A 115,343-nucleotide genomic window follows, 5' to 3' on the forward strand; every position below is an offset into this window, starting at 1 on the left:
TATACCCATCAAATATCTACACCACCCAGCAATTGCAATAGGAATATATTTAAGATCTTTAGCATCTAAATCTTCTCTCTTAGCGTAAGACTTAATTGTTTCTCCAAATCTTATTCCAACTTTTTGAGATGTGTCTGATGCTATTCTTTGAGGTGTATCAGGTATATATATATTAGGAAGTCTAACTTCAATTACCTCTTTAATAAATTCTTTTGGATCTAATATACCAGGACTTACTACAACTGGCATTCCTTCTTCATACCCAATCTTTTCTACTAATTTCTTTAAACATGGATCTTTCATTTCATCTGCAATTAATTCATATCCAAGTAGACATCCCAAAACTGCTAAAGCAGTGTGTAATGGGTTTAAGCAAGTAGTTACCTTCATTGTTTCAACTTTTCCTACTGTCTTTCTATCAGTTAGATATACCCCTGCATCTTCTAAAGCCATACGACCATTTGCAAAATCGTCTTCAATTACAAGATATTGTGGTCCTTCTGCATTAACGAATGGAGCTGCATACGTATTATTTTGTGTACGTACGATACCCATGTTTTCAATTCCATCTTTCTTTAGTGTTTCTTCAACACTTTGAGAAGGTCTTGGTGTGATTTTGTCAATCATACTCCAAGGGAATGATACTTTTTTAGTATTGTTAATGTATTTAAGAAAACCTTCTTCTACAAGCCCATTTTCAATCCATTTTTTTACGATTGTTTCTATGGCATCATGAAGTTTTTCTCCATTACGTGCACAATTATCCATGCTTACAAAAGCAATAGGTAACTCACCATTTTTATATCTTGTATATGCTAATGATGCAATCTTAGCCATAGTGTTGTTTGGATGTTCTAAGCCATCTACAAGGTCCTCTTCTGAAATGTCTTTCACACTATAACCTTTTTCTGTTATTGTAAAACTTGCCATTTGTAATGATGGATTTGCAAATATATCTTGTAGTCTCTTCCAATCGTTTTCTTTTGAGTACTCACCAACTAGACTTTCAGTTATACTTCCTACAACTTTCTTCTCTAAACTACCATCAGGCTTCATAATTACAAGTAAACTCAAATTGTCATAAGGCTTATATATTTTATTAATAAGTTCATCACCGTGTAAGTTAACGGCTACAATTCCAGTATCCACTTTTCCAGCATTTAAAAGTTCTTGTTGCAACACTGCTATAAATCCTCTAAATATGTTTCCAGCTCCAAAGTGAACCCATGTAGGCTTTTTCATTGTTAATTCTGACATTTTATCATAGTCAAAATTAGGAAGTTCTACGTTAGCTTTTTTCCATAAATCTTTATCTTTTATAGTTTCCTTATTTAGTATTATCTTTGTATTATTCATGTTCTTCTCCCTTCTTTTTAATAATTATTTATTATTAAAAATAGGCCATATTTTAATACTTATAGTAAGTAAAGACTACTTCAATATAAAATTTTGGCCTATTAATAAATCTATTTATTTATTTCTTTCAAGACTATCCCATATTCCCCACATATACATAATTCCAAGTGCTCTATCATAAAGTCCATAACCTGGTCTACATTTTTCATTCCAAATATGTCTTCCATGATCTGGTCTTGCATAACCAGTGAATCCAATTTCATGATAAGCCTTAACTATATCGCATATATCTAATGAACCATCACAAGTTCTATGAGAAGTCTCAATAAAATCACCATTTTCGTAAATCTTTACGTTTCTTATATGAGCAAAAGCTATTCTGCTGCCAAATTCTCTTATAATCGCTGGTATATTATTATTTGGGTCAGAACCCATAGCACCACTACAAAGAGTAAGACAATTATATGGATTATCAACAAGTTTTAATAATCTTGCTACATGGTCTCTATTTGAAACAATTCTTGGTAATCCAAATATTGGCCAAGGTGGATCATCCGGATGAATAGCCATCTTGATATCATTAATTTCTGCAACAGGTATAATTTGTTCTAAGAAATATTTTAAGTTATCCCATAAATCTTCCTCTGTAACGTTCTTGTAGGCTTCAAAAAGTTGAGATAAATTCTTTAATCTTTCTGGTTCCCAACCTGGCATTGTAAGATTTGGATTTGATGCTATTTTATTAACCAATTCCATTGGATCTATATCTTTAATTTTTTCTTTTTCATAGAAAAGTGCTGTAGATCCATCTTCTGTCTTTTTAAACAAATCTGTTCTAAGCCAATCAAATACAGGCATGAAATTGTAGCAAATTACTTTTACTCCAACCTTAGCTAACTTTTCTATTGTTCTCTTATAATTTTCTATGTATTTATCTCTAGTAGGTAATCCTAATTTAATATCTTCGTGCACATTAACACTTTCGACAACATCAATATTAAATCCATTCTCATCAGCTACTTTTTTAACTTCAAGAATTTTTTCCATTGGCCATTCATCGCCTGCTGGCATATCATGAAGACCCCAAACAATTCCTTCAACTCCAGGAATTTGTTTTATTTGTTCAAGCGTTACGGTGTCATTGCCTTCACCATACCATCTAAACCCCATTTTCATAGTAACATTCCTCCAGATCTTTTGTTTAATTTTGTTTTATAGTGTCATTCTTCTCAAATAACTTTCATATTAAAAAGCTGGCAAATTTAATCTCTACTGTTTTTAATAGCATCACCGCCTTAAATTGAAACTCAAATTAGTAAAAGTACATTTATATGTAATAAAACTAAAGTTAAGAAAAAGTCATTTTATTCTTTAAAATAGTTTGGATAGCCTTCTTTTAATTGATTTTTATCAAAGAGAACCATATTTAAATGTTCTTCCATAACTTTTTCAGCTATTTCAGAATTTTTGTTTTTTATAGCCTCAACAATACCTTTATGCTGTAAATAAATATTATCCCATGTAAAATCAGCTAATAATCTAAGTAACCTAATCCGTTGAAAATCACTACTCATTTCTTGAATAGTTGCCCATATCCTTTTTTTGTTGCAACCTTCAAAAATTATTCTATGGAATTCCTCATCAGCTTCAAATAATTTTTTGAAATCATGATCTTGCATGTACATCTTCTGAAATTTTAGATTCATTTCTAAAGCAAATATCTTTTCCTGTGGAAATTCTTCACAAGCTTGTTTTATAACCGCTCTTTCTAAATGTTCACGTAAAAATCTTCCTTCTTCAACAGCATCTAAATCAATTAAGGAAACGACTGTACCCTTTTGGGGGTAAATACTTAGCAGTCCTTCCTGTGATAAACGAACAAATGATTCTCTAACAGGAGTTCTACTCACATTATATTTTTCTGAAATTTCTTTTTCAGAAATATTAACGCCAGGCACAAGCTGTAAATTAATAATTTCTTCTCTGAGTTCATAATATATAGTTTTACTTGTAGAATTTTTACTTACTTTAAAAGCCACTTTTGTATTATCCTCCTGTATTTTTTCTACTGCCATACTTGTATGGTAGTTATGATATAATATTATCATAATCGATTACAATGTCAAGTGTAATATTAAATAATTTTCATGAAAACCATTTTTTTTATTAAATTCACTTTTATAATGTATATTTCATCATAATTTATTAAAAATAAAGCAGTTGAATTAAAATAATTTAGTTTAATTTTAAATAATAAGGAAATTCAAGAAAAACATGTCTTTTATACGCATATTTTGATGAGACACTCCAATTTCAATTTTGACTATTTAGATTTTACATATATTATGGTATATGACAATATTATTGGTTATGAAAGGAGAAAATTATGCTGAGAAATATTAAGGTTATTAACAGTATTATCGTAATGGTTATTTTATCTACAATTGTTTCCCTATCTATTGCTATAGTTGGCTATAGTAATATGAGAACTATTAACAAGAATTCCACATTAATGTATGAGGGTGCTTTAAGACGAATTGTAAAAACTGAGGAAATTCGACAACATTTCTCAAAGATCAGATTAAATGTTGACAGAATATCTATTGCAGATTTTAATGCTGATGATTTAAAACTTGTTAATAATGATTACGATACCATGAATAAGATGGTTGACGAATATGAAAGTTTATCTTTAAGTTCTTTAGAAAAAAATAATCTAACTGAATTTAAAAATGATTCTAAGAAGTATCTTTCACAAATTAAAAATTTTGAGAATGGTACTAAACTTTATGGAATCGACCTAGAAAATTTCAATCAACTTGGGAATGAAATGCAACTTTTTCTTGATAATTTAGTCACTTACAGTTCAAAAATGGCTAACACGCTTAATAATGACAATATTAATTTATATGTCAAAAGTATTCAAATGTTCTTTATTACTTTCTTTATTGGTTTTATTCTAATGATGGCTGTTTCTTCTACTATAATCTTGGTTATAAGAAAATCCATGAAAGAAATAATATCAGATTTAGATAATATTTCTCAAGGAGATTTTAGTATCAAGATAGATACTACTTTAGAAAATGAGTTTGGTAAAATGAAAAAGTCACTTAGTAAAACAGTTTCAAATATTTCAGTAATGATTGAAGAAATAAAAAATTCAACAAATGTTGTAAATATGCAGGCAATTAATTTATTAGGAGCTTCTGAAGAAATGACAGCCTCTGGACAAGAAATGAATGCAGCTGTTCAAGAAGTGGCTATAGCTGCAAATGATCAGTCTAGCGACTTGATAAATGTAAAAAATTCATTAGACAAGTTTTCAGATTCATTAGATCAGATAACTTCGGCAATTAATGATGTAAACTCAAATATAAATGACATTAGTACAATGGCAGAAGATAGTAATTCCAAATTGAAGTTTTTATTTGATTCTGTAGAAAATGTCAATGATTCTTTTGATACTGTAAGAAATAAAGTCATTAAATTGGACAAAGATGTTGAACAAGTAAATGACATAACAAATATAATAAATTCAATTGCTGAACAAACTAATTTATTAGCATTAAATGCTGCAATTGAATCTGCTCGTGCTGGAGAAGTTGGTCGAGGATTTTCTGTAGTTGCAGATGAAATTAGAAAACTAGCAGAGCAGTCTAAATTATCTGCTAATAATATAAGTGAATTGATTTCTAATATTAATAAAGAAGCTCAAGTAGCAGTAAAAACTACAGATTTAGGCAGAGATAGCTTAAATAATCAATCATTACTTATTGAAGATTCTATAAAATCCTTTGCTGTAATATTTAAGGCCATAAGTACTATACTGCCTAGAGTTGATAATATGAACAAATCTATTGAAAATATACATATTGAAAAAGACCTTATACTATCAAAAACATTAAACATTTCTGGAATATCAGAAGAAAATGCCGCTTCGGCAGAAGAAATAGCCGCTTCAATACAGCAAATAAATTCATCTTTTACTGAAGTAGCAACTTCGGCTCAAACTCTATCAAGTTTGACAAATTCTATGATGACTGAAGTGGACAAATTCAAGTTATAAGTATTATTAATAATTTATATATGTTGCAAAAAATAATCTACATCAATTAGGTAGCAGTATCTTAATCTGCCGAAGATTTAAAACTGCAACTTATATAGTATAATTAAATATCTTAATCGAATTAAAGTCAAAAAATGTTATATAAATTAAAATGGAGGATGATTATGAAAAAGTTGAAATCTTTAAATATTGCACTTGCAATAATTTTTATGGCCACTATATTAACCGGTTGTGGTTCAAAAAATGTTTCTAAAACAACGGAACCTATTACCTTAAATATAATTGACGTTTCAGGAAGTATGCAATTAGTCGGAGATGCTATAGATCAATTCAAAGCTGCAAACCCTGGTTTAATTGGAGATGTTGTAATTAAAACCTCCAACTCAGTAGAAGTTCCTTCTTTATTGAAAGCTCAAATTTTAGCTGAAGATGTACAAACAAACTTAATTTTCACAGGAATTGATGGACTTTCTACATGTCTTAACAGAGATGTTATAGAAAAGATTATGCCAACCTACAGCAGCAGTTTTCCTGATTTAGAAAGTAACTATAGCACTGCTGCTAAAGATACTTATGATTTGACAAATGGTTATGCTTTAACGTATGTATTTTCTCCTAGTGGACCTATGTTTACTTATAATCCAGATACTGTACAGAATGTTCCTAAGACGCCTGATGAACTTTTAGCTTTTGCTAAAGCTAATCCAGGTAAATTTACATATGCAAGACCAGCTGCTTCAGGGCCAGGAAGAACGTTCCTTCAAGGGTTACCATATATCCTTGGAGACAAGAATCCTAAAGATCCAGCAACTTGGGACAAGACCTGGGCTTATATTAGAGAACTTGATCAATATATAGATTATTATCCAGCTAAAACTGGTACTACATTCACAGAATTAAATCAAGGTAAAAGATCTATCGTAGCTAGTCAATTAGGATGGGATATGAATCAAAGAATTACAGGTGGTATACCTCAAAATTACGCTGGATTTATGCTAGATAACACCACTTTAGTTTCAGATGCTCAGTATATGGCTCTTCCAAAAGGACTTACTGATGACAAAATCGAAGTGGTTTTAAAACTAATGCAATGGCTAATGACGCCAAATATGCAGGCAATAACATATGATAGTGGTTATTTTTATCCAGGTCCTTCCATCAAGGGTGTTTCCCTTGATGCAGCTCCTAAAGCAAGTCAAGATAAAATAAAACCAGCTATAAGACAATCTTATGAAGATGCCATTAAAACATTTCCAAGTTCAACTCAACTAGATACTACCAATTTCATGGAAGCTTTAAATATGTGGGATCAATCATTTGGTACTAAAGTAAAAAGATAGTAACCTTGTCACTTATCTAATAATAAAAATATGACTTTTTCATTCTATTACAACATATTTAAATATTAAGAGCTTGGCAATAATAAAATATTTGCCAAGCTCATTAATTTTTTTAATATATTGATGTCTTACGCTATAGGAGCCATAAGTATTTTTCCTGTTCCACGGTATACATTAACCAATCCTTCACCAGAAACAGCAGATCCAAGTAAACTTTTGCTAGACTTTTCAACTCTAAAATCTAATGAATTAGACCAAGCAATTGCAAAATTTCCATCAATTCTAACTTCATCATTCTCTAGTACAAATTCTATAAGTTCATCTCTTGGAACAGGACTTTCTAATACAGCAAATCCTTCTCCTTTGAGGCATAAATTAAATAATCCTTCGTTTCCAAGCATTGCCGAAGAAAGATTTGATCTAGCTACTACCTTTTGTTGAACCTTTGATTCACAAGCAAGGAAAAGTCCATCATCTAATACCATTCCATCCCATTCTGCAACATCTTCAATTAAAATATGTTTATAAGTAGGTTCTAACATTAATAAGCCATTACCTTGATATCTAGGTTTAATTGCAGATTCCTTTGTTACCTTAGAAGCTAAAGCTTTTCCTAACAAATCTCCAAATCCTTTAACATCAGCAGTCATGTTAACTCCTCCTGCAGTCCATTGCATTGCTCCCGCACTAATTGTATATCCATTCCCTTTCAACTCAATTAATACTTGTCTTTTTCTAACGTTCATTTCTGAAGCATAATATGAAGCCATTGCATTTGCAGTATTTACACTTAAATCCTTTTTGTACTCAAGGACTTTAATATCTCCTTTAGCTTCTACTATTTCAATATTCTTATTTTCATAAAGATTTTTATATGTTATCATTTTAATTTCACTCCTCTCATATATCATTGCAATTAATTATTATTGTAGTTTTCTATATTTTATATCAAACAATTGTATTAGTATATAATTATATGAATAATCCTGTTTTATATAATAAAAACATCCTTTAAGGTTCAAAATATTATAGTCTCTTTGTATATTAACTGTATAATTATATACTTAACTTACCTGTTTAAAATATACATTAATATTATATTCCTCGTTAATTGAAAATACTCAAATTTTTATAATAAAAAATACTTCACGCTGTAAGAAATTTCTTACATCATGAAGTATTTTTATTGATTATGTTTTAAATCATGAACATTATAATAAATAAAATTGAAACAATGTACATTGACTTAGGAACTTCTTTTGCTTTACCTGTAAATATTTTTATTAATACAAAAGATATGAATCCAAATGCTAAACCAGTTGTGATTGAGTAAGTTAAAAGTGTTAATATTAATGTTAAGAATACTGGTAATCCTTCAGTGAAATCTGAAAAATCTACATTTGTTATTGGTTCCATCATTAATAATCCTAAAACAATTAAAACTGGTGCTGTTGCAAATCCTGGTATAACTGTTAAAATTGGCGAAAAGAATAATGATAAGAAGAATAAGGCAGCAATTGTTACTCCAGCTAAGCCTGTTCTTCCGCCTTCCGCAATACCAGCTGCTGACTCAACGAAAGCAATAGGTGTAGAAGTTCCTAAACATGCTCCGACTGCTGATCCAATGGCATCAGCCGTTAAAACTTTATCTGCATTAAGAACATTACCTTTTTCATCTAAGTATCCAGCTTTTGAAGCTAAACCAATTAAAGTACCAATACTATCAAATATATCTATAAATAACATAGTCATAATAGCTGGAATTATTCCTATTACCATTGCACTCTTGAAATCGAATTGCATAAATACTGGAGCAACTGATGGTGGCATTGATACTATTCCTTTAGGTAATTCAGCAACTCCAAATACTACACCAAGCGCGTATACAGCGAACATCCCAATAATAAACGAACCTTTTACATTTTTATGATATAGTATTGCTATTAATACTACTCCAGCAAAAGCTAATAAAACTGGTGCACTTTTTATGTTTCCAAGACCAACTAATGTAGCTGGATTAGCAACTACTATTCCTGAACCTTGTAATCCTATAAAAGCTATAAAAAATCCAATACCTATACTAATTGCATGTTTTAAAGTTTGAGGAACACTATCAATAATTACTTGCCTAATTTTAAATAAATTAAGTGCTAAAAATATAAATCCTTCAATCAATGAAGCTGCTAAAGCTGTTTGCCATGAAAACTTCATTGTTAAACAAATTGTAAATGTGAAAAGAGCATTTAATCCCATACCTGGTGCCATACCAAATGGATAATTTGCAATAAATGACATGATTAAAGTACCAATACAAGAAGCCAACGCTGTTGCTGTAAATACGGCTGATTTATCCATGCCTGATTGACTTAAAATATCAGGATTTACTACTAATATATATGCCATAGTAAAAAAAGTAGTGATACCTGCTAATATTTCTGTCTTAACAGTTGTTTTGTTTTTTGATAAATGAAATATTTTTTCTAACATACCATTCTCCGTTTCGTTTACTGATTTTTTTGATAAATTGTCCAATTTAAATTCCCCCCATTTTATGAGCTCCACAAATAGAAACTGAAACTCAAAAATAATATTTTTCGTTAGTTAATTGCACTAACCTTGATAAAAATATAAAAGAATATAACAAGAATTCGTAGATACCCAATAAAAATATAAAACCCCTTCGTTATTACAAAGGGGCTTATAAATAATCGAAAATATCTATAAACACCCATAGTCAGACAATTTACGGTAGTCTGGTAGAAACACTTAGACCCTATTTCTAAGCATATACAGGTAAACTTTTTATTATTTATATATCACATACCAATCATTACATTTTACTTTTTCATATCACTTTTTAATATTTAGCGATCTGTTTAATCTAATGTAATACATTAAGTGCGCTATATATATATCTTTTTTACATACTTAATGCTACAATAGTTTTCTTTATAAATCAATACTAATTTGCTTATTTTATGAATTTTTTTGTTTTTTATCAATCTATCGTTCGTGTTTTTGCCTAAATTCAATGAGAAAAGCATCAAAATATCATAAGTAATTACTCATTTGTAAGTTTTTTCATAGATATTCTATATTTTAAAAGATCCATGTTATTACAAACTCACTATATTATACTGATTATTTTGCAAAAAAAATTACCTCTTATAAAAAATAAGAGGTAATCTTTAAATATTCTGATAGATTTCTTGTTAACTATTCTCGTATGTGATTGGGACACTTCAGCAAAACTCCACAACATAAAGATCAAGAACTCTATCTCTAAAATTTAACTTTTATACTTTCCTAAGTATACCATGTTAAGGAATTGAATTCAACAATTTATATCATATTATTCATCAACTTATTTTATAATACATTCTTTGTAACATTAACCCACTTTTTTCTGATAGAAAAGTTGCATCTTTGCACATAAATCCAGCTTTTTCATAAAAATTAATAGTATCCACTCTAGCATTCAAGTATAAAATATTCATATTATATTCTTCAACCTTAATAATATGTCTTTTCATCATCTCAAATCCAATTCCTCTTTGTGCATATTCTGGACTAACAACTACATTGGTAATCTTACCCTTACCATTATTATTAGTCATTCGTGAATATCCTACAACCTTTTCTTTATCTAATGCTATTAAGTGGAAACTTGTATAGTCTAATTCATCATAATCATACTTTTCAACCTTATTATACGGTTTAAAAAGTATATTAAATCTTAAATCTATTACTTGCTCAAACTCTTTACTCTTATAATCTATGTATTTATATGTAATATAATCCATAATCCTTTCCGCCCCTTTTTTATTTCGTAATTATATTATACAACATATTCATAAATTATGCATAATTATTCATATCTTTTTAATTAATATTGCACATCATTATATATACTTTAACTTTAGTAATAGTATTATTCATATAATAATGTAGTCCATACTAAATCTCTATAAACATGAAGAATCCTAGATAGCACTTCATTATAGCGCTGTCTAGAATTCCTTTAATAAAAGCTTATTTAATTTTTATCATCTAACCAGATTTAATCTCTATGCTTTTTTCATCAATATTTATACAAAGAGAAGTGATGTAGGATTATGCATTGTCCTACAGTCTGCAGAATATCTCAAATTATCTAAAGCTTTAATATTTATAAACATAGATTTTAAGATAAATCTTTTAACTTTCTTCTTGCTTTCATTACATTCTCTTCACTGAGATGAGTTTCTCCTACAATTTCTGCCATTCCACAACCTCTATCAAGCATTTCTTTTGCTTTCTCCATAGCTTTTTCATGTTCACCTTTTTTTAAAATTTCCATTAAATCTTTCCTCCTTTTGTTTAAGCGCATAAAAAAAATAACAAGTCCGTATGTAGTCTATTTTGTATCTGTATCTTATTATTTCTTTCACGTTCCTTATACTAATTCTAAGAATTAGTATAACCTCAGAGATAATTTTTATTCAAGCTATCTTATATCGTTATATCTTTCCAGCTTACCTTAAAGCAATTTTTCCAAAGAATCACATTGATTATTAAAAGCACTAATGTATAAACTCCAACAAATATCATATTATTTCTAATAACTATATGGACTATAACCAATACTCCAAGCAACAACATTGTTATTATACCTGGCCATATAAGTTTACCACTATCTGCTGTAGCAAACTTTACACTAAATGGCATTGCCTTATTTGATATTTTAAAATACACTAATGATAATATTAAAAGAACTAAAAACATTGCAATTAAATCTATAATTATTGCTGGGCCTTTTAAAATTAAGAATATCACAGCCTCTAATATATAAACTGGCATTATTAGCTTAAATATAGTTCCTTTTACTGCACCTTTTAATATTACTCCTGGATTTTCTATTGGTAATACCTTGTATATGAATGCCCCCTTATAACTATCACTATTATTTATGAATGCTGTACAAAAACACATTATAAATATACTTATATACATTAATAAATGAATTTTCCCACCAAAGCCGGTCTGAATTTTATCCATGAAGGATTCATCTCTATCCATAAACATAAATATAATTGGCATAAATAAAGCCATCGCAAGGGATGGATAGACCTTAAGCTTCAAGTTTCTTTCTGTAGATATCATATTTTGAGTTAATTTAAACATACTTTTTTCAATGTTGTCCTTACAAATTAATGTTGCAATAAATTCTTTTCTTTTTTTACTTCTACGCTTTACGTTTCCCCCATTATCATTCAATTTTTGAAGGTTTTTTTCAAAATAAGGTACTACTCTTTTAATATAAAGTGTTATTAATATAATTGGTCCTATTATTGCGAGTACAAATAAAAATATTAAAAAAGACTCTTTATTACCATCTATTAATATTCCGAATGGAGCTGCAAACCACATAGATGGAAGTAATGCATGCCAAATTTCAGGCACATAATCACTTCTCATATTTGTAATATTAAAAACTCTACCAACTAACTGATACCCAAAGGCAAATATAAATGCTAATAATATTTGAAAATAATTTATTATATCCTTTAGTTTTTCTCCATCAAAAAACTTTAAAACTAAAGTATATAATAAAGCAGTTATTGCTATAACTATTAATACTGAAAGCATATTCTCAATTATAAATATGATAAAAAATAAAACTCCATATTTTATTGTACCAATAATTAACGGAATCACATTTAATGATAATGATAAACCCGTTAAATATATACATATATGAGTAGTTTTTGCTGCATTAAAAGTCTTACTATCTATGGGCCTCGATAATAATATATTTTTCTCCTTTATATCTAATAAAACTGCTGAAAAATCAGATATCATAATTGATATCATCATAAATAGATTTATGCCCATTACAATATTTGTAGCCTGCAAAGATGACATACCCATCATCATTATTAATCCAATAAAAATGCTCATAAATGCATTAGTCATCAATAAGTACAAATAATTATTTTTGTCACTATCCTCATCTGTTTTTTTATTATTTTTCATAACAGAACTTACTCTACGTCCATCCATAGTTAATTTTGTCTGTAAAATCAGTCTCATAATTTTATAATTAATGCCAAATTTTATATATAATCCTTTAAATTTGTCTAATATCTTTAATACAGTGAAATCCTTCATTAATTACACCTCTTCAACCAAAGAAACAAATTCTTTAGCAATATCTGCATGTTCATTAAATCCTGTTAGCCCATTAAATATTTCTTCTAATGAACCCTCTTTTTGATTATTCTTAAGCTCTTCAAAACTTCCATCTGCAACTATTTCTCCGTCATTTAGGAGTAATATTCTATCGCTTACCTTCTCAACAACATCCATTATGTGTGAAGAATAAAATATAGTTTTACCATTCTTTGCAAGAGCATTCATAACCTCTTTAAACACCATTACACTATTAGCATCTAGCCCACTTAAAGGTTCGTCAAAAAATAATATATCAGGATTATGAATTAAGCTACATATTATAAGTAGCTTTTGCTTCATCCCCTTTGAATATGAGGATATTCTAGAATTCATAGATCCATTAGTTCCAAATAATTTCATAAGCTTCGTTGCTCTCTCAGTAAGTTTTTCCTGGTCTAATTCATAGATTTCACCTAAAAAACTTATATACTCATAAGCCGTTAAGTTTTCATATATGTCTGCAAGCTCTGGAACATAGCCTATTTTCTTTTTATACTCTACACTTCCATTGCTTATATCCTGTCCTAATATTTCTACTTTTCCCTCATAGCCTTCTAATATTCCAAGCATTATCTTTATAGTTGTACTTTTACCAGCACCATTTGTCCCTATATATCCTATTATCTGCCCTCTTGGAATCTCTAAATTTATTCCATTAAGTATTGTTTTACTTCCATAGCTCATTCGTAAATCCTTAATTGATATTATACTTTCTAAATTTTCCATCATATCTCTCCTATTAGTACTCTTAATTCTTCTCTATTTTTTAGATATACAATGTCCCAAAAAACATACAGACATCTATCCTGGAATTTGTATTAATAATTAATTTCATAGATAACTTTATTTGTAACAATTCTAAGTTTATTGTAAATAATTATAGCATAAACCTTCTATCTCTACCATCATATGTAATATTGGGTTTTTTATATAACGGAAGTAAAGTTATTGATTATAAGGTAAAAGCCTTAGATACGGGACTTACACCTTTAGGCTATCATAAAAAATATGTATCTTTCTAAATAAAATAAAGCCAGGATTTAATTTCTATTAAATCCTGACTTCATTTTATTTTAGAAAGATACGTGTACTTATGGGGACTTTAAAATCATTTTCGGAGTAATCCCCAAATATTATTGTTAAAATCATTTCCCATGAGAATCACCTCTTTCGGTATTATTGTGTGCAGTATTGAATTAAATATACATGTTTTTTATATATAATTTAATATTTAATTTTGCTTATTTTTTATTGTTGGATTAATCTCTGTTTATATTTTATATTAATATACGACTTAATGTTTCATCCTCATCAATAATTTTTTTAGCAAGAATCCTATTTTCTTCAATATGAATATAAGTATATCTATTAGGTTTTATTGAAGGCGCAATGTCTACCGCTTTCTTAAAGTCTTCTTTTCTCATCTTTAAAGTTTTAACATATTCAAAAAAACCTGTTTCCTTTAATATCTTTGAAATTCTTTCAAATCTGTGATTTTGAACCTTAGACATAATATAGGTTGCCATTCCAACCTGTATACCATGAAGCTGTGGCGTTTCAAGGAATTTGTCTAAAGCATGAGAAATTAAATGTTCAGAGCCTGAAGCTGGTGAACTATCTCCTGCTATTTCCATTGATATACCATTTAAAGTTAATGAATCTACTAATTCTTTTAAAAATAAATCATCCTTAATAGTTTCAAAGTCAGTTCTTACAAAACTATTTACTGCCTTTTTAGAAATCATAGTTGCAAAGTCATCAATAATTACCTTACCATTTTCCTCTTCAAATTTCCAATCATGTAAAGCAGTGATATTTGATACTAAATCTCCTATTCCAGAAAATATAAATTTCTCAGGAGCTCCTTTAATTACATCAATATCTATAATTATGCCATAAGGAGTTTTAGCAGGAAGAGACATACGTCTGCCATTTACTAAAAGTGATGCTCCAGGGCTCGAAAAACCGTCATTAGAAGTTGAAGTTGGAATGCTAATGAAAGGTAATTTTTTTAAAAGGCTCATATACTTTACTGCATCTATAGCTTTTCCACCACCAACTCCAATTAGAGCCTCTACATCATTTGATATTTCAAAGGCCTTTATACTAATTTCCTCAAAATTTACATCTGATATAGTTTCTTTCTTTGAAATCTGAATATTGGCTTCTTTTAATGAGCTATCTATAGAAGCTCCAAATAAATCCTCTATACCTTCTCCGAAAAATATAGAAACCTTTTGAAACATAGCTTTTTTAATTAAATTCCCTACGTTATTAATATTTCCTTTTCCTACTTCAAGAATTGAAGGAATGGCTATTCTATGAGTTGAAGCCTTCATGTTTTTCACCCCTTATAATATGTATTAAAGAAATAACAATTCACTATGTTACATATATTTTTTCTAACTCAAAACATATGTCGCATCTTTCACTGGTTATTCTCTTCATATGTCTAAATATTTTTCTAACTTATCCCAAATCTCTGAAAAGTTTTTAAATTCTATGAATTCTTTCTTTTCTTTTTTCAGAAGCTCAACTAACTCTCCCGTAGCAAAAATCACATCTGCTATTAATGCAGGCTTAAGATCCGGTTCACTGTCTCCAGCATAAAATATCTTTTTATAATTCTTTTTTAGCTTTTTAACTACAATTAATTTGTCAATACCATAACGATCTGAATAAAATTCACTATTTTCGTCTAAATCAAAATAAATTCCATTATCCTTAAAAACACCCTTATTAGAGTAGACATCTACTCCTTCTATATTATGCTTCTCAAATATCTTATTTATGTAATAACTTGTTCCAGCACTTACAACAATAAAATCTCCACCAGCATCCTTTACTTGTTTAATGAATTCTTTAGCAGAAGGATCAAATGGAATGCTTAAAATGTCCTCATCTATCTCTGCTTCACTTCTTTTCACATTATTAAAAACATAGCTTAAATACTCTCTATCTTTTATTTCTCCATTTTTCCAAGATTTAAATAATGGTAAATATTCTTCTTTTAAGTAGGCTTCAGACATTATTTTATAAAAATCCTTTTTAGTAAGGGTTCCATCAAAATCAGATATAAATGCAAATTCTTTCATTATATTATCCTCCTCGTTGGTTAGGCATATAACAAACTAACAATTCAACATGCTAGTCTATTTTTTCATATACCCCATTCTAAATTTAGCTTGCACAACTTTTTTAAAAGTATTACAAGAATAATACATATATGTAATCTTAATTTTCAATAAAAAACATATGTTATTTTAAATCATTAACAACTTTGTTTATTTTATCAACGTTATTTATAGTTTCTTTCCACAATTCTTTTGAGGGAATTAAACTCTCTATTTCAGTATAAGTTTCTTTTATTAATGGTATGTTAACAAGGTTTGTACTTTGAAGGGACATTAACACAAAATAACACACACCTACTATAGCAATTATTTTTATCATACCACCTATTGCTTTTATTAAAATATAAAAAGCTACAATCCCAACTACTATTAAAAGTATAGTGTTCGTTGTTAGATGAATTGGGCTTTTGTTTATTAAGTCATTTATTTTTTCCATTTGTTCCTCCTTTTATCTGATAGCTAGCAGCCGTAATACTCCCACTTCTTAGAGTTGGAGATAACGGCTGCACGCTCCTAGGTAAGTTCAACTAAGATTCAGATGAGGATAAAACCCCACCTGAATCAAGTTTTACTTTATGGTACTACTAACTTTAATTACGTCCCCATTCCTAAGTATATTCTCTCTTTAATATACAATTAAAAATAAGCTTAAACTAATTAAGCTTATTTTGAGCTAGGGCTAATTGTTACATTGGTTCATTAGGAATAACTAATGCACAAATTATATATAACAGTATTCCTGTGCCTCCACAAAGAATCAAGGCTATATATCCAATTCTTACCAATGTAGAATCAATTCCAAAATATTTAGCAAATCCGCCACATACGCCAGCTAGCTTTTTATCTTTTGAAGATAAGTATAATTTCTTTTCCATAATAAAACCCCTTTTAATTATTAGTAAATATTACTTAATCACATAACGGTTCTTGATTAAGATTATATCATTTAAAGTTTTTAATTAAAAGTCTTCATAACTCTTTCTACCTATATCTCATTTTTTTGACTAGTTATACCTCTACACATAAAAATTCTATAATTTACAAAATATATAAATATAAGCTATCCTATTTTTATCAAGTACCACTTTTATAATTAATATCAAATAAAACTTAATTTAGAGAGGGATGTGGTACGCATTGAGTGTTATAAAAATATTTTTGACCATAAAAATAGGAATAATTTATGGATGTTCCATAAACTATTCCTATACCTTTGCATACTAAAATTTTAATTATATATTTTTTACTAAAAGTTCTCTTCTATCAGTTTAAATATTCCCTATCTGCAACCTAATATCAATCTGTATCTGCTTTTCATATAACATTTTCTCTCTTCTTATATAAATCACTCATAATAACAAACAATCGGAGTACTTGACTCAATATTATTAAATATTGTATATGCTAAATCATAAGGTGCATTTACGCAACCATGAGATCCATTTGTTATATATATCTCTTTGCCAAACTCTGTTCTCCAACTTGCATCATGAATTCCTATATTGCCATTGAAAGGCATCCAATAGTTAACTGGTGAGGTGTAGTCTTCACCTTTTAAAGTTGCATTTTTTTCTTTGTAATTTAAAATATAAGTCCCTGCTGGTGTTAAAGTATTAGTGCTTAAATTCCCAGTAACAACATCTCCTTCTACAACAAGAGATCCATTTTTATAAAACCATAAATGTTGTTTAGTCATATTAATTTCCACATATGTGTTCCCAATATCATTACTATCACTAGATTTTGCAGTTTGTGAATATTCTGGTTCCTTTGTTACATCTTGTCCATTCTTCACGATTTCGATTAATTTTTTAGCTTCTTTAGACTTATCAACAATCCAGCCATAATTACCACCGCTGACTTGTATTGTTTTTTTAGAAGTTGCAAGAAAATCTCTTGTATTACCAAATGTATTAAAAACACTAGATATTTTATATACATCCTTATTAACTTTTTCTTCATCAAAGGTAATTCTCATATCTTCGCTAACGACAAGCCAATTATGTATTGTAGATCCATCTATAACTTTTGTCTTATCACCAGACTTATATGTAATTTTTAAAGCTATATATTTATCAAGAAGATTTTTGCCATCAATAACTTCTTGTGACTCAGAAGTATATTTAGGATTTTCATAACAATTGTTTGATTCTAAATTTAATTTTGGCTCCGAATTAAGAATTGCATTTACGATGCTATCATATAGAGCATCTTTAATTATCTTATTGCCATCAATTTCATTTATAATTTCATAGCCATTCTCTGTGTATTTTAAACTAGCATTTTTAGGGTTAATTATTTCACTACTATTTAAGCAAGAAAGGTTATCAAAACATTGATTTAATAATTCTTCATCATATGTCAATACTTGAGACATTTCAGAATTATTTTTATTAAAAAGTGCTGAAATCCATGTAAAAGAATTTTGGCTCTCCTTCAATTCTTTAATTTTGTCCCCATCATATTTCAATCCAATATCGCTTGCCTTAATTTGTTCTGTTGTATCTCCTCGTTCCTCTAATTCCAATGTATATGAATCTATTTCAGATGATAGTTCTTTTTCTACTTCTCCTACAGTCTTACCAGTAACATTAATACCATTAATTACAGACCCAAAGTAAAAATTATTTTTAAAATACATTGTCACACTTAAATATATAATAATTAAAGCACAAAGAGAAATCATAATCCCTGGTAAAATTTTACTACGTTTATCGCTTCTTTTTTTTCTCATTATAATTACTCCCTTCTTATATTATTATACTAAAAAATCACACTTAATAATATATCCTTTCTCAAAAAACACATTCAAGATTAAAATAAAATTTTTATCTTGAATGTGTTTTTTCATATACTCTTACAATACTGTGCTATATCATTGGCAGCTTTCATTGCACTATTCACTGCTCCTTCTATCCACCCATGCGTTAATGAAATGTGCTCTCCCGCAAAATATACTCTATTATCATACTCTGGTTTTGCCATTACATATGAAAATAAATTCTGTTGCTGTGGCATAAAATAGCAAAATGCTCCGTAAAATCCTTTTTCACGATTCCAATCAACAGTTATATAATCCTCCACTACTGAATCAAGATATCCCTTTTGAAGACCATGAACCGCCTCAACCTGTCTCTTTATCTCTTTGAAACGCATTTTATCATCTAAATTTCCTAAACGTATTGCATCCTGACCTAAATTATAGGATGCTAAAATAACTCCAGGTTCATCATATAAATTATGATTTCCTTTAACAGAAACCTTTTTACTTTTTATTTGACTATTATTAATACTACTACGATCATCAGGATACCATATGGTTTGAATTGGTAAATCTGTACTGGAACCGCCTCCTATTATTCTTTCATTTTCATCTCCCTTTTCCCAAAAACGCTCATTACACATAAAAGCAGTTTTTTGGGATGATGTATAATTAACTTCCTTTATAGCTTGCATTTTTTCAGGGCTAAACATAGGATATACAGTTATATTTCTAAGACTAGAAAAAGGAACTGCACAAATAATAAAATCAAAGTTTTTTCTTGAAATTTTTAAAGACTTTTCGTTTTTATATTCAAGTGTAATTCTATTAGTTGAATCTTCTCTATATATACCAGTTACTGTTTTTCCATTTTTCCAAGATACTTTTCCTAACTCCTGTTCTTTAATATTAGAATATTCTTTAGGTTTTTTCGACATTAAAGAATAATAAAAGGAAAGTGGTAAATTAACTGTGCCTCCATCTATTTCATACCTATAAGCATAATCTACAGTATATTCTTCCTGTAAGTTTTCATAATAACTATTATAATAAAAAGCTCCCAGGAAAGGTGCAACACTTGATAGTAACTCTATAGCACCCTCACTTAACCCCATTTTTCCAAGCACCTTTCTTACATCAAGACTACCTAAGTATTGAATTATCGTAGAGTATTCTTCTTTAATCTGTAAAATTTCTTTTCTTATAGATGGTTCTATCTTTAGTAGATTGCTTCCTAATGCATCATAAATTAGTTTTTGCCATGGAGTGTTTCTTTCATTTTGAGTTAAATTAAATTCCGGATAAATTTTTTCCATTACACTTTTACCTTGAGAATCATTTCTTGCACGTTTATTTCTTACATAAATAAATGCATTTTCATTATTTTGAATAAAAGGATTTGTTTTTAAACCAAAGGTGTTAATGTAGTGCCATGTAGTTTCATGATCTGCAGGTATACGCATAGCCCCAAGCTCGCCATAAAGTCTTTTATCCTTATCAAAATAATGAGTATAAACCCTACCACCAATACGGTTTTCCTGCATTTCAAAGATAGTAATATCAAATCCAAGTTTTCTGAGTTCAAAAGCAGACGATAATCCTGCAAGGCCTCCTCCTATTATCCCAACCTTAATTCCTTTACAGCTTCCCGGGCGTCTAATTGTTGTAATATCCTTCGGCGGACTAAGCAGTTCTAATAAATTTTCATAATCTTCAATACGGTTTGCTTCTTCTAAAGTCATTTTTAACATTTTATGTCTTTCTTCATCAGTTGGATTACTTGGCTGTATATATTTAACATCCGTAGCCAAATGGATTCAACTCCTCTTGAATTATATACTTATAAAACATACTTTTGTTCTGGTATTTTCTCCCATGTACTCTATATAACAAAATTTTAATTTTACAATTAAGTATATTATTCAGCTTATAACAAAAGACCAGCAAAATGTTGGTCTTTGAATACTATAATTATTTCTACAAAAAGCATGCTTACAGTAAAATATATTGCTACTATACTATTGTTTTTTATTAAATCTACTCTTTCACCCAATAACTACTACAATCATTTGATCTTTCAATAAATCCATATTCTATTAAAGCTCTTCTTATAGTTGCATAATCCTCATATATTCTCTTCAGAATCTTATTAATATCTTTTTCAGAATAGATTTTATCTTTAGAAAAATTCTTAGCTATTTCTTCTAATACAATAATCTTTTTCTTTTCTTTAGCCGGATAATTCTTCAACCCTTTGTTCTCATCCATATAATTTTTAATCACATCATTTTTTTCTTTATCAGTTATATTATATCTGTCATCTAAAGTAGTTGCTGTTTTATGAGCATCACATATAATTTCCTTTTCCAACTTATTAATCTTCTTATTTGTATCTTTTGAAAGCAAATCCATCATGGCTAGAAATAGTTTTGCTTGTTTTTCTTTTTCTCTTAACTTATAACGGTGATTTCTAATAGTTGATGCAGCAACTCCAAGCTTTACTGCAACTTCTTTATCAGATAATCCTTGAGATATTAATGTTATTAACTCTCTTTGAACATCTGATACTCCTGTAAAAGCTGAATTCATACCGAGTAGATATTCAAGCATCGAACTATGCTTTTCCTCAATATGAATTTCCGTTGCTCTTCTTGCATCATACAATTCTGATTTTATTTCATATATACGTCCCTTTTGAAATGTTTCTTCACAAACTATACATTTATACTCCTCATCAGTTTCTATATAACCCTTTTTGACTTCATCTATTGTTGCACTCCAAAATAATTCAATTGATTTTATATCCATAAGACTCAAATCCTTTCAATATCAATATAATTCCTAACCTAATTATACTTATTTTATATAATTTGTCTATATATTTATAAACTTTTTTATATTTTGTTTATCAAAACTACATACATGTATAATTGTGCACAATATAAAGACCAGCAAATAATCTGCTGGTCTTGTTTCTTAATAAAAGAAATTAGATATTATATTACTCCATTAAAGCAATATAATATCTAATTTCCATTTCTTTATTTTTCACATTCTAATAATACCCCAAATTATTCACCTGAAAGATGACCATCTTTCACTGAAACAAAATAATTTTCATCTAGCCCATATTTTTTAAGAATTTTTAGAATTGTTTTATCAATTTTCATGTCATCAATTTGTTCATTCACTGCGTTTGCTAAAGTAGTATCACTTTTTCTAACAGCTGCAGCTATCATTCCAGGAGCTTCTGGTTCATATGGCTCTAATATCTTTAGATAAAAGCTCTTATTCTTTGATATAAGATATTCTGCAAGTATAGAATCAGTTATAGCTGCATCTATTTTGCCAGTATTTACGGATGACAATAATTCAGATTGACTTTCAAATATTATTACGTCTTTTACTAAACCATCTTTTTGCCATTTTTGAGCTAGCTCTAAGAAAGCGGTTCCCTTTAATGCTCCTATTACTGCATTTTTTAAATCTTCTTTGAAAGCAATTCTTGAAACTTTAGGAACAATAATAGCTTCTGATTCTTTATACCATATATTTGTAAATAGTGCCTCTTTTTTACGGTCATCTGTAACGTACATTCCACTTGTTATCATATCTATATCTTTATTATTATTTAATTCCACTAATAAATTATCAAATGGAACTTGTTTCATTTCAACTTTATTTATCCCAAGTCGCTTTGCAACTTCAACTATAATTTCTGCATCTATACCTGCAAACTTATTTGTTTTAGGATCTATATATGCAAATGGTACATCATTTGATGAAGCAACAGTTAATACCCCTTTTTCTTTTATTGATTCTAATCTATCGGTTTTATTAACATTGTTTGATATCTCAGCATTACTAACTCCTGTACCAAGACTAATTATTATTACAATATAATTTATAACAATAATAATTAAAACCAATAATTTTTTGCATATTTTATGCATCCAAATTTCCTCTTTTCATAACTATTGTTTCTATAGATTATATTATAAAATAGAAACTTATTATTATTATCTTAATTTCAAATCTGAATTATTCACCAAAATATATTTCTTTGAATGTTACTCTAAATCCTGCTAGATGAAATATTCTAAGCTCTTTTACTACATCTAAAACAATTGTAAAATTTTCAAATTCAAACATATATTTTCACCATTAAAAAGAGAATAAAATCTTGTTTTTATGAATTAATTTGATATAATTTAATCATAATAAGCTAATATGCAAGAGGAGGATTTTATGGCACAAAACCATATATGTGAATTATGCAATAGAAATGTTTCTATCATAACTAAACATCACTTAATTCCCTTACAAAGAGGCGGAAAGAAATTTGAAACACTTTCTTTATGTAAAACTTGTCATACACAAATTCACGCTCTTTTTACCAATCGAGAACTTGCAACACACTATCATACTCTTGAATCATTGAAGAGAGATCAAAAAATTATTAAGTTCCTTAGATTTATAGCGAATGTTCCTGCAGATTCTCATGTAGAAATAAAAAAATCAAGACATGTTAGGGTAAGTAGTTAAATATATGTTTAAGCATTTTATATATGAAAAGAAAAAGCACTAATCATCACAAGATTAGTGCTTCAAGTTTCACTTGATATTTAATATAGAATACTGAAAAAATAACAAATCAGTAATCTAATCTATTTTAAACTATATACCTAACTTAAATTTTCAACAATTTCTGATGCATTAAATGACTTCTTAAGTAATCCTTTTTTCACAAGCCAATCTATATTATCTTGCCATACTTTTGTATCTTGAGATAAGAATTGTGCATCTTTTGTTTCCATAACAGGAATCAAAGTATTAAAACTCTTCTTTTCAACACTTTCAGTAAGTGGGAAGTTTTCTGCATTTTGGTTTTCCATTAGTATTTTAAGTGATTCATCTGGATTAGATTTCATATCGTCAAAGCCTTTTTTAGATGCTCTTAAAAATCTTTCTATTTTATCAGAATTCTTATTAAGATTATCTTCACCTGCAACAAATACAAGTTCATAGTAATTAGGAACTCCATATTCAGTTGGTGAGAAGTAATTTAAATCAAAGCCTTGTTCTTCCATTGCCGGAACTTCATGATTTACAAGACATCCTATAGTTGCATCTACATTTCCTGTTGTCATTGAACTCATAAGATCAAAGCCTACATCAACTGTTTGTGCAGATTCCTTTTTCTCTCCTACATTTTCAAGCATTGTAGAAATAATAGATTCCGAAAGTGCTGTTCCACCATATCCTATTTTCTTGCCTACAAGGTCTTTTGCACTTTTGATATTTTTATCCTTTAATGAAAGTACTACGCTTAAAGGTGATTGAACAATTGTTCCAACAGCCTTTATAGGAATATTTTCATTTCCTCTTGCCATTACTGTATCTTGTAGATAATAAATTCCAAGGTCAGCTTTTCCAGCTGCAGTAAGTGCTATTGCATCATTTGAATTTGCAGGAAACTGAATATTCACCTTTAATCCTTCTTGTTCATAGTATCCCTTTTGTATAGCTGTGTAAATAAAGCCGTGAACTGCATTAGGATACCAATCTAAGACAACACTTACCTCCTCAAGTTCTTTTTTTTCATTTGTTTCTGACTTGCTAGCCGTTTTATTACAGCCTACCATTGCAAACGTCATTAAACATGACATTGCTAAGGCTAAAATTCTTTTTTTCATTAATTAAATCTCCTTCCTCCAAGTAATTACTTTTTTCTCGATTATATTTACAATTGCAACTACAATCATAGCTGCAACTGAAAGTAACACAATTGGTGCAAACACACCTGCTCCATCTAATTGACTCATCATTCTTTTACTAAAATATCCTAGTCCACTTTGTGCTCCAAGCCATTCAGCTATTGCTGCACCAATTATACTAAGTGGTATTGCCATCTTTATTGCTGAAAAGAAATATGGTAATGCAGTTGGAATCTTAAGTTTTATGAAAATATCTTTTTTACTTGCACCATAAGTTATTAAAAGCTCTTCCATTTCTCTTTTTGTAGATTTAAATCCATCATAAACTGTTATAGTTATAGGAAAAAATGTTATTAATATTGTTACCAAAACCTTACTCCATATACTATATCCAAACCAAAGCACAAAAAGAGGTGCAATCGCTGTTGTTGGTATAGTTTGAGATGCTATTATAATTGGATATAATGCATTTTCTATTTTCTCGTTCATATCCATTAAAACAGCAAGGGCTAATCCAAAAATAATAGAAATAATTAGTCCAAGCCCAGTTACACCCATTGTTGCTGGCAAATGTATCATAAATAAAGGTTCGCGAAGCATCCATAATTTCGCTAAAATTTGTGTTGGCGATGGTAGTATGTAATGAGCATTTATTATCATTGCAATGATTTGCCAAAGTCCTAGTAACACTATCATTAATATGATTGATGGTAAGTTCTTTTTCATATATCCACCTTCTGTCTAAGTCTACTTATGAGGCTTTCTTTTAATTCTACAATTTCAGGTTTTTGTAAATCACTTCTACTTCTTGGATAGTCAAGAGGAATTTCGATTCTTTCCATATGAGTTATAGGTCTATCCTGAATTATAAGTATTGATTTTGAAAGAAAAATGGCCTCTTCAACATCATGAGTTATAAATAATATTGTTTTATTAAAATGCTTCCATTCTTCTAAAAGCCATTCTTGCATTGAAATTCTTGTAAGAGAATCTAAAGCACTAAAAGGTTCATCTAAAAGTAATAGTTCAGATCCTGTTAAAAGTGTTCTTGCAAAAGATACTCTTTGCTTCATACCCCCAGACAAATCCTTAGGAAATTTATCCTTATAATCAGAAAGTCCAACTTCTTTAAGAATCTCAAGTACTCTATTTTCTCTATCATTTTTTTTAATCTTCTGTACCTCCATTGGAAGAGATAGATTTTCACCTATTGTCCTCCACGGAAAAAGTAAATCCTTTTGAGGCATATAAGCACTGTAATTTTTAATATTTTTTATAGAATCATCATTAACAAGAATTTCACCACTCTGCATTTTTTCCAATCCATTTATTAATCTAAAAATAGTACTTTTACCGCAGCCACTAGCACCTATAATTGAAATAAATTCACCCTTTTTCACAGAAAATGATAAGTTTTTAATCATTGTATAATCATCTTCTGGGTACTTAAAAGTAACATCCTTAAATTCAAGCATTGTTATCATCTCCCCTTAAATCAATTAACACAAAAAAGCCTTCCATCACAAAGATAGAAAGCTTGAACTATTTCTTATATAAATTCACCATTTTTCAATGCAAAATTAGTATAATAGACAAACTCACTTCCCTGCGTTGGTTCTAACCACATCAGGTTCAAAGGGTTAAGCTAGTAGCTCTCTCAGCTTTTTAAGGCACCCCTAGGAATAATTTCACTTAAAATTATATAATACTATGGAACCAATGTAAATGTATTTTTATTACAATTACCATTTACTCGTAAAAATAATAGCTAATTCACATTTTATGAAATAGTAGTAATACCACTTACTACAAAAAATAAATCAATAGCAATTATTATTACTGTTGTGATAGAAGTGAAAAATCTTAACATTATTCCTTTTTCCATTCTATTATTTTGTAGCCATTTCATAATATTTTTTTTATTACGAGTAAAAGCAATTATTAATATAATTATCAAAATAGCAGTAATACTAATATTTAAAATGTCACCTGCATTTTTACTTAAATGAGAAGTTATTTGTGATGTTACTTCAACAAAAGTATTGTTAATCATATGTAATATAATAGTTAATTTAATTGAATATTCTGTAGCTAAATATCCTAATATAATACCAGCTCCTATTGCCATGAATATTTGATAAAAGTTACCATGCATCATTCCAAATAGTATTGATGAAACTAATATAGCAAACCATCTTCCATACTTCTCAAGGCTTCTAAGAACAGCTCCTCTATAAATAAATTCCTCAAATATTGGTGCTATTATACAAGTATATATAATCATTGATATTGTTGATTCATTTAATACATCTAAATCCTTTAATGCCGGAATAGCAGTTAATCCTATTGTATTAAGTACAAACTCTAATCCCTCTACGAACAATCCCAACATATTGTTTACTGATAATAAAATAATACAACCTAAAATTACAGTTTTTAAAGTGAATTTTTTGTTTTCTACCTTTAGATCATACTGAAAGAATTTCTTTCTTCTATAAATTAAGATTGGGATAAATGCAATTAAAACTGCAATAATACTAATTGTACCTAAAAAACTAGGTTCTTGAACTATTTTCTTTAATTGTTCCTCGCTCATATTGGGATTTATAACCACTTGCATTATCATAATACCTATCATAATTCCAAAAATAACACCATTAGCAATTAATTCTTGCATGATCAGAGTAATTCCAAGCTTATTAAAATCTTTCTTCATTAATTTTTTAATTACTTTCGATTCATTATTATCAGTCATTTATTTCACCCCTATTTTCTTTGTTTGACTCATTTTCTTGTATATCGCTTTTTATGAAAATGTAGACACTTTATATCTTATTGTTATAACTTGATTGTAACTCGTCCCTTTTCTTAATTCATAATTCTTCTCCGCATGAAAAACTCTTAATAACAGTTTCTATATATTCTATTATTTTATCTCGAAATAATGCTTCATCATCACATACTACTATACGTATAATTTATAACTCACTTTCAATAATTTACATCAGTTATTCTTATTCACTATATTACTACATAATGAATTTTAAATAAAAAGTAACTATTCATCTATTAAAATATCTGAATAGTTACTTTTTTGTTCTTAGATATCTATCGAACTTTTAAGCTATACTTATACTGTGAATATCTATATAATTCTATTTTTACACAGATATAAGTAAACATTTATGTAATAAAAATTCTATTTCTTTTTTATATTTAACTAACTCATCTGAACTTATATTTTCTAATGCCTTTTCATTTGTACTAAATTCTTCACTTAGTTCATCAAATAAGGATATTATCTCCTCTTTATTTGTTTCTTTCAATTCATCCAAGTATTTTCTTATGGCATACTCAACATCATTGGCCCAATTATCTATAGCTTCCATTGATATTTCATTTATTTTTGTTTGCCAAGTTAATGAGTCATATAAGAAAAATATTGAATCTGTAAAAACATTTAAAGATTCTGTGATTCCTTTTACAGATGTGGCTTTTATGGTTTTTACTAAATGATTTAAATTATTAGTTCTTACTCCAATAGATGTTCTTTCTAAAACATTTGTAAGCTTCTTTAAATTTTTGCTATATGAATTAATCTTTTTAACTTTTCCATTATTTCTTTTAGAAGCTTTTCTAAACATTTCTCCCATAACTTGTTTTATAGTGTCCCCAATATGTTTTTCTATAATGCCTTCCATAACTTTAGTATATGAAGGAGTATTTATCCTTACCTTATTTTCTAATTTAGTAATTTCTATATTTAACATATTATCAATAACTCTATCTAAAGAAATAATTTCATCTTCAATGTAAGTTAATAAATTTTCAGTTTGTTCATTTGTAAGCTTTGGTACATAATAATGTTGCATTAGAGCAAAAGTTTCTTCTTTCATAGACCATTTGCTTTCATCATTTATGTATTCTGTAATTAATTCTTTAATCTTAAGATCAGACTTATCTATAAGCTTTATAGATTTTATTTTTATTCTTGCAAAAGATTTATCTATTGTTTCTAATATATTTTCTTTTTTATCTAAAAATTCTTTAATTATATTTATTCTTTCTTCTACATTTTCTTTCTCACCTTCAATATTGGCAATTTTAGAATTAATCTTTATATCACATTCACCCAATATGTAATCTTGATAATTTTTCAATATTTTTGAAAGTTCTTCCTTCTTATTAGGATCATTGACCCTTTCATAAATATAATCCCAAAGTTTTTTTGTCTCTGGATTCTTTTCACTACTACTTTCTATGAAAAATGATTTTACATCTTTGTGTATACATTCATTAACACTTTTTTTGATTTCACATATTCTCTTATTATCCTCTTGAACATCTTTTGGACACATGTTTATAGCTAAAACAACTTCCACATTATCATTTATTATTTCTCCAACATACTTTAAGAATTGGAAATCATCATCTCCAAGCCCAACTCTATAAGAAACAACATAAACAATAAAATCACTTTCTGGTATAAAATCTTTTAAAATTTCTTCATGCTCACTTATAAGAGAACCATATCCAGGAGTATCAAAAAGTCTCATTCCATTGTAGTTAGTTTCCTTACAGTTTCCAACATATTTTAATCTATTTAAATTTTCATTTGGTTTTACTGTAAAGACATCAAACTTATCCTTATCTAAAACTTCAATACTTGAATCCTTATTTATTGCTATAAAAGACTCTTCTGAGTCGCTATCTATAACAACTTCAGTAACAACTCCTGTAGTTGGTTTAACACTTTCAACTAATACCCTTTTATCAAATATACTATTTATTAAAGCACTTTTCCCTGAGCTCGTTTCCCCTAACATAACAACATAATGAGCTGGATTAATTATTCTCTCGTTTACTAATAAATTTTTAGAAGTAATATCTTCATTTTCAATTATATTAACAACTTTATCAATTCTTTTTTGTCTATCTACACAACTTTTAAAAAAATCCATTTTATTTCTCCTTTTGGCCCTCTAGTCCATTAATTAATCCATTTAAAATTTTCGAATCCTCTTCAAACTCTAAAATATGGCCTTCATTATAAGTAACTTCATATTGCTTTTCTATAACTTCCATATCTTCTTTAAAAGTTTTTTCTAATTTATTTTTTAATTCTTTTATAGAAGCATCTACGTCATTACCTTTTGCTCTTAAGTCATCAATGATTTCTGACTTTAAATAATTTTCTAAATCTTCTATCATTGGCTCTAAATCTCTTATTGTATAACTAGCTCTATTTTCAACTATCTTTGTCCTTATATGTTCTCCTATGAGAGAAAATGCTAGACTTATTCCCATCCCAACAAGAATCCCTGCTGGTCCTCCAAGTATCCCTATTGCTCCAATTGTCCCAACGACTCCAGTTGATACCCCTAGTACTGTAGGAAGTGACTTCTCATATTTAATTGAACTCTTTTTATTAAAAAATGATATATTCTCATAAGTTCCATCGAAACCTTTTATTGTTATATCTTCAAGTTCACCATTCAAATTTTTAACAAGTTCACTGATACTAACTAAAACTTCATCCATAATATTATTAATTGCTTTATCAGAAGTTTCTTTATATATTAAACTAAGCCTATGTCCGTCTACTATTCCCTTATTAATAATTCTCCTTAGTTCTAGTCTTAAATTCTCAATATTTTCTTTTATTATTTTCGAAGAATTTTCAATAATATTTTCCATCTCATCATCAGCATAAGCTCTACAATTTCTTATTTTTTTCTTATTTTCTGAAAGTATCATTTTAATTTCTTTAATTTTCTCTTCTTTTTCCGAATCATTTTGCTTACTTTCATTTAAAGTTAAGCTTTTATACGTATCTATTCTATCATTAATATTTTTTAGAGCTTCATTAACCCTTTGGTTTAAAGCATTTATTAAGTCCTTATTATATTCTTTTGAAATATTCTTTATCTCATCTATAACATTAACTATTCCAGAGTTTTCATATAACTCAACATCTTTAGTAAATTTAGCTTTAACTGCTTCATAAACATTTACTATATTAACATTTATTTGTTTTTCTTCATTATGAGCATAACTTATGCTACTTAATACCCCTTCATTATGTTCTTTTGCTTCATTTGCATCGTCGTAACTTTCATCATTCCACTTGTTTTGAACAAATATTGTATTAGATAACTTTGGCCATAATGCATTTATGAAATTTTTTTCTGTTCTTGTAATTGGAGGGTTAGTCCTAATCATAAAAATCCCAGCTACTAATTTATTTACATATTCTAATGTAGTTCTTTGATTTTCTGGTGTTAAACTTCCAACACCAGGTAAATCTACAAGGACAATGTTATCCTTTAAAACATCACTTTTGTTGTATAATACTATTTTAGATACTTGAAGATTATTTGCTCTATTATAATCATTATGTACATATTTCTCTAAGTTTTCTATATTTATATTTTTCTTAGTTCCATTTAGATAATGTATTATAGCTTCATTAATATTTTCTCCATATCTCACTTCAACAGGTACACAAGTTGTCTCATCAACATCAGTAGGCAAAATATTATCTTCCATTAAAATAGAATTCAAAAAACTGCTTTTACCTGCACCTTGAATACCGAGTACTGGAACAATTATTTCTTTTTTATTTAGATTTTCAATAAAGTGCTTAAAGTACTCCTTATAATCTATACCTTGGTTCTCAGACTTAAGATACTTTTCTAATAACCTATTAAATCTCTCATCTTGTATTAAATCCATATACGTCATGGTTTTTATCTCCTCTTCCCAAAAATCCTAGCAAAAAATGACTTATTTCCCCATTCTACTTCTTGTTGCATACTTTCCATTTTAGTATTAATGTCACCTTCTAGCTTATTTATAAGTTCTATTAATATATCTTTATCTTCTATTTTATCATTAATATGATTAATTTTCTCTAGAATTACCTTCTTATTATTATCCAAATTATCTTCCATAGATTTTTCTAACAACTCTACTTTTTCCTCAATAGAATTCTCCATTAATTCTACCTTTTCTTCAATCTTATCCATATTAATATCATCTATTTTATTTAAAATAGATTCTTTATTATTTGCTGCATCTTTTACTACTTTTAAGCCTAAAATAGCCAATCTTTCTTCTATGGATTCAAAAAGTACCTTATTTTGATCCTTTACCATATTGCTAATAGCTGCCTCTATGGTGCTCTCTATAGACTTTGTTATTTTCAATATATTATTATTTAAATCTTCAATCTTTTCTTCAAAATCTTCTTCTTGAAATTCTTGAAAATTTCCTTTTAAATCATTAATTTTCTTTTCAAGAGGTTTTAACTTTTCTATTACATCTTCTGACATATTCCTAGACACCTTAGAAAGTGAATTTATCATATCCTCTTGAATTTCGGTCATTATATTTTTTGTCACTTCATCACTTTGAATTAAAATTGATTTATTTTCCATAGTTATTCTCCTTATTTAAAAAATAGCTTAAAATTTCCTCTAAGGTTTCTTTTTCCTCTTCGCCTCTACATAATGGATTTGCAAATAATATTTCTTTTATATCTCTATAATCACTTATTATAAAATTATAATTTTCTTGCCCTTCTATTAAAGCCATATTGTATATTGGATTTTTAGAATTGATTAATACATATCCGTCTTTAGCATTATTAAATCTATTTTCAATATTATTTTTCAGACTACTAACATCTACTAAAAGTTCCTTTATGTTATTAGCATTTACAAATACCTTCCAAGAGTCTATGACTAAATTTATCATCAAATTTTTATTGTCTTTTATAAAATAATTTAAACTCATACTCTCTAATATTTGCTTTTTAGAATTTCCTATTTGAATTCCATTAAATATAATAAACATATTGTAAGGTTTGTCTTTTATTTTCTTTAAATCTGTATATAAATTAAGTTTATCTGCACAGAATTCATAAACAATTATTACATTATTAAAGCTATATATTCCTTCTTTTTTTATGACTTCACATTCTTGTTCATTTAGATGAATTCCTAGAATTCTCGAAACAAATTCTACACATGAATCTATATCCCATATCCAAAAAATTTCAGTAGTTTCTTCCTTTATTTTTTCTCTACTTCTTTCTTTTATATAATTCCCTAATAGCAAATAATTTCGCTCGAATATTTCATTACTTAGCTTATAAATATTATATTGTGTCTTTGAAATAGAGTACGAAACTCTTTCCTGTGTTTCATATTTATCATCATTTATTGTTATCGCTAATTCATTTTCTTCATAAGTTTTTAACTTGATAAGTTTATCTATAAAACTTCTTAAACTCTTATTTACATCTTCTATATCATAAAGCTCAATATTTTGTTTTTTCTTTTCTTCATATTCCTCTGCTCTTTTACTTACTTCATCATAAAAAATATTTATGGACTTATTATATTGGGTACTCCATTGTTTTAATATATTCAGATATTGTATATTATTTTGATTACATACATTTTGCGCTATATCTATAGTAGCCTCTTTATCCACTACTTTCTCATCATATTCAACTTCCTTATAGCCCCATTCTCTGTCGAATATATTAGAAAACAATCTCTTACCTTTATTAAATATGCCTTCTTTTTTAAATAATAATTTTTTTTCTTCATACTTATGCTTAACATCTATGTTCTTACTTTCAATACCCGGAAGAGAATATTCAAATCCAGTATCTAAATTAAGCTTTTCATATATTTCATTCTTTCTATTTTCGCATTCTTTAACTATATTTAAAATATCACTCTCAATATATAGATTTCTATTATTTATTCTTTCTACTATATCTAAATAACTTTGCAATTCTTCTGAATATGAATTCCTAATCTCATTTATTGTATTTGAGATTACTTCTTCAATTTCTTTAATCTTTAATAATATTATTTCCTGTGCATTTTGAAAATTTTCTGCAAATGCATTAATATCTCTGACTTTTACATTTTTTAATGCTTCTATTGTTTTTACATCATTTCCACTTATAATCTCTCTATCAGTAGTAATTATGCGATTAATTCTTTCTTCAATGCTAATTGCTCTCTTTGCATTAATTTGAGGAGTAATATTATCAACACAAGCTTCTATTGCTCTAACAAAGCCTTCAACATTTGAACTTTTATATAGTTCTTTATCTTTATTTATAATTCCCTTTAACCCATTAAGTGCTGAAATCTGAATAACTTCAACGGATTCACTATTATTAATCCCTTGCCTCAAAAGATTCTCAGCTCTTTTTTTATGCTTCTTTAAAATAATAGATTTGTCTTCTTGTACTATTCCATTTTTTCCAACCTTTTCTTCTATTGAATCTATCATATTTTGTGCCAAAATTATTTGCTTTTCTTTTTCATCTACAATTTTAATCTTTTCTACATTGGTTTCATCACTATTTGCCTTAACTGTAGTCAAAAATATGCAAATATCTATTGTTGGAAGCAATATTTCTAAAGTTAATTTTTCATGATTTTCTAAATTCCAAGCATCTAACCCCGGACTGTCTATTATATGTATATTTTCATCTAATAAAAAATGCGGTGTTTTAATATCGATTTGAGTAACATTCAACCTATTATTAGGATTCTTACTCTCATCTGCATATTCTTCTATAACTTTTTCATTTAAATTACTTCCTTCTAATATTTGTGGCTTTTTATCTTTAAAATAAATAGTAGCTTGTCTATTTTCTCCCTTACATGCAGTAATTATAATACTAGAACTTGGTCTTATGGCCATTGGTAAAATCTTTTCACCTAAAAGTGCATTTACTAAAGTTGATTTTCCACTACTTGTTATACCCATAATGGCAACCCTTATTATATTGCCCTTAAATATATTTTTTCTCTCTTTAAACCATTCCACATCTTTATTGTATCGTTTTCTTCTATAATCATTTTTTTCTAAAACTTTTTTTATTTCATTAATTGTATTTAATATATAATTATCTTTTTTCATAGTCTTCTCCATATTAGGCATATGAAAGAAAATAACGAGTCCAAAATGCCATGATTATTTTTCATCAGGCAAGGAAGTAAATTGGCCTCATGGCAAGCCTATTAGGGCACTTTGCTGACGCAGCATGGTGGAAAATAGGCTTGGCAGATGGACTTGTTATTTTTTTGATTATGCCTTAACTCTAAATTATTACTATACTTCCTTGAAGCTTAACTTATACCTATTCCTTACTATTTATATATTAACATAACTACACATATTTATCTAAAGGGATATGAAATAAAATATCAAAATATACCCAACTAGAAATGAAGGTCATGCGGTTAATGCATGACCTTCATTTCGGTGGGTTATATTTTTAATTGTGTGTCTATAATTGAGTTAATTTCTTTACCTTAAATTTATCTTTTACACTTATAACTTTAATTTGTAAATTATTAAGTAACTTGGATAAACTCTTTATTTGATTTATATATTTTATATCATTTTTTTTAACTAATTTTATTATCATTTTAATTATATCTGATTTTTCTTCACTATTTAATCTAATACCATTCCCTATATACTCTCTATTAATATAAATTAAAGTAGTCCAAATTTGTTCATCTGCTATTTTATTAATGTCCATTAGTACCCAAGTGAAATCTTTTCTTCTTGTATTTGCCGGATATGCCTCTTTAAAAAACTTTAAAAAAGTATTTTCTATTTTGGGTTCCTTTATAATTACATACTTTCCAAGCTGAGCCTTTAGCTCATTTTGTAAAAACATAATAGTATTAGGTTTAATTTGATCTGCCATTTTATCAATACTATCATAAATTAAATTATAAGTTTTTTGAATTATCTCAGGATCAATATTTTCTTTTTTAAGAATTTTGGTAATATCTATGTATTCTAATATGTTTTTCTTACAATTTAATTCTTTGTTATATAATTTTTCCCACAGTTCCTCTGCACTTAAATTTTCTAAGCTTATGTTTTCTTCCATATTTTCGCCATCCTTTTTTTAATATATATCTATTATAACCTAATTCTACACTAAGGCATATTGCAACAAATAAAAATGACTGCGTAACCTTAATATTTTATTTTTTTCTAATGTCCTTATACTATAATATTTTATGCCTTCTAGAATCTAATTCCCTATTTTTGAGTAACTTCTGCTATTTTCATATACTCAATATATTTTTCTCCCCAAACTGAAATACTATCTAATACAATTTGAAATTCTTTACCGATGTCTGTTAGCGAATATTCTACTTTAGGAGGCACTTGTGGAAAAACATAACGTTTTACTAGACCATGTCCTTCTAAACTACGAAGTTGCTTTGTTAGTGTTGATTGAGTTAAATCTGGTAACAATCTTTGCAGTTCTCCAAAACGAAGAGTTCCCAAACTTAAATTATGTAAAATCATCACTGCCCATTTTCCTGAAATAACTTTTTGTGCCGTTGCAAACGGACATTTTCCAAATAAATCATATTTATCTTCCATAACATCACCTAAAGGAGAATGGATTCGTTTAAGTGGAACTGCCGTTATGGATTCTCGTCATGAGACTAAAGAGGCTATGCTTAATGCGATTCCAAATCTAAAGAATATGTATACTTCTGATGATGATGTCTTTGAGGTATTTTATCTTACTGATGCTATTGCCGTATTTAATTCTTTTGGCAGTGCTGAGCCTAAAACAATTCAACTATAATATTACTTTCTAACGTGAATAAAGAAAACTACACTTAAGTTTGTTAAAGTGTAGTTTTTCTTTATTTTAATTTACCTTACAAAATATAGCCCATATTTAATTTACTGCTTTTAATAATATTTCTATTCTTCCTTATGAGCATAATGAACATGTAATAATTCTTTTTCTCGATCTTTCAATAATCCATTATATAAAGACATAATCATAGGATTTTCTTGACTTCGTTTAAGTTGTGTAATCTTATCAGCTTTATATAAACCTTTTGCTCTTTCTTTATTCGCTTCTCTTAAACCAAACGGTTGTCCTGCTCCAGATACACAGCCACCAGGACAAGCCATAACCTCTACAAAATCAAAATGTTCCTCACCACTTTTAATTTTCTCAATCAATATTTCTGCATGACCAAGTCCACTGACAACTCCGATGCGAAGGGTTATATCCCCCACTGGTAATTCAAATGCTTTTACACCTTCCATACCACGAACACCAATGAACTCTATCTCCTTTAAAGCCTTTGCCGTTTTATTTTCAACAACCCCACGAATGACAGCCTCTGTTACGCCACCTGTAACGCCAAATATTACACCTGCACCTGAATGTAGAGAGAATGGCATATCTGAAGATTCTGCTTCCAATTCATCAAACTTAATACCAATTTCCTTAATCATGGCGCACAATTCTGTTGTAGTAATTACATAATCAATATCACTTATACCATCTCTAACAAATTCCTCTCTAGCTGCTTCTGCTTTCTTAGCCGTACATGGCATAACAGCAACAGATATTAGTTCTCTATCATCTGAAACATCCTTATCCTTGAAATGTTCCTTAATGACAGCTCCAAACATTTGCATTGGAGATTTACAAGTTGAAATGTTTGGCATCAATTCTGGATGTTTTGTTTCTGCATATCGAATCCACCCTGGACAACATGAAGTAAACAAAGGAAGATTGTTATCTCCTGCTTCTAATTTTTCTAAAAATTCCTTAGTTTCTTCAATAATTGTTAAATCAGCAGTTAAAGAAGTATCATAAATATCATCGAATCCTAACCTTCTCATAGCTGCAGCAATTTTGCCCATTACATTTTCACCTGGTTTCATACCAAATTCTTCACCCAAGGCTACACGTACTGCTGGTGCAACTTGTGCTACAACTCTTTGTTTTGGATTATACAAAGCTTTCCAAATATTCTTGAGATCACTTTTTATAATTATTGCACCTGTAGGACATACAGTCGCACATTGTCCGCAGTTTACACAGTCTGTTTCTCCCAAAGATTTCCCAAATGCAGGACTTACAATCATATTAGCCCCTCTGTATGCAAAATCGATTGCACCTACATTTTGTACTTCATTACACATTCTTACGCAATCACCACATAGAATGCATTTACTAGGATCACGAACAATTGACTTAGATGACGTATCTATGCTTACTTTGCTACTTGTGTTTTTAAATCGTATATCTTTCAATCCGAATCTCAATGCTAACTTTTGAAGTGTACATTTACCATTCTTCTCACATATTGTACAATCTCTGCAATGTGCTGCCAACAACAATTCTAAAATCATCTTACGATGTTGATGAAGTTTTGGTGTATTTGTCTTAATTGACATCTTATCTCTAGGTGGTGTAGAGCAAGAAGCTATAATACCTCCTCTTTCATCCTCTACAACACACATTCTACAAGCGCCATAAATGGATAAATCTGAATAATAACAAAAGGTAGGTAAGTCTATACCTGCTTTTCTTACTAAATCCAAAATATTTTTTTCATTATCAAATTCTACCCTGTTGTCATCAATTATCATATATTTTGACATGGTTTTATATCACCCTTTCAGTATTTCATAATATTTTTTCTTAATTAGGTACATGAGAGAAAATAGCAAGTCCAAAATGCCATGCATATTTTTCATCAGGCAAGGAGGTGGATTGTGCTCATAGCGAACCTATTAGTACAATCTGCCGACGAAGGATGATGGAAAATAGGCTAGCAGATGGACTTGTTATTTTTTTGATTGTGCCTTAAATAAGTTCAATTGCCTTAAATGCGCAGCCATCCATACAAGCACCACATTTAATACATTTTGCTTTATCAATTGTATAAGGTTTCTTTATTTCTCCTGAAATAGCTTGTACCGGGCACATTCTCGCGCATTTTGAACAACCTTTACACTTATCCTTGTCGATTTCATAAGACATTAAAGCTTTACATGTGCCTGCTGGACACTTTTTATCTACAACATGGGCGATATATTCATTTCTAAAATATTTTAAAGTACTTATAACTGGAAACGCAGCAGTTTTTCCAAGTCCACAAAGAGCAGTAGCAGAAATTGTTTCAGACAACTCTTCTAACATATCTATATGTTCTAATGTACCTCTGCCTTCTACTATGTCATTGAGTAATTCTAGCATTCTCTTTGTACCTTCTCTACATGGTATGCATTTACCACAAGATTCATTTTGAGTAAAATTCATAAAGAAACGTGCCATTTCCACCATGCAGTTTTTGTCATTCATAACAACTAAACCACCACTACCAATCATAGCACCAACCTTCTTTAAAGAATCAAAATCCATAGTCAAATCTAGATGACCTTCATGAAGACAAAGACATCCTCCAGACGGTCCACCGATTTGAACGGCTTTGAAGTTTCCATCTTTAATTCCGCCACCAATATCAAAAATTACTTTTCTTAATGTTGTTCCCATAGGTACTTCTATAAGTCCTGTATTATTTACATTACCAGTAAGTGCAAATGCTTTGGTTCCATAGTTTTTTTCTGTTCCCATAGTCTTATACCACTGTGCACCTTTATTGATAATTGGTGGAACATTACAAAATGTTTCAACATTATTTAATACTGTTGGTTTACCGAACAAACCTTTTTCTACAGTTCTTGGTGGCTTAACCCTAGGCATACCGCGATTTCCCTCTATAGATGCTGTTAATGCACTACCTTCACCACATACAAAAGCTCCCGCTCCTTGACTTATATGAAGATCAAAATCAAAACCTGAATTTAATATATTTTTTCCCAAAAGTCCCTTCTCCATAGCTTGTTCTATAGCTATTTTTAACCTTTCAACTGCTAGGGGATATTCAGCACGAACATAGATATATCCATGGTGTGCCTTAGTCGCAATACCTGCAATAATCATACCTTCAATTACTCTATGTGGATCTCCTTCCATCATACTTCTATCCATAAATGCACCCGGATCACCCTCATCACCGTTACATATTATATATTTTTCGGTTTCTGCTTGTTTTAATACTTGTGCCCATTTTGTTCCAGTGTGGAATCCTCCGCCACCTCTTCCTCTTAAATATGCTTCTGATATTTCATTTACAATATCTTCTGATGTCATATCAAAAAGTGCCTTAGCAACAGCATTATAACCATTTTCCGCCAAGTATTCTTCAATAGATTCTGCATTAATTTGCCCACAATGTTGTAACGCTACACGTGTCTGTTTTTCGTAAAATGGAATTTCTTCCTGTTTACTATAGCTTTGATTTTCATCTTTATAAATCAAACGCTCTACCACTTCATCTCCAATAATACTTTTTTCAACAATTTCTTCACAATCTGTAACCTTAACTTTTATATATAACCAACCAATAGGATCAATTCTTAGTAAAGGACCCATCTCGCAAAAACCATGACATCCGCTCTTCTTCAAACCAATCGTTTGATCATGAGGTTCTTCTTGTAGTACCACTGTAAGTTTAAGTCCTCTTTCTTTAATTATTTCTTGGAGTCTTTTATAAATATCTAAAGAGCCACCTGCTACACAGCCAGTTCCTGCACATACTAATATTTGCTTATATTGGCTACTTAGAGATGCTTTGTTTAGTGCTTTCACTGCATTAAGTTCGTCTCTTGTGTTAATTCTCATTAGCTATCTCCTCCTTTAACTGATTAATTAAATCGTTTGCTTTTGCTGGTGTCATTGCTGGATGTACTTTATCATTTACGGTACAAACTGGAGCTAGCCCACATGCACCTAAACAAGATACTGTTTCTACTGTAAAAATCATATCATCAGTTGTAACTTTAGTTTCAGAAAGCCCTAGTTTATTTCTAAATTCATTCAAAATGGGGATAGACTTTCTTACATGACAAGCAGTTCCATCACAAATCTTTATTACATATTTTCCTTTTGGTTCTAAAGAAAAGTTTTCATAAAAAGTAGCTATACCATATACTTTAGCTTCACTAATACCAAGTTTATCAGCAATATAAGCTAGTACATTTTGTGGCAAATACCTATATTCTTTTTGAACCTCCTGCATAATAGTAATAATTAATGTCTTGTTGTAATCATATGAAACTAAAATATTATCTAATTTTTTTATTTCATCTTGACTTAGCATGATTATTCACCTTCCTATATTACATAATTGTTTTTCTTGCCCACAATATATCAAGGCTCTCCAGAGCCAAGATTTCTAAATTATCCTAATTTTAATTTATCTTTTAACCATATAATGATAATAGAAACTACATTATATCAATCGCTCTATCTATTTTTCAGTTTTTTTAGAAAATTCCAACAATTATTCTATATTATTTATTCTATAAAAAATCAATTCTTCCTTTAATTTTTAAAAATTAATATCTATTACATGTTTCTCACTTTTAGAATAAATTTTTTTAAATAGCATTTATAAAAATATCACATATGATGTCAATTATATTTACTTATATTTCTTAAAATTTATGAACTGTAACATTACTAATCTGTATTATTAATTCATCATTTATTGTCAAAGGGGTGCCTAAATGGCATTAACTGTGCATTGTTAATTAGAATATAGAACCACAATATATATAAATTCAAACATTAGTGGCTCTTTATACATTTTAATAACTTTATTACAATGTATAATATATTGTAATAACTTTTTACTATATAAGGCACAATCAAAAAAATATTAATGGCAACTTTTGACTTGTTATTTATTTTCATGTTCCTAAAATTGTTTTAATAATAAAGAATTGTGCATAATACTTATATTAGTGTAGAATTATTGAGATAACACTCAAATCTTAATTGAAATAATAATTGTGAGGCGTAAAAAATGGAGAAATTACTTAGACCTGTATATGCAGAAATAGATTTAGATGCAATAGCTTATAATATGAAAAATATAAAAAGTTTAGTTAAAGATAAAGATGTAATTGCAGTGGTTAAAGCTGATTGCTATGGCCACGGATCATTAGATGTAGTTCCAACATTGCTTGAAAATGGCGCTTCAAGACTTGCTGTAGCAGTCTTAACTGAAGGAATTGAACTTAGAAATAATTCTATTGAAGCTCCATTAATGATACTTGGCTATACGCCATTATATTTAGGTGAAGAATTAATAAAATATGATTTAGAACAAACTGTTTATGACTTAGAATATGCAAAAGAATTATCACATATAGCTTTAAGTATTAATAGAAAAGCTAAAATTCATATTGCAATAGATACTGGGATGGGGAGAATAGGCTTTCTTCCAAATGAAAAATCTATTCAACATGTTTCTGAAATATGTTCTTTAGAAGGATTAGATGTACTGGGTATTTTCACTCATTTCTCAACGTCAGATGAAGAGGATAAGAAATATACTACTGAGCAATTAAAAAAGTTTACAGATTTCACTGCAAAGCTCTCATCTCTAGGAATAGAAATACCTTTAAAACATGTATCAAACAGTGGTGCAATTATGGACATGCCGGAAACTTATTTAGATGCTGTGCGAGCTGGAATTATACTTTATGGTTATTATCCATCAGATGAAGTTAATAAAAATAATCTATCTCTAAAACCAGCACTAACATTAAAAGCAAGTATAACTCGTGTTCAAGAAATGGATGAAGATATGTATATAAGTTATGGCAGAACTTTCAAGACTGAAAGAAAAAGCTTAATTGCAACCCTTCCTATAGGTTATGCAGACGGTTATTCTAGATTATTAGCTAAAGATGCTAAAGTAATTATAAATGGAAAGTTTGCTCCTGTTGTTGGAAGAATCTGCATGGATCAATGCATGATAGATGTAACAGACATTGGTGATGTAAAAGTTGGAGATGAAGTTATCCTTCTTGGAGAACAAGGAAATTTAAAATTCAATGCAGATGATATTGCGCAAATTGTAGGAACAATTAATTATGAAATACTTTGCATGCTTAAATATAGAATTCCTAGAGTGTATATTAAAAATGGTGAAGTTTTTAATGTACGAAATTATCTTTAGAAATATAGATATTATAGTGAGAACTAAAAAAAATGATGAGCTAATATTGAATTTAATATTAGCTCATCATTTTTATGATATTTAGTTATTTTTGTTTTTTTCCTTATTGTTATTCTTATTTTGTTGGCCTGAATCACTATTATTTTGTGAATTTGAATTGTTACCATTGTTTTGTTTTTCTGATTTAGCTATATTGCTTTTTTCTTTATCATTTATAGCAGTATTATCTTCTACTTTACTGTTTGAGTTGCTCTTTTCTTCTTTCACAGCATTTCCATTAGTAGTAGAAGCATTGTTAGCTTTTTCTTCAGTAATTTCATCTTCATTATTAGTTTCTGTATTTACATCACTTTCTGTATCTACATCACTTTCTGTATCTACATCACTTTCTGCATTTACATCAGTAGTTGTATTGCTGTCAGTAGTAGTTGTTGTTTCTTCACTCTTGTCCACTTTTCTTAATTCTTTAGCTTTCTTTTGAATTTCTTTTACAGAACTATCTTTATAATCTTCTACAGCTATTGTTGGATCTAAAGCCTGAAGCTTTTGAATAAGATTTAGCTTTCCAGGAGTTATTCCAAGCTCTCTTGCTTCATCTCTTCTTGCAAGAGCAACATTTTCTGTTTCTACTGTTGCTTCTATATCATTATCATTTAATGCTTCATCTGCAACTTCATTTAAAGATTCATCTAATTCTGCTGCCACATCTTCTTTATCTGTAGTTGTAGTAATTTCAATTGTAGATGTTCCATCTTCACTTATGTATCCTTCAGAAACTGCATTTGAAATTAACGTGTTAACCGCATCACCAATATCAGTATTTATTAAATCAGTGCCATCTAATACTTTTTCTCCATCTTCATTGTAGGCTTCAATAGAAACTACTTCATCAAAAGCATTCACACCTAATTCAACGCTTGGATTAATATCTACACTAACATATGCAACTGGAGTAGTTTCAGCATGTGCATACACACCTCCCCCTACACTTAAAACTGCACCTGCTAATAATACTGACGCTATTTTTCTTTTCATAATAATTCCTCCTATAATGTCATTTATTTTATCTGATTGTTCTTAAACTATGGCTTTAAAAAAAGTTTCAACCTTTTGCAAAAGTGAATTTTGTTTTTATATAATATAGTTCGTGACTTTGTTTTTAAATCTGACAATAAAAAATAAATTTTATATTTTTTTGAATTTAATTAAAGGCTTCAATATAGTTTTTATCATGAAATTTAAAGATAAACAAATAGCACCCAATCTTATATTGATTGAATGCTATTAAAATTTTTTATAATCTTTAAACTTTATGTTTTCTATTAAGACATTCTTACAAAAACAACTTTTAAATAATCTCCTTCTGGGAATTTATCAGTAACTGCAAAATCTTCAGGAAGAGTATGTTCTTCTAAAATTTCATAGTTCTTATCACATTCTTTAAATGCTTCATCTATAAACTTTTTAAATTTAATCATATTAAAAGTAGCACAATTTGTAGAAGCCACAATTATTCCTTGATCTTCAGTTATATATATTGCTGACTTAACCAAATCCTTATAATCTTTTGCTGCACTAAATCTATTATCTTTAGATGTTGCAAAACTTGGCGGATCAAGAATAACCACATCAAATTTTAATTCTTCTTTCTTCGCACGTTTGAAATAAAGGAAGATATCTTCGACGATTATGTCATGCTTTGTTGCATTAATATTATTTATAGTAAAGTTTTCAGTTGTTTTTTCTAAACTTCTGCTTGCTAAGTCAACACTTGTAGTAATGGCACCACCTTTTGCAGCTGCCATAGAAAATGCTCCTGTATAAGAGAAAGTATTTAGCACTCTCTTATTATTAGAATACTTATCTTTAATAGATTTTCTTACTTCTTTTTGATCTAAAAATACTCCAACCATTGCACCATCATTTAAATAAATTGCAAAATTAACGTTGTTTTCTTTAACTATAAGAGGGGCTGGTGCTTTCTTCCCACATACATAACTGTCTTCATCTAAAACCATACCATTTTCATCAAATCTCTTTTTTTCATATATACCATAAAAAGATACCAATGATTTTATAGCTTTAAGTATGCTATCTTTGAATTCATACATACCTTTGCTATACCAAGTTATAAGATAATATTCATCAAAATAGTCTATAGTAAGACCACCTATTCCATCACCTTCACCATTAAATACTCTAAATGCATTAGTATCTCTTGATTTATAAAATTTCATTCTTTTAGAAAATGCATTTCTAAGCTTATCATAAAAAAACTTATCATCTGGATTACTATTTTTACTGTTACTTAAAATCCAACCGCAACCTTTATTTTGCTTTCCATAATATCCTTTTCCTAAAAAAGCCTTTTTCTCATCTATAAGGGTTATAATTTGCCCTTCTTCTTTTAAAGCTTTTGTATTCTCCAAAGCTTCTTCTAGAATTAATGGATATCCTTTTTTATATTTATTAACAAATTCTTTTTTTACTGTAATTATTGTTTCTTTCATATATGTACCTTTCTAATTTAAAATTCTTATATTATTTTATATTTAAAGTAATTATATCATACATATATTCTTCTTATTCAAGCTTAAATTATATTTTTTATAAATATTACTGAAATAGCTAATATAATTTGATAAAAATACTTGCATACTAAACATATATAGCTTATTGTATTTTTATTTTCTGGCTTTAAACATACAGGTCTTTGTAGTTATTGATATATTCCCATTTTTTTTGATATAGCCTTCTAAATACTTTGTAAACTCTTTTTTCTTTTCTCCAACAAGTATTGAACTACCTTGGATTGTTGAAGCTTTATAAGAAACTACTGGCTTTGCATCGTTTACTATGATTTTTCCTTCTAATATTTCTACATCAACTTTATTAAAATATTTTTTAAGAATTACATCTCCATTTTCTAATTCAAACCTACATGAATAACCATTATTGTCAATTCCAAGACTAGAATCAAATTTTTCCGCAAGTTTATTTAATTCTGTCATAGTTTCACATGAATTAGCACTTACATAAAGTATTCCACCAGGAATTAAAACTCTCTTTATTTCACATAAAGCTTTTTCTATATCTGGCGCAAAATAAATCATATGCTCTGCAATTACAATATCAAAACTTTCATCTTCATATGGAATATTCTCAATATTTATCTCTTCATATTTAAAGTCATAATCTATGTCTTTTAATTTGTCCTTCGCAATCTTAAGCATGCTTTTTGAAAAATCTGATAAAGTAATATCTAAATTTTTATCTATACGTTCTTTATTCTTAAACCAAAGTTTTCCTGTTCCACATCCAAGTTCTAATATTTTTGCGTTCTTAGGAAAATTCATTTGATCAAAACACCAGTTATCAAAATCTACCTTATTTATATTATAACTATGGAGATTACTCCTAATGTTAAGATTCTTATCACTTTTATATTGTTCCCTAACTATACTTTCCATATTAGTTATCTTTATAATATCAATTAAATTATTAGCATCTAAAAAACCGTTTTTCTTTGCTGTATTTTTAGCTTTATTAAAAACATCTATAACAGCATCAATATGCTTTTTCTTTTCTTCTAAAGCCTTCTTTTGAATATTTATCATACTTTCCAAGTTTTCTCCACTCTCATGTAGAATATGGCTTATTTCATTTAATGATAAACCAATAAATTTTAAAGTCGTAATCTGTTGAAGTTTCAAGAAGTCATCTTCACAATAAATTCTATATCCAGATTCTGTTTTTTCACAAGGTTTAAGTAATCCGATTTTATCATAATGAAGTAATGTTTTTATCGTTACTCCTGATATTTTAGCAAATTCACCTATCTTCAAAATTATCCCTCCCATTAAACCAATTTTAATCCCTTCCCCTAGGGCAGGGTCAACACTTATTTTCAAAAATTCTATTTAAATAATAAAATAAACTTTATGTAATTAAATATTTTTATTACATAAAGTTTATTTTCTCACCTTGTATATGTTACTATCTTTATTCTTAAATGAATCTTATTTAGTTAATTCTTATTTTTTATTATAGCTTGTTCATAAATTATTACACATATCTTTATAGCTTTATCTAACTCAACTTTTTCTAATTTCTCTATTAGTAAATCAGCAATTAAATTTTCATACCTTTCTACTTTAGGAAGTTTTTCAAAATTTATTACATCTTCACAAAGTTTTATAATAGATTTAGTTCTATATGTAGTATCATTTAAATTAAATCTTTTTATATGCTTTTTTATAAATTCTTTTTCATTATCGTCATATTTATAATCATTGCTAGGTATAAATTCTTGATTAAGTACATCATACTGAATTCTTAATTCAATATTAGTATTAGAGTTTTTAACGCCAAAAGGCTGCAATATTATTTCAGAACCAACTCTACTTATATATTGTTTTCTTAATGTATTGTATTCATCACAAATACTTATACATGATTTTTCACAGCTTACCATTTTATTAAATTTACTAATTGTTCTTTTACTCAATTTTCTATCTTTTTCACCAACTCGTTTAAAAGATAGATTACACTTAGAACACGTTATTGAAATATTACTAATACATTCTTTCAATAAATCAGAATTAGCCTTTTCAATTGAATGTTCTAAATGACCAGAATTTTTTTCATCAATTAAAATTCTACTATAACAATACATACAATAACCTTTTGAAGTCTCTATAAGTAATTTTTTCAAATTTATACTTCCACGTTTATCCTCATATGCATAATGAACTTTACTATCATACTTTGGATTAAAATTAGGAATATCTAATAAAAGTATATTTTCACTCATAAAATCACCAGCTTTTTATTTGCGTTAATAATAACTTTTGTGCATTAGATAATCTATTTTCATTAATTAACTTCAACTTATGTTCTTCTATATCTGTCCATGCATTGCTAATTTTAAGATTAAGTAAGTTTCTTAATGTAAATTCAATATCATCAGCTTTATCATCAACTTTTATATCATATATTTCTGCAAATATTTCACGTACATCCGTTACACTTCTATAGTCATTACCATCTAAGCATTGATAATTATTATTCTTCAATGCTATTATATTAAACTCCTCTGAACTTGCTATTATGTCTGGAGAGTGTGTTGTAACTATAAAATTCATCTGTTTAAAATTTTTCTTTAAAAATGGTAACATCTTTTCCTCATTCTTTGATGATAAAAATTCATTAACTTCATCAATTACTACAATAGGATTTTTCATATCTTTTTCTAAAGAATCTTCAAAATAACATATTTCTAAAAGAATTCTTATTATTGCTTGAAATCCGCTTGATAATTTTTCAAACTCATTTCCAATTTTTAAAGAAGGTTTTTTACCTATAATAAGATTATTCTTCATTTCAATATCAAAATCTATATTAAGTAATTCCTTAAACAACGATTTTACTCTTTTATCATAATTAAAATAAATTTGTTCTATAGCTCCATTACCATCCCCGAATACATCAAAACTATCCTCTAAATTGAAATTTTTTTCATCATCTACTCTTCGTTCAACAACTTTTTTATAACTTCCTAATTCTAATCCTTTTAAAGAACTTACTTTAGTAAAATCAAAACTTCTATTTACAGAATCTATAAAATAATATCCTTCTTTTTTGTACTCAAATAAAGATTTTAATACTTCTGATTTACCACTACTATTGTCTCCTATTATTATTGTATTTTTATATTTGAGTTTATTATTAAGAATCTTATTACTTATTTCCTTCAACATATTTTGATAATTCTCTATAGACATAGTTAAACCTCTCTTTTACATTTACTTTACTTGCTGAATAACTTAAAGCTCCATCTTTAAACTCGTCACTCTTTAGTATTAAATTACAAATATCATCCTGTATTTTATATTCGCCATCTATATAAGTACTTGCTAGATATAAACTCTCTATTAATAAGTTAGGTATTCTTCCACTAAATTCAATTCTATTTATAAATTTTTCTATATTATTTTTGTACTTTAAAATAGTTGCCTCATTAAATTTGATGGCTTTATCTGAAAAATCATTAAGCAATTTAGGATACGATCCAAAATAATTATTTATTTTTATTTTTTTATCTTCTAATTTAAAGAAATATTCTACTGCTGAAAATCTTAGTAAAAGTTCAACATCTCTACTATGCTTATGCTTAGGACCATAAATATTCCTCCACTTCATATTAGTATTATTTATAGTGTGTAACATCTCATAAAATTCACATTGGTATATACCATCTCTTAATTCTTGATTAGTAAGTTTAGTTCCACCACTATTTAAATTTTCAAATACTTTATATAATATTCTATTTTTATGTTCTTCATCATCTACTTTTATTTCCACTACTGAAATTGTAGTAAAATCTACTGTCCTTTTTATTTCAATAGGAAGCGTTTTATAACTTATATCAATTGCTTTCTCTTTTTCAGAATTATCTTCAATATATTTATATTCATAAGTAACATTTTTTAACTTCCATAGTTTTTCAATCAAACTCAAGAAATCTGTTCCATCTTCTGTTAGACTTTCATCACATGTTATCTCCTGTAATTCAATTGATGTATTTGAGCTATTCTTTATATACTTGCCCTTATAATATAAAAATAAACTTATCATTCTTTGTTGCCCATCAAGTATCTCCATTTGTTTTTTTTCATTTCTTGATACATATATAGGAGGAATTGGTAACCCTCTTATTAAAGATACTGCTAAATTTTCAACTTGCTCTTGTAACCAAATAAATTTTCTTTGATACTTTGGTATTACATACAGCCCTTGATCTAATCCTTCCATTAATGTTATAAATGCCAAATCACTTTTATATTGAGTTATACTATTATTAGTTATTGAACTGTAGTCAAGCTTTTCTGCTTCCTTCTTATCTTCTTCTTCTATTTTGTTAAAAATAACTTCTGCATCTATAGTACTTATTTCTTGCATCGCCGTTCACCACCTATATAAATTATAATATATATAACTTATATTTTATAGACTTTAATTATATTTATTAACATTAAAATCTGAATTCATACATTATAAAGTTATATAATAAAAGCAGCAGGTAAAAATTTTAACCTACTGCTTTTATTATAAATTGAACAAGCTACTATTATAATAATTCTTTAATTACTTTAACTGTTTCTTTAGCTATATATTCTGCATCTTCTAAAGACAATGTAGTATATACAGGTAATGTGATTTCATTTTCATATTGGGCATAAGCATTTGGATAATCTTTAATATCATATCCAAGATTCTTATAAAGTGTTAGCATTGGAAGAGGTTTATAATGAACATTTGTTGCTATTCCCATTTCAGCTAACTTTTGAATAGCTGCATTTCTCTTTTCTTCATTAAATCCTTTAATTCTATAAAGATATAAATGATATGATGTTTCAGTTCCATTATCATCTTTAGTAACTGGAATTATTGAGAAGTCTTCTTTAGATAATATATCTGTGTATGTCTTGAATATTTGTCTTCTCTTTTCAAGCATTCCTTCATATCTCTTAAGCTGAACTAATCCAATTGCAGCACTAATATCTGTCATATTGCACTTAAGTCCATCGTTTATAATATCATATTCCCAAGCTCCTGCTTTAAGTTTACTTAACGCATCCTTTGATTGACCATGCATAGCAGTAAATCTCATATATTGAAGTAAATTTTCATGTCCTCTAAAATTATTATCATTAAAAGTGACTGCTCCACCTTCTCCTGTAGTTAAATTCTTAACTGCATGGAATGAAAATGAATGGAAGTCACATTGAGAACCAACAGGCTCTCCTTTGTATTTAGCTCCAAAAGCATGGGCTGAATCACAAAGAATTATAATATCTTCCCTATTTTTATCCTTTAAAACTTTCTTTAATGCATCATAATCAAATGGTACACCTGCAATATCTACTGGCATAATTACTTTAGTCTTATCTGTAATCTTTTCTGCAACCTTATCTATATCCATTTCAAAAGTATCTTTCTTAACATCTACATATATAGGTTTAATTCCCCTATGTACTGCAACACTTGAAGTTGCTGTATAAGTGTATGGAGTAGATATAATCTCATCGCCCTCTTTTATATCAAATACCTTAAGTACTAACTCCATTGCAGCTGTAGCACTATTTAATGCTAATGCTTTATTAACTTTTAAGTACTCTTCTATTTCTTCTTCAAACTTTGTAAGTTGTGGTCCTGAAGTGATCCATCCTGACCTTAACACATTAGCTACTGCCTCTATTTCTTCTTCTGTTATATCAGGTGGTGAAAATGGTATCTTTTTCATATAATTCAATCCTCTCTTCATTAACGCATATTTAAAAACAACAATTTTTTTATGCCTAAATATATAATTTTTTACTTTAACTTAGCATCATCCAAATAATTAAATAAAACTATATTACATTTTAACTTCCTTTTAACTCATTATAAACTCATCCCTTAGGTCAGAGTCAAGATAAATTTTAGTATAACTAAAAATAATAATAATTTAAATAAACAAAACCACCTTTTCTAGTTTTAGTGTTGCATAAAGCAACAATTTTCAATGAATAATTATTGAGTATCAAGGACAACCTTCAATTATAAGAATGGAGGTTGTTTTTGATTATGGATAAACTTGCAAATAGAAGTGTGTTTAGAAAATTAATTAAACTTATTGATGGGAATATTGGAAGAAAATTAAGAAAAGCGAATAATGAATATAAATACTCAAAGTGTTATACAGGTCGGGATCATATTCTAACAATGTTGTTTTTACAAATCTCCGGCTGTGATGGCTTAAGAGATATTAATGCTAAATATAAAAATTCATCGAAGATAAGTAAGGATTTCAACATGCCAAGTTATTCCCAAATATCTAGATTAAATAAGAGTAAGTCATCAGATTTATTTAGAAATGTTTTCGAAGAATTATTGGTAAAAGCTGATAAAGAAATGAATTCTTCAGTTAAAATAAAAAACTTTAAAGATATTAAAATAATAGATTCATCAGTAGTTAGTATAGGTAAGGGCTTAGCCCCTGAACTCTATTATGAAGATGAAAAATCTGCTATTAGAATTAGTACTCTTTTATCATTTGGAACTAAGTTACCTGATAAAATTAGCATCCGCCCTGCTAAAGTAGGAGAACGTAGTTGTATTGACGGCTATGTTAATTCGGATAAAAATATATATTTATTTGATAAGGGATATTTTAAGTACTCTTGGTATGATGAGATGAGTCATGATAATTATAAATTTATCACAAGACAACAAAGCAACTCTGTTACGGAGGAGTATTTATCCATTTATACTGGAGTAGATAATCTATATGATTATATTGTTACAATGGGGTCTGATTATAGTAAAAATAAAACTAAATATAAATATAGAGAGATTCTATATTTTACTAAGGACTCCGACGAAGAATTCCGTTTAGTTACTAACATATTCGATATGCCAGCTGAAGACATAGTATCTCTCTATAAAAAGCGTTGGGATATTGAGTTATTCTTTAAATGGATAAAACAACATCTGACCATTAAAAAATGGGTCGGAAGAACCCTTAACGCAATAACCATACAAATATATAGTGCCCTTATTATCTATATTTTATTACTTTTAATAAAATATAGATTTAAAAGTAATTTAAGCACTTTTGATGTACTCCGAAAGTTTCAGACTAATATATTAGAAAGATATGCTCTAAGGAATATTTTGTTACTGTGACTAATTATTAAAGTTAAAATTTTCTTGAAAAACCAAGGGGTATCTTTACAATATTTTATATACATAATATCACTTAAAAACATCTATATTACAATTTATAAAACTCCAACCAAATAAAATGTTATTGATTGGAGTTTCAAATATTATACTATAAATATTTTGTCTTTATGCAACATCAAAACCTTTTCTAGTGAATTTTTCGCAAAACAAACTTCTACTAGAAATAGGTGGCTTATTATTTTTAGAATTACTTATTATACTTCAACAATTACTGGTAAAATCATAGGTTTTCTCTTCATTTTTGTATAAACAAAATTATCTACTTCTCTTCTTATACTATTTTTTATTTCTGCCCATTGAGTTATATTATTTTCTAAACACTTTTCTACAATATTAATAACTACACTTCTAACTTCATCAATTAATTCTTCAGAATTTCTAACATATACAAAACCTCTTGAAACTATATCTGGTCCTGATGTTATAATTTTATTTCTTCTATCTATAGCTATAACTACTGTTATAATTCCATTTTCAGCCAAGTTTTTTCTATCTCTGAGTACCATACTACCAACATCACCAACACCCATGCCATCTATAAGCACTCTTCCAAAAGGCACTTTTCCTGTTACTGTACCTTTGTTTCTAGATAATTCAAAAACATCTCCAGTTCTTAAAATAAATGTATTAGATTTATCTACTCCCATACTTTGTGCAATTTTAACATGGTTACTTAAATGCTTATACTCACCATGAATAGGTATAAAAAACTTAGGCTTTAATAAAGCTTGAATCAATCTAAGCTCTTGTTCGCAAGCATGCCCTGAAACATGTATATCTTCTATTGCTTTATAAATTACATTAGCACCCTTCTCTATTAAATCATTTATTACATTTGATACTGCTTTTTCATTACCTGGTATCGGAGTTGCTGAGATAATGACCGTATCTCCGTCTTCTATTTGTATCTGTCTGTGAGTTGATGCAGCTATCCTTGTAAGTGCTGCCATTGATTCGCCTTGACTTCCAGTAGTAACAATAGTTATCTTATCATGCGGATAATTTTTAATTTCATCTAAGCTTATTATCATATCTTCTGGAATAAATAAATATCCAAGATTTATAGCAACTTCTGATATTTTCTCCATACTTCGACCACTAAAAGCAATCTTTCTATTATTTTTAATGGAAGAATTGCTAATTTGCTGTAACCTATGAACATTTGATGCAAATGTAGATACTATAACCCTACCGGTTGCTTTACTAAAAAGATTGTCTAATGTTTCACCTACTGTTTTTTCTGACATTGTAAAACCTTTATGAAGGCAATTAGTGCTTTCTGCCATTAAAAGCAATACACCTCTCTTACCCAACTCCGCATATCTTTGTAAATCCATAACTTTTTCATCAACTGGTGTAAAATCAACTTTAAAGTCCCCAGTGTGAACAATAACTCCTACAGGTGTATGTAATGCAATTGAACAGCTATCTGGTATACTATGATTATTTCTAATAAATTCAATATTAATTTCATTTAATTTTATTAACTCACCTGGTTCAATAATATTCAATGAACAATCATTAAGAATATTATGTTCTTTTAATTTAATTTCAATTAACCCAAGTGTAAGTTTTGTGCCATATATAGGAGCATTAATTTGTTTTAATACATATGGTAATGCACCTATATGATCTTCATGTCCATGGGTAATAAAAAAGCCCTTTACCTTATCTTTATTTTTTATTAAATATGTTACATCTGGAATTACAAGATCAATTCCATAAAGATCTTCATCTGGAAATGCCAAACCACAATCTATAACTACTATTTCATCCTTATATTCAAAGGCAGTAATATTCTTTCCTATTTCCTCAAGCCCACCTAATGGAATTATTTTTATTGGAATTGCTGGTGGTTTGATTTTTCTCTTTGGTTTAATTTTTTCAATTTGAATTTCATTATTATCCAATTTATCACCCCTTAATATTTGTACCCTAAATGAATACCTAGTCTGATGTTTATATATAATTTAATTATTTGCAAATAACCTTAAATATATAAGTGTTAATTAAAAATTTATTTAAATATATAAGTATTAATTGAAAATTCATTTAAATATATAACTTCAGTTATAATAAATAGGAGTAGTACAAAGATTGATATCATATACTAAAATGGCTTTTATCATCAATCTTAAGAAAAAGAAAAAAGGCATTGCTGCCTTTTGCGATTGATAAACAATATATGGTAGTACCAGGGCATCCATCCCTTTTACTTCTTAATAGGAATCCAAATCTCACATTTATAATCGTTTGAATATAAATCACCTTAAGGATAAACCTCAAGTTCTGGTGCACAATCATATACTATTGAAAATACATCGATTTTAATTTATCAACTATTTCTCTTTCACAACTTGATATTTGCTTTATTCCATACCCAAGAAACAATGGTGAGCTATGAAATCTTGGCATAGATTTACATATAATCTTTCCATTTAAATGATAAAAGAATATATTAAAGCTATCACATTTTACGAAATAATTGTTTAAGAGATAATGAACTATCTTTCTAAGGTTATTGGAAAGTTCATCAAGTGCATATAAATCATCATTAATAATTATATTAAACTCAGTAAATCCACTAAAAGGTCTATGAGATAAATTCACTAAACAATTATCGCTTTTATGAACTTCTATTCCTTCAAAATACTCATCTTTTATTTTTAATTTATAATCAATATCATCAAGTCCTACAATTTGCATGTGAGAATGCTTTAAACTCCCCCCAGAATTAGGTCCATGATTTTTATAAAATAGAACTGACTTATACTCTCCACTTTCTTCTATCTTTAACCAATGTTTAACACCAAACCTTATTAAGTCTTCCATATAGTCTGAAGAATATTGTCCCATATCATTATCGCAACTATATGTTTCTATAAGAACCAATTGATAGGTATCTTTTATTGTTGGATACTTATTTTTAAGTAATACAAAGGGTCCCTCTTCATCAATAATATCTGTAAGCTTCTCTCTATTACAAAAGGGACATTCTTTCATATTTATTTTTTTAAATTCATTTGGTTTATCTTTATTAATATCATTTAAAAATACTAAATATTTTTCTTTTTCCATTTATATCACCAAAAACCTTCCATTAAAATCATTTTTTAATTAAAACATATGCACACTTTGAAGGAACAGTTATATTATTACCTGCTATAGCATAAATTTCATCTACTCCAGCTCTTTCCTTATTAACAAGAACACTCCAGCCACATTGTCTTAAGTCTATGAATGCTTCTTCATCATTTGGATTTAATATTACTACTATAGTATTACATAAATTCTTTCCACTGTTATCTTCTATTTTATATGCAACAACGTTTTGTTTGTAAAAACTTTCTCCATACTCTAAGAATGTCAAGTTTTTTTTAATTTCCTCACTTGAATTCATTCTAAAAGCTTTGTATTTTTTTCTTAATTTAATTAATCCTCTATAATAATTAACAATATCTTTATACTCGTAAACTCTGCTCCATTCTAAATTATTTACTCTATCCGGAGCATTATAGCTATCATGATTAAAACTTCCATCATCATTTTTTTTAGTTCTTAAAAATTCTTCTCCAGCTTGAAAAAATGGTATTCCTTGAGATGTTAAAACTATAGCTGCTGCTAATTTATTCATATTCTTACGCTTTTCTAGAGATGAATCTTCATTTGACATATATAACTTATCCCATAATGTATAATTATCATGTGCCGAAATATAATTTATGCATTGATACGGTTCATTTGCCCATGCCCAGCGTGAATATAATACTTTATCATAATTAATGCCTTCTTTTCCAATGGCTCCAACTATGCAAAACTTAATACTTTCTTCAAGACCTGTCCTACCATTCACATAGCCTCTTTCCTTTATATTAAATACATGCCCTTTAACAGAATCTCTAGTATCATCGCTAAACGCTGCAATTTGCATTTTATCAAATTTCACTATGTTTTCTTTTATTGCTGAATCTTCTCCCCGAAGGGGTGTCCATCCACCAGCCCATCCCTCACCATACACAAGTATAGACGTATCAATTTTATCTAATTCCATTCTAATTTGTTTTATAGTTTCAATGTCATGAAGTCCCATTAAGTCAAATCTAAATCCATCTATATGATATTCTTTAGCCCAATAAATTACTGAATCAACAATAAGCTTTCTTACCATATATCTTTCTGAAGCTAATTCATTACCACATCCTGAACCATTTGAAAAATTACCATTAAAGTCTTGTCGATAATAATATCCAGGTACTGCTAAATTTAGATTTGAATCATAAGTTTTATATGTATGGTTATAAACCATATCCATAACAACTCGTATACCTGATTTATGAAGGCTTTTAACCATTTCCTTAAATTCATTAATCCTTTTTTCTCCACTAAAGGGATTGGTTGAGTAAGATCCTTCAGGTGAAAAATAATTTTTAGGATCATATCCCCAATTATATTGTGGCATATCAGGTCTACTTTCGTCAACAGTCTCATAGTCAAAAGAAGGGAGTAAATGAACATGTGTTACTCCTAAATAATTTAAATAATCAATGCCAGTTTTAGTATATTGCCCTGGAATACTAGTTCCATGTTCACAAAATGCAACAAACTTTCCTCTTCTCTCTAATTCAACTCCTGAATTTTCATTTATTGAAAAATCTCTTACATGAACTTCATATATTATAGCTCCCGTAGCACTAATTAATTCTGGTCTTTCATCTTTGTTAAAATCTATAGGATCGGTTTCTATAAGATTAATTACCATCCCTCTATTTCCGTTAACACCAAGTGCTTTAGCATAAGGATCTGTTACTTCTCTTTCATTTCCACTATTAGTGACTAAATAATTATAAAATTCACCCTTCAGATCTTTCTTAACTTCTAAATTCCAAGTTCCTTGCAAGCCCCTATTCATATCTAATATTTCTTCCGGAGCATTTGTATAGTTCTCCCCATTTTTCCCAAATAAAGCTAATCTCACATTATTTGCATTAGGTGCCCACAACACAAATTTGGTACTATCTTTAGAATATTCAATTCCTAGCTTGCCAGTATAATTATTATAATCATTATCTAATAAATTCATTATATTATTACCCCTTTGTTAGTTATATTAAACCTTTTGCTATAGATAACGAATATGACATAAAGCCTTATAAATTCTTCCCCTTCTGTTATCTATACATTATACCATTATTATTCCATAATTTCCCTTTAGCTATTCAATGTCTGTCTATAAATTTAAACTTTTCAAATATAATTTTTTCTTATTATTAACTTATGCACCATTAATCTTATTACTACCTACTCATATTTAAAATTACCTTCTAAAACTTTACATATATAATCTATAATTATATAAGAGTTTTAAATACTTTAAAATGCATATTATAAATTTATATAAATAAAAAAAATAATATTTTCTTTATTTTTGTCACATACTAATTATTGAAATTATATATGTACGGAGGTATGAAAATGAATAAAAGAAAAATAAAATATATAATAACTTCTTTAGTTTTTGTTGGTTGCCTTTCAACCATTTCCAAAACAATAATGGCTGATACAAGTTATTATTCTAATAATGACTTAATGGCTTCAACTTTTTATGCTCATAATGATAATATGGAGAAAAGTGAAGATGATAAAAAAGATAAACATAAAGGTTTTAATGTATTTAGTGAAGAGAATATGCAATATCTTTCATCTGATCAAAAAAGAGACTTAGTGGAATTAAGAAAATGTAAAGATAAAAATCAAAAGTTTTCACCGGAACAAGATAAAACTCTACATTCACTCATAGATTGTATTATTAAAGCAAAACTTGGAAATGAAAAATATGAAGATTTCAAGTGTTTAATAGAAAAGAAAAAATCTAATGAAAAACTAACATCAGAGGAGTATAAAAAATTAAAACAATATAAAGGTATTATTGATGCCTCTAAACCATCTACTAAAGACATACTTAATCAATTTCTGAGATAATACATATATTACAATGAAAATACTTGTATTAATGCACAATGTACAATACATTGTGCATTAAAATTATTATTTCAAGTTATTTTCATAAAATAAGATTACCTTATCAAGAAAATCAAATGATATTTCATCCTTTTCAAAGTAAGCTTCATGCTTAGCTCCTTTTACACGAATTACCTTACAATTCTTAGCATATGATGCAAACTTATTCTGTCCTTTTGGAACAACATGAGTATCATATTCGGCTTGAAATAATAATATTGGTATTTTTACTTTTGAAGCATTTTCTTTTTTTACAAGTTTTCTAGTAGCTTTTGAGCTTTCAATATACCATAGAGCAGAGGATCCCCCACTATGATATGCATTATTATTTTTAATCTTCTCGTGCATATATTCGTATTTTTCTTTACAACTAGTAGTTCTGCTAGGGAAAATTTTTTCTCCTGTATATGGTTTTTGTCCTGGAAGATACATTATACCCTTTCCACATAGTTTCATCCCATTAGAAATAATACTTGCTAAAATCTTTGGTGTTTTCCCTGTATTTATTTCATGCATTGGTGAACTTAATACAGCAGCTTTAAAATAATTGGTATATTCCTCTAAAAAAACAGTTCCGATTCCGCCTCCCATAGAATGTGCAAATAATAATAAATTTTTATTATTACTATCAGGAATAACAATTTCATCTATAAATTTCTTAAAATCTTCAATATAATAATTAAATTTTTCAACATTAATTTGAGAATCATCTATTCCAATCCTTTGAGAACGTCCATGACCCCTGTGTTCAATAATAAAAACAGAATATCCTTCTTTCATAAAATAATAAATCAACTCATAATATTTTTCAGTAAATTCTCCCATTCCATGACAAATAACTATATTAGCTTTTGCATTTTTAACAATGAATTTTTCATAATAAAGCTTTAATTTTTTTGCTCCTATTATATAACCATTTTTTCGCTGTTTGTTTAAATAGGGTTCAACCTTATTTAGCATTTCCTTTTTATAATTGTCTTGAGAAATATATTTTTTTATCTCTTGTATATTAGAATTCAGCTCCGAAAATACTTTTGGAACCATACTATCTTTATTCATAAATATCTCCTCTTTCTACTTCAACTATTAATATCCATAATATATTATAGATATTAATTATTTTCTTTAAATTAATTATAATTTTAAATTATATAATTCAAAATAAATTCTCTACTTTTGTAAACAAATATAAAAAATTTATTTATAATAAAACTGTTTAAAAATTAGTTTCTTGAAAATAAAAAAATTATCTTAAAATCTATTAATTCTAAGATAACTCCCCCTATTTTTTTTAATTTAGCATTAATTTTTATATGTATGTATACTTATTTTTTCTTAAATGCATGTTATTACTGTTTTTTTACATTTAAGGTTTCTATTTTCATAATATCTTCGTAATTATCATTCATGTTTTTAATTTTTGGATACTTACAAATCCATTATTCTCATCCGAAATTTTTTGATCCTTTTTTATGATTTATAAACTTTACAATAACATTTCTTTAATATATAAATCTTTTTCTTTTTCCAAATCAATAAATTCTCCATCTTTTAATATTAGTGGTTTTTCCAAATTATTCAAATTCATTTGTATTATCTTACACTTCTCATTTGTATTTAGTAAAACCTCTTCTCCTGTATAATAACTTACTATATGCTCTAAAAATATTTTTACATACTCATAATCTAATTTTCCTAAGCTTTCATTTTTGACTATTTGTAACGCTTCGAACGGTAATTTTTTCCTTCTATATCCTCGTTCTGAATTAATTGCATCAAATACATCTGCTATAGCAATTATTTTAGCAAATGGATGTATTGATTCTCCTTTTAATCCTAATGGGTATCCCGATCCATCTAATCTTTCGTGATGCATTAGTACTCCATAACTAACAGCTTTATCTAAAAATGCAATTTCTTTAACAATTTTATATCCTAATGTAGGGTGTTTTTTTATTAAACTAAATTCATTTTGAGTTAAAAGTGACTTTTTTTCAAGTAATTCGTTATGTTCTATTTTTGTTTTCCCAAAATCATGAAGAATTGCTGAATATACAAGCAAATTCAACTTTGACTTTTCAAGTCCAATCCAACTTCCTAAAAGAGAACTTAATGCTGCAACATTTACTCCATGTCTATATATAACATCTGAACCGCTACCATATAAAACTATATTTTTTATAACTATATTCTTTAGAACAAGTTCATTTTGAATTTTTTGTGCAAACTCTCTAATTTCATTGATAGCTATACCATTTTCATTTACTAGTTGTTTAAAGGTTTTCTCCAAGTTTAATGACAGTTCCTTAAATTCTTCTTCAACTTTATTAAGCTGCTCTTTTTTCTTAAATTCTATACTGACTTGTTTTTCTTCTATGTTTCTATCATATACTTCTATAGTTCCTATAAAAAATAACATTTGCATCTTTTTTATTATTTGCTTACTTATTAAAATATCTTTTTTTAATAGTATTGTACCATTTTGTTCTACGTTATTAGCTACTTTCATGCCCTCTTCTAATTGATTTAAATTTACTACTTTAGTTTTTTCTCCCATAAAATTTTCACCTACCATACCCATAATTTTTATTCTTTTAAAAATATAATAATATTTTCAAACAAATTTTAACTTTCAAAAATATTATCATATAGTAATTAAAATAAATTTATCATTTTGATTTTTAAAATCAGTACTTATATAAAAATATACTTATTATCTACATTATTCTATATTTATTTATTTTTGTCAAAATAAGTTTTTATTCTTTTAATTCTAATACAATAATTCTGTCACTTTTAATGAATATCATTTTTTAATTCTCAAATTCATATGTTTTTCAAAAGCTATTAAAGATATTTTCTATATAAAAATTATATTGTACCCTATATATTTAAATCTTTATTTAAAACTTAATATTTTCAACATTAACATAATCATAATATTAAAATAAGGGATTAAATTTTTTAATCCCTTATTTCTAGCCCTAATAAATAACCCATATTTAATTATATTCTTATTGTATAGATGATGCTTTCGTATTTCCTGCTTTAGCTTTCCCTTGTATCTCTGTTGGAACTTCCTTAAAATCATTTTTTTTATAATTTGTTTTATGATTACTTTCTGTACCATGTGGATCACTTGGATCTGGTCTTCTCATTCCTGCTTTTGCCATAAATACATCATTCCTTTCTAATGTATATTCAGAAAATAATAAGTTAAAATTATAATCTATTTTCTTTCATATACCTAAAATAATCTCAAGCTTAGTATTCTAAAAAAAGTTATGTATTATACATAACTTTTTTTAGAAACTTTTAGCACATTTAACCTGTACATATGCCTATCTTAATTATTTTCTATCCATTTATTCCATACTTCTAATTTATATCCAACTGTTGCTTCCTTTCCATTTCTTACTATGGGAGTATTCATAACCTTTTGATTTTTTAATAATAGTTCAGCTTTTATCTCAGCACTTCTAATGTTATTAAAATTTAATTTTGTGTAATCCTTACATTTATTATTTATTAAATCATTAATACTTACTGAGCGTAGTATACTATTAAGTTCACCTTTACTCATTGGCTTCTCATTTAAATCAATAAACTGAAACTCTACCTTTCTTTCCTTAAAAAAACGTTCTGCCTTTTTAGTATCAAAACATTTTTTGGTTCCAAATATTTGTATATTCATAAATCAATTACTCCTCCTTTTGAATTTCAAAACTTTTTTATCAAAAAAGAGCCAAGGAACTTAGTCCTCAGCTTTTTTTATCAGTTTTTGCCCTTTATAAAGTAACTATTGTATCAAGTGCAACTTCCATCATATTAGTGAATGTTGTTTGTCTTTCTTCTGCACTTGTAACTTCTCCTGTTACAAAGTGATCACTTACTGTAAGTAATGCTAAAGCATTAACTCCAAATTTAGCTGCAATTGTATATAATGCAGCTGCTTCCATTTCTACTCCGAGGCATCCAAATTTAGCCCATTTCTTCCAATCCTCATTATCATCACCGTAAAATACGTCTGAGCTATATATGCTTCCTACTTTTGGATCAAAACCTTTTTGAACTGCTATATCATATGCAGGCTTTAATAATTCAAAACTTGCTGTTGGTGCAAATGTTCTTCCTTGAAATCTTACTAGGTTAAGATTTGAGTCTGTTGAAGCTGACATTGCTATTATAAGATCTCTAACTTTAACTTTTTCGCTATATCCACCACAAGTTCCAACTCTTATAAGATTTTTAACTCCATAGCTTTGAATTAGTTCATTAGTATATATTGATATTGATGGTATTCCCATTCCTGTTCCTTGAACTGAAATTTTCTTACCTTTATATGTTCCTGTAAATCCATACATTCCTCTAACTTCATTGTAGCAAACCGCATCTTCTAAAAAAGTTTCTGCAATGAATTTAGCTCTTAAAGGATCTCCTGGTAATAATACGCTTTCTGCAATAGCACCTTCTGGTGCATTAATATGAATACTCATTTTGTTACCTCCAAATTTAACTCAATTTATATTTTATTTTCCTAAATCTGATTTTGTAAATGCTCCTGGTAGAACATCTTTCATGTCTTTTACTATATAATCATCTTCACTTTTAGCTATTATAACTTTCACATCTTCGTCACCGAATTCTGCAATTACTTGACGACAAATTCCACAAGGAAAGGTATATTCTTCAAGACTTCCAACTACAGCTATAGCTTTTATTTTTGTTTCGCCTTCTGATATTCCTTTAAATATTCCAGTTCTTTCAGCACAATTTGTAGCTCCAAAAGATGCATTTTCTATATTACATCCACCATATATTTTTCCGCTTTCAAAAAGTACTCCTGTACCTACTTTAAAATCAGAATATGGTACATATGCTCTATTTCTATAGTCTAAAGCTACTTTTATAAGTTCTTTATAATCCATAAATTTCTCCTCTCCCATTAAGTTCCTCTATATTCTAATATGGTAATATTCTTCAGAATATATATGGTTATACCAATCATACATCTTTAAATCAATATTATAATTATAATATTGCCTTTAAGAAGCTTTCTCCATTTTGTATCTTCTCTACATCTAATATTTCTGCTATTGTTTGCCCCATATCTGCAAATGAATTTCTAGTTCCTAAATCAACATTTTGCTTTATTTTTTTTCCATATGCTAGAAATGGTACATGTTCTCTACTATGATCTGTTCCAGGCATTGTAGGATCGCAGCCATGATCTGCTGTTATAAATAAAACATCGGTGTCTTTCATTTCATCTATAATTTCTTTAAGTCTTACATCAAATTCTTCCAATCCCTTTGCATAAGCTTTAAAATCATTACGATGTCCCCACTTCATATCAAAGTCAACCAGATTAGTGAATATTAATCCTTTATTGTCTTCTTTCATGTACTCTAAAGTTTTGTTTACTCCATCCATATTATCTTTAGTATGAACTGCTTCTGTAATTCCTTGCCCACAGAAAATATCTTCTATCTTTCCGACTCCAATTACATCTAATCCCTTATTCTTTATTTTATTTAAAACAGTATCATATGGTGGTATTAATGAGAAATCTCTTCTATTTGGTGTTCTAGTGAAATTTCCTGGTTCTCCAACAAAAGGTCTTGCTATTACTCTTGCAACAGCATGTTCTCCATCTAGCATTTCTCTTGCTATTTGGCACATTTTATATAGTTCATCTAAAGGAATTATTTCTTCATGAGCTGCTATTTGAAATACACTATCTGCTGAAGTATAAACAATAACGCTACCATCTTTCATTTGTTCTTCCCCAAGCTCATCTAAAATAGCTGTACCCGAAGCTGGTTTATTACCTATAACTTTTCTCCCAGTTAATTTTTCAAACTCTTCTATAACGCTACTTGGAAATCCATTTGGATAAGTTGGAAATGCTACTTTAGAAACAACTCCACCCATTTCCCAATGACCAGTTGTTGTATCCTTACCATTAGATGCTTCTCTAAATCTAGCATAACATCCAATTGGTGCTTCACATTTATCTACACCTTTTATACTTTCAATATTTCCAAGCCCTAGTTTAACCATGTTAGGCAAATTTAATCCGCCTACTGCCTTAGAAATATTTCCTATTGTATTTGCACCAACATCTCCAAATTTTTCAGCGTCTGGCATTTCACCCATTCCAACACTATCTAAAACTATCCATATAATTCTATCTATCATTTGCAATTCCTCCATTTATTCAGTTAACAATTAGCAATGCACAATTAACAATTTAGGATGAAACGCAAAGCGTTTCTTAAAATGTATTTTTCAAATTCCAGAGGAATTTGTACCTTCATTGTTCACTGTTAACTGTTAATTGTTAATTAGTCAATTATCCCATAAATTAATGGAACCGCTTCCCTATTTTCCCTCGTTATGTGATAACTTTTAATTATATCCTTAGTTGCCTTTTCTATTTTGCCTTCATTATTTGCATGTATATAAGCTAAAGTTTCATCTTTAGATACTTTATCTCCTCTTTTTTTGTTTAAAACTATTCCAACAGCTAAATCTATCTTATCTTCTTTGGTAGCTCTACCTGCTCCAAGTTCCATTGCTATAAGACCTATATGTTGTGAATCTATTTTTGAAACATAACCCTCTACTGCACTTTTAACTTCTACAATATAGTTGGCTTTTGGTAAAAGTTCCGTATTATCAACTTGATTTTGATTTCCACCTTGAGATGAAACGAATTCCTTTAACTTTTTTAATGCTGATTTATCTTCTATAACTTTAAGTAACATTTGTCTAGCTTCTTCAACAGTTTCAGCTTTTTTTGCAAGTACTACCATGTTGCTACCAAGAGTTAAACATAATTCTAATAAATCTTTAGGTCCAACACCATTTAACGTATCAATTGCTTCTTTGACTTCTAATGCATTTCCAACGGCAAATCCTAAAGGTTGATCCATATCAGATATTACAGCAATTGTATTTCTATGAACGTTTCTACCAATACTAACCATAGCTTCTGCAAGTTCTTTTGCATCTTCAAAAGATTTCATAAAAGCGCCATCACCAATTTTTACATCTAATACAATTGCATCTGCTCCTGCTGCAATTTTTTTACTCATTATACTTGATGATATAAGTGATATGTTTTCAACTGTAGCTGTAACATCTCTTAATGCATATAATTTCTTATCTGCTGGTGCTAAATCTGCAGTTTGACCCATTATAGCTATCTTATTATTATTTACGTTATTTATAAATTGGTCTTCACTTATTTCAACTGAAAAACCTTCAAAAGATTCTAGTTTATCTATTGTTCCGCCCGTATGTCCAAGCCCCCTGCCCGACATTTTTGCAACTGGAATTCCAAGTGCTGCAACCATTGGTGTAAGTACAAGAGTTGTTGTATCTCCGACTCCTCCTGTACTATGTTTATCAACTTTTATTCCATCTATATTGGATAAATCGAGAATATCACCTGAATTCACCATTGCCATAGTAAGATCTGACGTTTCTCTCATATTCATTTTTTGAAAACAAATTGCCATGAGTAGTGCCGATACTTGATAATCTGGGATATTACCATTTGTATAACTTTCAATAAAAAAATTTATTTCTTCTGTAGTAAGTTCCATTCCAGCTCTCTTTTTATTTATAATATCAACCATTTTCATAAAATCACCCCTTTAATTCAGTTAACAATTAACAATGACCAATTACTGATGAAATTCCTACGGAATTTCTTAAATATAATTTTCAAAAAAACCTTGGCTTTTCTTCCATAATTTATCATTGATAATTGTGTATTTATAATTTTATTTACTTTCACTAACAATAGCAATACCTGCACTAGCACCTATTCTGCTTGCTCCTGCATTTATCATATCAATAGAAGTCTTATAATCTCTAATTCCGCCTGATGCCTTGACACCTAAACTTTCCCCTACAGTTTTTCTCATAAGTGCAATATCTTCTTTTGTTGCTCCTCCAGTAGAGAATCCTGTTGATGTTTTAACAAAATCAGCCTTAGCTTCTTTAGCTATTTCACATGCTTTAACTTTTTCTTCGTCAGTTAATAAACATGTTTCAATTATTACCTTAACTATTGCTTTTCCTTTAGCGGCATTTACAACGGCTTCTATATCTTCTTTAAAAAGATCATAATTCTTTTCTTTTAAAGCTCCTACATTTATAACCATATCTATTTCATTTGAACCATTTTCAATAGCTTGTGTTGTTTCAAAAGCTTTTGCCTCTTTAGTCATTGCTCCTAGTGGGAATCCAACAACTACACATGTTTTAACTTCACTGCCTTCAAGTTCAGTACTAACTAATTTCGCATGACAGGCATTTACACAAACAGATGCAAAGTTATATTCTTTTGCTTCTCTGCAAAGTTTTTTTACATCTTCTGTTGTTGCCTCTGCTTTTAATATTGTATGATCTATATATCTTGCTATATCCATTTCAAATCTCTCCTTAATTATAATTTTTTCAAACTCTGAAAGAGTTTTGTTCCTAAATTGTTAACTGTTCATTGTTAATTGATCTAACTATCTCTTGCCTGAATCAAAAGGTTCTCCTTCTGCCTTCGGTGCTTGTGATGATTTTGAGAACAAAACAAGTGCCACTAAAGTAACTACATAAGGGAATATTTTCAATATTACAGTTGGAATTGATTGAAGTGCTGGAATAACTTGTGAAACATTTGCAATTGTCGTTGCACATCCGAAAAACAGAGCTGCTGCAAGAATTCCTAGTGGTTTCCATTGTCCGAATATTAATGCTGCTAATGCTAAGAATCCAAGACCTGCAACATTACCATTAAATTCACCTGAATATGTTACAAGCATTATTGCTCCAGCAAATGAAGATAATCCGCCTGATAGTAATACTCCTATATAACGCATACGATAAACATTTATTCCTGCTGCATCAGCTGCTTGAGGATGTTCTCCACAAGCTCTTAATCTTAATCCAAATCTTGTTTTGTATATTAAGAAAATGCTTATTAATAATATTGCTAGCGAAATCCATGTCGTAACATATGTTTTTTTGAAAAGCAAATCTCCTAATATAGGTATCTGAGAAAGTCCAGGAATATCTTTTTGAAAAAATCCTGATTTAATTCTTATACGTCCACTTCCTGTAATAGTTCTTGCTAAAAATATAGTTAAAGCTCCTGCTATCATATTTATAGCTGTACCACTAATTACTTGATTTGCATTTAAATTTATACTTGCAAATGCATGTAAAAGTGAAAATAACATTCCAACTATAACTGCTACAATTAATCCTATCCAAAGAGGAAGATTACTACTTGGGTCAAATACATCTTGTAATTTTACAATTGTCAGCGCTCCAGAAAATGAGCCTATAATCATAAACCCATCAAGTCCAATATTAATTACTCCACTTCTTTCACAGTATAATGCTCCAAGTGCAGTCATAAGTAAAGGAATTGTATATCCAATAGCATATGGAAAAACTTGCTGTATTATTCCCCACATATTACTTCTCCTCCTTATCATTTATTTCTTCTACATTATTTGATTTTATTTCATCATTGGCATTTTCAGATGGCAATATACCTATTCCGCTATCACCAGTTTTTTTTGCATTTGCAATTGCTCTTTTATGCTTAATTTTATTTACTATTATTGGCACCGCTGCACTTATTGCTGCAAAGTATATTATAATTGCAATTATCGTATCTGCTATTTCTGGTGGAATGCTTGTATTAGCATTCATGAATCCTTTTCCAGAATATAACACCCCAAAGAAAATAGCTGATATAAATATACCTATTGGATTATTAGCACCAAGCAGAGATACCGCTATTCCATCAAATCCTTGAGAAGGCATTACACCAATTTGCATATTAGATGCATTTCCTATATATTGAGTTACTCCAGCAAGTCCTGAAAGAGCTCCTGAAATCATCATTGAAACTATTATATTTTTATTTACAAACATACCAGCATATTCTGCGGCATCCCGGTTAAACCCTACTGCCTTCAACTCATAACCTAAAACTGTTTTATTTAATATAAATCCAATAACAATAACAGCTATAATAGCAATAAGTATTCCTAAGTTAATATAAGAACCAGAAAACAAATCTGTAAGCCATGGAGTTTTTAGTGATGCCATATCCGGAATATTCTTTGATTCTGTTTCAGTTGAACCTTTAAAATAAGCTGGTATTGCATAATATACTATCCAATAACAAGTCCAATTCATCATAATCGAGGATACAACTTCATTTACATTAAATTTAGCTTTTAGTACTCCAGGTATAAATGCCCAAATTGCTCCAGCTACTGATCCTACAATTATCATAACTAACAACAATAGTGGTCTTGACATGCTTGCACTATATGTTAACGCCACTGATGTAGCACAAAATCCACCAAAAAGCATTTGTCCTGGTGTTCCTATATTGAAAAGCCCAGTTTTGAATGCAAATCCTACTGAAAGTCCAGTAAGTATTAGAGGTGTTGCTGTTGCCAATGTATCGCCAATTCTAGATACATTCATTAATGCCCCTTTAAATAAATAAACATAACCATCTATTGGATTGTCTCCAATAACAACCATTAGGATCGCTCCTGCAATTAATCCAAGAACAACTGCAAGTATAGAATTTAAAGATTCCTTTTTATTCATGCGACCTTCCTCCTTTTTGAACTCCAGCCATCATTAAGCCGATTTCATTTTCATTAGTTTCTGAAGCATTTACTATTCCTATTAATTCTCCACTATTAACAATTGCAATTCTATCAGATAAATTCATAACTTCACTGAGTTCTAAAGATATAAGAAGAACTGCTTTTCCTGAATCTCTTTGTTCTATAAGTCTCTTATGAATATATTCTATAGATCCTACATCAAGGCCTCTAGTTGGTTGAACTGCAATTAACAATTCAGGATTTAATTCAACTTCACGGCCAATTATAGCCTTTTGTTGATTACCACCTGACATTGTTCTTACTAAAGATGATGACCCTTCACCAGATCTCACATCAAACTCTTCTATTATTTTTTCTGAATAATTGTGTATAGCATCCTTTTTTAATAAGCCATGCTTTGAAAATGGTTCTCTATCATAGATTTCTAATACCATATTATTTTCAATTGTATAGTCTAATACTAATCCTCTTTTTTGACGGTCTTCTGGAATATGTGCAATTCCCTTATCAATACGCTTACGTATTGACATATTAGTTATATCTTCATTTTTATAATAAATTTTTCCTGACTTTGCAATTCTCATACCTGTAATAGCTTCAACTAATTCGGTTTGCCCGTTCCCTTCAACTCCTGCAATTCCAAGAATTTCTCCGGCTTTAACTTCTAAAGAGAAGTTTTTAAGTCCAAGTACTTTCTTATTGTTTATAACAGAAAGGTCTTCTATTCTTAAAACTACATCTCCAGCTTCTCTATCTTTCTTATCAACTTTAAAGCTTACAGGTCTTCCAACCATCATTTCTGCCATTTTTTGTTCTGATGTAGCTTTTACATCTACACTTCCTACATATTTTCCACGTCTTATAACTGTACAAAAATCTGCAACAGCTTTAATTTCCTTTAATTTATGAGTTATTAATATAATTGATTTACCTTCATTGATAAGATTTTTCATAATTTTCATAAGCTCTTCAATTTCTTGTGGTGTAAGCACTGCTGTAGGTTCATCTAAGATTAACACTTCAGCATCTCTGTAAAGCATCTTTATAATTTCTACTCTTTGTTGCATTCCAACTGAAATATCTTCTATTTTTGCGTATGGATCAACCTTTAATTCATATTTATTAGATAATTCTTGTATCCTTTTAGCTGCACTTTTAATATCAACTACTAAGCCCTTTTTGGGTTCACAACCTAAAATTATATTTTCCGTTACAGTAAAATTTTCTACCAATTTAAAGTGTTGATGAACCATACCTATTCCTAAATCATTTGCAACATTGGGATTAGCTATTTTAACTTCTTTCCCTCTTACCTTTATAATTCCCACTTCTGGTTGATACATTCCAAAAAGTACTGACATTAAGGTAGATTTACCTGCTCCATTCTCACCAAGTAGTGCATGAATCTCACCCTTTTTTAATCTAAGAGTAATGTTATCATTAGCAACTATTCCTGGGAACTCTTTACGAATATTTAGCATTTCAACTACATATTCCATAATTAGACTCCTCCTTATTCAAATTACAATTAATTTACATATGTTTTATAATATACAATGAAGGATGACATTCTTAGCAATCCTTAATCTATTAAGAAAACGCGCACAGAATACATCCTTCATTTAATGTTTTAGGGATATGGCTCAGAATCAAGTGAAATTTGATTTTGGTGGGGTTTGATCCCCATCTGAATCTTAGAATAACTGTTATTATTCTGAAAATCCCTTAACTAGATTGTTTTTTTAAACTTAAATTTCAAATATTATTTAATTAATGACTTGTCATCATTATTATCTTTAACTTTTATTGACCCATCTTTAAGTTTTGCATATAAATCAGTAATAGCTTTAGTTGTTCCATCACTTAAATTAGGATTTTTTTCAGGAATACCAACAGCATCCTTTGTAATATCAAATGTTAATGTTTGACCACCTGGGAATGTTCCTTCTTTTAATGCTTTTACCATGTTGTAACTAGCTGATTCTACTTTCTTAATAGCTGAAGTAAGAACTACTGATTTACCATCTGCTCCTACACCATCTTCATATTGATCTCTATCAACACCAATTACCCAAACCTTTTTTCCTGCCGCTGTTCTTGCTTTAGCTTCTGTTATAGCTCCATTACCAACTCCACCAGCTGCACAGAATATAGCTTTAACTCCTCTATCATACATTTGAGCTGCAAGTTGTTGTCCTGCTGCTATATCACTAAATGAACCTGAGTATACTATATTTTCTGTTTTTAATGACATCTTAGTTCCTAATTTTTCATTAGCATAAGCGACTCCTTGTTGGAATCCCCAATTAAATTTTTGAACTGCTGGAATTTCCATACCACCAATATATCCAAGTTCACCGTCTTTAAGTTCTATTGCTGCTGCAACTCCTGCTACAAAACCAGCTTGATGTTCAGCAAATAAGATAGAAACAGCATTGTCTCCAACTTTATAAGTTGCTGGTTGAGCTCCATCATTTGGAGTACCATCAATTAAAACAAAGTGTGCATCTTTATATTTATCTTGCGCTTTAAAAATTGCTGTTTCAAATTTAAATCCTGGAGTAGCTATAAACTTAAATCCAGCATCATAAAGATTTCCAATTTCCTTTAAATACTCTGCTTCTGTTTCTCCATTTGGTTTTAAATATTTAGTTTCTGTACCGATTTCAGTTTCAGTCTTCTTTAATCCTTCCCAAGTACCTTGGTTAAATGACTTGTCGTCTATTGTTCCAGAGTCAGTTACCATACCTACTTTGATTTTTTCTTCTTTACTAGACTTATCCCCAGTACTTGATGAACTTCCACAACCAGCAAATAATGTTACTGTTATTGCTGAAACTGCTAATAATGATAATAATCTCTTTTTCATTATCTTTCCTCCTAAATATAATATTTTTGAATGCACCTAATATTCAAAATCACGAATTATGTTTTCATGATTTAAATTTAGCAAAATAGTTATTGTTTTCATTATTTTTTTATTTATAATATGTTATTTTTATATTATAAACTCTATCTAAATTTAGCATATCCCCTTGTATTCTTACTTATAACTTTTTTTCTGAGCCTTTAATTATTATTTGTGGTGCAACAATTAATCTTCTTACACTAGTATTATCATTATTAGTTATAATATCACAAAGCATATTCATTGAAGTTCTACCTAATTCAATTGGACAGTCCTCCATATATGTAATACTTAGTCCAACCATATCTAGAAAATCAATTTTATCAAAACCTATTATAGCTAAGTCTTTAGGTATATCTTTATTTTTTTCTTTTAATGCTTTTATTACTCCCATAGTCATCATATTGCTACAAATAATTAAAGCTGTCGGAGGATCTTTTTCTTCAAATAAATTTTTAGTTAATTCATATGCTTTCTCTAATTTGAAATCTCCATAATAAATGTATTTATTATTAAAAGGAATATTATTTTTTTCTAATGCTTTTTTATATCCTTCTAATCTATCTGCAATTGGTTCTGAACTTAATAGACCTGCCATAATTCCTATTTTAGTATGGCCTTCTTTAATTAATAAGTTTGTTGCATCAAATCCACCCTTTATATTATCTACAAAAACTCCATTTAATTTGGTAAACTTAACATCTGCTGAAACTAAAATTATTGGGATGTTTATATTATTTATTGTTTTTATATAAGTTTCATTTAGTTTTTCTTCGCCAAAGCCTGGAGTGATTATAATCCCCTTAATTCTTTGTTCCCTTAGTAGATTAAGAGCACGTACTTCTTTATCTAAATAGTTATCTGTATTAAATAAAATTATATTCAAATTATTTTTTTCAGCAATATCACTTATTCCTTTTATAATTTCTCCAAAATAAGCATTAGTTATGTCTGGGACAATAACACCTATTGTATTAGTTTCACTTTTTGATAAACTTCTAGCAATTGCACTAGGAGCATAATTCTTATCTTTTATTACAGCTAATATTCTTTGTTTGGTTTCTTCTTTTACATATCCCGAATTATTAAGAACTCTTGAAACTGTTGCTGATGATACTTTTGCTTCTTTTGCAATATCACTTATAGTCACTGACAAAAAATCACCTCATTGCACTTTTTTTCAGAAAATTAAATCATATTTTTTAATCTTTCAAATAATCTTTGAAATTTGACTTCTTAATTTTCAATTTTAATTATCTTATTAATAAATTCGAACAAACATGGTATCGCTTCCATATTCATAATAATATATTAGTAATATAATGTCAATATTCCTAATATGCTCACTTTTATATTATAATTTCCTATCATATCTGATATAGTCACGTTTTGGGAAATTCTACATAGTCTATAATATTAATATTATCATATATTTTTTATATTTTTATATAAATATATTTTCTTCACCTTAAATTTAAAATAAAAATAGAGCAATTCAAAAGTTCAATTTCACTTTTGATTGCTCTATTTCTTATCATATTATTTTAAAGTATTAATAAATCTCTCTATTCTTTTCAATGATTCAATAATATCATCCATAGAAGAAGCATAACAAACTCTTATAAATCCTTCTCCACAATCACCAAATGCATTACCTGGAATAACTAAAACTTTTTCACTTATAAGTAATTGTTCGCAAAACTCATCCGAAGTTATTCCTGTAGATTTAATGCTTGGGAATATGTAAAATGCTCCAAGTGGTTCGAAACAATCTAATCCCATTTTTCTAAATCCATCTACTAAAACTCTTCTTCTCCTATTATATTCTCTACACATTTCATTTACACTATCGTCTCCCTTTTTCAAGGCTTCAATAGCTGCATATTGAGCAGTTGTTGGTGCACTCATAATTGCATATTGATGGATTTTCTTCATTTGACTTATTAATGTAGAGTGTCCACATAAATATCCAAGTCTCCATCCTGTCATTGCATAAGATTTAGAAAATCCATTTATAACTAAAGTTTTTTCTTTCATTTCTGGGAAAGATGCTATTGAAACATGCTTTTCCCCATAGCAAAGTTCTGAGTATATTTCATCGGAAATTGCAATTATATTTTTATCTTTTAAAACTTCTACTATTCCAGCAAGTTCATCTCTTGTCATTATTGCACCTGTTGGATTATTAGGAAAAGGTATTATAACTACCTTTGTTTTAGAAGTAATAGCTTTTTCTAATACTTCTGGTGTAAGCTTAAATTCATCTTCAGCTTTGAGATCTAACACTTTAGCAGTTGCTCCAGTAAACGCTGTACATCCTTTATAGGCAACAAAACTTGGCTCTGGAACTATAACTTCATCTCCAGGTCCAACTAAAGCTCTAAGTGCTATATCAATTCCTTCACTTCCTCCAACAGTAACTAGTATTTGATCTTCTGGATTATAATTAAGATCAAATCTTCTATGAAGATACTTTGCTATTTCATTACGTAACTCAATCATTCCTGCATTTGAAGAGTAATGTGTATGACCTTGCTCTAAAGAATAAATACCAGCTTCTCTTACATTCCAAGGAGTAACAAAATCCGGCTCTCCAACACCAAGGGAAATTACATCATCCATTTCATTTATAATATCAAAATACTTTCGTATCCCTGATGGAGGCATATCTTTAACATAATCTAAAATCATATTCTCTAGTATCATATAAATATTGCCTCCCTATCTTCTATTTTCTTTTCTTTAAATATAGTTCCATGATCTTTATATTTTTTTAATACAAAATGAGTACCAGTACTTAATACATATTGTTGCACTGCAAGCTTTTCAGATACAAAAAGTGCTACTTCCTTCATAGTCTTTCCTTCAACAATGACTGTTAAATCAAATCCTCCAGACATTAAATAACATGCCTTAACCTGTGAAAATTTATATATTCTTTCCGCAACTTTATCAAAACCTTCTCCTCTTTGAGGTGTTATCTTAACTTCAATTAAAGCCGTAACTGTTTCACTCCCTGTATTTTCCCAATTTATAAGAGTTGTATAACCAGCTATTATGCTTTTTTCTTCATAATCTCTAATTGCCTCTCTAACTTCATCAACAGTCTTACCTACCATAACAGCTATTTGTTCATCAGTATATCTACTATTTTTTTCTAAAACCTCAAGTATTTCCTCCATTGAAAATAACCTCCTTATTTTTAAGTATAAAAAAAGCTCCCATCCCAAACAAGGGACGAAGGAACTACTTCGCGGTACCACCCTAATAAACAATATGAATATTGTTCACTCAGCTAGAGTAAAATATATTACTCCACCCCTATAACATGAGGATCACGTTATAGCCTAATTAAAAATCATCATTAAAACAACTAATCTCTTAGCAATTTATACTTCAAACTTTTATTTTTCAGCTATAAAATTCAAAGGCTGCTTCTATAAAGCTTACTTACTAGATTTCCACCAATCTCTAGCTCTCTAAAAAGTTTACTTAATATACTAATCCTTATCACTATCTCTAAAACATTATTCATATATGTTAATTTGATACTTTTAAATCTTTCTTTATATTATACTCGCAACAGTATAATAATTTCAATACAATTTTCATATTTTTTTGATTGTATATATTGAAATTTACAATTTATACTCAAAAAATTATACTTCTAGGTTATTTGAAATTATATATATATTTAAAAGAGCCATAAGATATCTTCTCATGACTCTTTGATAACGCATATTATTGCTTATCTTCTGTTGTTTTGTTGTTTTCTAGCTCTTCTACAATCAGCACATCTTGTTGGCTCATTTTCAAATCCTTTTTCTTTGTAGAATTCTTGTTCTCCTACAGTAAAAATAAATTCATCGCCACAATCTTTGCATATCATTTTTTTATCTTCCATTACAATGTTCCATTGCCAAAGTTATAAAATAACTTTGCAACAGTTCACCTCCTCTTAATTAGTTTAGATAATTTTTCGTATCATTTATATATTATTCCTTGTTTTAAGAATTTTATTCAAGGTTAACTGTGAATTATTAATTTAAAATTTTCATCAATTAAATTAATATCACATTTTCCCCCATCACTCAATTGACCAAATAAAATTTCATCAACTAGTAATGGTTTTATTTTTGAAGCTATAATTCTAGCAATTTCTCTAGCTCCAAATTCTTCCGATGTTCCTGTTTTAGCAACATAGTTAATACATTCTTTGCTAAACTCAATTTCAATATTCTTACTAGCTAGTTTAATTTTAAAATCATTCAATTGCTTTTTAGCAATGTTTATTGCCATAGAATCATTCATACTATTAAAGACTATTATCTTATCTAATCTATTTCTAAATTCAGGTGTAAAGAATTTCTTTACTTCTTCCATTATAGCTTCGCCTTTAACTTCTCTTTCTCCAAATCCTATAAGTTTTTTACCTATATTTCTTGCTCCTGCATTAGAAGTCATTATTATAATTGCATTTCTAAAATCAGCTTTTCTGCCTTTATTGTCAGTAAGCGTTGCATAATCCATTACTTGAAGTAGCACATTTAAAATATCTTCATTAGCTTTTTCTACCTCATCTAGTAATAATACGCAGTGTGGATTTTTTCTTACAGCATCTGTAAGCAATCCGCCCTCTTCATACCCTACATATCCCGGAGGCGATCCTATAAGTTTTGAAGCTGCATGCTTTTCAGCATATTCACTCATATCAAATCTAATTAATTCTATTCCAAGTTTTTTAGAAAGGCATCTTGCAATTTCAGTTTTTCCAACTCCTGTAGGTCCAACAAAAAGCATGGACGCAACTGGTTTATCTTCCTCATTCAAACCTGATCTAGACATTTTTATACATCTTACAACTTCTTCAATTGCCTTATCCTGTGAAAAAATATTTTCCTTTAAGCTATCTTCTAAGTATTTCAAAGAACTTATTTCACTGCTTTCTACAGTTTGCTTCGGAATACTACAAACCTTTGATATTATTTCTTCAACAACTTTTCTATCGATTATAATTTTCTCTTCAAAATTTTCATTCTTCATACGAGCATAAGCTCCAGCTTCATCTATAATATCTACAGCCTTATCCGGTAAATATTTATCATTAATATACTTATCACTTAAGGTTACTGCATCACTTATGGCATCATCCGTATAACTAACGTTATGATATTCTTCATAATTTGCCTTAAGTCCATTAAGTATTTCTATTGCTTCTTTAATTGAAGGCTCTTTAACATCTATTGTTTGAAATCTTCTACTTAATGCCTTATCTTTTTCGAAGAATTTTTTGTATTCATCAAAAGTAGTTGCTCCAATAAACCTAATTTTGCCTTCTGTCAAATAAGGCTTTAATAAATTAGATGCATCTAAAGCCCCGCCATTTAATGATCCAGCACCAACTATACTGTGAATTTCATCTATATAGACTATTGGCTTATGTTGTTTTCCAATTAAGTCTAAAATTCTTTTTATTCTTTCCTCAAAGTCTCCTCTGTATTTAGTTCCTGCAATTACTGCCCCTATATCTAAAGAAAACATGCAACTTCCCTTTAATTTTTCTGGAACCTTATCTTCACTTATAAGTCTTGCAAGACCTAAAGTAATAGCAGTCTTACCAACTCCAGATTCTCCAACATGAATAGGATTATTTTTTATCCTTCTACAAAGTATTTGAATACTTCTATCTAGGATATCTTTTCTTCCTATTAACGGATCACTATTTTCTTCCTTAGCTTTTTCAATAAGATTTATTGTAAACTTATTAAGAAATGCATCTTCTTTTTTCTTCTTGTCTTTTTCTTGACTTTCTTTATCTAAAAATCCTTCTGTATCTTCATGAAAATTTTCTTTTGTTTCATCTTCATAAGAATTCTGATCATCATCTATATTATGACATAACAAATATAGCAAGTCTCTTCTTGTAACACCTTCTTGTTCTAAATAATAGCGAGCATAACTATCTTCTAAATTAAAAATTGCTGAAAATATATGATCTATGCCTATAGCATCTTTTTGACTATAGTGAATTTGTTCATTAGCATTTAAAATAACTTTTTGAAATTCAATGCTTTCTTGTGGCTCTCCTTCACCAATTTTATTTATATATGTTTTTACATATGTAGTTAAATTATATCTTAAGTTTTCTAAACTTCCACCACATTCTCTAATAGCATATTCCACGTTTTCATCAAAAGTTGCTGCATATAGTAAATGTTCTGGTGTAATATATTCACTGTTCTTATTTTTTGCCTCTTGATATGCTTTAAGCAATATTGAATTAACTTCATTAGTAATTTTCATATTCTACGCCTCCTCTACAGTAAGCTTGAATGGAAATCCATTTTCCTTAGCCATAGACATTGCCGTGTAAACTTTTGTAATCGCAATATCATGACTATATATTCCAGCTACTCCTTTACCTTTTTCATGTACATCTAGCATTATTTTTTCAGCTTCTATAAGCTTTTTATTAAACACATTCACTAATACTGCAATAACAAATTCCATTGTAGTATAATCATCATTATACATGACAACTTTGTATTGCTTAGGTTTCTTTATCTTAGCCTTATTTTTTTGTTTGGTCACAATATTTGTTTCCATAATATAATCGTCATCCCTACCTATATTTTATTATACTCTAACTATTATTCTAAATAGATATATTTTAACACACTATTTAAATTGACACCAATAATTCAGTTAGCAATTAACAGCTGGCAATTTAGGATGAAATTATTACGTAATTTCTAAAATATTTTTTAAAAGCTATTAGCTTTTTATTCCTTCATTGTGCATATTACATTATACATACAATAAAAAATAAAGGATTAAAACTAATCCCTTATTTTCTACTTTAATTTAATTACTCGAACCTTATTATTTTCAATTCCTATTATATTCTTTTTATTAATAATATAATCTTTTATTATATTTATCGCGTTTCGTGAAATAATTTCTCCCTGGCAAACTAATGGTATTCCAGGTGGATATGGTATTATTGCCTCTTTTGCAATATAACCTTCACAACTTTCAATTTCACACCACTCTCCATTTAATTTGAAGACCTCATATGGCTCTATTTTTTTTTCCGGAATATCCGAAAAATATTTTGATTCTATCTGTACATGTATGCTTTTCATTTCTAACTTTGAAATTGCTTCATATATAAGTTCAAAATCTTCTTCACTATTAAAAGGAGATAATATTAAAACTACACCTCTTGAAAAACTCATTTCAACTTGTATCTTTTGAGTTCTTAAATAGTCTAGAAGTTTATGTCCACTATATCCTTTAGGCAGAATTAATATATACCTGCTTAAATCAATATCATATTCTTGCTTTAATTTAAGTTTAGATTCATTTGTTATTGTATCCTTATATTGTTCATTCAAATCATTCTTACCTAATAAACGTACCTTTTTCAGGTTATTTATTTTCTCTTTCCATCTCTCAGCTGCATCTATTAATCTTTCATAATCCTTTTCTCCATAATTATCCAAATAATATCTAGCATAATCTAAAGATGCCATAATTAAATAAGAAGGTGATGTTGTCATAAAAGCTTTTAAATAGAATTCTAATTCGCTATTTTCTTCATTTACTAAAAGATACGCACCTTGAGTCAAAGCAGGCAAAGTTTTATGAGCACTTAAAACCACATAATCTCCTAAGCTTGTAATTGATTTAGGCAATCTTTTATTCATTCCAAAATGAGCTCCATGAGCACAATCTATAATTACTTTTAGCCCTTTTAATTTCAAATCTATTATAATGTCTTCAATGTCATATGTAATTCCGAAATAATTAGGATAAGTTAATATAATTCCTTTAGGATTTAAACTTTCTCCTAATGCCTTATAAATATTTTCTTTATTCGGTGGAAGAAACACGCCATTTTTATCATCAATAATAGGCTCAATATATTTAACTTTCAATTTTCTTAAAATTAATCCATTATAAATTGACTTATGACAATTTCTTTCAACTAAAACCTCATCACCCTCATCAAATGCAGAGAACATAGATGCCAAGTTTCCAGACGAACTCCCATTTACAAGGAAATATGCTTTTTTAGCGTTATAAGTTTTAGCTAATAATTCTTGAGCTTCCTTTATAACACCTTCTGGACAATGTAAATTATCTAAAGGATCAACTTCTGTTATATCTAAGAAGCCTAGTCTATTTACAAACTTCTCTCCAAACTCATCCCCCAAAAATCCAACTCCACATTTATTTCCTGGCATAGAAAGAACTAGATTCTTCTCATCATGGTATTTAAGCAATTCTTGTAATAATGGTACCTTCAAAAACATCTCTCCTATCTAAATTCAGGTGAACTATAAAAGCTTCCTATAAGTAACAAATGATATAAAGTAAAAATATACATATTTATTTTATATAGACTTATAGATACCCATTCCTGAAGTTGTACTTCTACTATGGATATATTTCCAACTAGAAATAAAGGGGCCTGCTTTTCCGTAACCGGAACAAATGCATGCCCCCTTATTTCGGCGGAATATACGAATAAGTACGATTTTCACAGCGGTTATCTATAATTACATACTTTTCAAGTCCTCAATAAATTCTAAAACATTCGCTTCATTTGTTGCCCAAGATGTTACTAATCTAATTGCCGTGTTATTATTATCAATTACCCTTTCAATATTAAATGAATATTTTTCACTTAATTTTTCAATCATATCATTAGGTAAAATAGGAAACTGCTGGTTACTTGATGAATTTGTCAAAAATTCATACCCTTTTTCTTTTAAAGCATTCTTTAATAAAATAGCCATTTTATTAGCATGTCTTGCAATTTCAAAATATAAATCATCTTTAAATAATTCTTCAAATTGAATTCCTAGCAATCTTCCTTTAGCAAGTAAACCACCCTTTTGTTTTATGAAATATCTAAAATCCTCTTTTAATGCGTTATTACAAATAACAAGGGCCTCTCCAAAAAGAGCTCCATTTTTTGTCCCTCCAATATAAAAAGCGTCCACTAATTTAGCTATATCTGCTAATGTTAAATCATTTTCTTGGGATACAAGCGCAGATCCTAAACGTGCACCATCTAAATACAAAAGCAAGTTATTTTTTCTACAGCATTTATGTAATTGCTCTAATTCTGATTTTGTATATAAAGTCCCTACCTCTGTGGAATCTGAAATATAAACTAATTTAGGTTGAACCATATGTTCATCAGTATGGGAATCTACAACCTTTTGAACTAAGTCTGCTGTAAGCTTTCCATCATCAGTTTTCATGGTGATTACTTTATGACCCGTAGCTTCAATAGCTCCAGTTTCATGACAGTTAATATGTGACGTATCAGCTCCTATTACAGCTTGATGCGGTCTTAAGAAAGCAGATATTGCAGTAAGATTAACTTGTGTTCCACCTACTAATAAGTGAATATCTACATCTTCACAATCCATTTTCTTTTTTAATAAATCTATGGCTTTTTCAGTGTGATAATCTGTACTATATCCACCTGTTTGTTCTAAGTTTGTTTCAACTAGCACCTTTAATATTCTTGAATGTGCTCCTTCACTATAATCGTTTGTAAAACTATACATTAATATAATACCTCCATTTTTATATTGTTATAACGTTAAAATTATCCATTTTGTACTTATATATTTAATTCAATTAATTATTTGTATTGTTAAATTTTTTAACACTCTATTGCCTACTTCAAATATCATCTCATTAGTTAATAAGTCTAATTCATTAACTTCATTAATATATATTTTATAATCTCCAAACATTGTATCATATGTAGCTAACTCTTTTGCTAAAATTATACTTTGCTCTTCTCTAAATAATCTTTTTAGTTTAAAACTCTTGATTAATTGTTCTATTTGCTTTTTATCTATATGTTCCACTAATAATTCTAATTTTTCTATACATTCTTTAACTAATGCTATAGATTTATTTACATTTTCTTCTGATGTACTAAAAGTAATCTTATATAGCTTTATATAATTTTCATACGCAATTTTAGTAATAACATCATAAATAAGTGCATTTTTAGTTCTTAAGGTATCATAAAGAAGTGAATTAACGCCTTCCCCAAAGTACTGATTGAAAATTCTAAGTGCCTTAATTTCATTTTCCGTTAGCTTGTCTATTGGACATACTATTTCAACCTTACATGTTTTTATTCCATCTCTTTTATCATTAAATATATCTATTTTAGAAATTTCGTATTCAATATTTTTGCAATTCAATTCATTTATATCATTTTTTTTATTATATGATAAATTCCATCTTCCAAAATATTTACCAACAATATCCTTTACCTTATCAAATCTTACTGACGAAATTACAACAATTGAAGTATTTTCCGGGAAATAATATTTAGAATAAAACTCTTTTATATCATTTAATGTCATACTGTCTAAACTTTCTTCAGTCCCTATAATAGGATACTTTATTCTTCTATTATTAAAACAATTTAAAAATAGCTTGTCTTCACAATATTGTTCTAATTCTTCATCCCATTCTTTAAGTTCCTCTTTTATAACATCCATTTCTTCTTTAAATCCAATTTCATTAAAGCTTGGATTAACAACTATATCACTTAATAACTCTACACCTTTTTTCAAATCTTCCCCAAGTAGTGTTCCATAATAAATTACATAAGGGAAATTCGTCATAGCATTATTGAATCCAAATATATTGCTTAAATCTTCATTTATTTCTTTTTCGGTTCTATTTTTTGTTCCTTTATAAACCATATGCTCAGTTGCATGGGCTACTCCATATTTTTCAGTTTCAACTCCAGCACCAGCATCTATTGATACACAAATAGATGTAAGTTCAGATTCCGTATGCTTGTATATCAATTTTAAATTATTTTCTAAAATACATTCTTCCAATTTTTATTCTCCTTGTACACTATAATTCATATAATAACTCATTCCTAGCATAAGTTAATTGAAACTTATCCCCAGAAATCAAATCACATAAATAATTTCAGCTATCTCTCAAATAATATTTTCTTTACCATTCCTTTTTATTTATAATTTCATGTGCTTATATTATAACCTATTTTTTTAACTATCAGTTACCTTTTATATATATCAGAAAATTCAACGTTTATCATTTCAATTTTACTATTCATAGACTTGTTTTTCCGAGTAACCTTTGACTTTTCTATAATTTTTGAAGGAAGTTCAATTTTAAATATACTTCCTTCACCTTGTTTGCTTTCTACACTTATTTTTCCTCCATGAAGCTCAACTATTGATTTTACTAAAAATAATCCAATCCCACTTCCTTCTGCATTACGCGAAAGAGACTTGTCTACCTGATGAAATCTTTTGAAAATATTATTCAGATGTTCCTGATTCATTCCTATACCAGTATCCTTTACATATATTTCAACAGTATCATGTTTATCAATTAATTTTACAAATATACTACCATTTGCATTGGTAAACTTAATTGCGTTAGATATAAGATTTAGAATAATTCTCTCAATCTTATCAGTGTCACAAGCTATAATCTTTTCCTCTGTATTTGTATCAAAAATAATATTTAATCCTTTTGCCTTAATGTAGTCTGATATTGATTGCACAATATCTTCAGTAATATTAACTATATTTTCATTGGATAGATTTAATTTTAAAAAACCAGATTCTATTTTTGATGTATCTATTATATTGTTTATAAGCTTTGTGAATCTATAACAATTCTGTTTAATGATATTAATACCTTTAGAAAACTTTTCCTTATTAGCTTCAAGCGAATCCTTTTTTGAATAAAATTCCATTAATTGATTTGTACTAAAAATTACATTCAATGGAGTTTTAAGCTCATGTGATATATTTGAAAACATTTCATCTTGTATTTTAAGAGTTTTTTGCATTTTATTTTTTGCTTTTACTTCTTTAGTGATATCTATTGTAATGAAGATTACTTCAGAAACCATATTATTTAATCCAACTATAGGTTGACACATTATTTTAAAAAACTTTTCTTTTCCATTTTCAATTTGTTTTCTATAGTAAAAACATGAATTAGATTTTTTTTCAATTAGATCTTGAAGCTTAATTTCTAGTTGAGTTTTTTCATACATATTGTATTTAAATATATTAAATATGCTTTTTCCCATAATAGACAATAATTCTGGATTTAGATTAATTTTCTTTAAGTCTCCATACTCTTTATTATTAATATATTTAATATTAAAATCTGGATATGAAGCAATTGTACATCTCAGGTCTAAATGTTCTATTACTGTCTTTAATGTCTCATATTGGGCCTTTAAGAATAAATTTTCCTGATTTCTTATTCTTTCAGTTACATCATTATACACCATTACTCCTTTGATAAAATTACCATATTCATCATATATCGGAGTACCTGTCACCTCTGAATAGGTAGTAACATTATTATATTTCCAAGCAAATATATATCCGGAAACTTTTTCACCTCTTATTACCCTTTGTACAGGTGCATTCTCAAATAAAATCACATCTCCATTTATATCAAAATATTCCCCTTTTCCATAAGAAGTTTTATTGTCTTTTAATGGTTTAGAATCGTATAAATGATTATTTATATCTGGTTTATTTATCTCTGTATACTTCCCATTTTTATCGACAAATATAACTTGATCAGAAATACTTTTAATAATAGCTTCAAATTCTTCTTTTTGTTTTTCAACAAGGTTTCTACTCACAACTTTTTCTGTCACTTCTGTAGCAGTTTCAATTACATATTTTACTTTTTCGTCTATAAATATTGGCACTAGAGAGATATCCCAATATGTAGTTCCTCTTTCAAAGTGTTCACATTTAATTTCCTTTTCAAAACTCGGTTTGCCAGTTTTTATGTTACTTAACAAAACCTTTTGCAGATTATTGCCTTCAAATCCAGGTATTATTTCTACCCTGTTTTTGCCAACAACACTTCCCCTTTTATTATGCGGCGCATCAATAAATTCTAAGTACTTATTATTCATTCTTAATACAGTTAAATCTGGTAAACTATAGATTGCAAATCCAATTTCATTAGCTGAGTTAACATGTTCAATATACTTAAATCTTTCTTTAATATTTGAGTCTGACTTCTCCTTAAAAAAGTAAGTTTTTTCATTTTTATAGTTAAAATTTTCACAATGAATAGTAACTTCTATGGGTTCATATTCCTTAGTAAATATAAAACAGCTATATTTATCTTCAATGCTTTCAATACAAACTTGAGAATCCACTCTAAGCATAGTACTTATTTCAGCAAGTGTTTTTCCTATTAATTCATTATTAGAGTAACCAGTAAGATTTATAAAATCCTTATTAACTTCATTAACGATATTATTTTTACTATATAAAAATGGCTTTTCAGTAGCCTTTTTCAAGATGTCTTGCATATTATATTATCCCCCTATTTTGTTGATAAATATTATAACTAGATAAATTATCCATAAATGAGCAAAATCACTTTCATTATTTTACACCATCTAGGCTCACTTATTCTATGAAAGTTCAAGAATATCAAAGATATCTTCTTTGCTTAATCAATTTTAGATTGTATATATCCCCAATTAATTATATTTCTTATTTTTTATTACATATTTAATCAAAGTTGTTTTAAATCACCTTCTATATAATATCTATTATAATCTTAGAAACGAATAATATCAATAAATGTAAAAAATAGCTAACAACACCAAAAGTTATATTTCGTGTTATTAGCTACGTTTATGTTAAATTAATTTTCGTCACATTTTAATGCAATTGCACATTCAATTCTCTTCTTTTGCATTTTACATCCAATTTCATAAGGAATATTCATATCTCCATTGAAATTAAAGTTATTAGCTTGGCATCCACCACTGCAATAGAATTTTGCCCAACAATCTCTGCACTTAGGTTTATTGTATATATGAGATTGCTTGAATTTCTTAGCAAGTTCTGTATCATAAGTATCATCATAAATACTTCCTAATTTAAATTCTTCTTTTCCAACAAATTGATGACATGGATATACATCTCCTTGTGGAGTTATTGCAACATATTCAAAGCCAGCTCCGCAGCCTGAAATTCTCTTATAAACACATGGTCCGCCGTCAAGATCTATATTAAAATGATAGAATTTAAATTCTTCGTTTCCTTCTCTTTTTCTCTTTACCATTTCTTCATATAACTTATCATAATTATCAAAAATTGTATCAATATCTTCTTCTCTAAGTGAAAGAGGATGTCCGCTTTCTAAAACAACAGGTTCTATTGATAGTTCTTTAAATCCTTCATTTACCATAGCCATTACATCTTCATAAAAATCTATGTTTCCTCTTGTGAAAGTTCCTCTAACATAATAAGTTTTTCCCTTAGTTCTTCTTTTAATCATTTCTTTTATGTTAGGTACAATATCATCATAAGAACCGCTCTTATCTATCTTAATTCTAACATTATCATTAACTTCTTTTCTTCCATCTAATGACAAAATTATATTTCCCATTTCCTTATCCATATAATCCATCATATCTGGAGTTAAAAGAGTGGCATTAGTAGTCATAGTAAATCTAATTTTTTTCTTCCACTTTTCTTCATTATCTCTAGCATATTGTACTATTTCTTTTATAGTATCCATGATTAAAGTTGGCTCTCCACCGAACAAATCAATTTCTATATTTTTTCTTGGACCGCTTCTCTTAATAACATAGTCAATTGCTTTTTGAGCTGTTTCTAGGCTCATTACCCCGCCATGTCCATGATATTCACCTTCATCAGCAAAACAATATTTACATCTTAAATTGCATCCATGAATTACATTTAAACAAATAGCTTTTATGTAATCTCTATCATCCATTGAACTATGTGCTATTTCTTCATATTGATCTCCTGAATAAAGAATCCCTTCTTCAGCTAATTCTTGAATTTCATCATAAGCTTCTGAAAGTTCCTCTTCCTCATATTTTCCTTTTAAATCTTCTACTATCTCTTTCTTAGTTCTTAAATTATTATCATCTAATATATCATAGACTAACTCATCTACAACATGAACTGCTCCTGTATTTACATCTAAAACAAAAAAGTTTTCACCTTGCTTAAATTTATGTATTAAAGCCAATTTAAATTCCTCCTAATATACAAAGTAAGCAGCAACTATATAGTTACTGCTTGAAAATTTAGTTTTCGCATTCTAAGTTTGCAACTGTGCAAGATGTCTTACAAGCTGATTGACATGAGTTTGCACACTCTTTGCATCCTGGTTTACATAAACTATTTTTAATATTTGGTTTGTTTATAGTTTTTATGTGTTTCATTACAAAAAACCTCCATTTAAAATATATCCTCGCTAATTATATCATAATATACAGCAGTATAAAAGAATTAGTGTATCTCTTTTTATTTATATTAAAATTAAAATTTTAATTATAATTAAACTGTTTATAGATTTTGTTAAACTTTGTAAACAGTTATTTTATAAATATACTTGATACTTTTTTTAATAATAATTTAAGTCGTTCTAAATTCCTTTTTTCAATTTTATCACCAACTTGTGATAATTTATCTTTTATTCCAGAGATTTTAACGAATTCAGCTATAATGTCTTTTGAATTTTTATGTAGAATAACAATTTGTAATTGATCTTGTGTTTCAATAATTCCACGAACTCCTTCTACTCTTTTTTAAGCTCCAACGTTTACCTTTTTCTTATCTTTTAAATTTAATTTCAAATTAGACATGCAATTTTTCATTGGTAGTCAGAATAGATAAAGTCACATCCATTGCTTATCAAAATTTTATATTGAAAGCAAGTTAGAATGTGACTTCACCCATTTTATATATATTTAATTATTTATAACTCTTTTACTATAGTAATATGACTTTGCTTAAAAGCTCATTATTTCTCTTTATAAACTCATCCATTTCATTTGCATCTAATTCTTTATTAGCAATCTTAGCTAAATCTAAAATATGTTCACAAATAAATTTAACTTCATCTTTTTTAGCATCATCCTTAGAAACTTCTACAAGTTTTTTAATGATAGCATTTTTGCTATTTACAACTAAAGTCTTTTCTTCATCAAACATACCTGGGAAGTTCATTCCTGATGCAGCATACATCTTACTCATTTGAGCCATTCTTCTTGATTCTTCTGAAACTAAAATAAGTGCTGGAGTATTTTCATTTTTTAATCCTTCAACTGATAATTTAGTAACTTTTTCTCCGAGTGCATTTTTGAATACATCTTCAATTTCTTTATTTAATGCTTTTGCAGTTTCATCATTTTCATCAGTTTTACTTCCTAATGTTTCAGAAATATCAGAGTCAATTCTATTAAATTTAACCCCACTTTCATGCATCTCCAAGAATGAAATAAAGTGATCATCTATTGTACAATCAAATATTACAGCATCTAAATCATATTCTTTAAACATCTTAATATATTGAGATTGTTGTTTTTCATCATTAGCATAAAATACTTTATTTTCATGTTTTTCTTTATTCGCTTCAAGATAATCTTTTAATGTTATAAATTCACCTTTTAAGTTTTTAAAGATGATTATATCCTTAATCTTTTCATAGAATTTTTCATCTTTTAAGCATCCATACTTAATGAATATTTGTATATCTGGCCAGAATTTATTAAATTCTTCTCTACTATTTTTAAATAAGTCAACTAATTTATCTGCAACCTTCTTAACTATATGATTAGAAATCTTTGAAACTTCCTTATCATTTTGAAGGAAACTTCTTGATACATTTAAAGGAAGATCGGGACAATCTATAGTACCCTTTAATAATAATAAAAATTCTGGAATTACTTCTTTTATGTTATCTGCAACAAATACTTGGTTATTGTATAATTTTACTTGCCCTTCTGTTGCTTCAAATTCATGTGTTAATTTAGGGAAATACAATATTCCTTTTAAGTTAAATGGATAATCTACGTTTAAATGAATCCAAAATAATGGTTCATTAAAATCATTAAATACTTTTCTATAAAAATCTTTATATTCTTCGTCTGTACAATCTTTTGGAGCTTTAACCCATAATGGCTTTGTATCATTTAAAGGTTTTGGAGCTTCTACTTCTACTAATTCTTTATATTCAGTTCCATCTTCGTTTTTCTTTGTTTCATATTTAGGTTCTTCTTTTGGCTTATTTTCATCTTCTAAATATATTTCTGTAGGTAAGAATGAACAATATTTCTTTATTATTTCTCTAACCTTATATTCTTCTAAAAATTCGGTGCTTTCATCATTAATATATAATGTTACAGTTGTACCTCTAGTAGTTCTTTCTTCTGAAAGAGCCATTTCATATTCAGTACCACCTTCATCACAAATCCATTTTATTGGTTCTGCTTGATCTTTATATGATAATGTATCTATTTGAACTTTATCAGAAACCATGAATGTTGAATAAAAACCAAGTCCAAAGTGACCTATTATATCCTTACCTTCATCCATCTTATCTTTATATTTCTCTACAAAATCTGTTGCGCCTGAAAAAGCAACTTGAGTAATGTACTTTTTAACTTCTTCTTCAGTCATTCCAATACCATTGTCTATAAACTTAAGAGTCTTCTTTTCTTTATTTACAGATACTACAACCTTATATTGTTCATCTTCCATTGCAATAGCTTCTCCATATGAAGCTAATCTTTGAAATTTACTAATTGCATCGCATGCATTACTTATAACTTCTCTTATAAATATGTCTTTATCAGAGTATAGCCATTTCTTAATAATAGGAAATATGTTCTCTGTATCAATTGAAATATTACCATTTTCTTTTATCATTTTATAACCACTCCTCTATTTTTTTTACTAGAGAATATTTTAGACCAAAGAGTATTAATTGTCAAATTATTCTTGTGATTCATCATAAGAATAATTTGAACAAAAAAACTGTTTAAAATTACTATTCAGCTTTTACATAGCCTTCATTAAACATTGATTTATTTACAAGAAATACTAGCATAACTGCAATCATAGCACTACATGCAGTCAGTATGTATCCTTGCCTTATTCCATAATTATCTATTATACTTCCTATAACCAAAGGTGAAATCGAAGATCCTGTTCCTGATATTATTAATAAAGTCGAACTTAACCTTCCTCTATGGGAAGCTGGAGAATTATTAGCAATAAATGTAGATGAATTGGTTGCCCCTATTATTTCCCCAAAAGTCATGACTATTACTCCAAAGAAAAACAATGGAATTGAAGTTATAAATCCAAATATTAGAAATGAAATAATATATATAAAAGAACTTAACCCTATATTATTTAATTCCGATATTTTTTTAGTTATCCTCATTAAAAAAGGAGTTGCAATTATAACTACAATTCCATTTGTTGCTCCTAGTAAACCATATATTTTAGCCCCATCACTTCCAAATAATGCTCCAATTTGAAGTGGTAGTGCAAATCCCCACTCTGCATATGTAAATTGTACAAAAAATGTAATGATTCCAAATACAATAAGGATTGGTCTAGTTAATAAAACTTTAAAAACAGAGCCCTCTACAGCACTTTCTAATTGATTCATTTCTTGTAAATTATCCTCTTCTAAATTTCTAACTATTTTTTTCTCTTTTATGAGCATTACAATAAGAATCATTGAAATTAACGTTGTAATTGCATCTCCTATAAACACCAATGACAAATAATTTTTATATAAGAACCCTCCGATTAATGGACCTATAGAGAATCCTAAATTTATTCCCATGTATAATAACGAATATGATAATTTTCTATTTTTTGTATTTGTTACATCTGCATTTAAAGCATCATAAGCTGGCATTGCCATTGAATAAAAGCAGGAAGATACCATCATCATTTTAGCAGTAAGAACTGATATTGGCATAATTCCACACAGTAAAAGCATAATAGCACCTAATGATTGAAATACAACTATTATTTTTTTACGTCCAAAAGAATCTACTAATTTTCCTCCTACTAATAAGCCTCCCCCTTGAAGAAATGATTGAAATGCTATAAAAGTTCCTGATTCCCCTGCTGACATTCCAAATTTTTGTGTTAAAATAAGTGCCATTAAGGGACCAACAAATGATCCAATACAATTAATAATTCTACCTATGAAAAGAATATATATTTCTCTAGGCAATCCTTTATATTGTGTTAAATTTTGCTTTAAATTAAACATAAAACCTCCCTATTATTAATATCATTGCAAACTGATCTGGTAATTAATTAATAATATTCCTCAATTTATATATTATAGCATAAACGTTATATCTGAACCTTTTAATTCATAAAAATAACCATTGACATTCACGCTACGTGAAGGTGTAAAGTAATCTTGTAAGGAGATGATCAAATGGAATACACGGTGCAAAAATTAGGTCAATTAGCAGGTATTAGTCCCAGAACCCTTAGATATTATGATGAAATAGGAATTCTTAAGCCTGCAAGAATTAATTCATCTGGATATCGAATTTATGGCCAAGAAGAAGTTAATACATTACAACAAATATTATTTTATCGAGAATTAGATATAAACTTAGAAACCATAAAAAATATAGTAACCTCTCCCTCATTCGATGGAACAGCTGCACTAAAAGAACATCGTGAAAAGCTTCTTACAAAACGAAATAAATTGGATATGTTAATAGCTAATGTTAATAAAACAATAGCTACAACAGAAAGGGGAATTATAATGAGTGATAATGAAAAATTCGAAGGATTTAAGCAAAAAAGTATTGACGATAACAATAAAAAATACGGTGAAGAAATACGAGCTAAATATGGTGATATCCAAGTTAATGAATCAAACAAAAAATTCAAGAATATGACCAAAGATCAATATGATGAATTTGAAAAATTGGGTAATAGCATAATTGACACATTGAAAGCAGCATTTGCAACTAAAGACCCTGCAGGTGACCTTGCCCAGAAAGCTGTCAATCTACACCGCATTTGGCTAAGCTATTCTTTTAGTAGTTACTCAAAAGAAGCACATGCGAAACTTGCTCAAATGTATGTTGATGATGAAAGATTTACTGCCTACTACGATAAATATCAACCTGGTTTAGCTGCCTTTTTAAGAGATGCTGTTTTAATTTATACACAATCAGAAAATTAAAATTAATAAATAAATTTATAGGCAGCCTAATTAGACTGCCTATACTTTGTGTATTAATATCAGTTGTTCTTAAGCATATAAGCGAAATTACAACTAAAAATATGCCTTATATAGTTTAGTATTATATTTCTTCTATAATTCTTGCTACCCATTTGCATAGATTAATTGAAGCTTTTTTAGCTGTTTCTACAACTCTTTCGTGGGAGTGTTTCACCTTTTGTATTCCTGTAGCCATATTAGTAATACACGCTATTCCTAACACATCCATTCCCAAGTAATTCGCTACTATTGTTTCTGGCACTGTTGACATCCCAACAGCATCAGCCCCATGTCTTCCAATCATCACAATCTCAGCAGCTGTCTCATAATATGGTCCCATAAATCCTGCATATACTCCTTGTGCATATTTTATATCTAAGTCATCTGCAATTTTTTTAGCTTTGTTAATAAGTTCTATCTTATATGGCTCTGACATATCAGGAAATCTTGTTCCCAATCTTTCATCATTTACACCAATTAAAGGATTATCTCCAAATAAGTTAATAAAATCATTAATAATCATTAATGTTCCTGGCTCAAAGCTTTTATTAATTCCACCGCAAGCATTAGTTACAATAATTTTTTCAATACCTAATTTTTTCATTACATATATAGGATACGTAACTTCCTTCATTGTATATCCTTCATAATAATGAAATCTTCCTTGCATTAGTAACGTCTCTACTCCATTAATTTTACCAAACACCAATTTTCCTTCATGCCCTTTAACTGTTGATACTGGAAAATTGGGGATGTCTTCATAAGCTATATCTTCTGCTTCCTCAACTACGTTAACCAAATCTCCTAACCCAGAACCAAGTATTACTGCAATTTTAGGATTTCTATTTACCTTGCCTTTTATATAATCTACTGATTCTATTATTTTATCGTACATTCTATTACCTCCAATGTTTAAAATTTAAGGCATATGAAAAAAAATAACTAGTCAAAGATGAAATGTACTTTTTATTTTCTCATGTGTCTTAATTTAATTTTATATACAAAAAAGAGCTATAATAAAATATTATAACTCTTAAAATAAACAAAAATTATCTTCTGTTATTTTGTTGCTTTCTAGCTCTTCTACAATCAGGACATCTTACTGGTTCGTTTTCAAATCCTTTTTCTTTGTAGAATTCTTGTTCTCCAGTTGTGAATACAAATTCATTTCCGCAATCTTTACATACTAAAGTTTTATCTTCCATTATTAAATTCCTCCTCTTAAATTAAAGATTAATTTCGATCCATATAATTCTCTAAAAGGAGAAATGTACTTATCTATTAAAAACCTTTGTTATTATACTTTTTATTATAACACGTTCAAAATAAATTGCAAGTCTTTTTTATACTTTTGTAAGCGTCAAGGAATCGACGCGTAGCGGTAGCATAATTTAAGTGATAAAATAAACCCAACAGAAAAACTTATATTCTCTGTTGGGTATAATTTTATATAGAAATAATTATTTGGTAGTCTTAATGCGCAGTTCATCTGGAATGCCTTCAGACCATGGCATACATTTTTCTAGTATGTCCCTTTCCTTAACTTCTGAATTTGCAAACATTTCAAATAAATATACTAAATACTTTTCCACTGCTAAGCCATTAGCTTTAGCCGTCTCAGTAATACTATAAAGCACTGCACTTGATTTTGCGCCTTTTACTGTCTTGGAAAACATCCAGTTTTTTCTGCCAATTACAAATGGCTTTATAGCTCTTTCAGCTGCATTATTATCAATTTCAAGGCATCCATCTGTCAAGAAAGTTTTCATATTTGGTAACAACTTTTGAGCATATGCGAGTGCTTTGCCTAATGGACTTTTAGGAAGGGCATTAACAATTTCAGTATCTACATATTCTTTAAATTTATTAAAAATAGGAGCAGATTTCTTAAGCCTTATTGTATGTCGATCACCATAATAATCATCACTGCCTATATATTGTTCCCTTAAATCCTTTTCAATTTCATAAAGTTGCTCACAATAATTAAACCCTTCTAATGCGTGAGACTGCTTTAGAGCTTCAGGGTTTAATGTTGATATTATATCAAAGAATTTTCTTCGAATATGGGCCATACAGTATAGTCTTTTTATATTCTTAACTTTATTATAGCCATCATATCCATCTGTTTGAAGATATCCCGAGAAACCTTCAAGAAATTCTTCAGCACAAGTGCCAGATCTTGTTTTCTGATAATCATATAAAATTATCTGATTCTCTATGCCTCCGGAGCGATATAGCCACATGAACCTTTTTGAGTTGGAGTCTTTTCCGTTTTCTTCAATAACCTTCACATAGGTTTCATCAGCATGGATATAATTTCTTCTTAAGAGTTCATCTTTCATATAATCAAAAACAGGCTGAAGTTCATTTGCACAACTTATTATCCAGTTAGATAATGTCTGCCTTGAAAGATTAACATCCATCATCTTAAAATATGATTCCATTCTATATAATGGCATTGCATATTGATATTTCATGCTCACAACATGAGCTAATAATTCATTTGAAGCCATACTCTTATATAAGAAAGTATTTGGCATTTTTGCAGAAATTATATTGGATTTATCAGCATCCGCTTCGCAATTTTTGCAAGCATATGTATATGAAATATGTTCTTCTATGTAAAGTTCTGCTGGTTTATATTTTAAAATTTCTTTTGATTTTTTTCCTATTACTACTAAATTAATTCCACATTTATCGCAAACTGCTTCGGATTCATCAAGTTTGTGTTCAATTGTAACTCTAGCTAGGCCGGATAAATTATCTTTCTTTCCTAAATGAGAAGATGATTTTTTTCTTGTATATGTAATTTCTTCAATAGTAGGCTCATCTATTTTAAGATCACTGTTTTTTTCAGCATCATTAAAAAGTGAGAGCTGTCTTGAATCAACTTGTTCACTAGATTGTCCAAAAATCTTTCTGTTTTTATTAAGAATCTGTCCTTTAAGAAAAGCCAATTCCTTTTTTAAATGATCAATTTCCTTATCTTTTGATTCAATGTCTTTTTCCATTTTAGAAATCAATAATTTTGTTTTTTCATCAAGTTGATCTTCTAAATTTAAAATATCCATCCTTATACCTCACAATAAATATAGGGATATATTACCACAAAACCCTCAATTCCGAAACTTGTAAAAGTTCAAAATTAAGGGTTTACAGCAATATTTGTTTTAAAAGCTATTTCTTACTTCAATTGGCTTAAATTTAGACTTAGTTCTAACTTCATATCCCATAAGCAACCATTTCAATTCCTCTTTGTTGATTTTAAGAGCTTCGTCTGGAGTCATCGGCCATTTTAATTTACTATTTTCAAGTCGGAAATAGTACAACCAGAATCCTTCATCAAAGTGAAGTATCTTAATTCTATTCATTTGCCTATTGCAAAAAACAAACAAGACTTTTTCAAACGGATCTAACTTTAGCTGCGTTTGCACAATCACTACTAGTCCATCAATACTTTTTCTCAAATCTGTTATTCCACATGCAAGATAAACTGTATTAACTTTATTAAGATTAAACATTTGTAATCAAATCCTTAAGTAGATTACTCAAAACAGCTATTTCATTAGCCGGTACATATATTTTAGCTGCTCCTATTTCTATTATTATATTAGGTCTATCAGTTGGAACCACTGTGATTTCAGTTGTTACTCTTTCTTCTCTCATGGAAATTGCATGAAACTGTAAATTATTATCTTCATCCTTAAATTTCTTTTTATAGTAATAAAATTGACTTTTAGTAATTTGATTTGCATTGCAGAATTTTCCTAACGTTCCTTCGTAAGAAGAAAACGCTGCAACAATTTCTCTCCAATTTATATTTTCATTATTGTTCATATAAATAAACCTCCATTGCTAAAATCTATGTTAATTTTAACAATGAAGGTTTATATTTATCTATCCGTTAATTTTTTTACGCTTACATACTTTTAAATCATATTTTATTTTTATTCATTTTTTTGATGTCTTATAACTTATACCATTATGTAAATGTACCCTCAAAATGCATAATATCGACAAATCACACATCATTATAGTTGCTAAAAAATAATATAACAAAAAAGAGTTATAATAAAATATTATAACTCTTGAAATAAACAAAAACTATCTTCTGTTGTTTTGTTGTTTTCTAGCTCTTCTACAATCAGGACATCTTACTGGTTCGTTTTCAAATCCTTTTTCTTTGTAGAATTCTTGTTCTCCAGTTGTGAATACAAATTCGTTTCCACAATCTTTACATACTAAAGTTTTATCTTCCATTATTAAATTCCTCCTCTTAAATTAAAGATTAATTTCGATCCATATAATTCTCTAAAAGGAGAAATGTACTTATCTATTAAAAACCTTCTTTATTACAATATTTATTATAACACGCTCAAAATAAATTGCAAGTCTTTTTTTATATTTATAAGATTTCCTGCTGATCATAGAAGTTTTCCTTATTAATACAAATTTAATAGAAATGCCTTAATCGTTATATTTATCTTATAAAGTGAACTGTTTTATTTTAGTTATCATTGAATCTGTTTTATCACTTAATAATTGAGAGGATATTTCTACTTGATTTGATGAATCAATCATCTCTTGTGTAGTTGCTGAAATTTCTTCTGCTGAAGCGGAATTTTCTTCCGCAACAACAGAGGTATTCTCAGCAACAGAAATAATACTATTCTTATTCTTATTTATTTCTAAAATAGAACTATTAATATCACTTATTTTAGGCAGAATAACTCCAATTGATGTAATTATTTCTTTAAAGGAATTTATAGAAGTATCTATAATTGAAACTTGCTTTGAAAGTTCATTATTTGCATCATTGGTAGTTTGTGTAACTGTATAAGTTTCATTTTGTATTGATTTCAATAACTCATTTATATTGTGTGAAGACTTCTTAGATTGTTCAGCTAATTTTCTAATTTCATCAGCTACTACTGCAAATCCTTTTCCTGCTTCACCTGCCCGTGCAGCTTCAATTGCTGCATTTAACGCTAAAAGATTTGTCTGTTCAGCAATAGCATTTAAAAAATCTGTAATTTCAGTTATTTCCTTAACACTATTAGTTAAGGAAGATATCTTTCTACTTACATCATTAAAAGACTCAGATATATCACTTATTGATGTTATAAGATGTGTCAATTCTTCATTGCTGTTTTGAGCTTTAATATTAATATCATTTGTACTCTTATCCACACCATTTATAGTTAATGTTATATCTTCTAAAGTATATCCGAAAGAACTTAATGAAGTATTCATTGTTATAAGTTCTGAGGCTTGGTCAGAAGATCCTTGTGCAACAGCATCAATAGCACTTGATATTTCTTTTGTTGAGCTATGCATCTGTTCTGATAATGTTGAAAGAGATGTAGCTTGTTTTGATATAAAACTAGAATCAACTTCAATGTTTTTAAGTATATCTGCTATAGAAGTAATAGTTTTCTTTAATGCATTATTCATAATGCCAAATTCATTTGTTAACTCCGTATCAATTTCAATAGTAAAATCACCTTCTGATAAAGCTTGTAATTTACCAGTAAATTCTTTTATTAAATTTTTAATGGCAATTGATACAACCAAAGATATTACAGTTAAAATTAAAAGTGATGCTCCAAAGATACTAGCAAATATAATCATATTTTTGTTATAAAGGTTTTTGGCCTCTTCATTTTTTAAATTAGCAACACTCTTTTGGTAATCTACAAGATCAGTAACACTTTTAGATAATTCATTTCCATACTCAGCCATATCTACGTTAGTTATTTGCTTATCAGGAACTATATCTTGCTTTCTTTGTTCTATGATATTAGGAATAAAAGAATAATAATGATCAAACGCAGTTTTAGCCACTTGTGCTAATTCAGCTTCTTTTTGATCACGTTTTGATGCCTTAATTTGTCTATCCATAATTATATTTATAGTATCATGTAATTCTAACATTGTTTTTTCATTAGCTTGATCAAAAGGTCTATCTATTATTTTAGTTAGAGTATTTCTTAAAATCCCCATATGCCCATTTATGTCTCCCCAATCCTTAAGTTTTGGGATGACATCACTGTTTATCTCACTAGTGATATTATACATTTTATTAGTATTGAAATAACCCACAGCACCAATTGTACTTGTTGCTATTAACGATATAAGCCATATCAAAATTATGTTTTTTGTTATCTTAACATTTTTTAGTCTTTTTGAATTTATTTTCATGAAAATTCCCCCTATATTATAATTATGTAAAGAATAGACATCGTTGTCGAATTGGTCTTTCTAAGACACTACAGTATTTTGATTCATAGGTTTTAACTCAACTAAAAAACACTTTTCTTTTATAATCGACAATATTAGGTAAAACTTTACTGAATTCAGTTGCTAAAATTTATTTTACTTATTATACAAGCATACTTTTTAATCATAGGACAAAACTAAATATACGTAAAAATTAAAGGAGTGATAACAAAGCTGACTTAGATAAATATAATACAACGAAAAAAGGTGTGCTAATTTTAGCACACCTTTTTTCGTTGTATTATATATAATTTCTATTATCTATTTTCTCCCATAAAAAACAATGCAATGGTTCCTGGACCAGAGTGTGCTCCAATAGTTGGTCCAATTGGACTAATTAAAAATGATTCAATTCCTAATCTTTCTTTAATTTTATCTGCAACAATTTCTGCATCTTCCTTTGCATCGCCGTGACTAATAAATACAATATCATTTTGATATTTATAACTTCCCATTAATTTTTCCATATTATCAACAAGGTTAGTTAATGACCTTTTACGTCCTCTTACTTTATCTATAGGAATAAGCTTTCCTTCATTATCTACATGAAGAATTGGTTTTACCCCAATTAATGTTCCAAGCATTGCTGTAACTTTTGATACACGTCCACCTCTATATAAATGATTAAGATCATCTACGGTAAAGTACTGACATACATTAAGCTTATTTTCTTCTAACCATGTAACTGTTTCATCAATACTTTTTCCAGCTTTTTTTAATTCTACTGCTTTATTAACTAAAAATCCTTCTCCGAGTGAAGCACTTAAAGAATCCACAACTACCACTTTATTTTCTTTATATTTTTCATTAAGTTCAATAGCTGCAAGTCTTGTATTATTATAAGTACCACTAAGACCTGAAGATAAAGAAATGCATAATACATCATATCCTTGTTTTAAGTATTCTTCAATCTTTCTTTTGGTTCGTTCTGGATTTACTTGAGCTGTTGTAGGCATTGAACCAGAACGCATTTTATTATAGAAGTCTTCTATATCTAAAGATTCATTATCAGAGTATTCTTTCCCGTCTATTTCAAAAGATATAGCTAATAATCCAATCTCATTCTTTTCTATGTAATCCTTCGGTAAATCTGCCGTTGTATCTGTTATTATAACAAACTTATTCATAATTATAATTCCTCACTCTTCATTTTTTTGCTAGTGTAACTAGCAAACCTAAAATGCAAATATTGATTATTTAAAATATAAATCTTAAAATTGCAACTGACACTATTCCAACAACTATTATTAATAATAAATTGTTCTTTTTAATAGCAACCAATAATTTAGGTATTGATGCAATAATTATAATATTAATTATACATTGTTATTTGAACATATATAAAATTAATATTATAATTCTTTAACTAAAACATATCTTCTTAATCCACCATATTTTAATTTTTCTTTTTTTATCTCATAACCAAGAGTTTTAAATGTATTTAAACTATATTCATTATATGGAGATGCTGTTGCACATATAATTGATGTATTATTTTTTTTTGCAAACCTCTCTAAATGCTCACAAATGATTTTTTGAAGTTTATTTCCTCTAAAATCATTTTTTACTACTGTAGATTCAATTTGTCCAACTTTTAAAAGTTCCTCACCTTCGAGTTCAATATCATATCCATAATTATTTTTATCATATCCAAACTTTCCATATACCCCCATAGCTATCAATTTATCATCTTCTATAGAAACACAGCCTAGTATTTCACCTTTGTTAGTATAAATAAATCCTAAGAAATCTTCTCTTGTCGAGGCACAATATAGCTCTTTATTATCTAATCCATTATAAACATCATTTTCTAATTCCACTATTTTATCAATGTAACTTTCATCTAAAATTTTAAATTCAGCTTCTATAACCACATTATCTTTTCGTTTTAATTGTATTGAATCTTTCATTATTATTCTCCGTTCTAAATTATTACATTCCTTATTTTATCATATTATTTCTATTTAAACATAAGTAAAAGGCATCAATAGGTCTTGTCTAAACCTATTGATGCATATTTAATTTATTATCCTTACACTCTTTAATGTTGTCTTTGTAATTTACTATAATATTAAACCAACGTTTAAAACACATCCATTTTTAAAATTTAAATGTTAATTTTCTATACTTTCCAAAGACAAACCATTTATTTGAGAATTCTGCATTTTCTTTTGGATTTTCGTAGTTTATTGTCTTGTAATTTTTAATTAATTCTTTTAAATCCTTTGTTGAAGTTACATTTACTCCAAAACCTCTTCCATTAAGAACAGGATAATCTTTATATTCATATTCTAAAATTGGTAATATATTCCCAATTTTCCCTTCTCTGATTTCAATAGCTACCCCATCTCTAAATATTAAAATATCAAAAGATTTAGGATATTTAAAACTTTCACCTTCTACAGGGATTTCATCTCCTATTACATATCTAGAAGTGTTATTAGTTGCTTTACTAACCAAATATGCTTCTACATCATAATAAAATTCATCAAATATATCGCCTCTAGCTTTTAAGTTATTTCCTTCAAATGTATCAGAAATTTCGTTACCATAAACGTCTTCTATAACACCACAAGCTGATGTCATATTAGTAATACGATCTATTAAAATAAGTTCTCCTAAGGTTTTATGTGCATCGAATTTATCAACTACAATCTTTTCAGAAAGTAAAATATCACATGCTGCTATCTCATTTTTTGTTAAAAAGCTAGCTTTTAAATGCTTTCCTGTGTTTACATCAATTTTATATTTTACATCTGTAACAACACCAGTTAACATCTTGGTTCCTACTTTTACAAAATACTCTTTGCCTTCTGTTAATTCTGAATCATCCATCCAAAGAATTTTTGCACTAACTAGCTTGTTTGGCACAATATTAGTTCCTTTTGTAAGTACACAGCCTCTTGATACGTCTACTTCTTTATTAAGCTGTATTGTGACAGCCTGCCCTTTTCCTGCGCTTTGTGATTCTCTATCTGTAATATGAATGCTTTTTACTAATGCTTTCTCATTACTAGGAAGTGTTGTAACTTCATCTCCTACAGCAATACTTCCAGCTTCAATCTCCCCTTGAAATCCTCTAAAAGTGTGATTAGGTCTACATACTCTTTGAACTGGCATATAGAAACCTTCTTCTTCTGACTTAGTATCAACCACCACATTTTCAAGATATGTTAAAAGCGCCTCTCCCTTATACCATGGAGTATTTTGTGATTTCTTTGTAACATTATCGCCTTCTGTTGCAGATACTGGAATTATATGAACATTTTCTAATGAAAGTTCTTTTACTAATTCTTTAATCTCCTCTTCAATTTCTAAAAACCTTTCATGACTATAATCTACTAAATCTATTTTATTAACTGCAAATACAAAATGTTTTACACCCATTAAAGAACAAATTCTTGCATGTCTTCTTGTTTGAGCTAGTACACCTTGCTTTGCATCTACTAATATAATAGCAAGTTCTGCAAAGGATGCACCTACTGCCATGTTTCTAGTATATTCTTCATGTCCTGGAGTGTCTGCTACAATAAAACTTCTATTATCCGTTGTAAAATAACGATATGCAACGTCTATTGTAATCCCCTGTTCACGCTCTGCCATCAAGCCATCTAATAATAGAGAATAATCTATTGCTCCTCCTCTGCTTCCAACCTTACTATCTAGTTCTAAAGCTTTTTCCTGATCTGCATATAAAAGCTTTGAATCATACAATATATGTCCAATAAGAGTAGATTTTCCATCATCCACGCTACCACATGTTATAAACTTTAATAAGCTCTTCATCTTAGAAATACCCCTCTCTTTTTCTTCTTTCCATACTGCCTGCCGCTTCACTATCAATAACTCTAGTAGTTCTCTCAGATGATACTGCACCAAGAGTTTCAGAAATAATTGCATCTAAAGTAACTGCATCAGATTCAAAACCACCTGTAAGTGGATAACAGCCAAGTGTCCTAAATCGTATTTTTTTATGTTCTACCTTTTCACCTGGTAATAACTTCAATCTATCATCATCCACCATAATAATATTCCCATCACGAGAAATACATGGCCTTTCCTTTGCAAAATATAAAGGAACAATATCAATATTTTCACGCTTTATATACTGCCAAATATCATTTTCAGTCCAATTTGAAATAGGGAAAACCCTAATACTTTCACCTTTATTAATTTTACTATTATAAAGCTTCCACATTTCTGGTCTTTGATTTTTAGGATCCCATGAGTGTGCCTCATTACGGAAAGAGAATATTCTTTCCTTCGCACGAGATTTTTCTTCATCACGACGTCCACCACCAAAGGCTGCTGTAAAACCATATTTATTTAATCCTTGTTTTAAAGCTTGTGTCTTCATAATATCAGTATATGCTGAACCATGATCGATGGGATTAATTCCCTGCTTTATGCCATCCTCATTTGAATGGACAATCATATCTATTCCTAATTCTTTTGCTTTTCTATCACGAAATTCTATCATTTCTCCAAACTTCCATGTAGTATCAATATGCATGAAAGGGAATGGCGGCTTTTCAGGATAAAATGCCTTCATTGCAAGATGTAGCATAACCGAACTATCTTTACCAATAGAATATAGCATTACTGGTTTTTCACATTCTGCTGCTACTTCTCGAATAATATAAATTGCTTCTGCTTCTAATTTATCAAGATGTGATAATTGACTCATAATTAGACCTCCTATTATGCTAATTAAATTTTCCAAAAATTATTTAAAAAATATTATTATTTTTTCGTTGTGTCATTAATACTCATTAGAATTCTTCTTATTAATATTTATGATTTTTTTGCTTTTATCGTTTTTCTCTATAATCCAAGACATTATATCTTTATCTTCATTTACATAAAGTAAACTTCCTTTGCCTCCCATATCAGCACCTAGATAATATTTTATTGCTTCTACCTTGCACTCTTTGATACAAGATGCACATCCCCAACAATCTTTTGGATATTTGATAATTGCTTTATTGTCTTTATCAATAGTTATTAAATTTCCTGGACAAACATTTTTGCACTGTTTGCATCCTACACAAAGATTTTTATCAATTTTAATGCTCATATTTATCACCACCGTTTACTAAATCTCTAAAGATTATTTTTATTTTTCCATTTTCTAACTTAGAATTAACATACTTTAACCAATTATCATCTTTTTCAGGATAATCTAAGTTTTCTCCAAAGCTATGCCATCTAGTTTCTTTTCTTGCTTTTAAATGAACTATGACTGATTTGCATACTGTAAGTCTTTCTCTTAATTCAAAAACTTTCATTAATTCATACATATCTTCTGCTTTCAAATTTTCACTTAAATCTTCGATATTCTCTATTTTTTCGTAAGCTAAATCTAATTGTGTTTCATTATATTGATAATTGTTACCAATTCCGCCTGCATAAGCATCCATAACTTTTTGCATAGCTTCTTCTAAATCATCAATTGAAAATAAATCTTTCTCATTAGTTAAAAATTTACTAACATAATTTATTTTCTCTTCTATTTCTTTTTCTTTAACTTCTTTATTTTCTTTTCCCTCTATATAATTCAATGCTGCTATTGCTGCTATTTCACCTTCAACTAAGGCTCCAGTCACATATTTTTGTGGACATCCTCCAGCGACATCACCTGCAGCATAAAGTCCTTTTATGGTTGTACCTCTATTAGTATCAATCCAATATCCACTTGCTGTATGACCTCCAACAATATACGGTTCAGTTCCTTCTATTTCAACATTTTCTTCACTTGGTCCCTTGCCATTTTCTATCCACTTAAGAGTTTGACTTGGCGACATATTAAGATATGCCTTCATTAGATCTTCATCTTGTTTTTCAGTTATTCCCTTAGTTTTTAAATAACAAGGACCTCTTCCTTCTAATGTCTCTTTTACTGTTCCATATACTCTTTGAGCTGTAGTATTTCCATATTTATATTGATATTCTTCACCAAGTGCATTTACTTGCTCTGCACCTACTCCTTGAGCTAAAGTTCCAGTTGGTGATATTGTATCTTTACATCTTAAAGCGATAAATCTCATTTCAAATGTTGTCATCTCAGCTCCAGCTCTTATTCCCATAGCATATCCTGCTCCTGTATTAAAAGGGCTGTACCACATTTTATGTCTAGAGAATCCTGAATTATTAGGTTTGTATAATCCAGCAGCTCCCCCAGTTGAGCAAATCACAGCTTTAGCTTCAATTACATAAAATATATCTTCTTCTACTGATATTGCATATGCACCTATTATTTCTTCATCTTCTACTATATAATCAATTGCATTTACTCCGTTTAATACTTTAACATTAGAATGTTTAGTAGCTTCTTTTGCAAGTAATGGTTTTATATTTTCTCCATTAATTTTTATATTTCTATTACCTCTTGTTACATACTCACCATTTTCATCTTTTAATATAACTAGCCCAATATCCTCTAATTTTTTAGTAACCTGATTTAAATTTTCTGACATTGTTAGTAATAAATCCTCACGAACTATTTCTTCTGCATCTTGTTTTGCATAATCCACATAGTCCTGTGGTTTTTTACCTTTTACAATGTATGCATTAATGGCATTAACTCCTGCCGCTAAGCACCCACTTCTCTTTATATTTGCTTTGTCCAATACTATAACATTTTTATTAGACTTTTCAGCTATAGTAATTGCTGCATAACATCCAGAAGTTCCACCACCAATAATCAAAACATCCGTTTGAATTTTTTCTATTCTCATATTTTTGCCTCCTCAGTGAACTATGATTGACTTATATATAAACAACTGTTAAGTTTTGATTATCTATATAAATACCGACATTTCTTGTGTCTTAATTTTATTCTCTACAACCTCAGCTTTTTGTTCATTAAATGTATAAACTCTATGAATTAAAACTAAAACTTCTTCTCCAATTTTTAGCTCTTCTTCTTCTAAACTTCTATATCCATTAAGTATCTCATTACCAACCTGTACATCTATTTCAAGGTTATTTCCTCTAAAAGCAATATCTTTTACAATTCCCTTTTCTGCTGCAAGTGGCGTTAATATTTCTTTATCATTTTTAGCAATTTGTATAAATTCAGGTCTCACTATAGCTTTTGTTTCTTTAGGATTTGTTACTTCAAATCCTTTTAACTTAGTATAATCATCTATAAGATTTGATTCTCCGATAAATTGTGCTACAAATGGAGTTCTTGGATTCTTATAAATTTCAACTGGGCTTCCTTTTTGTTCGATCTGTCCTTTATTAGTTATTATTATTTCATCTGCTACTTCTACTGCTTCATCTTGATCATGTGTTACAAAAATACTTGTGATGCCGAGTTTTGATATTGTTTCTCTTAGCCATCTCCTAAGTTCTTTTCTTACCTTTGCATCTATGGCAGCAAAAGGCTCATCCAATAGTAATAATTGTGGACTTGGTGCAAGTGCCCTTGCAAATGCCACACGTTGTCTTTGTCCACCTGATAATTGACCTGGATATCTTTTATCAAGACCTTTAAGTCCAATAAGCTCTATAAGTTCTGTGACTTTTTTGTGTATATCTTCTTTTTTAACCTTTTGTACTACAAGACCAAATGCAATATTATCATAAACTGTCATATGACGAAATAAAGCATAATTTTGAAAAACAAATCCAATTCCTCGTCTGCCGGGTTCTATATCATTAACTTTAACTCCATTAATAATAATATCCCCTTCATCTGGAGTTTCTAGTCCTGCAATCATTCTAAGTATCGTAGTCTTACCACTTCCACTTGGCCCTAAAAGTCCAATTAATTTTCCTTGTTCTATTTTAAAATTAACATTATCAGATGCTTTAAAATCTGCAAACTTTTTACTTACATTTTTTAATTCTATATACATATTCTAGCCCTCCTTTTTACTCTTACATTCAGGCACATGAAAGAAAATAATAAACCAAAGATGCTTTTCTATTATTTTCTTGATTGTGCCTCTACAATATTTCTTAATATTAAAATAACAATTGCAATAATAACAAGTATAGATGCAACTGCAAAGGCTGCTGCAAATTGATATTCATTATATAAAATTTCAACATGTAATGGGAGTGTATTTGTCTTCCCTCTTATATGACCAGATACTACTGATACTGCTCCAAATTCCCCCATGGCTCTTGCTGTGCAAAGTATTATTCCATATATAAGTCCCCACTTAATATTAGGAAGAGTTATTTTCCTAAAAATATAAAATCCACTAGCTCCCATCATTGCTGCTGCTTCTTCTTCATCCGTTCCTTGAGCCTCCATTAATGGTATTATTTCTCTTGTTACAAAAGGGAAAGTTATAAATAAAGTAGCTAATATAATTCCATAAGTAGTAAAAACTATTTTTATATCATAACTTCTTAAAAGATCTCCAAAGAAACTTCCTCTACCAAAAGTTAATATAAATACTAATCCTGCAACGACAGGAGAAATTGCAAATGGTAAATCAATTAAAGTTCCTAAAAAACTTTTTCCTCTAAATTTAAATTTTGTGATTGTCCATGCTGCACATATTCCAAATAAAGTATTCATAACTATTGCTATTAATGTTGTTATAAGTGTAAGCTTCATAGCCTTAAAGGTGTAAACATCTGACACTGCTTTAATATATAAAGCTAATCCCTTTGACAAAGCTTCTGTAATTATAGTTATAAGTGGTATTACTAACATTAATATTAGAAATAAAGCACTTAAAGATATTAATATATATTTTAAAATTTTATTTTCTTTATGAATTACTGCTTTTTCCACCCTATTCTCACCTCAAATCTACTTTATCGCTTTATTTAATTTCCATTGGATGATATTTATAGTAAATAATATTAAAAATGATACAAATAGCATAACCAATGCTATTGCTGTTGCTCCATTATAATCGTATTGCTCTAGCTTAGACATAATTAAAAGCGGTGCTATTTCTGTTTTCATAGGTATATTCCCTGCTATGAAAACAACACTACCATATTCTCCTACACCTCTAGCAAAAGCAAGTCCAAATCCTGTTAAAAGTGGTGGAAGGATTTCTGGAAATATTACTTTAAAAAATATTCTTGCTCTACTTGCACCAAGCATTGTTGCTGCTTCTTCATATTGACTATCTAAGTCTTCTAAAACAGGTTGAATTGTCCTTACTACAAATGGAATTCCAGTGAAAATAAGTGCTATTATAATTCCAAATATTGAAAAAGATGATTTTATTCCCAATGAATAAAGCCATTGCCCTATCCATCCATTTTCCGAATACAATGTTGTAAGTGAAATACCTGCAACTGCAGTAGGTAAAGCAAACGGTAAATCAATTAATCCATCTAAAAGCTTTTTAAATGGAAACTTATATCTTACTAAAACCCATGCTAAAATTATTCCAAATACACTATTTACTAATGCTGCTATAAATGCACTTATAAAACTAACTGAATAACCACGCATTACTCTTGGTTCAAATACAATATCAAAAAACCTTTCAAATCCAATTCCAGCTCCCTTTATAATTAACGCTGATAAAGGAATTAATACAATAAGCCCCAAATAGACAAGACTAACGCCCATTGTAATTCTAAACCCAGGAATTACCCGCTTGGTTTTACTCATCTAAAACACCTCAAATCTCTTTAAATAATCTTTATTTATCCGATAGCTAGCATCCGTAACACTCCCACTTCTTCAAGTGGGAGATAACGGCTGCACGCTCCTGGATAAGTTCAACTAAGATTCAGATGGGGATCAAACCCCACCTGAATCAAGTTTCACTTGATTCCTTTTTGCTTATTACTGCTATTTAAGTTGATATATTTGATCAAAAGTACCCCCATCTGCAAAATGAGTTTCTTGGGCTTTTGCCCATCCCCCAAACTCTCCATCTACTGTAACTAACTTAATATCCGGAAATTTATCTTTATACTTCTCTGCAATTACTTTATCACTAGGTCTATAGTAATTTTCTGCTACTATTTCTTGTCCTTCTTTACTATATAAATAATCTAAATAAGCTTTTGCAGTATCTCGAGTACCTCTTTTATTTACTACTTCATCTACTATCGCCACTGGAGGTTCTGCTAAAATACTTAATGAAGGTACTACTACTTCAAATTTATCTTTTCCTAATTCATTAAGCGATAAGTATGCTTCATTTTCCCAAGCTAAAAGTACATCTCCCATTCCTCTTTCAACAAAAGTAGTTGTTGACCCTCTAGCTCCTGAATCTAATACTTTAACATTACTATACAATTTTGAAACGAAATCTTTTGCAGCTTCCTGATTTCCATTATTTTTTTCTGATGCATAAGCCCATGCAGCCAAGTAATTCCATCTTGCCCCTCCTGAAGTCTTAGGATTTGGTGTTATTACAGAAACATCATTTCTTATTAAGTCATCCCAATCTTTTATATTCTTAGGGTTTCCTTTTCTAACAAGAAAAACAATAGTTGATGTATATGGAGCACTATTATCTCTAAATTCACTTTGCCAATCTTTCTCAATAAGTCCTGCCTTACTAATTTGATCAATATCGTAACCTAATGCCAGAGTAACAATATCCGCATCTAATCCTTCAATAACAGATCTTCCTTGTTTACCTGAACCACCATGAGATTGATTTATAATTACGTCTTGTCCTGTTTTCTCTTCCCAATAATTCGCAAAACTCTCGTTGAATTTAGTATATAGCTCTCTTGTAGGATCATAAGATATATTTAATAATTCCACTGTTGATTCTCCATCACTTCCACTAGTTAATCTTTGCTTTTCATAGCCTACAAAAATTCCAATAATCAAAAAAATTGAAAGTACTAAACTTAAAACTTTAATTCTTCTCACATTCTCCTCTCCTTTCCCTATTTTTTATTTATCATATATGTTTAGTAGTGTTTATGTTTATAATACCCTATTAAAATATCGATCCTGTAATATTATAAAGTTTTTAATATATTGAAAAATCTTTTTATATCCTACTATTTTTATAAACTTTCTATGAAATATACTATAAGATATATTTATACATTTGTCAATAAATTTGTTCTAACTCTATTTTCTCTCTGTTTAGCGTTAAAATATATTGAAAATCATGATACTTCTCCTTTTGTTTTGATAAATAGTTCAAACATTTAACTAGTGTATCTTGATCAACATCAAATATTCGCATACATATTTCCGCATGTAAAATACTACAAACTTTTCATCATAAAATTTTTTATTTTATTACACAATAAAACACCTATATTTTCTATAGATGTTTTATTGTTAATTATATGGATAAATATAGCTCAAAACTAATTCCATATTATTTTAATATAGTTTTCTCTCATTTAAAATTATCCTTTTAGGATATAGCATCAAAACCATTAATGGTTTTATATATTTAATGTATCCTATTTCTTTTCTACTTTAATTCCATGACATGAACTAGCTGAAGAGCACCCAGAGCACCCACAGCCACAACCACCCTCTCCACTTCTTACCTTTTTAACTTGCTTCATTATTATGAGTGTCATCAGCCCCAAAATAGTTCCACCTATTATAATTGTTGCTACCATAAAATATCACTCCTCATTTTAAAAATTAAGTAGGTAGTCTATAATAATAGTACTTACCCACTTAATTTTTTTATTTATTTTGTATAACTTAATTCTCCACTAACTTCTTTTTCTTTTGAACTTCTTCCAGTAATTATAACTATAGAAACTACTGCAATTACTATTACTACTGAACTTATTGCTCCAATTAAGCTTCCAGTTCCTAATATAAAACCACCAACTTGATTAATAATAAGTGCCACCAAATAAGCAGTTAATGTTTGGAAGCCTATAGCTATCCATGTCCATTTCCATGTTCCCATTTCACGCCTTATTGTACCTATTGCTGCGAAGCAAGGGGCACAAAGTAGATTAAATGCCATAAATGCAAACGCACTAGCTGCTGTAAACATTGCTGCAACATTCCCAGCAAGCGTTGGATCGTCTTCTACAGCATCTGCTATACCAAATAAAACACCAAATGTACCAACAACATTTTCTTTTGCAACAAGTCCAGTAACTGTTGCTACAGTTGCTTGCCAATTGCCAAATCCAAGAGGTGCAAAAATAGGAGCTATAACATTTCCCATACTTGCTAATATACTATCTCCTGCATCCACCATTTCTAATGACCAACTAAATGATTGTAAGAACCATATTACACCACAAGAAACAAATATGATTGTACCAGCTTTAATAATAAAAGCTTTTCCCCTTTCCCACATATGAATTAATACACTTTTTAAACCTGGAATATGATATTGTGGAAGCTCCATAACAAATGGTGCAGGATCTCCAGAAAATAATTTTGTTTTCTTTAATATAATTCCACATATAATAATCATTATTATCCCAAGGAAATAAGCTGATGGTGCTACCCAAGGGGCTCCACCAAAAAGTGCTCCTGCAATCAATGCAATGATTGGAAGTTTTGCACTACACGGAATAAATGTAGTTAATATAATTGTCATCTTTCTATCTCTATCATTTTCCATAGTACGAGTTGCCATAATTCCCGGAACTCCGCAACCTGAACTGATTAACATAGGAATAAAAGATTTACCTGAAAGACCAAATTTGCGAAAAATTCTATCCATAATGAAAGCTACACGCGACATATATCCACAGTCCTCAAGTATTGATAATAATAAGAATAAAACCATGATTTGTGGAACGAACCCAAGAACTGCTCCAACTCCACCAATTATTCCATCTACTACTAATCCTTGCAACCAATCTGCAACATTTGCTGATATAAGCCAATTTGAAACATTAGTTTGTATTATTTCTCCAAACAACACATCATTTGTCCAATCTGTTACTATAGTTCCAAGTGAACTTACTGCTATGTAATATACTCCGAACATAATAGCTGCAAAAATTGGAAGTGCTAGGAAACGATTTGTAACAATTTTATCAATTTTATCAGAAGTCGTTTCTTTTCCTTTACTTTGCTTTTTAATAGTACTTGAAACAACATCTCCAATAAATGCATACCGGTCTCCTGTAACAATACTTTCACAATCATCATCAAGTTCAGCTTCATAATTTTTTATTATAACTTCAATTTCATCTAAAACAGTTTTTGAAAGTTTTAACTTATCAATTACATTTTGATCTCGCTCAAAAAGTTTAATTGAAAGCCAACGTGTTTGAATTCCTTCATGTGGAATATTTTTTAAAATTACTTTCTCTATTTCTTCAAAAGCTTCATTAGCCTCTTTAGAAAAAGTTAACATAAAATTCGGATTCCTTTTTGCTTTTGCAACTTCAATTGCTTTTTCTGCTGCTTCTTTAACTCCATTCCCTTTAAGTGCTGATGTTTCAACTATTGGACATCCAAGAGTTTTAGATAATTTATTAATGTCAATTTTATCTCCATTTTTCTCTACAATATCCATCATATTAAGTGCTATAACCGTTGGAATTCCAAGTTCCAAGATTTGAGTTGTTAAATATAAGTTTCTTTCAATGTTAGATGCATCAACTATATTAACTATTGCATCTGGTTTATCATTTATCATAAAATCACGTGTTACAACTTCCTCTAACGTATATGGTGATAAAGAATAAATACCTGGTAAATCAACAATTTCAACATCTTTACTTCCTTTTAACTTACCACCCTTTTTTTCAACTGTTACTCCAGGCCAATTTCCAACGTATTGAGATGAACCTGTAAGTTCATTAAACATAGTTGTCTTTCCACAGTTAGGATTCCCTGCAAGACCTATTTTGATTGACATTTTCATTCCTCCTTTTTTAATTCCTCAGGAAAAGTTAAGTTCTAAAAATGAGAATCGAAAAGTGAATGTCCAAAAAGTGATACTCCAAATTTTATATTTGGTTAGCAGAACTTTCTCTTTAGAGCTTTTATATTTGGAAACATGAACTTTCTCTTCGTGCATTTTACATTTAATTCTTCGAACTTTCTCTGTAAATTTTGTTCCATAATTATGCATTTTGAATTGTGCACTGTACAGATTACTCTACAACAACCATTTCTGCATCAGTTTTACGAAGAGATAATTCATATCCACGAACTGTTACTTCTATGGGATCTCCAAGAGGTGCTACCTTACGTACATAAATTTCACAGCCTCTTGTAATACCCATATCCATAATACGTCTACGAATAGGTCCTACTCCATCAACTTTTGTAACCCTAACGGTTTGTCCACACTTTATTTCTTTTAATGTGCTCATTACAATGCCTCCTATACTATTATTCGACTTGCCATACCTTTATCTAATGCAACCCTACTATCCTTAATATTTATTATAAGATTTCCCCCAAGTTCAGAAATAATCTTAACATTCTCTCCTACAACAAAACCTAAGCTATTTAGAAATCTTTTTGTTTCATCATTTCCAGTTATCTTTTTAATATTCACTTCATTTCCTTTAGTTGCTAATATTAATGGCATATATGCTTCCTCCTTAAACTGACCTTTACAAATTTTATAAACTACAAATATTAGTATAATATTAAAATTTATATATTTTGAATCAGTATCGCTTTTTTAATTCAAATTAAAAATATTATTCAATTGATAATGATTTTAATTAACCACTTCATATTATTTATAATAGCATAAAATTTAGTAATTGAAAATGATTTTCAATGTATTTTGGAATAAATATTGATTTTATAATGATAACGTTGTATTTTTATGGAATTAACTATATGTATTGCCTAATATATAACTTTTTATCTAACTTATAATTTTTTCTATATTTTTATTCACTCTAACATCATATTTATTATTGAACAGTTAAAATGAAAATGGCCACACTAAACTTTTCCAACTGACAATAATAAACACTTAATTACTTCAAATCTTTTACGGAACTTGTTATCCATTATCAAATTTTAAATTATAAAAAAGAGAACATATACATACTCCATAGAAGGAAGTATATGTTCTCTTTTCTTTTATACAAATGAATTTACTGTTTTATATTAAATTTAAAGAATTTCTTCTAATGTTTTTCTAATAGCTTTAATAAAATCAAAAGTATTTAATGTTTGAATATTATTATGTTCTGCTATTAATGCTAAGTCCTTAGTCATCATGCCATCTTCGATTGTTTTGATTGAAGCCTTTTCTAATTTATCTGCAAATTCAATTAATGCTATGTTATTGTCTAGCTCTCCTCTTTTTCTTAAAGCTCCAGACCATGCAAATATAGTTGCTATTGAATTAGTTGATGTTTCTTCCCCTTTTAAATGCTTATAGTAATGTTGTTGAACAGTACCATGAGCTGCTTCGTATTCATAGTTTCCTTCTGGTGAAACTAATACTGATGTCATCATTGCTAATGACCCAAAAGCTGTAGCTACCATGTCACTCATTACATCTCCATCATAGTTTTTACAAGCCCAAATCATTCCACCTTCTGATTTAACCACTCTTGCAACTACATCATCTATTAATGTATAGAAATATTCAATTCCAGCTTCAGCAAACTTAGTTTTATATTCAGCATCAAATATTTCTTGGAATATATCTTTAAAAGTATGATCATATTTCTTTGAAATTGTATCTTTAGTTGCAAACCATAAATCTTGTTTTGTATCTAGAGCAAAATTAAAGCAACTTTTTGCAAAGCTTGCAATAGAGTTATTAAGGTTATGCATTCCCATAACAACACCGTCTTCAGAAAAATTATGTACTAATTCTCTTTTTTCTTCCCCATTTTCAGAAGTAAATACAAGTTCACACTTGCCTTTTCCTTCTATTTTCATTTCTACATTTCTGTATATATCTCCATAAGCATGTCTTGCTATAGTAATAGGCTTCTTCCATGTTCTAACGTATGGTTTTACTGGTTCTACTGTAATTGGTGCTCTAAATACTGTACCATCTAATATTGCTCTTATAGTTCCATTCGGACTTTTCCACATTTCTTTCAAATCATATTCTTTCATTCTTGCGCCATTAGGTGTGATAGTTGCACATTTTACCCCTACTTTATATTTTTTAATAGCTTCTGCAGAATCTACAGTAACCTTATCATTAGTTTCATTTCTATATTCTAATCCAAGATCATAATATTCTGTATTTAGTTCAATAAATGGATTTAATAATTCCTCTTTTATTGCACCCCAAATGATTCTTGTCATTTCGTCTCCATCCATTTCAACTAATGGAGTCGACATTTTAATTTTTTCCATATTTATTGCCTCCTATATTGCTTATATTAGCTTTAATTACTACAAATAATTATACTGTATTGTTCGTTTTTTATCAATTGCTAACGCTTCTAATGTTTTACCAACATATTTGCAGAAAAAAATGGAGAACTTCATTTCTGAAGCACTCCATTCTATTTTTTATCAGAATTTTAGTCATATAAACTAAAATAATAAGTCATTGACACAAAATAGACTATTAGACTAACTTATTATTTTATGGAATATGCTTTATATTAAATGTTGAATAACATATCACCATAAGTTGGTAATGGCCAGAATTCTTCATCAACTATAGTTTCAAGCTTATCAGCATCAGCTCTTAAAATATTCATTTGTTCGAATACTTCGTATCTGTACATCATTCCTAAATCAAATATATCACCTTGGAAGTTATCTGCTTTTTTAACTGCTTTTTCAAGAAGAATTACATTTTTATTTAATGAAGCTGTTAATGTTGACACTTCAGTTAATAATTCAGTTTGAACTGATATATCTGCATTTATTCCAGTAGCTTTTATAGTGTTTATTGATTTTGCAAGACTTGTAGCAAACTGAATTACAGCAGGTATAATTTGACGTTTTGACATTTCAAGTGTTGTTAAAGCTTCTATATTTATAATTTTATTATAGTTTTCAATAGTAATTTCATAACGAGATTCTGCTTCTACTCTACTTAAAACTCCATGTTTTTCTAGTACAGCTTGATTCTTTTCAGAAATCATAGCTTTAGCAGATTCTACAGTAGATTTAATATTTGGAAGTCCTCTTTTTTCAGCTTCAGCAACCCATTCATCTGAATATCCATTTCCATTAAATATTATTCTCTTATGAGATTTA

Annotated in this window: 96 protein-coding genes, 2 pseudogenes and 2 riboswitches (2 of these 100 cut by a window edge); of the genes and pseudogenes, 8 read left to right on the plus strand and 90 right to left on the minus strand. The window is 28.8% G+C overall.

From position 1 onward, the window contains the following. From DIC82_00280 to DIC82_00290, 3 genes are all read right to left on the minus strand, one after another. On the minus strand, positions 1-1,356 hold the 5' portion of the coding sequence (locus tag DIC82_00280) for a mannitol dehydrogenase family protein (protein ID AWK49619.1). It extends 258 nt beyond the left edge of the window; 1,356 of the gene's 1,614 nt are visible here — the first part of the coding sequence; its start codon is at positions 1,354-1,356; the stop codon falls past the left edge of the window. A gap of 114 nt (positions 1,357-1,470) precedes the next feature. Next, positions 1,471-2,532 carry a mannonate dehydratase gene (gene uxuA / locus DIC82_00285; GenBank protein AWK49620.1) on the minus strand — a complete coding sequence of 354 codons (1,062 nt, stop codon included), beginning with the start codon at positions 2,530-2,532 and terminating at the stop codon, positions 1,471-1,473. Positions 2,533-2,720: 188 nt separating this feature from the next. After that, complete coding sequence (locus DIC82_00290; protein AWK49621.1) at positions 2,721-3,395, minus strand: GntR family transcriptional regulator; 675 nt, start codon at positions 3,393-3,395, stop codon at positions 2,721-2,723. A 347-nt stretch (positions 3,396-3,742) separates the two neighbouring features. Here DIC82_00290 and DIC82_00295 point away from each other — a divergent pair, with 347 nt between their 5' ends. Both DIC82_00295 and DIC82_00300 read left to right on the plus strand, forming a co-directional pair. After that, positions 3,743-5,422 carry a chemotaxis protein gene (locus DIC82_00295; protein AWK49622.1) on the plus strand — a complete coding sequence of 560 codons (1,680 nt, stop codon included), beginning with the start codon at positions 3,743-3,745 and terminating at the stop codon, positions 5,420-5,422. 164 nt (positions 5,423-5,586) lie between these two features. Then, a complete protein-coding gene (locus tag DIC82_00300) occupies positions 5,587-6,762 on the plus strand; it encodes an ABC transporter substrate-binding protein (protein AWK49623.1) in 1,176 nt (391 codons plus the stop codon). Positions 6,763-6,890: 128 nt separating this feature from the next. Here the strand turns inward: DIC82_00300 and DIC82_00305 are convergent, their stop codons facing one another. The 13 genes from DIC82_00305 to DIC82_00365 form a co-directional block, all read right to left on the minus strand. Next, the gene (locus DIC82_00305) at positions 6,891-7,646 is read right to left on the minus strand and encodes a transcriptional regulator (protein ID AWK49624.1); all 756 of its coding nucleotides are present in this window, start codon (positions 7,644-7,646) and stop codon (positions 6,891-6,893) included. A gap of 313 nt (positions 7,647-7,959) precedes the next feature. After that, positions 7,960-9,249 (minus strand): guanine permease, encoded by a 1,290-nt coding sequence (locus DIC82_00310; GenBank protein ID AWK53001.1) that lies wholly within the window; start codon positions 9,247-9,249, stop codon positions 7,960-7,962. A gap of 224 nt (positions 9,250-9,473) precedes the next feature. Beyond that, positions 9,474-9,575, minus strand: a riboswitch (purine riboswitch). A gap of 546 nt (positions 9,576-10,121) precedes the next feature. Further along, the gene (locus tag DIC82_00315) at positions 10,122-10,565 is read right to left on the minus strand and encodes a GNAT family N-acetyltransferase (GenBank protein AWK49625.1); all 444 of its coding nucleotides are present in this window, start codon (positions 10,563-10,565) and stop codon (positions 10,122-10,124) included. Positions 10,566-11,253: 688 nt separating this feature from the next. Then, a complete protein-coding gene (locus DIC82_00320) occupies positions 11,254-12,912 on the minus strand; it encodes a hypothetical protein (protein AWK49626.1) in 1,659 nt (552 codons plus the stop codon). Between the two features lie 3 nt (positions 12,913-12,915). Then, complete coding sequence (locus tag DIC82_00325; GenBank protein AWK49627.1) at positions 12,916-13,701, minus strand: ABC transporter; 786 nt, start codon at positions 13,699-13,701, stop codon at positions 12,916-12,918. 551 nt (positions 13,702-14,252) lie between these two features. Beyond that, positions 14,253-15,314, minus strand: a complete 1,062-nt coding sequence (locus DIC82_00330) for a glycerol dehydrogenase (protein AWK49628.1) — start codon at positions 15,312-15,314, stop codon at positions 14,253-14,255. A 105-nt stretch (positions 15,315-15,419) separates the two neighbouring features. Then, complete coding sequence (locus tag DIC82_00335; protein ID AWK49629.1) at positions 15,420-16,070, minus strand: 2,3-diketo-5-methylthio-1-phosphopentane phosphatase; 651 nt, start codon at positions 16,068-16,070, stop codon at positions 15,420-15,422. Positions 16,071-16,233: 163 nt separating this feature from the next. After that, entirely contained in the window at positions 16,234-16,545 is a 312-nt protein-coding gene (locus tag DIC82_00340; protein ID AWK49630.1) for a hypothetical protein, read from the minus strand. A gap of 250 nt (positions 16,546-16,795) precedes the next feature. Further along, entirely contained in the window at positions 16,796-16,984 is a 189-nt protein-coding gene (locus tag DIC82_00345) for a PspC domain-containing protein (GenBank protein ID AWK49631.1), read from the minus strand. Between the two features lie 470 nt (positions 16,985-17,454). Continuing rightward, positions 17,455-18,843 (minus strand): peptidoglycan-binding protein, encoded by a 1,389-nt coding sequence (locus DIC82_00350; GenBank protein AWK49632.1) that lies wholly within the window; start codon positions 18,841-18,843, stop codon positions 17,455-17,457. A 113-nt stretch (positions 18,844-18,956) separates the two neighbouring features. Further along, positions 18,957-20,681, minus strand: coding sequence for an amine oxidase (locus tag DIC82_00355; protein ID AWK49633.1), 1,725 nt, complete (start codon positions 20,679-20,681; stop codon positions 18,957-18,959). A 226-nt stretch (positions 20,682-20,907) separates the two neighbouring features. After that, complete coding sequence (locus tag DIC82_00360; protein ID AWK49634.1) at positions 20,908-21,678, minus strand: transcriptional regulator; 771 nt, start codon at positions 21,676-21,678, stop codon at positions 20,908-20,910. Between the two features lie 263 nt (positions 21,679-21,941). Then, entirely contained in the window at positions 21,942-22,823 is an 882-nt protein-coding gene (locus tag DIC82_00365; protein AWK49635.1) for an amino acid ABC transporter substrate-binding protein, read from the minus strand. 295 nt (positions 22,824-23,118) lie between these two features. On the opposite strand from DIC82_00365, the gene DIC82_00370 reads away from it, so the two are divergent. Further along, the gene (locus DIC82_00370) at positions 23,119-23,415 is read left to right on the plus strand and encodes a hypothetical protein (GenBank protein AWK49636.1); all 297 of its coding nucleotides are present in this window, start codon (positions 23,119-23,121) and stop codon (positions 23,413-23,415) included. Positions 23,416-23,555: 140 nt separating this feature from the next. On the opposite strand, the gene DIC82_00375 is transcribed toward DIC82_00370, so the two are convergent. The 10 genes from DIC82_00375 to DIC82_00420 all read right to left on the minus strand — a co-directional run bounded on the left by DIC82_00375 (position 23,556) and on the right by DIC82_00420 (position 36,035). Then, positions 23,556-24,566 (minus strand): ABC transporter substrate-binding protein, encoded by a 1,011-nt coding sequence (locus DIC82_00375; protein AWK49637.1) that lies wholly within the window; start codon positions 24,564-24,566, stop codon positions 23,556-23,558. Between the two features lie 3 nt (positions 24,567-24,569). Next, the gene (locus DIC82_00380) at positions 24,570-25,313 is read right to left on the minus strand and encodes an ABC transporter permease (GenBank protein ID AWK49638.1); all 744 of its coding nucleotides are present in this window, start codon (positions 25,311-25,313) and stop codon (positions 24,570-24,572) included. Then, positions 25,310-26,062, minus strand: coding sequence for an ABC transporter ATP-binding protein (locus DIC82_00385; GenBank protein ID AWK49639.1), 753 nt, complete (start codon positions 26,060-26,062; stop codon positions 25,310-25,312). The genes DIC82_00380 and DIC82_00385 overlap by 4 nt, the downstream gene beginning before the upstream one ends. Before the next feature lie 111 nt (positions 26,063-26,173). Then, positions 26,174-26,275, minus strand: a riboswitch (TPP riboswitch). Positions 26,276-26,367: 92 nt separating this feature from the next. After that, positions 26,368-27,342: a CPBP family intramembrane metalloprotease domain-containing protein gene (locus DIC82_00390; protein ID AWK49640.1), complete on the minus strand. Its 975-nt coding sequence runs from the start codon at positions 27,340-27,342 to the stop codon at positions 26,368-26,370. 406 nt (positions 27,343-27,748) lie between these two features. After that, on the minus strand, positions 27,749-29,548 hold the full coding sequence (locus tag DIC82_00395) for a GTP-binding protein (GenBank protein AWK49641.1): 1,800 nt from the start codon (positions 29,546-29,548) through the stop codon (positions 27,749-27,751). 1 nt (position 29,549) lies between these two features. Beyond that, a complete protein-coding gene (locus DIC82_00400) occupies positions 29,550-31,331 on the minus strand; it encodes a dynamin family protein (GenBank protein AWK49642.1) in 1,782 nt (593 codons plus the stop codon). Between the two features lie 5 nt (positions 31,332-31,336). Then, positions 31,337-32,026, minus strand: a complete 690-nt coding sequence (locus tag DIC82_00405; protein ID AWK49643.1) for a hypothetical protein — start codon at positions 32,024-32,026, stop codon at positions 31,337-31,339. Continuing rightward, positions 32,016-34,541 carry a dynamin family protein gene (locus DIC82_00410; protein ID AWK49644.1) on the minus strand — a complete coding sequence of 842 codons (2,526 nt, stop codon included), beginning with the start codon at positions 34,539-34,541 and terminating at the stop codon, positions 32,016-32,018. The genes DIC82_00405 and DIC82_00410 overlap by 11 nt, the downstream gene beginning before the upstream one ends. Positions 34,542-34,911: 370 nt before the next feature. Next, a complete protein-coding gene (locus DIC82_00415) occupies positions 34,912-35,529 on the minus strand; it encodes a hypothetical protein (GenBank protein AWK49645.1) in 618 nt (205 codons plus the stop codon). 155 nt (positions 35,530-35,684) lie between these two features. Next, a complete protein-coding gene (locus DIC82_00420) occupies positions 35,685-36,035 on the minus strand; it encodes a transcriptional regulator (protein AWK49646.1) in 351 nt (116 codons plus the stop codon). On the opposite strand from DIC82_00420, the pseudogene DIC82_00425 reads away from it, so the two are divergent. Then, positions 36,025-36,246, plus strand: a pseudogene (locus DIC82_00425) (pyridoxamine 5-phosphate oxidase). The gene DIC82_00420 and the pseudogene DIC82_00425 sit on opposite strands and share 11 nt — an antisense overlap. 122 nt (positions 36,247-36,368) lie before the next feature. Here DIC82_00425 and DIC82_00430 read toward each other — a convergent pair. The 3 genes from DIC82_00430 to DIC82_00440 form a co-directional block, all read right to left on the minus strand. After that, a complete protein-coding gene (locus tag DIC82_00430) occupies positions 36,369-38,072 on the minus strand; it encodes a ferredoxin (protein ID AWK49647.1) in 1,704 nt (567 codons plus the stop codon). A gap of 205 nt (positions 38,073-38,277) precedes the next feature. After that, the gene (locus DIC82_00435; GenBank protein ID AWK49648.1) at positions 38,278-40,158 is read right to left on the minus strand and encodes an NADH-quinone oxidoreductase subunit NuoF; all 1,881 of its coding nucleotides are present in this window, start codon (positions 40,156-40,158) and stop codon (positions 38,278-38,280) included. After that, positions 40,148-40,636, minus strand: coding sequence for an NAD(P)H-dependent oxidoreductase subunit E (locus tag DIC82_00440; GenBank protein AWK49649.1), 489 nt, complete (start codon positions 40,634-40,636; stop codon positions 40,148-40,150). The genes DIC82_00435 and DIC82_00440 overlap by 11 nt, the downstream gene beginning before the upstream one ends. 708 nt (positions 40,637-41,344) lie before the next feature. On the opposite strand from DIC82_00440, the gene alr reads away from it, so the two are divergent. Further along, the gene (gene alr, locus DIC82_00445; GenBank protein ID AWK49650.1) at positions 41,345-42,505 is read left to right on the plus strand and encodes an alanine racemase; all 1,161 of its coding nucleotides are present in this window, start codon (positions 41,345-41,347) and stop codon (positions 42,503-42,505) included. Between the two features lie 81 nt (positions 42,506-42,586). Here alr and DIC82_00450 read toward each other — a convergent pair whose 3' ends face one another. The 7 genes from DIC82_00450 to DIC82_00480 form a co-directional block, all read right to left on the minus strand. Beyond that, on the minus strand, positions 42,587-43,540 hold the full coding sequence (locus tag DIC82_00450; protein ID AWK49651.1) for a hypothetical protein: 954 nt from the start codon (positions 43,538-43,540) through the stop codon (positions 42,587-42,589). Positions 43,541-43,827: 287 nt separating this feature from the next. Next, positions 43,828-45,015, minus strand: a complete 1,188-nt coding sequence (locus tag DIC82_00455) for an RlmI/RlmK family 23S rRNA methyltransferase (protein AWK49652.1) — start codon at positions 45,013-45,015, stop codon at positions 43,828-43,830. A gap of 174 nt (positions 45,016-45,189) precedes the next feature. After that, positions 45,190-46,365 (minus strand): methyltransferase type 11, encoded by a 1,176-nt coding sequence (locus tag DIC82_00460; GenBank protein ID AWK49653.1) that lies wholly within the window; start codon positions 46,363-46,365, stop codon positions 45,190-45,192. Between the two features lie 167 nt (positions 46,366-46,532). Beyond that, entirely contained in the window at positions 46,533-47,318 is a 786-nt protein-coding gene (locus tag DIC82_00465) for a hypothetical protein (protein AWK49654.1), read from the minus strand. A gap of 4 nt (positions 47,319-47,322) precedes the next feature. Then, complete coding sequence (locus tag DIC82_00470; protein ID AWK49655.1) at positions 47,323-48,288, minus strand: hypothetical protein; 966 nt, start codon at positions 48,286-48,288, stop codon at positions 47,323-47,325. Continuing rightward, entirely contained in the window at positions 48,245-49,465 is a 1,221-nt protein-coding gene (locus tag DIC82_00475) for a hypothetical protein (GenBank protein ID AWK49656.1), read from the minus strand. The genes DIC82_00470 and DIC82_00475 overlap by 44 nt, the downstream gene beginning before the upstream one ends. Before the next feature lie 169 nt (positions 49,466-49,634). Continuing rightward, entirely contained in the window at positions 49,635-50,810 is a 1,176-nt protein-coding gene (locus tag DIC82_00480) for a capsular biosynthesis protein (protein ID AWK49657.1), read from the minus strand. A gap of 323 nt (positions 50,811-51,133) precedes the next feature. Between DIC82_00480 and DIC82_00485 the strand changes: the two genes are divergently transcribed. Beyond that, positions 51,134-52,234 (plus strand): IS4 family transposase, encoded by a 1,101-nt coding sequence (locus DIC82_00485; GenBank protein ID AWK49658.1) that lies wholly within the window; start codon positions 51,134-51,136, stop codon positions 52,232-52,234. Positions 52,235-52,488: 254 nt separating this feature from the next. Here DIC82_00485 and DIC82_00490 read toward each other — a convergent pair whose 3' ends face one another. The 4 genes and pseudogenes from DIC82_00490 to pulA form a co-directional block, all read right to left on the minus strand. Then, complete coding sequence (locus tag DIC82_00490; GenBank protein AWK49659.1) at positions 52,489-54,204, minus strand: ribonuclease J; 1,716 nt, start codon at positions 54,202-54,204, stop codon at positions 52,489-52,491. Positions 54,205-54,506: 302 nt separating this feature from the next. Further along, positions 54,507-54,599 (minus strand): annotated as a pseudogene (locus DIC82_00495) (AraC family transcriptional regulator). Positions 54,600-54,601: 2 nt separating this feature from the next. After that, on the minus strand, positions 54,602-55,372 hold the full coding sequence (locus DIC82_00500) for a DUF4931 domain-containing protein (GenBank protein AWK49660.1): 771 nt from the start codon (positions 55,370-55,372) through the stop codon (positions 54,602-54,604). Between the two features lie 28 nt (positions 55,373-55,400). Beyond that, positions 55,401-57,374: a type I pullulanase gene (pulA, locus tag DIC82_00505; protein ID AWK49661.1), complete on the minus strand. Its 1,974-nt coding sequence runs from the start codon at positions 57,372-57,374 to the stop codon at positions 55,401-55,403. 392 nt (positions 57,375-57,766) lie between these two features. Here pulA and DIC82_00510 point away from each other — a divergent pair, with 392 nt between their 5' ends. Beyond that, positions 57,767-58,273: a hypothetical protein gene (locus DIC82_00510; protein ID AWK49662.1), complete on the plus strand. Its 507-nt coding sequence runs from the start codon at positions 57,767-57,769 to the stop codon at positions 58,271-58,273. A gap of 66 nt (positions 58,274-58,339) precedes the next feature. On the opposite strand, the gene DIC82_00515 is transcribed toward DIC82_00510, so the two are convergent. The 27 genes from DIC82_00515 to DIC82_00645 all read right to left on the minus strand — a co-directional run bounded on the left by DIC82_00515 (position 58,340) and on the right by DIC82_00645 (position 91,033). After that, positions 58,340-59,371, minus strand: a complete 1,032-nt coding sequence (locus DIC82_00515; protein ID AWK49663.1) for a lysophospholipase — start codon at positions 59,369-59,371, stop codon at positions 58,340-58,342. A gap of 427 nt (positions 59,372-59,798) precedes the next feature. Then, a complete protein-coding gene (locus tag DIC82_00520) occupies positions 59,799-60,869 on the minus strand; it encodes an HD family phosphohydrolase (GenBank protein AWK49664.1) in 1,071 nt (356 codons plus the stop codon). A gap of 789 nt (positions 60,870-61,658) precedes the next feature. Next, positions 61,659-62,006, minus strand: a complete 348-nt coding sequence (locus DIC82_00525; protein AWK49665.1) for an ArsC family transcriptional regulator — start codon at positions 62,004-62,006, stop codon at positions 61,659-61,661. 94 nt (positions 62,007-62,100) lie between these two features. Next, positions 62,101-62,808: a purine-nucleoside phosphorylase gene (deoD, locus tag DIC82_00530; protein AWK49666.1), complete on the minus strand. Its 708-nt coding sequence runs from the start codon at positions 62,806-62,808 to the stop codon at positions 62,101-62,103. A 33-nt stretch (positions 62,809-62,841) separates the two neighbouring features. Next, a complete protein-coding gene (locus tag DIC82_00535; GenBank protein AWK53002.1) occupies positions 62,842-63,240 on the minus strand; it encodes a cytidine deaminase in 399 nt (132 codons plus the stop codon). A gap of 103 nt (positions 63,241-63,343) precedes the next feature. Continuing rightward, on the minus strand, positions 63,344-64,513 hold the full coding sequence (locus DIC82_00540; GenBank protein AWK49667.1) for a phosphopentomutase: 1,170 nt from the start codon (positions 64,511-64,513) through the stop codon (positions 63,344-63,346). Between the two features lie 146 nt (positions 64,514-64,659). Continuing rightward, entirely contained in the window at positions 64,660-65,964 is a 1,305-nt protein-coding gene (gene deoA / locus DIC82_00545) for a pyrimidine-nucleoside phosphorylase (GenBank protein AWK49668.1), read from the minus strand. A 141-nt stretch (positions 65,965-66,105) separates the two neighbouring features. Next, a complete protein-coding gene (gene deoC, locus DIC82_00550) occupies positions 66,106-66,756 on the minus strand; it encodes a deoxyribose-phosphate aldolase (protein ID AWK49669.1) in 651 nt (216 codons plus the stop codon). 87 nt (positions 66,757-66,843) lie between these two features. Next, complete coding sequence (locus DIC82_00555) at positions 66,844-67,800, minus strand: sugar ABC transporter permease (GenBank protein AWK49670.1); 957 nt, start codon at positions 67,798-67,800, stop codon at positions 66,844-66,846. A 1-nt stretch (position 67,801) separates the two neighbouring features. Then, entirely contained in the window at positions 67,802-68,959 is a 1,158-nt protein-coding gene (locus DIC82_00560; protein ID AWK49671.1) for an ABC transporter permease, read from the minus strand. Next, positions 68,952-70,481 carry a heme ABC transporter ATP-binding protein gene (locus tag DIC82_00565; protein AWK49672.1) on the minus strand — a complete coding sequence of 510 codons (1,530 nt, stop codon included), beginning with the start codon at positions 70,479-70,481 and terminating at the stop codon, positions 68,952-68,954. Before DIC82_00565 ends, DIC82_00560 begins: the two co-directional genes overlap by 8 nt. Before the next feature lie 263 nt (positions 70,482-70,744). Continuing rightward, on the minus strand, positions 70,745-71,851 hold the full coding sequence (locus DIC82_00570) for a BMP family ABC transporter substrate-binding protein (GenBank protein ID AWK49673.1): 1,107 nt from the start codon (positions 71,849-71,851) through the stop codon (positions 70,745-70,747). A 178-nt stretch (positions 71,852-72,029) separates the two neighbouring features. Then, positions 72,030-73,046, minus strand: coding sequence for a LacI family transcriptional regulator (locus tag DIC82_00575; GenBank protein ID AWK49674.1), 1,017 nt, complete (start codon positions 73,044-73,046; stop codon positions 72,030-72,032). Positions 73,047-73,429: 383 nt separating this feature from the next. Then, the gene (locus DIC82_00580; protein AWK49675.1) at positions 73,430-74,596 is read right to left on the minus strand and encodes a pyridoxal phosphate-dependent aminotransferase; all 1,167 of its coding nucleotides are present in this window, start codon (positions 74,594-74,596) and stop codon (positions 73,430-73,432) included. Then, the gene (locus tag DIC82_00585; GenBank protein ID AWK49676.1) at positions 74,593-75,072 is read right to left on the minus strand and encodes an AsnC family transcriptional regulator; all 480 of its coding nucleotides are present in this window, start codon (positions 75,070-75,072) and stop codon (positions 74,593-74,595) included. The genes DIC82_00580 and DIC82_00585 overlap by 4 nt, the downstream gene beginning before the upstream one ends. A gap of 566 nt (positions 75,073-75,638) precedes the next feature. Further along, complete coding sequence (locus DIC82_00590) at positions 75,639-75,794, minus strand: cytochrome C551 (protein ID AWK49677.1); 156 nt, start codon at positions 75,792-75,794, stop codon at positions 75,639-75,641. Between the two features lie 122 nt (positions 75,795-75,916). After that, positions 75,917-78,193 (minus strand): ATP-dependent Clp protease ATP-binding subunit ClpA, encoded by a 2,277-nt coding sequence (gene clpA, locus DIC82_00595; GenBank protein AWK49678.1) that lies wholly within the window; start codon positions 78,191-78,193, stop codon positions 75,917-75,919. A gap of 3 nt (positions 78,194-78,196) precedes the next feature. After that, positions 78,197-78,496 carry an ATP-dependent Clp protease adaptor ClpS gene (locus DIC82_00600; GenBank protein ID AWK49679.1) on the minus strand — a complete coding sequence of 100 codons (300 nt, stop codon included), beginning with the start codon at positions 78,494-78,496 and terminating at the stop codon, positions 78,197-78,199. A 248-nt stretch (positions 78,497-78,744) separates the two neighbouring features. Further along, positions 78,745-80,208 carry a decarboxylase gene (locus DIC82_00605; protein ID AWK49680.1) on the minus strand — a complete coding sequence of 488 codons (1,464 nt, stop codon included), beginning with the start codon at positions 80,206-80,208 and terminating at the stop codon, positions 78,745-78,747. Positions 80,209-80,454: 246 nt separating this feature from the next. Further along, positions 80,455-81,477 (minus strand): threonine aldolase, encoded by a 1,023-nt coding sequence (locus tag DIC82_00610; protein AWK49681.1) that lies wholly within the window; start codon positions 81,475-81,477, stop codon positions 80,455-80,457. A 69-nt stretch (positions 81,478-81,546) separates the two neighbouring features. Continuing rightward, positions 81,547-82,782: an insulinase family protein gene (locus tag DIC82_00615; GenBank protein AWK49682.1), complete on the minus strand. Its 1,236-nt coding sequence runs from the start codon at positions 82,780-82,782 to the stop codon at positions 81,547-81,549. 188 nt (positions 82,783-82,970) lie between these two features. After that, complete coding sequence (locus DIC82_00620; GenBank protein ID AWK49683.1) at positions 82,971-85,277, minus strand: histidine kinase; 2,307 nt, start codon at positions 85,275-85,277, stop codon at positions 82,971-82,973. Between the two features lie 341 nt (positions 85,278-85,618). Then, positions 85,619-86,980 carry a thioether cross-link-forming SCIFF peptide maturase gene (gene scfB / locus DIC82_00625; protein ID AWK49684.1) on the minus strand — a complete coding sequence of 454 codons (1,362 nt, stop codon included), beginning with the start codon at positions 86,978-86,980 and terminating at the stop codon, positions 85,619-85,621. 58 nt (positions 86,981-87,038) lie between these two features. After that, the gene (gene scfA, locus DIC82_00630) at positions 87,039-87,176 is read right to left on the minus strand and encodes a six-cysteine peptide SCIFF (GenBank protein ID AWK49685.1); all 138 of its coding nucleotides are present in this window, start codon (positions 87,174-87,176) and stop codon (positions 87,039-87,041) included. Positions 87,177-87,542: 366 nt separating this feature from the next. After that, the gene (locus tag DIC82_00635) at positions 87,543-87,611 is read right to left on the minus strand and encodes a hypothetical protein (protein AWK53003.1); all 69 of its coding nucleotides are present in this window, start codon (positions 87,609-87,611) and stop codon (positions 87,543-87,545) included. A 115-nt stretch (positions 87,612-87,726) separates the two neighbouring features. Then, complete coding sequence (locus tag DIC82_00640) at positions 87,727-89,664, minus strand: molecular chaperone HtpG (GenBank protein AWK49686.1); 1,938 nt, start codon at positions 89,662-89,664, stop codon at positions 87,727-87,729. 121 nt (positions 89,665-89,785) lie between these two features. Next, positions 89,786-91,033, minus strand: coding sequence for an MFS transporter (locus DIC82_00645; protein ID AWK49687.1), 1,248 nt, complete (start codon positions 91,031-91,033; stop codon positions 89,786-89,788). A gap of 174 nt (positions 91,034-91,207) precedes the next feature. Here DIC82_00645 and DIC82_00650 point away from each other — a divergent pair, with 174 nt between their 5' ends. Further along, complete coding sequence (locus DIC82_00650) at positions 91,208-91,972, plus strand: MerR family transcriptional regulator (protein AWK49688.1); 765 nt, start codon at positions 91,208-91,210, stop codon at positions 91,970-91,972. A 121-nt stretch (positions 91,973-92,093) separates the two neighbouring features. Here the strand turns inward: DIC82_00650 and DIC82_00655 are convergent, their stop codons facing one another. The 23 genes from DIC82_00655 to DIC82_00765 all read right to left on the minus strand — a co-directional run. Beyond that, positions 92,094-92,906, minus strand: coding sequence for a purine-nucleoside phosphorylase (locus tag DIC82_00655; protein AWK49689.1), 813 nt, complete (start codon positions 92,904-92,906; stop codon positions 92,094-92,096). Between the two features lie 154 nt (positions 92,907-93,060). Continuing rightward, a complete protein-coding gene (locus DIC82_00660) occupies positions 93,061-93,216 on the minus strand; it encodes a cytochrome C551 (protein ID AWK49690.1) in 156 nt (51 codons plus the stop codon). 255 nt (positions 93,217-93,471) lie between these two features. Further along, entirely contained in the window at positions 93,472-95,082 is a 1,611-nt protein-coding gene (locus DIC82_00665) for an IS66 family transposase (GenBank protein ID AWK49691.1), read from the minus strand. 99 nt (positions 95,083-95,181) lie between these two features. Beyond that, complete coding sequence (locus tag DIC82_00670) at positions 95,182-95,532, minus strand: IS66 family insertion sequence hypothetical protein (protein AWK49692.1); 351 nt, start codon at positions 95,530-95,532, stop codon at positions 95,182-95,184. Further along, positions 95,525-95,848: a hypothetical protein gene (locus tag DIC82_00675; GenBank protein ID AWK49693.1), complete on the minus strand. Its 324-nt coding sequence runs from the start codon at positions 95,846-95,848 to the stop codon at positions 95,525-95,527. The genes DIC82_00670 and DIC82_00675 overlap by 8 nt, the downstream gene beginning before the upstream one ends. Positions 95,849-96,115: 267 nt before the next feature. After that, positions 96,116-96,271: a cytochrome C551 gene (locus DIC82_00680; GenBank protein AWK49694.1), complete on the minus strand. Its 156-nt coding sequence runs from the start codon at positions 96,269-96,271 to the stop codon at positions 96,116-96,118. 225 nt (positions 96,272-96,496) lie between these two features. Further along, a complete protein-coding gene (locus DIC82_00685) occupies positions 96,497-98,212 on the minus strand; it encodes a methyl-accepting chemotaxis protein (GenBank protein ID AWK49695.1) in 1,716 nt (571 codons plus the stop codon). A 335-nt stretch (positions 98,213-98,547) separates the two neighbouring features. Beyond that, positions 98,548-99,417 (minus strand): fatty acid-binding protein DegV, encoded by an 870-nt coding sequence (locus DIC82_00690; protein AWK49696.1) that lies wholly within the window; start codon positions 99,415-99,417, stop codon positions 98,548-98,550. 225 nt (positions 99,418-99,642) lie between these two features. Then, positions 99,643-100,200 (minus strand): GNAT family N-acetyltransferase, encoded by a 558-nt coding sequence (locus DIC82_00695; protein ID AWK49697.1) that lies wholly within the window; start codon positions 100,198-100,200, stop codon positions 99,643-99,645. 190 nt (positions 100,201-100,390) lie between these two features. Continuing rightward, positions 100,391-102,076 (minus strand): sulfate adenylyltransferase, encoded by a 1,686-nt coding sequence (locus tag DIC82_00700; GenBank protein ID AWK49698.1) that lies wholly within the window; start codon positions 102,074-102,076, stop codon positions 100,391-100,393. A gap of 1 nt (position 102,077) precedes the next feature. Further along, positions 102,078-102,977 (minus strand): sulfate adenylyltransferase subunit CysD, encoded by a 900-nt coding sequence (locus tag DIC82_00705; protein ID AWK49699.1) that lies wholly within the window; start codon positions 102,975-102,977, stop codon positions 102,078-102,080. A gap of 75 nt (positions 102,978-103,052) precedes the next feature. Next, entirely contained in the window at positions 103,053-103,367 is a 315-nt protein-coding gene (locus tag DIC82_00710; GenBank protein AWK49700.1) for an adenylylsulfate reductase, read from the minus strand. Then, a complete protein-coding gene (locus DIC82_00715) occupies positions 103,357-105,027 on the minus strand; it encodes an adenylyl-sulfate reductase subunit alpha (GenBank protein AWK49701.1) in 1,671 nt (556 codons plus the stop codon). The genes DIC82_00710 and DIC82_00715 overlap by 11 nt, the downstream gene beginning before the upstream one ends. Positions 105,028-105,090: 63 nt before the next feature. Next, positions 105,091-106,155, minus strand: coding sequence for a molybdenum ABC transporter ATP-binding protein (locus tag DIC82_00720; GenBank protein ID AWK49702.1), 1,065 nt, complete (start codon positions 106,153-106,155; stop codon positions 105,091-105,093). 71 nt (positions 106,156-106,226) lie between these two features. Further along, the gene (gene cysW, locus DIC82_00725; GenBank protein AWK49703.1) at positions 106,227-107,048 is read right to left on the minus strand and encodes a sulfate ABC transporter permease subunit CysW; all 822 of its coding nucleotides are present in this window, start codon (positions 107,046-107,048) and stop codon (positions 106,227-106,229) included. Between the two features lie 18 nt (positions 107,049-107,066). After that, positions 107,067-107,888 carry a sulfate ABC transporter permease subunit CysT gene (cysT, locus tag DIC82_00730; GenBank protein ID AWK49704.1) on the minus strand — a complete coding sequence of 274 codons (822 nt, stop codon included), beginning with the start codon at positions 107,886-107,888 and terminating at the stop codon, positions 107,067-107,069. A 183-nt stretch (positions 107,889-108,071) separates the two neighbouring features. Then, positions 108,072-109,112, minus strand: coding sequence for a sulfate transporter subunit (locus DIC82_00735; protein AWK49705.1), 1,041 nt, complete (start codon positions 109,110-109,112; stop codon positions 108,072-108,074). A gap of 551 nt (positions 109,113-109,663) precedes the next feature. Further along, a complete protein-coding gene (locus tag DIC82_00740; protein AWK49706.1) occupies positions 109,664-109,828 on the minus strand; it encodes a FeoB-associated Cys-rich membrane protein in 165 nt (54 codons plus the stop codon). Between the two features lie 74 nt (positions 109,829-109,902). After that, on the minus strand, positions 109,903-112,053 hold the full coding sequence (gene feoB / locus DIC82_00745; GenBank protein AWK49707.1) for a ferrous iron transport protein B: 2,151 nt from the start codon (positions 112,051-112,053) through the stop codon (positions 109,903-109,905). A 238-nt stretch (positions 112,054-112,291) separates the two neighbouring features. Beyond that, positions 112,292-112,513 (minus strand): ferrous iron transport protein A, encoded by a 222-nt coding sequence (locus DIC82_00750; protein AWK49708.1) that lies wholly within the window; start codon positions 112,511-112,513, stop codon positions 112,292-112,294. Between the two features lie 11 nt (positions 112,514-112,524). Continuing rightward, the gene (locus DIC82_00755; GenBank protein ID AWK49709.1) at positions 112,525-112,734 is read right to left on the minus strand and encodes a ferrous iron transport protein A; all 210 of its coding nucleotides are present in this window, start codon (positions 112,732-112,734) and stop codon (positions 112,525-112,527) included. Positions 112,735-113,276: 542 nt separating this feature from the next. Continuing rightward, positions 113,277-114,485: an NADP-dependent isocitrate dehydrogenase gene (locus DIC82_00760; protein ID AWK49710.1), complete on the minus strand. Its 1,209-nt coding sequence runs from the start codon at positions 114,483-114,485 to the stop codon at positions 113,277-113,279. A 254-nt stretch (positions 114,486-114,739) separates the two neighbouring features. Continuing rightward, positions 114,740-115,343 carry the end of a glutamine synthetase type III gene (locus DIC82_00765; GenBank protein AWK49711.1) on the minus strand. The gene runs 1,490 nt beyond the window's last position, so only the last 604 of its 2,094 coding nucleotides appear in the window; its start codon lies off the right edge, out of view; its stop codon occupies positions 114,740-114,742.

Source organism: Clostridium beijerinckii (genome assembly GCA_003129525.1).
Taxonomy (GTDB): Bacteria; Bacillota; Clostridia; order Clostridiales; family Clostridiaceae; genus Clostridium; species Clostridium beijerinckii_D.

Excerpts from the sequence above, each read along its gene's own strand:
- DIC82_00345 (AWK49631.1), bottom strand. The coding sequence starts at position 16,984 with ATGGAAAAGAAATTATACTTATCTTCAAAAGATAAAAAGCTAGCTGGC.
- cysT (AWK49704.1), bottom strand. The coding sequence starts at position 107,888 with ATGAGTAAAACCAAGCGGGTAATTCCTGGGTTTAGAATTACAATGGGC.
- DIC82_00620 (AWK49683.1), bottom strand. The coding sequence starts at position 85,277 with ATGCAAGACATCTTGAAAAAGGCTACTGAAAAGCCATTTTTATATAGT.
- DIC82_00685 (AWK49695.1), bottom strand. The coding sequence starts at position 98,212 with ATGAAAATAAATTCAAAAAGACTAAAAAATGTTAAGATAACAAAAAAC.
- feoB (AWK49707.1), bottom strand. The coding sequence starts at position 112,053 with ATGTCAATCAAAATAGGTCTTGCAGGGAATCCTAACTGTGGAAAGACA.
- DIC82_00420 (AWK49646.1), bottom strand. The coding sequence starts at position 36,035 with ATGGAAGATAAATATGATTTATTTGGAAAATGTCCGTTTGCAACGGCA.
- scfA (AWK49685.1), bottom strand. The coding sequence starts at position 87,176 with ATGAAACACATAAAAACTATAAACAAACCAAATATTAAAAATAGTTTA.
- DIC82_00325 (AWK49627.1), bottom strand. The coding sequence starts at position 13,701 with ATGGAAAATTTAGAAAGTATAATATCAATTAAGGATTTACGAATGAGC.
- DIC82_00515 (AWK49663.1), bottom strand. The coding sequence starts at position 59,371 with ATGAATAAAGATAGTATGGTTCCAAAAGTATTTTCGGAGCTGAATTCT.
- alr (AWK49650.1), top strand. The coding sequence starts at position 41,345 with ATGGAGAAATTACTTAGACCTGTATATGCAGAAATAGATTTAGATGCA.
- DIC82_00695 (AWK49697.1), bottom strand. The coding sequence starts at position 100,200 with ATGAAAGATTCAATACAATTAAAACGAAAAGATAATGTGGTTATAGAA.
- DIC82_00680 (AWK49694.1), bottom strand. The coding sequence starts at position 96,271 with ATGGAAGATAAAACTTTAGTATGTAAAGATTGTGGAAACGAATTTGTA.
- DIC82_00465 (AWK49654.1), bottom strand. The coding sequence starts at position 47,318 with ATGAGTGAAAATATACTTTTATTAGATATTCCTAATTTTAATCCAAAG.
- DIC82_00460 (AWK49653.1), bottom strand. The coding sequence starts at position 46,365 with ATGGGAGGGATAATTTTGAAGATAGGTGAATTTGCTAAAATATCAGGA.
- DIC82_00705 (AWK49699.1), bottom strand. The coding sequence starts at position 102,977 with ATGAGTCAATTATCACATCTTGATAAATTAGAAGCAGAAGCAATTTAT.
- DIC82_00510 (AWK49662.1), top strand. The coding sequence starts at position 57,767 with ATGAATAAAAGAAAAATAAAATATATAATAACTTCTTTAGTTTTTGTT.
- DIC82_00440 (AWK49649.1), bottom strand. The coding sequence starts at position 40,636 with ATGCTAAGTCAAGATGAAATAAAAAAATTAGATAATATTTTAGTTTCA.
- DIC82_00610 (AWK49681.1), bottom strand. The coding sequence starts at position 81,477 with ATGTATAGTTTTACAAACGATTATAGTGAAGGAGCACATTCAAGAATA.
- DIC82_00590 (AWK49677.1), bottom strand. The coding sequence starts at position 75,794 with ATGGAAGATAAAAAAATGATATGCAAAGATTGTGGCGATGAATTTATT.
- DIC82_00750 (AWK49708.1), bottom strand. The coding sequence starts at position 112,513 with ATGAGCACATTAAAAGAAATAAAGTGTGGACAAACCGTTAGGGTTACA.
- DIC82_00335 (AWK49629.1), bottom strand. The coding sequence starts at position 16,070 with ATGAAAGAATTTGCATTTATATCTGATTTTGATGGAACCCTTACTAAA.
- DIC82_00540 (AWK49667.1), bottom strand. The coding sequence starts at position 64,513 with ATGATAGATAGAATTATATGGATAGTTTTAGATAGTGTTGGAATGGGT.
- DIC82_00500 (AWK49660.1), bottom strand. The coding sequence starts at position 55,372 with ATGGAAAAAGAAAAATATTTAGTATTTTTAAATGATATTAATAAAGAT.
- DIC82_00600 (AWK49679.1), bottom strand. The coding sequence starts at position 78,496 with ATGGAAACAAATATTGTGACCAAACAAAAAAATAAGGCTAAGATAAAG.
- DIC82_00295 (AWK49622.1), top strand. The coding sequence starts at position 3,743 with ATGCTGAGAAATATTAAGGTTATTAACAGTATTATCGTAATGGTTATT.
- DIC82_00655 (AWK49689.1), bottom strand. The coding sequence starts at position 92,906 with ATGTACGATAAAATAATAGAATCAGTAGATTATATAAAAGGCAAGGTA.
- DIC82_00330 (AWK49628.1), bottom strand. The coding sequence starts at position 15,314 with ATGAAGGCTTCAACTCATAGAATAGCCATTCCTTCAATTCTTGAAGTA.
- DIC82_00640 (AWK49686.1), bottom strand. The coding sequence starts at position 89,664 with ATGATAAAAGAAAATGGTAATATTTCAATTGATACAGAGAACATATTT.
- DIC82_00370 (AWK49636.1), top strand. The coding sequence starts at position 23,119 with ATGGCACAAAACCATATATGTGAATTATGCAATAGAAATGTTTCTATC.
- DIC82_00340 (AWK49630.1), bottom strand. The coding sequence starts at position 16,545 with ATGGAAAAAATAAATGACTTAATAAACAAAAGCCCAATTCATCTAACA.
- DIC82_00740 (AWK49706.1), bottom strand. The coding sequence starts at position 109,828 with ATGGTAGCAACAATTATAATAGGTGGAACTATTTTGGGGCTGATGACA.
- DIC82_00375 (AWK49637.1), bottom strand. The coding sequence starts at position 24,566 with ATGAAAAAAAGAATTTTAGCCTTAGCAATGTCATGTTTAATGACGTTT.
- DIC82_00410 (AWK49644.1), bottom strand. The coding sequence starts at position 34,541 with ATGAAAAAAGATAATTATATATTAAATACAATTAATGAAATAAAAAAA.
- DIC82_00555 (AWK49670.1), bottom strand. The coding sequence starts at position 67,800 with ATGTGGGGAATAATACAGCAAGTTTTTCCATATGCTATTGGATATACA.
- DIC82_00415 (AWK49645.1), bottom strand. The coding sequence starts at position 35,529 with ATGGAAGAAAACATAAGCTTAGAAAATTTAAGTGCAGAGGAACTGTGG.
- DIC82_00475 (AWK49656.1), bottom strand. The coding sequence starts at position 49,465 with ATGCAAGAAATAAGTACTATAGATGCAGAAGTTATTTTTAACAAAATA.
- DIC82_00360 (AWK49634.1), bottom strand. The coding sequence starts at position 21,678 with ATGGATATAAAATCAATTGAATTATTTTGGAGTGCAACAATAGATGAA.
- DIC82_00525 (AWK49665.1), bottom strand. The coding sequence starts at position 62,006 with ATGAATATACAAATATTTGGAACCAAAAAATGTTTTGATACTAAAAAG.
- DIC82_00350 (AWK49632.1), bottom strand. The coding sequence starts at position 18,843 with ATGAGAAAAAAAAGAAGCGATAAACGTAGTAAAATTTTACCAGGGATT.
- DIC82_00535 (AWK53002.1), bottom strand. The coding sequence starts at position 63,240 with ATGGATTATAAAGAACTTATAAAAGTAGCTTTAGACTATAGAAATAGA.
- DIC82_00645 (AWK49687.1), bottom strand. The coding sequence starts at position 91,033 with ATGTTTAATTTAAAGCAAAATTTAACACAATATAAAGGATTGCCTAGA.
- DIC82_00700 (AWK49698.1), bottom strand. The coding sequence starts at position 102,076 with ATGAAGAGCTTATTAAAGTTTATAACATGTGGTAGCGTGGATGATGGA.
- DIC82_00315 (AWK49625.1), bottom strand. The coding sequence starts at position 10,565 with ATGGATTATATTACATATAAATACATAGATTATAAGAGTAAAGAGTTT.
- DIC82_00385 (AWK49639.1), bottom strand. The coding sequence starts at position 26,062 with ATGCTTGAATTTAAGGATGTTACTTTTAAGTACCCAGAAGATGATTAT.
- DIC82_00710 (AWK49700.1), bottom strand. The coding sequence starts at position 103,367 with ATGAGCATTAAAATTGATAAAAATCTTTGTGTAGGATGCAAACAGTGC.
- DIC82_00480 (AWK49657.1), bottom strand. The coding sequence starts at position 50,810 with ATGAAAAAGATACCATTTTCACCACCTGATATAACAGAAGAAGAAATA.
- DIC82_00400 (AWK49642.1), bottom strand. The coding sequence starts at position 31,331 with ATGACGTATATGGATTTAATACAAGATGAGAGATTTAATAGGTTATTA.
- DIC82_00435 (AWK49648.1), bottom strand. The coding sequence starts at position 40,158 with ATGAGAATTAACACAAGAGACGAACTTAATGCAGTGAAAGCACTAAAC.
- DIC82_00470 (AWK49655.1), bottom strand. The coding sequence starts at position 48,288 with ATGTCTATAGAGAATTATCAAAATATGTTGAAGGAAATAAGTAATAAG.
- DIC82_00395 (AWK49641.1), bottom strand. The coding sequence starts at position 29,548 with ATGGATTTTTTTAAAAGTTGTGTAGATAGACAAAAAAGAATTGATAAA.
- DIC82_00580 (AWK49675.1), bottom strand. The coding sequence starts at position 74,596 with ATGATACTAGAGAATATGATTTTAGATTATGTTAAAGATATGCCTCCA.
- uxuA (AWK49620.1), bottom strand. The coding sequence starts at position 2,532 with ATGAAAATGGGGTTTAGATGGTATGGTGAAGGCAATGACACCGTAACG.
- DIC82_00560 (AWK49671.1), bottom strand. The coding sequence starts at position 68,959 with ATGAATAAAAAGGAATCTTTAAATTCTATACTTGCAGTTGTTCTTGGA.
- DIC82_00450 (AWK49651.1), bottom strand. The coding sequence starts at position 43,540 with ATGAAAAGAAAAATAGCGTCAGTATTATTAGCAGGTGCAGTTTTAAGT.
- DIC82_00650 (AWK49688.1), top strand. The coding sequence starts at position 91,208 with ATGGAATACACGGTGCAAAAATTAGGTCAATTAGCAGGTATTAGTCCC.
- DIC82_00485 (AWK49658.1), top strand. The coding sequence starts at position 51,134 with ATGGATAAACTTGCAAATAGAAGTGTGTTTAGAAAATTAATTAAACTT.
- DIC82_00320 (AWK49626.1), bottom strand. The coding sequence starts at position 12,912 with ATGAAGGATTTCACTGTATTAAAGATATTAGACAAATTTAAAGGATTA.
- DIC82_00520 (AWK49664.1), bottom strand. The coding sequence starts at position 60,869 with ATGGGAGAAAAAACTAAAGTAGTAAATTTAAATCAATTAGAAGAGGGC.
- DIC82_00665 (AWK49691.1), bottom strand. The coding sequence starts at position 95,082 with ATGGATATTTTAAATTTAGAAGATCAACTTGATGAAAAAACAAAATTA.
- DIC82_00455 (AWK49652.1), bottom strand. The coding sequence starts at position 45,015 with ATGAAAGAAACAATAATTACAGTAAAAAAAGAATTTGTTAATAAATAT.
- DIC82_00755 (AWK49709.1), bottom strand. The coding sequence starts at position 112,734 with ATGCCATTAATATTAGCAACTAAAGGAAATGAAGTGAATATTAAAAAG.
- deoD (AWK49666.1), bottom strand. The coding sequence starts at position 62,808 with ATGAGTATTCATATTAATGCACCAGAAGGTGCTATTGCAGAAAGCGTA.
- pulA (AWK49661.1), bottom strand. The coding sequence starts at position 57,374 with ATGAATTTATTAGATAATGATTATAATAATTATACTGGCAAGCTAGGA.
- DIC82_00585 (AWK49676.1), bottom strand. The coding sequence starts at position 75,072 with ATGGAGGAAATACTTGAGGTTTTAGAAAAAAATAGTAGATATACTGAT.
- DIC82_00670 (AWK49692.1), bottom strand. The coding sequence starts at position 95,532 with ATGTTTAATCTTAATAAAGTTAATACAGTTTATCTTGCATGTGGAATA.
- DIC82_00305 (AWK49624.1), bottom strand. The coding sequence starts at position 7,646 with ATGATAACATATAAAAATCTTTATGAAAATAAGAATATTGAAATAGTA.
- DIC82_00605 (AWK49680.1), bottom strand. The coding sequence starts at position 80,208 with ATGTTTTTGAAGGTACCATTATTACAAGAATTGCTTAAATACCATGAT.
- DIC82_00675 (AWK49693.1), bottom strand. The coding sequence starts at position 95,848 with ATGAACAATAATGAAAATATAAATTGGAGAGAAATTGTTGCAGCGTTT.
- DIC82_00720 (AWK49702.1), bottom strand. The coding sequence starts at position 106,155 with ATGTATATAGAATTAAAAAATGTAAGTAAAAAGTTTGCAGATTTTAAA.
- clpA (AWK49678.1), bottom strand. The coding sequence starts at position 78,193 with ATGAAAATTACTAATGAAGTTAATTCAATATTGCTTAAAGCATATCAA.
- deoC (AWK49669.1), bottom strand. The coding sequence starts at position 66,756 with ATGGATATAGCAAGATATATAGATCATACAATATTAAAAGCAGAGGCA.
- DIC82_00310 (AWK53001.1), bottom strand. The coding sequence starts at position 9,249 with ATGTTAGAAAAAATATTTCATTTATCAAAAAACAAAACAACTGTTAAG.
- DIC82_00300 (AWK49623.1), top strand. The coding sequence starts at position 5,587 with ATGAAAAAGTTGAAATCTTTAAATATTGCACTTGCAATAATTTTTATG.
- DIC82_00405 (AWK49643.1), bottom strand. The coding sequence starts at position 32,026 with ATGGAAAATAAATCAATTTTAATTCAAAGTGATGAAGTGACAAAAAAT.
- DIC82_00430 (AWK49647.1), bottom strand. The coding sequence starts at position 38,072 with ATGTCAAAATATATGATAATTGATGACAACAGGGTAGAATTTGATAAT.
- DIC82_00660 (AWK49690.1), bottom strand. The coding sequence starts at position 93,216 with ATGGAAGATAAAACTTTAGTATGTAAAGATTGCGGAAATGAATTTGTA.
- DIC82_00380 (AWK49638.1), bottom strand. The coding sequence starts at position 25,313 with ATGAAAAAGAACTTACCATCAATCATATTAATGATAGTGTTACTAGGA.
- DIC82_00365 (AWK49635.1), bottom strand. The coding sequence starts at position 22,823 with ATGCATAAAATATGCAAAAAATTATTGGTTTTAATTATTATTGTTATA.
- DIC82_00565 (AWK49672.1), bottom strand. The coding sequence starts at position 70,481 with ATGGAATATGTAGTTGAAATGCTAAATATTCGTAAAGAGTTCCCAGGA.
- DIC82_00690 (AWK49696.1), bottom strand. The coding sequence starts at position 99,417 with ATGAATAAGTTTGTTATAATAACAGATACAACGGCAGATTTACCGAAG.
- DIC82_00570 (AWK49673.1), bottom strand. The coding sequence starts at position 71,851 with ATGAAAAAGAGATTATTATCATTATTAGCAGTTTCAGCAATAACAGTA.
- deoA (AWK49668.1), bottom strand. The coding sequence starts at position 65,964 with ATGAAAATGGTTGATATTATAAATAAAAAGAGAGCTGGAATGGAACTT.
- DIC82_00760 (AWK49710.1), bottom strand. The coding sequence starts at position 114,485 with ATGGAAAAAATTAAAATGTCGACTCCATTAGTTGAAATGGATGGAGAC.
- DIC82_00390 (AWK49640.1), bottom strand. The coding sequence starts at position 27,342 with ATGACTGATAATAATGAATCGAAAGTAATTAAAAAATTAATGAAGAAA.
- DIC82_00715 (AWK49701.1), bottom strand. The coding sequence starts at position 105,027 with ATGAGAATAGAAAAAATTCAAACGGATGTTTTGATTATTGGTGGTGGA.